Origin of the sequence: Klebsiella sp. RHBSTW-00484 (genome assembly GCF_013705725.1) — a bacterium.
Classification (GTDB): Bacteria; Pseudomonadota; Gammaproteobacteria; order Enterobacterales; family Enterobacteriaceae; genus Klebsiella.
Window position 1 is genome coordinate 1,887,195 of record NZ_CP055481.1, and the last position, 115,343, is coordinate 2,002,537.

General features: G+C 54.1%; 106 protein-coding genes and 1 pseudogene (1 of these 107 only partly in view). 73 read left to right on the forward strand and 34 right to left on the reverse strand.

The genetic code is table 11. The features are described from left to right. Positions 1 to 57 precede the first annotated feature (57 nt). From HV213_RS09095 to HV213_RS09105, 3 genes are all read left to right on the forward strand, one after another. Positions 58 to 591, forward strand: a complete 534-nt coding sequence (locus HV213_RS09095; protein WP_181485444.1) for a GTP-binding protein — start codon at positions 58 to 60, stop codon at positions 589 to 591. Positions 592 to 636: 45 nt separating this feature from the next. Further along, on the forward strand, positions 637 to 996 hold the full coding sequence (locus HV213_RS09100; RefSeq protein WP_181485445.1) for a hypothetical protein: 360 nt from the start codon (positions 637 to 639) through the stop codon (positions 994 to 996). A 217-nt stretch (positions 997 to 1,213) separates the two neighbouring features. Then, positions 1,214 to 3,640, forward strand: a complete 2,427-nt coding sequence (locus tag HV213_RS09105; RefSeq protein ID WP_181485446.1) for a sulfatase-like hydrolase/transferase — start codon at positions 1,214 to 1,216, stop codon at positions 3,638 to 3,640. Between the two features lie 44 nt (positions 3,641 to 3,684). Here the strand turns inward: HV213_RS09105 and mnmC are convergent, their stop codons facing one another. Further along, positions 3,685 to 5,679 carry a bifunctional tRNA (5-methylaminomethyl-2-thiouridine)(34)-methyltransferase MnmC2/FAD-dependent 5-carboxymethylaminomethyl-2-thiouridine(34) oxidoreductase MnmC1 gene (gene mnmC / locus HV213_RS09110; protein WP_181485447.1) on the reverse strand — a complete coding sequence of 665 codons (1,995 nt, stop codon included), beginning with the start codon at positions 5,677 to 5,679 and terminating at the stop codon, positions 3,685 to 3,687. A 158-nt stretch (positions 5,680 to 5,837) separates the two neighbouring features. On the opposite strand from mnmC, the gene fabB reads away from it, so the two are divergent. Further along, positions 5,838 to 7,058 (forward strand): beta-ketoacyl-ACP synthase I, encoded by a 1,221-nt coding sequence (gene fabB / locus HV213_RS09115; protein ID WP_181485448.1) that lies wholly within the window; start codon positions 5,838 to 5,840, stop codon positions 7,056 to 7,058. A 207-nt stretch (positions 7,059 to 7,265) separates the two neighbouring features. Continuing rightward, a complete protein-coding gene (locus HV213_RS09120; protein ID WP_181485449.1) occupies positions 7,266 to 8,441 on the forward strand; it encodes an MFS transporter in 1,176 nt (391 codons plus the stop codon). Positions 8,442 to 8,487: 46 nt separating this feature from the next. Here the strand turns inward: HV213_RS09120 and flk are convergent, their stop codons facing one another. Next, the gene (gene flk / locus HV213_RS09125; RefSeq protein ID WP_181485450.1) at positions 8,488 to 9,447 is read right to left on the reverse strand and encodes a flagella biosynthesis regulator Flk; all 960 of its coding nucleotides are present in this window, start codon (positions 9,445 to 9,447) and stop codon (positions 8,488 to 8,490) included. A 99-nt stretch (positions 9,448 to 9,546) separates the two neighbouring features. On the opposite strand from flk, the gene pdxB reads away from it, so the two are divergent. From pdxB to purF, 9 genes are all read left to right on the forward strand, one after another. Then, positions 9,547 to 10,683 (forward strand): 4-phosphoerythronate dehydrogenase PdxB, encoded by a 1,137-nt coding sequence (gene pdxB / locus HV213_RS09130; protein WP_181485451.1) that lies wholly within the window; start codon positions 9,547 to 9,549, stop codon positions 10,681 to 10,683. 62 nt (positions 10,684 to 10,745) lie between these two features. Then, positions 10,746 to 11,759 (forward strand): aspartate-semialdehyde dehydrogenase, encoded by a 1,014-nt coding sequence (locus tag HV213_RS09135; protein ID WP_181485452.1) that lies wholly within the window; start codon positions 10,746 to 10,748, stop codon positions 11,757 to 11,759. Further along, positions 11,759 to 12,571 carry a tRNA pseudouridine(38-40) synthase TruA gene (truA, locus tag HV213_RS09140; protein ID WP_110272245.1) on the forward strand — a complete coding sequence of 271 codons (813 nt, stop codon included), beginning with the start codon at positions 11,759 to 11,761 and terminating at the stop codon, positions 12,569 to 12,571. Before HV213_RS09135 ends, truA begins: the two co-directional genes overlap by 1 nt. Positions 12,572 to 12,598: 27 nt before the next feature. Continuing rightward, a complete protein-coding gene (locus tag HV213_RS09145; protein WP_110272246.1) occupies positions 12,599 to 13,258 on the forward strand; it encodes a DedA family protein in 660 nt (219 codons plus the stop codon). A gap of 194 nt (positions 13,259 to 13,452) precedes the next feature. Further along, the gene (gene accD, locus HV213_RS09150; RefSeq protein WP_110272247.1) at positions 13,453 to 14,367 is read left to right on the forward strand and encodes an acetyl-CoA carboxylase, carboxyltransferase subunit beta; all 915 of its coding nucleotides are present in this window, start codon (positions 13,453 to 13,455) and stop codon (positions 14,365 to 14,367) included. 72 nt (positions 14,368 to 14,439) lie between these two features. Beyond that, complete coding sequence (gene folC / locus HV213_RS09155) at positions 14,440 to 15,708, forward strand: bifunctional tetrahydrofolate synthase/dihydrofolate synthase (RefSeq protein WP_181485453.1); 1,269 nt, start codon at positions 14,440 to 14,442, stop codon at positions 15,706 to 15,708. Then, positions 15,698 to 16,390, forward strand: coding sequence for a cell division protein DedD (dedD, locus tag HV213_RS09160; protein WP_110272249.1), 693 nt, complete (start codon positions 15,698 to 15,700; stop codon positions 16,388 to 16,390). Before folC ends, dedD begins: the two co-directional genes overlap by 11 nt. Positions 16,391 to 16,600: 210 nt before the next feature. Beyond that, a complete protein-coding gene (gene cvpA, locus HV213_RS09165) occupies positions 16,601 to 17,089 on the forward strand; it encodes a colicin V production protein (protein WP_110272250.1) in 489 nt (162 codons plus the stop codon). 33 nt (positions 17,090 to 17,122) lie between these two features. After that, a complete protein-coding gene (purF, locus tag HV213_RS09170) occupies positions 17,123 to 18,640 on the forward strand; it encodes an amidophosphoribosyltransferase (RefSeq protein ID WP_110272251.1) in 1,518 nt (505 codons plus the stop codon). 50 nt (positions 18,641 to 18,690) lie between these two features. Here purF and HV213_RS09175 read toward each other — a convergent pair whose 3' ends face one another. Both HV213_RS09175 and HV213_RS09180 read right to left on the reverse strand, forming a co-directional pair. Next, entirely contained in the window at positions 18,691 to 20,658 is a 1,968-nt protein-coding gene (locus tag HV213_RS09175) for a glycoside hydrolase family 127 protein (RefSeq protein WP_181485454.1), read from the reverse strand. 7 nt (positions 20,659 to 20,665) lie between these two features. Then, the gene (locus tag HV213_RS09180; RefSeq protein ID WP_181485455.1) at positions 20,666 to 22,069 is read right to left on the reverse strand and encodes an MFS transporter; all 1,404 of its coding nucleotides are present in this window, start codon (positions 22,067 to 22,069) and stop codon (positions 20,666 to 20,668) included. A gap of 754 nt (positions 22,070 to 22,823) precedes the next feature. Here HV213_RS09180 and HV213_RS09185 point away from each other — a divergent pair. Further along, the gene (locus tag HV213_RS09185; RefSeq protein ID WP_181485456.1) at positions 22,824 to 23,819 is read left to right on the forward strand and encodes a LacI family DNA-binding transcriptional regulator; all 996 of its coding nucleotides are present in this window, start codon (positions 22,824 to 22,826) and stop codon (positions 23,817 to 23,819) included. 41 nt (positions 23,820 to 23,860) lie between these two features. Beyond that, a complete protein-coding gene (locus HV213_RS09190) occupies positions 23,861 to 24,430 on the forward strand; it encodes a UbiX family flavin prenyltransferase (protein ID WP_181485457.1) in 570 nt (189 codons plus the stop codon). A gap of 112 nt (positions 24,431 to 24,542) precedes the next feature. Here the strand turns inward: HV213_RS09190 and HV213_RS33230 are convergent. Next, positions 24,543 to 24,635 (reverse strand): annotated as a pseudogene (locus tag HV213_RS33230) (hypothetical protein). Positions 24,636 to 24,734: 99 nt separating this feature from the next. Between HV213_RS33230 and argT the strand changes: the two are divergent. The 5 genes from argT (at position 24,735) to hisP (ending at position 28,805) form a co-directional block, all read left to right on the forward strand. Continuing rightward, positions 24,735 to 25,517 carry a lysine/arginine/ornithine ABC transporter substrate-binding protein ArgT gene (argT, locus tag HV213_RS09195; protein ID WP_110272253.1) on the forward strand — a complete coding sequence of 261 codons (783 nt, stop codon included), beginning with the start codon at positions 24,735 to 24,737 and terminating at the stop codon, positions 25,515 to 25,517. A 258-nt stretch (positions 25,518 to 25,775) separates the two neighbouring features. Continuing rightward, on the forward strand, positions 25,776 to 26,558 hold the full coding sequence (gene hisJ / locus HV213_RS09200; protein WP_181485458.1) for a histidine ABC transporter substrate-binding protein HisJ: 783 nt from the start codon (positions 25,776 to 25,778) through the stop codon (positions 26,556 to 26,558). A gap of 66 nt (positions 26,559 to 26,624) precedes the next feature. Further along, positions 26,625 to 27,311, forward strand: coding sequence for a histidine ABC transporter permease HisQ (locus tag HV213_RS09205; RefSeq protein ID WP_181485459.1), 687 nt, complete (start codon positions 26,625 to 26,627; stop codon positions 27,309 to 27,311). Further along, entirely contained in the window at positions 27,308 to 28,024 is a 717-nt protein-coding gene (hisM, locus tag HV213_RS09210; protein ID WP_112212967.1) for a histidine ABC transporter permease HisM, read from the forward strand. The genes HV213_RS09205 and hisM overlap by 4 nt, the downstream gene beginning before the upstream one ends. 7 nt (positions 28,025 to 28,031) lie before the next feature. Then, complete coding sequence (gene hisP, locus HV213_RS09215) at positions 28,032 to 28,805, forward strand: histidine ABC transporter ATP-binding protein HisP (protein WP_004852881.1); 774 nt, start codon at positions 28,032 to 28,034, stop codon at positions 28,803 to 28,805. A 41-nt stretch (positions 28,806 to 28,846) separates the two neighbouring features. On the opposite strand, the gene HV213_RS09220 is transcribed toward hisP, so the two are convergent. The 6 genes from HV213_RS09220 to yfcG all read right to left on the reverse strand — a co-directional run bounded on the left by HV213_RS09220 (position 28,847) and on the right by yfcG (position 32,423). Beyond that, a complete protein-coding gene (locus tag HV213_RS09220; RefSeq protein ID WP_181486370.1) occupies positions 28,847 to 29,344 on the reverse strand; it encodes a GNAT family N-acetyltransferase in 498 nt (165 codons plus the stop codon). Between the two features lie 68 nt (positions 29,345 to 29,412). Next, positions 29,413 to 29,979 (reverse strand): DNA-binding protein, encoded by a 567-nt coding sequence (locus tag HV213_RS09225; protein WP_181485460.1) that lies wholly within the window; start codon positions 29,977 to 29,979, stop codon positions 29,413 to 29,415. Between the two features lie 3 nt (positions 29,980 to 29,982). Next, a complete protein-coding gene (locus HV213_RS33555) occupies positions 29,983 to 30,237 on the reverse strand; it encodes a hypothetical protein (protein ID WP_181485461.1) in 255 nt (84 codons plus the stop codon). A gap of 215 nt (positions 30,238 to 30,452) precedes the next feature. Beyond that, positions 30,453 to 31,346 (reverse strand): TIGR01777 family oxidoreductase, encoded by an 894-nt coding sequence (locus HV213_RS09235; protein ID WP_181485462.1) that lies wholly within the window; start codon positions 31,344 to 31,346, stop codon positions 30,453 to 30,455. A 19-nt stretch (positions 31,347 to 31,365) separates the two neighbouring features. Next, a complete protein-coding gene (folX, locus tag HV213_RS09240) occupies positions 31,366 to 31,728 on the reverse strand; it encodes a dihydroneopterin triphosphate 2'-epimerase (RefSeq protein ID WP_181485463.1) in 363 nt (120 codons plus the stop codon). A 65-nt stretch (positions 31,729 to 31,793) separates the two neighbouring features. Beyond that, positions 31,794 to 32,423, reverse strand: coding sequence for a GSH-dependent disulfide bond oxidoreductase (yfcG, locus tag HV213_RS09245; RefSeq protein WP_181485464.1), 630 nt, complete (start codon positions 32,421 to 32,423; stop codon positions 31,794 to 31,796). Between the two features lie 163 nt (positions 32,424 to 32,586). Between yfcG and yfcF the strand changes: the two genes are divergently transcribed. From yfcF to yfcD, 3 genes are read left to right on the forward strand one after another with little or no spacing between them, the layout of a single operon-like run. Next, entirely contained in the window at positions 32,587 to 33,231 is a 645-nt protein-coding gene (yfcF, locus tag HV213_RS09250; protein WP_181485465.1) for a glutathione transferase, read from the forward strand. Between the two features lie 57 nt (positions 33,232 to 33,288). Next, positions 33,289 to 33,840 carry a phosphodiesterase gene (gene yfcE / locus HV213_RS09255; RefSeq protein ID WP_181485466.1) on the forward strand — a complete coding sequence of 184 codons (552 nt, stop codon included), beginning with the start codon at positions 33,289 to 33,291 and terminating at the stop codon, positions 33,838 to 33,840. 58 nt (positions 33,841 to 33,898) lie between these two features. Continuing rightward, a complete protein-coding gene (gene yfcD / locus HV213_RS09260) occupies positions 33,899 to 34,453 on the forward strand; it encodes an NUDIX hydrolase YfcD (protein ID WP_110272263.1) in 555 nt (184 codons plus the stop codon). A 4-nt stretch (positions 34,454 to 34,457) separates the two neighbouring features. Here yfcD and HV213_RS09265 read toward each other — a convergent pair whose 3' ends face one another. Further along, positions 34,458 to 35,477, reverse strand: coding sequence for a LacI family DNA-binding transcriptional regulator (locus tag HV213_RS09265; RefSeq protein ID WP_181485467.1), 1,020 nt, complete (start codon positions 35,475 to 35,477; stop codon positions 34,458 to 34,460). Between the two features lie 235 nt (positions 35,478 to 35,712). Between HV213_RS09265 and HV213_RS09270 the strand changes: the two genes are divergently transcribed. From HV213_RS09270 to HV213_RS09290, 5 genes are all read left to right on the forward strand, one after another. Continuing rightward, complete coding sequence (locus HV213_RS09270; RefSeq protein ID WP_181485468.1) at positions 35,713 to 36,156, forward strand: PTS sugar transporter subunit IIA; 444 nt, start codon at positions 35,713 to 35,715, stop codon at positions 36,154 to 36,156. A 79-nt stretch (positions 36,157 to 36,235) separates the two neighbouring features. Beyond that, the gene (locus HV213_RS09275; RefSeq protein ID WP_041146575.1) at positions 36,236 to 36,508 is read left to right on the forward strand and encodes a PTS sugar transporter subunit IIB; all 273 of its coding nucleotides are present in this window, start codon (positions 36,236 to 36,238) and stop codon (positions 36,506 to 36,508) included. Between the two features lie 20 nt (positions 36,509 to 36,528). After that, positions 36,529 to 37,920 carry a PTS ascorbate transporter subunit IIC gene (locus HV213_RS09280; protein WP_181485469.1) on the forward strand — a complete coding sequence of 464 codons (1,392 nt, stop codon included), beginning with the start codon at positions 36,529 to 36,531 and terminating at the stop codon, positions 37,918 to 37,920. Beyond that, positions 37,917 to 38,747 carry a transketolase gene (locus HV213_RS09285; RefSeq protein WP_181485470.1) on the forward strand — a complete coding sequence of 277 codons (831 nt, stop codon included), beginning with the start codon at positions 37,917 to 37,919 and terminating at the stop codon, positions 38,745 to 38,747. The genes HV213_RS09280 and HV213_RS09285 overlap by 4 nt, the downstream gene beginning before the upstream one ends. Continuing rightward, positions 38,740 to 39,693 carry a transketolase family protein gene (locus tag HV213_RS09290; RefSeq protein ID WP_181485471.1) on the forward strand — a complete coding sequence of 318 codons (954 nt, stop codon included), beginning with the start codon at positions 38,740 to 38,742 and terminating at the stop codon, positions 39,691 to 39,693. Before HV213_RS09285 ends, HV213_RS09290 begins: the two co-directional genes overlap by 8 nt. A 46-nt stretch (positions 39,694 to 39,739) precedes the next feature. On the opposite strand, the gene pta is transcribed toward HV213_RS09290, so the two are convergent. Beyond that, positions 39,740 to 41,884 carry a phosphate acetyltransferase gene (pta, locus tag HV213_RS09295; protein ID WP_181485472.1) on the reverse strand — a complete coding sequence of 715 codons (2,145 nt, stop codon included), beginning with the start codon at positions 41,882 to 41,884 and terminating at the stop codon, positions 39,740 to 39,742. A 76-nt stretch (positions 41,885 to 41,960) separates the two neighbouring features. After that, positions 41,961 to 43,163: an acetate kinase gene (gene ackA, locus HV213_RS09300; RefSeq protein ID WP_110272271.1), complete on the reverse strand. Its 1,203-nt coding sequence runs from the start codon at positions 43,161 to 43,163 to the stop codon at positions 41,961 to 41,963. A 335-nt stretch (positions 43,164 to 43,498) separates the two neighbouring features. On the opposite strand from ackA, the gene yfbV reads away from it, so the two are divergent. The 4 genes from yfbV to HV213_RS09320 all read left to right on the forward strand — a co-directional run bounded on the left by yfbV (position 43,499) and on the right by HV213_RS09320 (position 47,115). Further along, entirely contained in the window at positions 43,499 to 43,954 is a 456-nt protein-coding gene (yfbV, locus tag HV213_RS09305) for a terminus macrodomain insulation protein YfbV (RefSeq protein ID WP_181485473.1), read from the forward strand. Between the two features lie 86 nt (positions 43,955 to 44,040). Next, the gene (locus HV213_RS09310) at positions 44,041 to 44,535 is read left to right on the forward strand and encodes a YfbU family protein (RefSeq protein ID WP_181485474.1); all 495 of its coding nucleotides are present in this window, start codon (positions 44,041 to 44,043) and stop codon (positions 44,533 to 44,535) included. 11 nt (positions 44,536 to 44,546) lie between these two features. Beyond that, positions 44,547 to 45,206 carry a sugar phosphatase gene (locus HV213_RS09315; protein ID WP_181485475.1) on the forward strand — a complete coding sequence of 220 codons (660 nt, stop codon included), beginning with the start codon at positions 44,547 to 44,549 and terminating at the stop codon, positions 45,204 to 45,206. Between the two features lie 76 nt (positions 45,207 to 45,282). After that, the gene (locus HV213_RS09320; RefSeq protein ID WP_181485476.1) at positions 45,283 to 47,115 is read left to right on the forward strand and encodes an SLC13 family permease; all 1,833 of its coding nucleotides are present in this window, start codon (positions 45,283 to 45,285) and stop codon (positions 47,113 to 47,115) included. A gap of 53 nt (positions 47,116 to 47,168) precedes the next feature. Here HV213_RS09320 and yfbR read toward each other — a convergent pair whose 3' ends face one another. After that, positions 47,169 to 47,768, reverse strand: coding sequence for a 5'-deoxynucleotidase (gene yfbR / locus HV213_RS09325; protein ID WP_181485477.1), 600 nt, complete (start codon positions 47,766 to 47,768; stop codon positions 47,169 to 47,171). Positions 47,769 to 47,855: 87 nt separating this feature from the next. After that, positions 47,856 to 49,073: an alanine transaminase AlaA gene (alaA, locus tag HV213_RS09330; RefSeq protein ID WP_110272277.1), complete on the reverse strand. Its 1,218-nt coding sequence runs from the start codon at positions 49,071 to 49,073 to the stop codon at positions 47,856 to 47,858. An 882-nt stretch (positions 49,074 to 49,955) separates the two neighbouring features. Between alaA and HV213_RS09335 the strand changes: the two genes are divergently transcribed. The 21 genes from HV213_RS09335 (at position 49,956) to HV213_RS09435 (ending at position 73,716) form a co-directional block, all read left to right on the forward strand. Next, complete coding sequence (locus tag HV213_RS09335) at positions 49,956 to 50,882, forward strand: LysR family transcriptional regulator (RefSeq protein WP_181485478.1); 927 nt, start codon at positions 49,956 to 49,958, stop codon at positions 50,880 to 50,882. Between the two features lie 652 nt (positions 50,883 to 51,534). Then, a complete protein-coding gene (nuoA, locus tag HV213_RS09340; RefSeq protein ID WP_004123140.1) occupies positions 51,535 to 51,981 on the forward strand; it encodes an NADH-quinone oxidoreductase subunit NuoA in 447 nt (148 codons plus the stop codon). A gap of 15 nt (positions 51,982 to 51,996) precedes the next feature. Continuing rightward, complete coding sequence (gene nuoB, locus HV213_RS09345) at positions 51,997 to 52,671, forward strand: NADH-quinone oxidoreductase subunit NuoB (protein ID WP_002913178.1); 675 nt, start codon at positions 51,997 to 51,999, stop codon at positions 52,669 to 52,671. Between the two features lie 88 nt (positions 52,672 to 52,759). Beyond that, on the forward strand, positions 52,760 to 54,568 hold the full coding sequence (gene nuoC / locus HV213_RS09350) for an NADH-quinone oxidoreductase subunit C/D (RefSeq protein WP_112212988.1): 1,809 nt from the start codon (positions 52,760 to 52,762) through the stop codon (positions 54,566 to 54,568). Positions 54,569 to 54,570: 2 nt separating this feature from the next. Then, entirely contained in the window at positions 54,571 to 55,071 is a 501-nt protein-coding gene (gene nuoE, locus HV213_RS09355) for an NADH-quinone oxidoreductase subunit NuoE (protein WP_004104075.1), read from the forward strand. Continuing rightward, a complete protein-coding gene (gene nuoF, locus HV213_RS09360; protein ID WP_112212989.1) occupies positions 55,068 to 56,405 on the forward strand; it encodes an NADH-quinone oxidoreductase subunit NuoF in 1,338 nt (445 codons plus the stop codon). Before nuoE ends, nuoF begins: the two co-directional genes overlap by 4 nt. A gap of 32 nt (positions 56,406 to 56,437) precedes the next feature. Next, positions 56,438 to 59,164 carry an NADH-quinone oxidoreductase subunit NuoG gene (nuoG, locus tag HV213_RS09365; protein ID WP_181485479.1) on the forward strand — a complete coding sequence of 909 codons (2,727 nt, stop codon included), beginning with the start codon at positions 56,438 to 56,440 and terminating at the stop codon, positions 59,162 to 59,164. Then, positions 59,161 to 60,138 carry an NADH-quinone oxidoreductase subunit NuoH gene (gene nuoH / locus HV213_RS09370; protein ID WP_110272281.1) on the forward strand — a complete coding sequence of 326 codons (978 nt, stop codon included), beginning with the start codon at positions 59,161 to 59,163 and terminating at the stop codon, positions 60,136 to 60,138. The genes nuoG and nuoH overlap by 4 nt, the downstream gene beginning before the upstream one ends. Before the next feature lie 13 nt (positions 60,139 to 60,151). Further along, the gene (gene nuoI / locus HV213_RS09375; RefSeq protein ID WP_015365590.1) at positions 60,152 to 60,694 is read left to right on the forward strand and encodes an NADH-quinone oxidoreductase subunit NuoI; all 543 of its coding nucleotides are present in this window, start codon (positions 60,152 to 60,154) and stop codon (positions 60,692 to 60,694) included. Between the two features lie 10 nt (positions 60,695 to 60,704). Next, positions 60,705 to 61,259 (forward strand): NADH-quinone oxidoreductase subunit J, encoded by a 555-nt coding sequence (nuoJ, locus tag HV213_RS09380; protein ID WP_181485480.1) that lies wholly within the window; start codon positions 60,705 to 60,707, stop codon positions 61,257 to 61,259. Continuing rightward, complete coding sequence (nuoK, locus tag HV213_RS09385) at positions 61,256 to 61,558, forward strand: NADH-quinone oxidoreductase subunit NuoK (protein ID WP_110272284.1); 303 nt, start codon at positions 61,256 to 61,258, stop codon at positions 61,556 to 61,558. Before nuoJ ends, nuoK begins: the two co-directional genes overlap by 4 nt. After that, positions 61,555 to 63,396 (forward strand): NADH-quinone oxidoreductase subunit L, encoded by a 1,842-nt coding sequence (gene nuoL / locus HV213_RS09390; protein ID WP_181485481.1) that lies wholly within the window; start codon positions 61,555 to 61,557, stop codon positions 63,394 to 63,396. The genes nuoK and nuoL overlap by 4 nt, the downstream gene beginning before the upstream one ends. Before the next feature lie 168 nt (positions 63,397 to 63,564). After that, positions 63,565 to 65,094, forward strand: a complete 1,530-nt coding sequence (gene nuoM / locus HV213_RS09395; protein ID WP_181485482.1) for an NADH-quinone oxidoreductase subunit M — start codon at positions 63,565 to 63,567, stop codon at positions 65,092 to 65,094. Positions 65,095 to 65,100: 6 nt separating this feature from the next. Continuing rightward, positions 65,101 to 66,558 carry an NADH-quinone oxidoreductase subunit NuoN gene (gene nuoN / locus HV213_RS09400; protein ID WP_112212994.1) on the forward strand — a complete coding sequence of 486 codons (1,458 nt, stop codon included), beginning with the start codon at positions 65,101 to 65,103 and terminating at the stop codon, positions 66,556 to 66,558. 198 nt (positions 66,559 to 66,756) lie between these two features. Continuing rightward, positions 66,757 to 67,308 (forward strand): tyrosine-type DNA invertase, encoded by a 552-nt coding sequence (locus HV213_RS09405; protein WP_181485483.1) that lies wholly within the window; start codon positions 66,757 to 66,759, stop codon positions 67,306 to 67,308. Between the two features lie 434 nt (positions 67,309 to 67,742). Next, positions 67,743 to 68,270 carry a fimbrial protein gene (locus HV213_RS09410; protein ID WP_181485484.1) on the forward strand — a complete coding sequence of 176 codons (528 nt, stop codon included), beginning with the start codon at positions 67,743 to 67,745 and terminating at the stop codon, positions 68,268 to 68,270. Positions 68,271 to 68,332: 62 nt separating this feature from the next. Continuing rightward, positions 68,333 to 68,995: a fimbrial biogenesis chaperone gene (locus HV213_RS09415; RefSeq protein WP_181485485.1), complete on the forward strand. Its 663-nt coding sequence runs from the start codon at positions 68,333 to 68,335 to the stop codon at positions 68,993 to 68,995. A 30-nt stretch (positions 68,996 to 69,025) separates the two neighbouring features. Beyond that, a complete protein-coding gene (locus tag HV213_RS09420; protein ID WP_181485486.1) occupies positions 69,026 to 71,575 on the forward strand; it encodes a fimbria/pilus outer membrane usher protein in 2,550 nt (849 codons plus the stop codon). A gap of 19 nt (positions 71,576 to 71,594) precedes the next feature. Beyond that, positions 71,595 to 72,629: a fimbrial protein gene (locus tag HV213_RS09425; RefSeq protein WP_181485487.1), complete on the forward strand. Its 1,035-nt coding sequence runs from the start codon at positions 71,595 to 71,597 to the stop codon at positions 72,627 to 72,629. Positions 72,630 to 72,641: 12 nt separating this feature from the next. Further along, the gene (locus HV213_RS09430; protein WP_181485488.1) at positions 72,642 to 73,151 is read left to right on the forward strand and encodes a fimbrial protein; all 510 of its coding nucleotides are present in this window, start codon (positions 72,642 to 72,644) and stop codon (positions 73,149 to 73,151) included. Positions 73,152 to 73,185: 34 nt separating this feature from the next. Then, entirely contained in the window at positions 73,186 to 73,716 is a 531-nt protein-coding gene (locus HV213_RS09435; protein WP_181485489.1) for a tyrosine-type recombinase/integrase, read from the forward strand. 49 nt (positions 73,717 to 73,765) lie between these two features. Here HV213_RS09435 and rnz read toward each other — a convergent pair whose 3' ends face one another. Next, positions 73,766 to 74,686 carry a ribonuclease Z gene (gene rnz / locus HV213_RS09440; protein WP_181485490.1) on the reverse strand — a complete coding sequence of 307 codons (921 nt, stop codon included), beginning with the start codon at positions 74,684 to 74,686 and terminating at the stop codon, positions 73,766 to 73,768. Positions 74,687 to 74,870: 184 nt separating this feature from the next. Between rnz and HV213_RS09445 the strand changes: the two genes are divergently transcribed. The 7 genes from HV213_RS09445 to menE all read left to right on the forward strand — a co-directional run bounded on the left by HV213_RS09445 (position 74,871) and on the right by menE (position 82,432). Further along, positions 74,871 to 75,332: a GNAT family N-acetyltransferase gene (locus HV213_RS09445; RefSeq protein WP_181485491.1), complete on the forward strand. Its 462-nt coding sequence runs from the start codon at positions 74,871 to 74,873 to the stop codon at positions 75,330 to 75,332. A gap of 100 nt (positions 75,333 to 75,432) precedes the next feature. Continuing rightward, the gene (gene menF, locus HV213_RS09450; protein WP_228288599.1) at positions 75,433 to 76,728 is read left to right on the forward strand and encodes an isochorismate synthase MenF; all 1,296 of its coding nucleotides are present in this window, start codon (positions 75,433 to 75,435) and stop codon (positions 76,726 to 76,728) included. A gap of 77 nt (positions 76,729 to 76,805) precedes the next feature. After that, on the forward strand, positions 76,806 to 78,476 hold the full coding sequence (gene menD / locus HV213_RS09455; protein ID WP_181485492.1) for a 2-succinyl-5-enolpyruvyl-6-hydroxy-3-cyclohexene-1-carboxylic-acid synthase: 1,671 nt from the start codon (positions 76,806 to 76,808) through the stop codon (positions 78,474 to 78,476). Next, positions 78,473 to 79,231 carry a 2-succinyl-6-hydroxy-2,4-cyclohexadiene-1-carboxylate synthase gene (gene menH / locus HV213_RS09460; RefSeq protein ID WP_181485493.1) on the forward strand — a complete coding sequence of 253 codons (759 nt, stop codon included), beginning with the start codon at positions 78,473 to 78,475 and terminating at the stop codon, positions 79,229 to 79,231. Before menD ends, menH begins: the two co-directional genes overlap by 4 nt. A 14-nt stretch (positions 79,232 to 79,245) precedes the next feature. Continuing rightward, positions 79,246 to 80,103: a 1,4-dihydroxy-2-naphthoyl-CoA synthase gene (gene menB / locus HV213_RS09465; protein WP_181485494.1), complete on the forward strand. Its 858-nt coding sequence runs from the start codon at positions 79,246 to 79,248 to the stop codon at positions 80,101 to 80,103. Continuing rightward, on the forward strand, positions 80,103 to 81,068 hold the full coding sequence (gene menC, locus HV213_RS09470) for an o-succinylbenzoate synthase (protein WP_181485495.1): 966 nt from the start codon (positions 80,103 to 80,105) through the stop codon (positions 81,066 to 81,068). The genes menB and menC overlap by 1 nt, the downstream gene beginning before the upstream one ends. After that, complete coding sequence (menE, locus tag HV213_RS09475) at positions 81,065 to 82,432, forward strand: o-succinylbenzoate--CoA ligase (RefSeq protein ID WP_181485496.1); 1,368 nt, start codon at positions 81,065 to 81,067, stop codon at positions 82,430 to 82,432. The genes menC and menE overlap by 4 nt, the downstream gene beginning before the upstream one ends. A gap of 1 nt (position 82,433) precedes the next feature. On the opposite strand, the gene HV213_RS09480 is transcribed toward menE, so the two are convergent. Beyond that, positions 82,434 to 83,057, reverse strand: a complete 624-nt coding sequence (locus HV213_RS09480; protein ID WP_181485497.1) for a DUF2238 domain-containing protein — start codon at positions 83,055 to 83,057, stop codon at positions 82,434 to 82,436. 198 nt (positions 83,058 to 83,255) lie between these two features. Here HV213_RS09480 and HV213_RS09485 point away from each other — a divergent pair, with 198 nt between their 5' ends. After that, positions 83,256 to 84,050, forward strand: coding sequence for a T6SS immunity protein Tli3 family protein (locus HV213_RS09485; protein ID WP_181485498.1), 795 nt, complete (start codon positions 83,256 to 83,258; stop codon positions 84,048 to 84,050). A 264-nt stretch (positions 84,051 to 84,314) separates the two neighbouring features. On the opposite strand, the gene HV213_RS09490 is transcribed toward HV213_RS09485, so the two are convergent. Genes HV213_RS09490 through HV213_RS09500 form a run of 3 tightly spaced genes read right to left on the reverse strand, consistent with a single transcriptional unit; the run spans position 84,315 to position 87,274 of the window. After that, entirely contained in the window at positions 84,315 to 85,835 is a 1,521-nt protein-coding gene (locus tag HV213_RS09490; protein WP_181485499.1) for a tripartite tricarboxylate transporter permease, read from the reverse strand. A gap of 11 nt (positions 85,836 to 85,846) precedes the next feature. Further along, a complete protein-coding gene (locus tag HV213_RS09495; RefSeq protein ID WP_181485500.1) occupies positions 85,847 to 86,278 on the reverse strand; it encodes a tripartite tricarboxylate transporter TctB family protein in 432 nt (143 codons plus the stop codon). A gap of 15 nt (positions 86,279 to 86,293) precedes the next feature. Further along, positions 86,294 to 87,274: a Bug family tripartite tricarboxylate transporter substrate binding protein gene (locus tag HV213_RS09500; protein WP_181485501.1), complete on the reverse strand. Its 981-nt coding sequence runs from the start codon at positions 87,272 to 87,274 to the stop codon at positions 86,294 to 86,296. 135 nt (positions 87,275 to 87,409) lie between these two features. Here HV213_RS09500 and tctD point away from each other — a divergent pair, with 135 nt between their 5' ends. Both tctD and HV213_RS09510 read left to right on the forward strand, forming a co-directional pair. After that, positions 87,410 to 88,084: a transcriptional regulator TctD gene (gene tctD / locus HV213_RS09505; RefSeq protein ID WP_181485502.1), complete on the forward strand. Its 675-nt coding sequence runs from the start codon at positions 87,410 to 87,412 to the stop codon at positions 88,082 to 88,084. Then, entirely contained in the window at positions 88,071 to 89,486 is a 1,416-nt protein-coding gene (locus tag HV213_RS09510) for a sensor histidine kinase (protein ID WP_181485503.1), read from the forward strand. Before tctD ends, HV213_RS09510 begins: the two co-directional genes overlap by 14 nt. Here HV213_RS09510 and nudI read toward each other — a convergent pair. After that, the gene (nudI, locus tag HV213_RS09515; protein WP_181485504.1) at positions 89,478 to 89,903 is read right to left on the reverse strand and encodes a nucleoside triphosphatase NudI; all 426 of its coding nucleotides are present in this window, start codon (positions 89,901 to 89,903) and stop codon (positions 89,478 to 89,480) included. The genes HV213_RS09510 and nudI overlap by 9 nt on opposite strands. A gap of 137 nt (positions 89,904 to 90,040) precedes the next feature. On the opposite strand from nudI, the gene HV213_RS09520 reads away from it, so the two are divergent. Beyond that, positions 90,041 to 91,021: an Rpn family recombination-promoting nuclease/putative transposase gene (locus HV213_RS09520; protein ID WP_181485505.1), complete on the forward strand. Its 981-nt coding sequence runs from the start codon at positions 90,041 to 90,043 to the stop codon at positions 91,019 to 91,021. Between the two features lie 48 nt (positions 91,022 to 91,069). Here HV213_RS09520 and HV213_RS09525 read toward each other — a convergent pair whose 3' ends face one another. Continuing rightward, on the reverse strand, positions 91,070 to 92,518 hold the full coding sequence (locus HV213_RS09525; protein WP_181485506.1) for a catalase: 1,449 nt from the start codon (positions 92,516 to 92,518) through the stop codon (positions 91,070 to 91,072). A gap of 271 nt (positions 92,519 to 92,789) precedes the next feature. Between HV213_RS09525 and HV213_RS09530 the strand changes: the two genes are divergently transcribed. The 6 genes from HV213_RS09530 to yfaU all read left to right on the forward strand — a co-directional run bounded on the left by HV213_RS09530 (position 92,790) and on the right by yfaU (position 98,991). Continuing rightward, positions 92,790 to 93,332, forward strand: a complete 543-nt coding sequence (locus HV213_RS09530; protein WP_181485507.1) for a YfaZ family outer membrane protein — start codon at positions 92,790 to 92,792, stop codon at positions 93,330 to 93,332. Positions 93,333 to 93,428: 96 nt separating this feature from the next. Next, positions 93,429 to 94,625: a nicotinamide mononucleotide deamidase-related protein YfaY gene (locus HV213_RS09535; protein ID WP_181485508.1), complete on the forward strand. Its 1,197-nt coding sequence runs from the start codon at positions 93,429 to 93,431 to the stop codon at positions 94,623 to 94,625. Positions 94,626 to 94,829: 204 nt separating this feature from the next. Next, on the forward strand, positions 94,830 to 95,612 hold the full coding sequence (locus HV213_RS09540) for an IclR family transcriptional regulator (protein ID WP_110272313.1): 783 nt from the start codon (positions 94,830 to 94,832) through the stop codon (positions 95,610 to 95,612). Between the two features lie 13 nt (positions 95,613 to 95,625). Beyond that, the gene (gene rhmD, locus HV213_RS09545; protein ID WP_181485509.1) at positions 95,626 to 96,831 is read left to right on the forward strand and encodes an L-rhamnonate dehydratase; all 1,206 of its coding nucleotides are present in this window, start codon (positions 95,626 to 95,628) and stop codon (positions 96,829 to 96,831) included. A gap of 52 nt (positions 96,832 to 96,883) precedes the next feature. Then, positions 96,884 to 98,173 (forward strand): MFS transporter, encoded by a 1,290-nt coding sequence (locus tag HV213_RS09550; protein ID WP_181485510.1) that lies wholly within the window; start codon positions 96,884 to 96,886, stop codon positions 98,171 to 98,173. A 14-nt stretch (positions 98,174 to 98,187) separates the two neighbouring features. Beyond that, positions 98,188 to 98,991 (forward strand): 2-keto-3-deoxy-L-rhamnonate aldolase, encoded by an 804-nt coding sequence (yfaU, locus tag HV213_RS09555; protein ID WP_181485511.1) that lies wholly within the window; start codon positions 98,188 to 98,190, stop codon positions 98,989 to 98,991. A 23-nt stretch (positions 98,992 to 99,014) separates the two neighbouring features. Here yfaU and glpC read toward each other — a convergent pair whose 3' ends face one another. The 7 genes from glpC to HV213_RS09590 all read right to left on the reverse strand — a co-directional run bounded on the left by glpC (position 99,015) and on the right by HV213_RS09590 (position 108,295). Beyond that, on the reverse strand, positions 99,015 to 100,193 hold the full coding sequence (gene glpC / locus HV213_RS09560) for an anaerobic glycerol-3-phosphate dehydrogenase subunit GlpC (protein ID WP_181485512.1): 1,179 nt from the start codon (positions 100,191 to 100,193) through the stop codon (positions 99,015 to 99,017). Next, positions 100,190 to 101,449: a glycerol-3-phosphate dehydrogenase subunit GlpB gene (gene glpB, locus HV213_RS09565; protein ID WP_181485513.1), complete on the reverse strand. Its 1,260-nt coding sequence runs from the start codon at positions 101,447 to 101,449 to the stop codon at positions 100,190 to 100,192. The genes glpC and glpB overlap by 4 nt, the downstream gene beginning before the upstream one ends. After that, the gene (gene glpA, locus HV213_RS09570; protein WP_181485514.1) at positions 101,439 to 103,061 is read right to left on the reverse strand and encodes an anaerobic glycerol-3-phosphate dehydrogenase subunit A; all 1,623 of its coding nucleotides are present in this window, start codon (positions 103,059 to 103,061) and stop codon (positions 101,439 to 101,441) included. Before glpA ends, glpB begins: the two co-directional genes overlap by 11 nt. Positions 103,062 to 103,191: 130 nt before the next feature. After that, a complete protein-coding gene (locus tag HV213_RS09575) occupies positions 103,192 to 104,121 on the reverse strand; it encodes a LysR family transcriptional regulator (protein ID WP_181485515.1) in 930 nt (309 codons plus the stop codon). Positions 104,122 to 104,166: 45 nt separating this feature from the next. Beyond that, complete coding sequence (locus HV213_RS09580; protein ID WP_197975064.1) at positions 104,167 to 105,699, reverse strand: GMC family oxidoreductase; 1,533 nt, start codon at positions 105,697 to 105,699, stop codon at positions 104,167 to 104,169. A 9-nt stretch (positions 105,700 to 105,708) separates the two neighbouring features. After that, complete coding sequence (locus HV213_RS09585) at positions 105,709 to 107,286, reverse strand: GMC family oxidoreductase (protein ID WP_181485517.1); 1,578 nt, start codon at positions 107,284 to 107,286, stop codon at positions 105,709 to 105,711. 130 nt (positions 107,287 to 107,416) lie between these two features. After that, entirely contained in the window at positions 107,417 to 108,295 is an 879-nt protein-coding gene (locus HV213_RS09590) for a LysR family transcriptional regulator (protein WP_181485518.1), read from the reverse strand. 184 nt (positions 108,296 to 108,479) lie between these two features. Here HV213_RS09590 and HV213_RS09595 point away from each other — a divergent pair, with 184 nt between their 5' ends. Continuing rightward, positions 108,480 to 109,670: an MFS transporter gene (locus HV213_RS09595; protein ID WP_181485519.1), complete on the forward strand. Its 1,191-nt coding sequence runs from the start codon at positions 108,480 to 108,482 to the stop codon at positions 109,668 to 109,670. Between the two features lie 150 nt (positions 109,671 to 109,820). Here the strand turns inward: HV213_RS09595 and yfaE are convergent, their stop codons facing one another. The 4 genes from yfaE to ubiG form a co-directional block, all read right to left on the reverse strand. Beyond that, the gene (yfaE, locus tag HV213_RS09600; protein WP_110272320.1) at positions 109,821 to 110,075 is read right to left on the reverse strand and encodes a class I ribonucleotide reductase maintenance protein YfaE; all 255 of its coding nucleotides are present in this window, start codon (positions 110,073 to 110,075) and stop codon (positions 109,821 to 109,823) included. Continuing rightward, the gene (gene nrdB, locus HV213_RS09605; protein WP_110272321.1) at positions 110,075 to 111,205 is read right to left on the reverse strand and encodes a class Ia ribonucleoside-diphosphate reductase subunit beta; all 1,131 of its coding nucleotides are present in this window, start codon (positions 111,203 to 111,205) and stop codon (positions 110,075 to 110,077) included. The genes yfaE and nrdB overlap by 1 nt, the downstream gene beginning before the upstream one ends. Before the next feature lie 101 nt (positions 111,206 to 111,306). Next, positions 111,307 to 113,592 (reverse strand): class 1a ribonucleoside-diphosphate reductase subunit alpha, encoded by a 2,286-nt coding sequence (nrdA, locus tag HV213_RS09610; RefSeq protein ID WP_181485520.1) that lies wholly within the window; start codon positions 113,590 to 113,592, stop codon positions 111,307 to 111,309. Between the two features lie 344 nt (positions 113,593 to 113,936). Further along, positions 113,937 to 114,665, reverse strand: a complete 729-nt coding sequence (ubiG, locus tag HV213_RS09615) for a bifunctional 2-polyprenyl-6-hydroxyphenol methylase/3-demethylubiquinol 3-O-methyltransferase UbiG (protein WP_181485521.1) — start codon at positions 114,663 to 114,665, stop codon at positions 113,937 to 113,939. A gap of 271 nt (positions 114,666 to 114,936) precedes the next feature. Between ubiG and gyrA the strand changes: the two genes are divergently transcribed. Further along, positions 114,937 to 115,343 carry the beginning of a DNA topoisomerase (ATP-hydrolyzing) subunit A gene (gene gyrA / locus HV213_RS09620; protein ID WP_181485522.1) on the forward strand. Its footprint extends 2,233 nt past the window's final position, so only the first 407 of its 2,640 coding nucleotides appear in the window; the start codon lies at positions 114,937 to 114,939; its stop codon lies off the right edge, out of view.

Consider the following 115,343-nt stretch of genomic DNA (forward strand, 5'->3'; position numbering starts at 1 on the left):
TAGTGATTGCCATGGCAGATGATGCTTATCGACATTTAGAGTCGGGTCTTATTATCTATGGATGATTTTAAAGTTCTTCTTGTTGGCCCCACAGGGGCTGGTAAAACTACTGCGATCAGTACGGTGAGCGATATTTCTGTTATAAGTACGGAAGTGACGCGATCCTCGCTGGATACAGAATCATTGAATAGTCAATTAATACCAAAAAGCACCGTTACAGTGGGCATCGATTATGGCGAATTGAGTCTTAATAATTCAATGCGAATAAGGCTTTATGGTGTTCCTGGACAGGTTCGCTTTGAATCTTTATGGGGGTTAATTCATGAAGGTTCTGTTGGTACCGTAATTCTATTTGATATATCGAGCAATGATTATAGTGAAGAGTTTGTTTTCTTTGTGAACAGATTTCATAAAACTCTACTCACTGAACGATGTATCATTGGAATAAGTAAGTACAGTGAAATATATTCTTCCAGAGTGACTGAGCTTCTGGAGCTCCTGAATCATTCGGGGGTTAATGTTCCGGTTTTTTCCGTGGATGTAAGGAATAAGGAAGACGTACTGAAGTTACTTTTTATGTTAATTGAGTAATTTTTTTTAGTACTTATTGTTGAACTTAATATTAAAGGAATTATCATGAGTAATATTGATGAGTCTCTAGCTTCATTGATGGGTGTTTCTGGTGCAATCGTAGCTTCTATCGTTGACTCTAACAGCGGTATGATGCTCGGCCAGGATGGCGCAGGTATTGACCTTGAGCTTGCTTCTGCGGGGAATACAGAAGTAGTTCGCGCCAAACTGAGAACCATGGAAACTCTCAAATTAAATGATAAAATCGAGGATATGTTAATCACGTTAGGCAAGCAATATCATATTATTTGCCCAATTGATAAAAATCCTGGCTTGTTTATCTATTTTGTACTTGATAAAGCAAAAGCAAATCTTGCATTAGCTCGCCATCATGTCAAAGAAGTAGAACATCAGTTGGTTGTGTAAATTTTTTTAGGTCTCTATTATCTGGTTTGTTATAATTTTTGAAGTATTGCCTCTTATTTGAACTCTTTTTTGATAGCACTCTTCGGAGTGCTTTTTTTTTAGTATCGATATCAGTGTATATAGATATTTTTTATCCTAAATACATGGTATTTTTTTTGTGAATAATTTAATTGATTTTTCATGGCAATTATAAATCGTATACAATGGAATTGCACTCATGCTTATTAATAATAATTTAATGTCTTTTGTTGCGATGGTGTTATATATTTCATCGTATTATTTTTTCTTTAAAATACCCAGGAGGAATATATATGATAACATGATTGCAGTTGCTGCTATTATTTTAACAATAGCCTTTAGTCTGCTTACAGGATGTTATCTGGTAGCGAATTGGTTTACAGGGATTGGTTTTGATGATTCTTTTTTCTATCATCTCCGTTTTGGTGTGGAAGGTGCTGGTATCAGTGAGTATAAAAATCTGATATTAATTTTTTCAATTATTCAGTGTATTTTTCTGGCTGTTATCATATTTTTTATCAGAGCATCGCGTAAAATTGATAGTAATAAATGTAACATCAAAAATGTTTTTCTTGGTTTTGTTATATCATTGACTGCTTATTTTTGTAATCCTGCATCATTAAATTTATTATCATATTTTTATTCCTCTCAGGGAGTTAACGACTTTTCCTCTTATTTTATTCAACCAAATGTGTATGACGACGTGATAGATAAGAAAAATATTCTTTATTTTTATCTGGAGGGTCTGGAGGGAACTTATATGGAGGAAACATTGTTCCCAGGCTTACTCCCTGAACTGCAAAAAATAAAAAAAGAGAGTGTTGCTTACACAAATATAGGACAAACAATCGGAGCCAGTTGGACAATTGCTGGAATGGTTTCTAGTCAATGTGGTTTACCATTATTATCTATTTTTACTAATAATGATTTTCATATGAAAAATTTTATGCCTAATGCGATTTGCCTTGGCGATATTCTAAAGTCAAAGGGCTATCACCTGGAATTTATGGGGGCAGCTGATACGAATTTTGCTGGTGAGAGACTTTTTTACCGGAACCACGGTTTTGTCAATGTTGCTGGTAAGGTGGAATTGTTGAGAGAGGGGGGGGATGAGAAGTATACAAATAGTTGGGGGCTATTTGACGATACCTTTTACTCTCTTTTAGATAAACATGTTGCTGGTTTAAACAGGAAAAATAAGCCTTGGGGGCTTTTTTCAAGTAATATTGGCACGCACCAACCTGACGGACATGTATCGCGTAGTTGCGAACACATAAAATATGGTGATGGAAAGCATAAGTTGCTAAATGCTATTCATTGTACCGATTATTTAGTTGGTAAACTTTATGCTAAGTTAAAAAGTGATGGTGTTCTTGAAAATACACTTGTAGTGTTTGCATCTGATCATCTTGCACCCCCTTCAGTTAATTTAACTGATACTCTTGAAAAAAAAGACCGCCATAATTTATTTATGCTCACTGGCGCAGGTATCAGAGCAGGGGAAAATGAACGCGTTGGCACAACATTAGATATAGCACCGACTGTATTGAGTTTTCTTGGCTATGGTTCTCAGCCCTTTGGATTGGGACGTAATTTAAATGGCGAACTGACAACATTAAAGGAAGCTTTTACCCTTAGTGAATATTTAAACCAAAAACTACTTTCCTGGCGCACTGTAATTGATATGGCTTTTTGGGGGTATCCACGGTTAACTGGACGGGTATCTATTGACCCTTTAACTCAAGATTTAAAAATAGGAGATAAAGTATTAAAGTATCCCTCTCTGATACGCTATACTCCGCAAGGCGTTATTCAAGAGGTATTCTACGGCAGCGATTCTATGTCTGGCGATAATCGCTTTCTTTTGGCATATTATCTTGTTAATACGCTAAGTAATAGCGAGCTTTTTTTATGGGTGGATCGCTGTCAGCAACTCTCGACTTTACATCCTGAGTTTTCTCGAAATGCTAATGAGTACTGTTTTTTCAACGGCTCGCTTGCATCTGAAACATCTATAACTGGCGTGATTGCACAGTCTGACGCAACATTTAACGTTTTGAGTGCTACTCCCCACGGGACATCAATTTCACGAGCCAATAGCTTGCGTCAAAAGCTTCGAGATGCCAATTTGGTCGATTGGGAACGATTTTCTTTGAAACTTCCTAAACTGTCTAAATTCCCATTCCTGGGTATGCAGTCGACAGGAGCTAGTGCGTTAGTCAAACATTCAAAAGTTGCAGAAATCGAAATGGAAGAGTCTGGGCTTTTTCTGACGCGTCTAAGCTATTGGTTTGACGAGAAGTTTGGAATTAAATATCGTGTTGATGTTATTGCTAAATTGGATGTTTGTGATAAATCTAAAGGACCTGTCGATATCTCAGTATTGCTAAAAAACAAGCAGTTGGATCCGACACTGACACCTATTTTTTATGCCATAGTTGGGAATGTTGATGAAAGCTGCCGAAACGGATTTTCTAATCTTCCGGTTAATGTAGCGCTTACGGGTCTTGATAAGGCATCGATTGGTGCCCCTTTCATCGCTTTACTAAATGAGCGGTATGAAGTTTTGTATCAGAAGTTTGCCACTCCTGACAAAACCATTGCGCTGGGTGTTATGCTCAACTAATAGCAATCTGTACCGGGTCGGCTCTGACCCGGTTTAACTATAAATTAGTGGCTTGTAACGACCCTGCCTTTTAATAGCTTTCTTACCCACAAACGATTCGGATTCAGCGCTGCCAGAGTTTCTCTGTCCATCGGTAACGGCTCGTTGCTCATTTGCGCCGCCAGAATTTCGGCCATCAGCGGAGCGGAGCATAATCCGCGCGAACCGAGCGCGCCAAGCAAATACAGATTGCGATAAATTGGGGCTTCTATGGCCCGTTCCTGGCGTTCGGCCAGCGAGGCGTATTCGCTTAATGTGCGATTATAGTCGGGCACATTGCCTGCCATCGGCAAATGATCGCGTGTTGCACAGCGCACGCCGCTGCGCGCTTTATTGGCGCTGACATCCACCTCCTGCACCCACTTAATCTGCGGCAAGCAGTCAATCAGGCGTTGGCGATTTTGCTGCTGATCTGCAGCGCTAAACGCGGTATCCGTTTGCCCACGATGATAGCTGGCACCAATGCAGTGCTGTTGATTGTTTGGGTTTTGCGGGGTCAAATAACCGTCATAACACAGGACCTGGCGTAGCTGTGATAGTCCTGGCGTGGTGGGAATATGGCTGACCTGACCAGCAACTGGATACATAGGAAGGTGTGTGGTCTGACTGAAGTCAGTTACCTGATAACCATTAGCCAGTACCGCGACCTCATGGTACTGCCACTGATTTAATTGCCAGCCGTCATTATCAGCGCTGATAGTCTCAACAGGATAATCGTAGTGAACATGTAACCCGCGAGTAGACGCTAGGGCGAACAGTTCGGCAGTTAGCTGCTGTGGACAGAGCCAGCCGCCGGCAGGGTAGGTTATTCCCCCGCAGTCGGTGTCGACACCGCAGGTTTGTGCAACGGTTTGGGCGTTAACGGCAACGGCGATTTCCGGCGGCAGATTGAGTTCAAGCATCTGGGCGATTTTCTGCGCGCTTTTTTCATTCCAGGCTAGCTGCGTAACGCCGCACCAATCGTGGTCAAACTGCACTGGAAGAGTGTCGTAGAGGCGACGTGCAAAGGTAAATGCCGCCGGGAAAAATCGGGCGAGGGCCGGATCATGTTGACTCAATAGAGGGTAAAGAGCCCCCTGACGATTGCCGGATGCGCCTTCTGCGGGGGCGCTGTCGGCGCAATATAACGTCACCTGCCAGCCACGACGCAGCAGCGCCAGAGAGAGCAGGGCGCTGGCGATGCCGCCGCCGATAATCGCCACATCGCGCTGCTCCGTTCCGCTACGGGCAAACCACGGAGTGCGCGAGGCGAAGTCGAGCGTTTGCTTCATTTCGCCGACAAGCATTTCGCGTTTGCGACCAAAACCTTTGCGTTTCTGCATGCTGAAACCAGCTTCTTGCAGCCCGCGACGAACAAAACCGGCTGAGGTGAAGGTAGCCAGAGTTCCGCCGGGTCTTGCCAGTCGGGCCATCGCTGAAAAGAGTTCCGGCGTCCACATATCCGGGTTTTTTGCAGGCGCAAAGCCATCGAGAAACCAGGCATCCACCTGTTGATTAAGCGAATCATCAAGCTCGTTAGTGAGTTCATTGATATCGCCAAACCACAAATCCAGCGTTACACGTCCGTCATCCAGTAGCAGACGATGGCAGCCCGCTAACGGTTGCGGCCACTGAGCCTGTAGCTGTTCAGCCCATGGCGTAAGCTCCGGCCAGTGCTGGTGCGCCAGAGAAAGATCGTCGGCCTTCAGCGGAAATTTTTCGAAACTGATGAAATGTAATCTTTGCAGGGTAGCTTCTGGATTATCGCGGTGAAAAACGTCAAACGCCTGCCATAGCGTGAGAAAGTTTAGCCCGGTGCCGAACCCACTTTCAGCAACGATAAATAATGGGCGCGGATGAATGGGGAAACGTTCGTTAAGCTGGTTACCGCCGAGGAAAACGTAGCGAGTCTCTTCCAGGCCATTATCATTGGAAAAGTAGACATCGTCGAAATCTCGGGAAACAGGTGTACCCTCAGCATTGAATTCCAGGTTGGCGGGTTGTATGGCGTTTTGTTTCACGTAAGTTACTCGAATCACAAGGCGTAGAACGATCTTAACGATGTGTGCCTGAGGGCGCAAATTTATACACAATTTGGCTGATCGGACTTGTTCGGCGTACAAGTGTACGCTATTGTGCGACTCGAAACTTAAAATAGTGCGACTTACAGAGGTATTGAATGAAACGTGCAGTGATTACTGGCTTGGGCATCGTTTCCAGCATCGGTAACAACCAGCAGGAAGTCCTGGCATCTCTGCGTGAAGGACGTTCAGGGATCACTTTCTCTCAGGAGCTGAAGGATTCCGGTATGCGTAGCCACGTTTGGGGCAACGTAAAACTGGATACTACTGGGCTCATTGACCGTAAAGTAGTGCGCTTTATGAGCGACGCATCAATCTATGCTTATCTGTCTATGGAGCAGGCGGTTGCCGACGCAGGTCTGGCACCAGAAGCTTACCAGAGCAACCCGCGCGTTGGCCTGATTGCAGGTTCCGGCGGCGGCTCCCCGAAATTCCAGGTCTTTGGTGCAGACGCCATGCGCAGCCCGCGCGGTCTGAAAGCCGTAGGCCCATATGTAGTGACTAAAGCGATGGCTTCCGGCGTTTCCGCTTGCCTCGCAACTCCGTTCAAAATTCACGGTGTGAACTACTCCATCAGTTCCGCTTGCGCCACTTCTGCGCACTGTATCGGTAATGCTGTTGAACAAATTCAGTTGGGCAAACAGGATATCGTTTTTGCTGGCGGCGGCGAAGAGCTGTGCTGGGAAATGGCCTGTGAGTTCGACGCGATGGGCGCGCTGTCCACCAAATACAACGAAACGCCTGACCTGGCTTCCCGTACCTATGATGCCAACCGCGATGGTTTTGTTATTGCAGGCGGCGGCGGTATGGTTGTGGTTGAAGAGCTGGAACACGCTCTGGCACGCGGTGCGCACATCTATGCGGAAATCGTCGGCTATGGTGCAACGTCCGATGGCGCTGACATGGTAGCTCCGTCTGGCGAAGGTGCGGTGCGCTGCATGCAGATGGCGATGCACGGCGTTGATACCCCGATCGACTACCTGAACTCGCACGGTACTTCCACGCCAGTTGGCGATGTGAAAGAATTAGGTGCGATTCGTGAAGTGTTTGGCGACAACAGCCCGGCAATCTCGGCGACCAAAGCGATGACTGGCCACTCTCTGGGCGCGGCTGGCGTGCAGGAAGCTATCTACTCTCTGCTGATGCTGGAGCACGGTTTTATCGCGCCAAGCATCAACATTGACGAGTTAGACGAGCAGGCGGCGGGTCTGAACATCGTGACTAAACCGACTGAGCAAGCGCTGACCACGGTTATGTCCAACAGCTTCGGCTTTGGCGGGACTAACGCCACGCTGGTGATGCGCAAATACAGCGCATAACGTGCGAGCTTTGAAAAGGGGAGCCTGACGGCTCCCCTTTTTGTATTCTTGACAGGGCCCGGCGTGAGCAGGCACACTGCGGGCGAAAACATTATTCTCCCCAATAATGCGTAAGCGTATAACGTCATCCAACGCGCCTTAACCCTGATAATCAGGTGGAGAGGGCGTGGTTATCACCTCGCCTTACTCTGCGAACTGGAGTAAAGCATGTCCGCAGTGACTGAAACAAAAAACACCTCTTCAGCGAATGGATCGCTGTTTCGGATTACTTTCGCCGTTTTTCTTACCTACATGACCGTGGGTCTGCCGCTGCCAGTGATCCCGCTGTTCGTTCATCAGGAACTGGGTTTTGGTAACACCATGGTTGGCGTCGCCGTTGGTATCCAGTTCCTTGCTACCGTGCTAACACGCGGCTATGCCGGTCGCCTGGCGGATCAGTATGGTGCAAAGCGCTCTGTACTTCAGGGCATGCTGGCCTGCGCGCTGGCAGGCGGTGCCTGGCTATGCGCTGCGCTGCTGCCGGTATCCGTTATGGCGAAGTTTGGCCTGCTGGTACTTGGGCGTTTGATCCTCGGCTTTGGTGAAAGCCAACTGCTTACCGGTAATCTGAGCTGGGGGATGGGGCTGGTTGGCCCTGCACGTTCAGGAAAAGTGATGTCATGGAACGGCATGGCGATATACGGCTCGCTGGCGGCCGGGGCTCCGCTGGGGCTGCTGATCTACAGTCATTATGGCGTAGCGGTGCTGGCCTGCGTCACCATGGCGCTGCCGTTAGTCGCCTGGGCAATTAATGGCACGGTACGTAAAATACCTGCTCACGGCGGTGAGCGCCCGTCGCTATGGAGCGTTGTAGGGATGATCTGGCGCCCCGGTATCGGCCTTGGATTACAGGGCGTCGGCTTCGCGGTGATTGGCACGTTCGTCTCCTTGTATTTCGCCAGCCACGGCTGGGCAATGGCTGGTTTTACGCTGACCGCATTCGGCGGCGCTTTCGTATTGATGCGTATTTTGTTCGGCTGGATGCCGGATCGTTTTGGCGGCGTGAAGGTCGCTATTGTCTCGCTATTGATTGAGGCAATAGGCCTGGCTCTGCTTTGGCAGGCGCCAAATGCCTGGGTAGCCCTGGCGGGAGCGGCGCTGACTGGCTGCGGCTGTTCGCTTATATTCCCGGCCCTGGGTGTGGAGGTGGTGAAACGCGTACCGCCGCAGGTGAGAGGAACGGCGCTGGGCGGCTATGCTGCATTTCAGGATATCTCTTACGGCGTCACTGGCCCGCTTACTGGACTATTGGCAACGTCTCTGGGCTACTCTTCTGTTTTCCTCGCCGCAGCGATATGCGCAGTGCTGGGGATTGTGGTCACTCTGATTTCATTGCGTAAATAGATTCATGCTTCGGCCCTCGGTGTGCGAGGGTCGATTCTGTTCTTTCCTAAATCATCAACCACAGCAAGCCAAACACCACGATTAACGTCAGCGTGATGACCCACGGTTTTTTGCACGCTAGCCTGAGTGAAGAGGGGGGAGCCTGAACCGGCGGGATGACTAGCGTCTCCTGGGCTCTGGCGACCCGCAGTACAAAAATTTTATTGAGCAGCGTTAGCAACTGCGCAGCGCTCAGAGGCGTTTGCGCATTCGCATGCCAGTTGGTTTGCGCAAAACTGATCACTCTCTGCCACTCCTGAGCCTCAAGCGGTTGTTTCAGCGCAGCTTTTAGCGATGTGAGCGTCGGTGCTGCCTGCGAGCTAAGCGTTTGCCGCGCATGGAGCCAATATGAGAGCGGGGTAAAGTGGGTGGCCGGGATCAGTTCACCGGTTTTCACGCCGCTAAGTTCCAGCATGGATTGCCAGATAAGCTTGCTGGATTCGCCGGTGGCAGCGGCAAGTTTTGTCACCTGTTGATTCAGCGTATTGTGCTCTGCTGGCAGCAGTGGACGCCGCGTTGGCGGACGCTGCAGTGGCTGAGGGATCGACAACTGACCGCTTTGCAGTAATTGCAGGACATTTTCCAACTGCGGGAGGGTCAATGCATGCAGTGCCGTCTGTCCATCATGCTGGCGGATGTAATCGCTGACCGCCTGGCGATTATTTCCCTGATTCAAAAGCTCGGTTAACTGCGCCAGAATTTGCCGACGGTGATGATTTTGTTGTGCGAGGATTAAGCGCTCACTCAGGCTGTGCTCGGCGGCCTCAAAATGGCTCGCCAGCAGCGGCGCGTCGTTTTTCAGGCTCAGATCGTGTTTGACGCAGGCCCACACCTCGGCATTCTGCTGCGATGTTAACGCCACCAGACGCGTAATCAGCCGCTCAAGTACGGTACGCTGCTGCGTGGTAAGCGGAGGTTCGCCTGTCCCCGGAGGGCGATCGGACATACCTGAAACGGGTTGTGTCATGACTAATCCTTCTACATAAGGCCGGGGGATGATGTTCCTGGCGGCGAGATTATGGCACACTTCCCCGGTTTACTCTCGCTCTCAGACAGGTACTGAATCGTGAAAATCCTCGTTGATGAAAATATGCCCTATGCGCGTGAGCTTTTTAGTCGCCTGGGGGAAGTGAAGGCCGTTGCTGGTCGTCCTGTTCCAACTGAAGCGCTGAATGACGCCGATGCGCTGATGGTTCGCTCGGTCACCAAAGTTAACGAAACGCTGCTCTCCGGCAAGACTATCAAATTTGTCGGCACCGCGACTGCGGGTACCGATCATGTCGATCAGGCGTGGCTCCAGCAGGCGGGGATTGGTTTTTCCGCAGCACCAGGCTGCAATGCCATCGCGGTAGTAGAATATGTGTTTTCGGCGCTGTTAATGCTGGCTGAACGTGATGGTTTTGCGCTGACCGATCGCACGGTTGGGATCGTGGGGGTAGGCAACGTCGGCGGGCGTCTGCAAAAACGCCTTGAGGCGCTGGGGATCAAAACCCTGCTCTGCGATCCTCCGCGCGCCGATCGCGGTGATGAAGGCGATTTCCGCACTCTTGATGAACTGGTGCAGGAAGCTGATGTTCTGACTTTCCATACGCCGCTCTATAAAGAAGGGCCGTATAAAACGCTGCACCTGGCGGATGAGACGATGATTAGCCGCCTTAAGCCGGGGGCGATTTTAATTAACGCCTGCCGTGGGCCGGTGGTTGATAACGCCGCGCTGCTCAGGCGTTTGCAGGACAATCAGGCACTAAGCGTGGTGCTTGATGTCTGGGAGCCTGAGCCCGATCTCAATACCGAATTGCTTAAGTGGGTTGATATTGGCACCGCGCATATTGCGGGCTATACCCTTGAAGGCAAAGCGCGCGGTACGACGCAGGTTTTTGAGGCTTACAGCGCGTTTATCGGTCATCCGCAGCAGGTGGCTCTGGACACTTTGTTGCCCGCGCCTGAGTTTGGTCGCATCACTTTGCATGGGCCGCTCGATCAGGCAACGCTAAAACGACTGGCGCATTTGGTGTATGATGTGCGCCGCGATGATGCGCCGCTGCGAAAAGTCGCCGGGGTTGCTGGCGAGTTCGACAAGCTGCGCAAAAACTATCAGGAACGCCGTGAATGGTCTTCGTTGTATGTTCAGTGCAGCGACGAACCGGCGGCGACGCTGTTGCGTCAGTTAGGCTTTAATGCCATGCATCATCCCATCCGTTAATATCTTCTTAATGCTCCTGCTGGATAATCCGGCAGGGCCGCTTTTTTCTGGAGTACACCACCATGTCTGAAGGCTGGAATATTGCCGTACTGGGCGCAACGGGCGCCGTAGGCGAAGCCCTGTTCGAAACCCTTGCCGATCGTCAGTTCCCGGTGGGGGATATTTATGCGCTGGCGCGTAATGAAAGCGCCGGTGAGCATCTGCGTTTTTCGGGTAAGTCGGTTATCGTTCAGGATGCTGCTGAATTCGACTGGACTCAGGCCCAACTGGCCTTTTTTGCCGCCGGTGCAGAAGCGAGCGCCGCGTATATCGAAGACGCCACTAACGCGGGTTGTCTGGTGATTGATTTAAGTGGTCTGTTTGCGCTTGAACCGGACGTGCCGCTGGTGGTGCCGGATGTGAACCCGTTCGTGCTGACGGATTACCGTAATCGCAACGTTATTGCGGTACCGAATAGCCTGACCAGCCAGCTGCTTGCAGCGTTAAAACCGCTGATCGATCAGGGTGGCCTGTCGCGTATTAGCGTGACCAATCTGCTGTCTGCTTCCGCTCACGGTAAAAAAGCGGTCGATGCGCTGGCGGGACAGAGCGCTAAATTGCTTAACGGCATTCCGGTTGATGAGGACGATTTCTTTGGCCGCCAGCTGGCGTTCAACATGCTGCCGCTATTGCCCGATCGTGAAGGTAGCGTGCGCGAAGAGCGTCGTATCGTCGATGAAGTCCGCAAGATTTTGCAAGATGACGGCCTGATGATCTCCGCAAGCGTGGTGCAGTCCCCGGTATTCTACGGTCATGCGCAAATGGTCGGCTTTGAAGCGCAGCGCCCGCTGTCGGCGGAAGAAGCGCGTGATGCCTTTGCCCGTGGTGAAGATATTGAGCTGTCCGAAGAGGGAGAGTTCCCAACTCAGGTCGGAGATGCCTCCGGCACCGCGCGCCTTTCCATCGGCTGCGTGCATAATGATTATGGTATGCCGGAGCAGGTGCAGTTCTGGTCAGTGGCCGATAATGTCCGTTTTGGCGGCGCGCTGATGGCGGTGAAAATCGCTGAGAAACTGGTCCAGGAGTATTTGTACTAATGTCTGAGATGGAGCAGCCGCCGGTCTATAGAATTGCGCTGGGCATTGAGTATGACGGTAGCAAATACTACGGTTGGCAGCGGCAGAATGAAGTTCGCAGCGTGCAGGAAAAACTGGAAAAGGCGCTTTCGCAGGTTGCTAATGAACCGGTGAGCGTCTTATGTGCTGGTCGTACCGATGCCGGAGTTCATGGTACCGGTCAGGTGGTGCATTTTGAAACCCGTGCGTTGCGTAAAGATGTGGCATGGACGCTGGGCGTAAATGCGAATTTACCTGGCGATATAGCAGTACGTTGGGTGAAGCAAGTTCCACCGGACTTTCATGCCCGGTTCAGCGCCACGGCGCGCCGCTATCGCTACGTCATCTATAATCATCGCCTGCGACCGGCGGTATTAGGTCGCGGCGTGACTCACTATTACCATCCCCTGGATGCTGAGCGGATGCAGCGCGCGGCCCAGTGTCTGCTGGGGGAAAATGATTTCACCTCGTTTCGTGCGGTACAGTGCCAGTCGCGCACCCCGTGGCGTAACGTGATGCATATTAACGTCACCCGTTATGGTGCATATGTGGTGGTGGATATCAAAGCGAATGCCTTTGTACATCATATGGTAAGGAATATTGTAGGCAGTCTGATGGAAGTAGGTGCCGGTAACCAGCCAGAGAGCTGGATTGCAGAACTTCTGGCGGCAAAAGACAGGACTCTGGCCGCCGCAACGGCAAAAGCGGAAGGATTGTATCTGGTGTCGGTGGATTATCCGGCCCGTTACGACCTGCCGGTAATGCCGATGGGCCCGCTGTTTCTGGCGGACTAACCTGGTTATTAAGGGCTAACGCAAATTATGGATCTGATTCGTTTTTTAATTGATTTTATTTTACACATTGATGTGCACCTGGCTGAGCTGGTCGCGCAATACGGCATCTGGGTATACGCGATTCTGTTTTTGATTTTGTTCTGTGAAACCGGTCTGGTTGTCACGCCGTTCCTGCCAGGTGACTCTCTGCTGTTTGTTGCGGGTGCTTTGTCGGCGCTGCCGACTAACGATCTCAATGTGCACTTGATGGTGGCGCTGATGGTGGTTGCCGCGATTATCGGCGATGCGCTGAACTACACCATCGGGCGGCTGTTTGGTGAAAAGTTATTCAGTAATCCCAATTCAAAAATTTTCCGCCGCAGCTACCTGGATAAAACCCATGGCTTCTACGCTCGCCACGGCGGCAAGACCATAATCCTTGCGCGTTTTGTCCCGATCGTCAGAACCTTTGCGCCGTTTGTGGCGGGAATGGGACATATGTCCTATCGTCATTTTGCGATGTATAACGTGGTTGGCGCGCTGCTGTGGGTACTGCTGTTCACCTACGCGGGTTATCTGTTTGGCGATTTGCCGATCGTGCAGGAAAATCTTAAGCTGCTGATCGTGGCGATTATCGTGCTTTCCGTGCTGCCTGGGGTGATTGAAATCATTCGTCACAAGCGTGCTGCGGCGAAACAGGCGAAATAACGTTGCGGTTATCTTCGGGCGGTATGCCGCCGTCCGAAGAGTGAAGTGTGAGCGGTTCGACCACTTTTTTATCCCATGTTACGGGATGTTATGATTTAATGTGCAACATTCATGGTCTGTAAGGGGCAAAAATGGCATTATGCGCCCCTTGCGACAAAACTGGCATCGACCAGGTTCAGGTAGAAAGGTTATCAATGAGCTGGATTGAACGAATTAAAAGCAATATAACCCCCACCCGTAAGGCGAGTATTCCTGAAGGTGTATGGACCAAGTGCGACAGCTGCGGGCAGGTGCTGTACCGCGCAGAGCTGGAGCGCAACCTGGAGGTTTGCCCTAAGTGCGATCACCACATGCGTATGTCGGCGCGTAACCGCCTGCATAGCCTGCTGGACGAAGGTTCCCTCGTGGAGCTGGGAAGCGAGCTCGAGCCAAAAGATGTGCTGAAGTTCCGCGATTCGAAAAAGTATAAAGACCGTCTGGCATCAGCCCAGAAAGAGACTGGCGAAAAAGACGCGCTGGTGGTCATGAAAGGCACCCTGCATGAAATGCCGGTTGTTGCCGCAGCTTTCGAATTCTCCTTTATGGGCGGTTCAATGGGCTCTGTCGTCGGCGCGCGCTTTGTCCGTGCGGTTGAACAGGCACTGGAAGATAACTGCCCGCTGATTTGTTTCTCCGCATCCGGCGGCGCGCGTATGCAAGAAGCGCTGATGTCGCTGATGCAGATGGCGAAAACCTCCGCTGCGCTGGCGAAAATGCAGGAGCGCGGCTTGCCGTATATCTCCGTGCTGACCGACCCAACCATGGGCGGCGTCTCGGCGAGCTTTGCTATGTTGGGCGATTTAAACATCGCTGAGCCAAAAGCGTTGATCGGTTTTGCCGGTCCCCGCGTTATTGAACAGACCGTTCGTGAGAAGCTGCCGCCGGGATTCCAGCGCAGTGAGTTCCTGATTGAAAAAGGGGCGATCGATATGATCGTACGCCGCCCGGAAATGCGTCTGAAGCTGGCCAGTATTCTGGCGAAGCTAATGAACCTTCCGGCGCCAAATCCGGAACCCGTTCACGAAGGCGAGGTGGTGCCACCGGAGCCGGATCAGGAACCAGAGGCCTGATAATACAGAGGGCAGGCCTGACGGTGCTGCCCTTTTTTATACGCGTAGTTATCTTAACTCTTGCCGGACATCATGGAAAAACAACCTATTCCTCAGGCCGCGTCGCCCCTGGCTACGTGGCTTTCTTATCTGGAACATCTGCACAGCAAAACAATCGACCTGGGACTGGCGCGCGTCAGCGAGGTGGCTGCGCGGATGGCGGTATTAAAACCTGCGCCGTTTGTGTTCACGGTGGCGGGAACCAACGGCAAAGGAACGACCTGCCGTACCCTGGAATCGGTACTGATGGCGGCGGGCTTCAAAGTGGGTGTTTATAGTTCGCCGCATCTGGTGCGCTATACCGAGCGGGTGCGCGTGCAGGGCGAAGAGCTGTCGGAGCTCGCCCATACGACCTCGTTTGCTGAAATCGAAGCGGCGCGCGGCGAGATTTCTCTGAGTTATTTTGAATTCGGTACGCTTTCCGCGCTGTGGCTGTTTCAGCAGGCGCAACTGGATGTCGTTATTCTTGAAGTGGGCCTCGGCGGTCGCCTGGATGCAACCAATATTGTTGATGCCGACGTGGCGGTGGTCACCAGTATTGCGCTTGACCATACGGACTGGCTGGGACCGGATCGCGAAAGCATCGGCCGCGAGAAGGCCGGTATTTTTCGCGGTGGCAAACCGGCTATCGTCGGCGAACCCGATATGCCACAGACCATAGCCGAAGTTGCGAGCGAAAAGGGCGCGCAACTCCTGCGCCGCGACGTTGACTGGGGCTATGGGGCCGGTGAGCAGAGCTGGTCTTTCAGTGATGAAAACGGCGCACTCACCGACCTGCCGCTGCCACAGGTACCCATGCCGAATGCCGCAACTGCTCTCGCTGCCCTGCGTGCCAGCAAGCTCAAGGTTGACGAGCAGGCGATTCGCGACGGTATTCAAAAGGCGATACTGCCGGGGCGTTTTCAGATAATTAGCGACACCCCGCGAGTCATCCTTGATGTTGCTCATAATCCGCATGCGGCGGCGTATCTCGCCGGGCGTCTCAAAACCTTACCGAAAACGGGGCGCGTGCTGGCGGTTATTGGTATGCTGCATGATAAGGACATCGCCGGTACGCTGGAAAACCTGAAGGCGGAAGTTGACGATTGGTACTGTGCGCCGCTGGAAGGGCCGCGCGGCGCGACGGCAGAGCAACTGCTGGAACATTTACGCGCAGGCAAAGTCTATACCAGCGTTGCGCAGGCCTGGTACGCTGCGATGGCAGATGCCAGACCACAGGATACGGTGCTGGTGTGTGGTTCATTCCACACGGTGGCGCATGTAATGGAAGAGATAGACGCGGGGAGAATCGGTGGCGAGTAAGTTTCAGAACCGTTTAGTCGGGACGATCGTACTGGTGGCTCTGGGGGTTATTATCCTGCCAGGGCTGCTTGATGGTCAGAAAAAACATTATCAGGATGAGTTTGCCGCAATCCCACTGGTACCAAAACCAGGCGATCGCGATGAGCCAGATATGCTACCAGCAGCGACTCAGACGCTGCCTTCGCAGCCTCCGGAAGGGGCCGCCGAAGAGGTGAGAGCTGGGGATGCCGCGGCACCGTCGCTCGATCCTTCGCGGATCCCGGTGAACAATAACAGTTTTGATGTGGTGCAGGAGCCGGTTGTCGCGCCAAAACCACAGCCGCAGCCTAAACCTCAACCGAAGCCGGTGGAGAAGCCGCAACCTCAGCCACCGCAGCAGGTCGCGGTGCAGACACCTGCGCCGAAACCGCAACAGCAGGCTGAAATTCCGGCCCCGACCGGGAAAGCCTATGTTGTGCAGTTAGGCGCGCTGAAGAACGCCGATAAGGTCAACGAGATCGTCGGTAAGCTGCGCGCCGCTGGCTTCAAAGTTTATACGTCGCCTTCGACGCCGGTGCAGGGTAAAATCACCCGTATTCTGGTCGGCCCGGATGCTTCGAAAGATAAGCTGAAGGGGCAACTTGGCGAGCTGAACAAGCTGTCCGGACTTAGCGGTGTAGTCATGGGCTTTAGCCCGAACTAACCCTCTCTTTTTTAATAAAGAAAGGTAGGGCCAGAGCACGGAAACCCCTGTCTGACGCGCCCTGAAGAGGCGAAAGGCAGTATGGCGTTGAATGTTTTTTCAGCGCCATTTTTATTTCTGTAGGGCACGGAAATCCCTACGCAAACGTTTTCTTTTTCTGTTAGAATGCGCCCCGAACCGGACGACAGGGCGTAAAATCGTGGGACGTATATGGTCTGGATTGATTACGCCATAATTGCGGTGATTGGTTTTTCCTCTTTGGTCAGCCTGATCCGCGGCTTTGTTCGTGAAGCTTTATCGCTGGTAACCTGGGGATGCGCTTTCTTTGTTGCCAGTCATTACTACACTTACCTGGCTGTCTGGTTCACGGGCTTTGAAGACGAACTGGTCCGAAATGGGATTGCTATCGCGATACTGTTTATCGCGACGCTTATCGTCGGCGCTATCGTTAACTTTGTGATAGGTCAGCTGGTGGAGAAAACCGGCCTGTCGGGTACCGACAGGGTGTTGGGGATCTGTTTTGGCGCCCTGCGCGGTGTGCTAATCGTCTCTGCGATTCTGTTTTTTCTCGATAGTTTTACCAGTATGGCGAAAAGCGACGACTGGCAAAAGTCTGAGCTTATCCCACAGTTCAGTTTCGTTATCAGATGGTTCTTTGACTATCTGCAGAGCTCGTCAAGTTTCTTGCCCAAAGCATAAGCGTTGGGATGTAGCTTAACGAGGAAAAGACGTATGTGCGGTATTGTCGGTATCGCCGGTGTTATGCCGGTAAACCAGTCGATTTATGACGCGTTAACGGTGCTTCAGCATCGTGGCCAGGATGCCGCAGGCATCATCACCATCGATGCGAACAACTGTTTCCGTTTGCGTAAAGCGAACGGGCTGGTGAGCGATGTGTTTGAAGCTCGCCATATGCAGCGTATGCAAGGCAATATGGGGATCGGTCACGTTCGTTACCCGACGGCTGGCAGCTCCAGCGCCTCCGAGGCTCAGCCTTTCTACGTCAACTCTCCATATGGCATTACGTTGGCGCACAACGGCAATCTGACTAACGCTCACGAGCTACGTCAAAAGCTGTTTGAAGAAAAACGCCGCCACATCAACACCACCTCCGACTCCGAAATCCTGCTCAACATTTTTGCCAGCGAGCTGGATAATTTCCGCCATTATCCGCTGGAAGCAGATAACGTTTTTGCGGCGATTGCCGCCACTAACCGCCAGATTCGCGGCGCTTACGCCTGCGTGGCGATGATTATCGGCCACGGTATGGTCGCCTTCCGCGACCCGAACGGCATCCGTCCGCTGGTGCTGGGTAAGCGTGATATCGGCGATGGCCGCACTGAATATATGGTGGCCTCGGAAAGCGTTGCTCTGGATACTCTGGGCTTTGAGTTCTTACGTGACGTTGCACCTGGCGAAGCGGTGTATATCACCGAAAAAGGCCAGTTGTTCACTCGCCAGTGCGCTGAGAACCCGGTCAGCAATCCGTGCCTGTTCGAATACGTTTACTTCGCGCGTCCGGATTCATTCATCGACAAAATTTCCGTCTACAGCGCCCGTGTGAATATGGGGACTAAGCTGGGGGCGAAAATTGCCCGCGAGTGGGAAGATCTTGATATTGATGTAGTGATTCCGATTCCGGAAACCTCCTGCGATATCGCGCTGGAAATTGCCCGTATCCTCGACAAGCCGTATCGCCAGGGCTTTGTGAAAAACCGCTATGTTGGTCGCACCTTTATCATGCCGGGCCAGCAGCTGCGTCGTAAGTCCGTGCGTCGTAAACTCAACGCCAACCGCGCAGAGTTCCGCGATAAGAACGTGCTGCTGGTCGACGACTCCATCGTTCGTGGCACTACTTCGGAACAGATTATCGAGATGGCGCGCGAAGCCGGGGCGAAGAAAGTGTATCTGGCGTCAGCGGCGCCGGAAATTCGCTTCCCGAACGTGTATGGCATTGATATGCCAACCGCGACTGAGCTGATTGCTCACGGGCGTGAAGTTGACGAGATTCGTCAGATCATCGGTGCAGACGGTTTGATTTTCCAGGATCTGGACGATCTGATTGACGCAGTCCGTGCGGAGAACCCGGATATTCAGCAGTTCGAATGCTCGGTTTTCAACGGTATCTACGTTACCAAAGACGTCGATCAGCAGTATCTGGATTATCTCGATTCCCTGCGTAACGACGATGCGAAAGCGGTTCAGCTGCAAAACGAAGTGGAAAATTTAGAGATGCATAACGAAGGGTAATCTCTTCGCCTGGAAAAGCCCGCGATCGTGAGATCGCGGGCTTTTTGTTTTTAAGCCTCGTCGACCCAAATCCGCATTTCGCCTTCGCCACGGTTGGCCCAGCTAAACCACGGAATAAACGTCAAAGTTTGCTTTTCAACGTTCGCCTGTGGGCTGTCGAAGCTGTACAGCGGTGTGTCCTCTGACGCTGTCTGCATGCGCAAACCCTCCGCCGTAATCAACACTTTTCCTTTCAAAACGCCAGTTCCTGCCATCTCATGAAACTGACTGCCGCGCGGGAGCGAGAGATTATGCAGCTCTGTGCCGTTATCCGCCTCTTCCAGACAATACACCAGCGGCCCGCGTTGAATCGCCACTCTGCCCGCGTTATGGCGCACCAGCGGATTTGCATAGACGCGACGGATAGTCATCGGCAGATGCAGGGTAATGACGTCGCCCTGTTGCCACTGGCGAGTGATATGCAGATAGCCTTTGAGCCGTTCTCCTTGCGCGGTTTCGCCATTGACCAGTACCTGCGGGGCTTCACACCACTCCGGCAGGCGCAGCGCCAGAGTGTGGGCGACGGGCTGTGAATGGGTGAAGGTGATGTTGACCTCTTCATCCCACGGATAGTTACCGCTGATTTTTAGCGCCAGCGGCCGACCGTTAATGGTGAATTGTGCTTCGTTTCCGGCATAGAAATTGATAAACAGCGCATCCTGGCGCGGCGTGAAAAGATAGTGACCAATAGCCACCAGCGTGCGTGCGATGTTCGGCGGGCAGCAGGCGCAACCGAACCAGCGTTGGCGAACTGGCTTAATATGGTCGTATATATGGTTATGCGGGATGCTCTTCGGATGCGTTTCCAGCGGGTTAACGTAAAAGAAGTGCTTACCGTCCAGCGACATTCCGCCGAGTACTGTGTTGTAGAAAGCGCGCTCCATGACATCGGCGTAATGCGCATCGCCTTCCATTTCCAGCATCCGGCGGGCGAACATCATCAGACCGATAGAGGCGCAGCTTTCGCCGTAAGCGGTATCGTTAGGCAGATCGTAGTCGCTGGTAAAGGCTTCGCCGATTCCCTGCGAGCCGATGCCACCGGTAATATACATCCGCCGCTGGACCGTATTGTTCCAGATTCGCAGACAGGTCTGGCGTTTCTCTTCGTCATTTGTCATACGGGCGATATGCGCCAGGCCGGTCATCAGATAGACGGAACGGACTGCGTGGCCGACCGCTTCGCTCTGTTCGGAAAGCGGTTTGTGTGCATGAGTGTACGTTTTGTCTTTTATCATCCCCGGCCAGGCGTCGCCCCAGCCGATCCAGTGCCGGGTGCCGCCGCGTTTTTCAAACTCAATGTCGTAATAGTAAGGCTGCTTACCGCGTTCTTCGACGAAGTAACAGGCCAGCGCCTGATACCGGGGTTCCCGGGTGACTTCGTAAAGGCGCATCAGCGCCAGCTCGATTTCCGGGTGTCCGGGATAGCCGTGCAGTTGGCCTTCGTTGGGACCGAATACTTCATTGATATGGTCGGCGAAACGACAGGAGATTTCCAGGAGACGGCGCTTCCCCGTAGCATTGTAAAAAGCGACAGCCGCTTCAAACAGGTGTCCCGCACAGTAAAGTTCGTGGCATTCCGCGAGGTTAGTCCAGCGCTGCCCCGGTTCTTTAACGGTGTACCAGGTATTCAGATAGCCGTCTGCACACTGGGCTTTCGCCAGAAGCTCGATCACTTCATCAGCGGTTTGTTCAAGGGTTGCGTCAGGCTTCTGGCTCAATGACCAGGCGACAGCTTCCAGCCATTTGGTGACATCGCTATCCTGAAAAACCATACCGTAAAACTGACCATCCTCTAATCCTGCGGCGATGCGGTAGTTGGCCAACGCGTGGCTTGGTTCTGCATCGGGAATGTTGTCATTGAGCGCTTCCCACTGATAAGGAATGACGACATCGCGAATCAGACGCTGGTACTCCCCCAGGAAAGGGTCGGTAACGGTAATTCGGTTCAGGTCGGCTTCAATTACATCGGACTGCTTCATGTTTACCTCAGGAAATTTGGGAATGTCTTTGGTGAAGATCGGTGGAAATGCGGTTCATCATTGGGCCGTTCAGACGACACTTAAGCAGGCATAAGGCCAGCACCAGATGGAAGATTGCCGGTACAACGCTTTGCAGCAGGGTGATGCCCTGAATAGAAGCGGCGGTCTGGTTTTCCAGTCCCGGCTGGTAGGCCACCATAATCAGCAGAATGCTGATTATTCCGCCGGATGAGGCCCATGAGAGTTTGATAAAAAAGAGGTTGAAGGCGAAGTTCATCCCTGAAGAGCGCACGCCATTTTTCCATTCGCCGTAATCATCGGCAAACGCCATGATCGAGAAGTGCAGCGGCAGGGTGAAGCCCAGAACCACGCTATTCAGCGCAATACAGCCCAGCCACAGCATACGGTATTGTGGCCCGGTTGGCAGGAACCACATTGTGATGCCGAAGACCACCAACGCCAGGTTGGTGTAATAGTACAAACGCACCATATCGAAACGGCGAGAGAGGGGATTCACAATCATCGCGCCCGCAATTCCGGAGACGGTCAGGACGCCGAAAAACAGGGACATAAACCCGGCGCTGCCCTGCAGGACGTAAGAGATGAAGTACATATAGCCGCCGCCGCGGATACACAAGATATTCACCAGCAGGAACGACATCACCAGCATAATCAGTAGTTGATCGTTTTTACGCAGCCCGGCGAGGTGCTGGCGGATCGTAAACTGGCCGACCAGCGACAGCGGGACGCGTTCTTTGACCCAGAAAAAACACAGTAAAAACATCACCGCGCCAACTGTACACAGCACGGTCACGCCATACTGGTAGCCTTTAGCCAGATTACCCTGGCCGAAGAATTCAACCATCCACGGCAGTCCGACAGAGACCAGGAAGCCGGCGATACCGCTTAAGACAAAGCGCCATGACTGGCAGGACATCACCTGATCGTGACGGTTGGTGACGGCGTTAATCAGCGCGCAGTAAGGGACATTGTTGGCGGTGTAGCCAATGGAGAGCAGGAAGTAGGTACCGAAGGCCCAGGCGATTTTCATGTTCGGGCTCATGTCCGGCACGGTAAATGTCAGGATCCCGATAACCGCGAGCGGAACGGCAGTCCACAGTTGCCATGGACGAAAGCGTCCCCAGCGGCTGCGGGTCCTGTCAGCGATCACCCCCATTATTGGGTCGGAAATCGCATCGAAAATTCTCAGGGAGAAAAACATCGCACCGACGATGGCGGGACTCAGGCCAAACACATCGGTGTAGAAAAAAAGCAGAAAGCCGCTGATCAAATCCGAGATGCAGTGTCCACCAGCATCTCCCAGACCATAGCCTATTTTTTCGCGGGTTGAGAGCGTTTCTCCCGCATCAACTATCTGCACATCGGTATCCAGATTATCGGCAGTAGCCATAACCAATCCTTATTTGCCTTAGCAATGGTGATGATTCAACAAGTTATTACGACGTATCTCTGGTTATTTTTAGTAAATGTAAAACGATGGCGAGCATAGATCTGAACATGGTTATGCGTACATTCCTGACGTTTTGTCTTGTGATTGCGATCTTTATTTTTACTAGAAATAAATTTTTAATGTTGATCTTTATCACATTTTAAAGAGTGCAAAGTATGTGGTTTGTCTGTGAGACATCCTGAAATGATGCCGCCCGGTAAGAAGGTTCAACCTTATTTTTAGCGCTGAGATACGCATAATCAGGCAGAGCGATTTCAGCCTGATGACTTGTGAGGTGGGATGACAAACCTGAGTTTTTGTTTAGTAAAAATAAAAATATTCAGATTGTTAATCGTCATCCGCTGCGTGATATCCTTAGCGGCATGCTTCATACATTCGCCCGATGAGATACAAGGGCGTTGATGGTGATGGCAAAGTACGTACACGACGAGGCTGAACTGGAGAGCAGGCGCTATACCCGTCATACTTCAAGTTGCATGTGCATTGGCTTTACTCGGCCTTTGGCCTCGCCCCTTCGGGGGCAGCGCAAGCGCTGTTCAAACTGGCTACGCCAGTTTGTCCTCGCTCACCCCAGTCACTTACTTCAGTAAGTTCCCGGGGATTCACTGCGTCGCCGCCTTCCTGCAACTCGAATTATTTAGGGTATAAAAGGACAATCAGCATAAATCCCGCATGACAGGTGAAAACGAACGGAATGGCAAAGAAAACCAGAATTAAAGATATTGCGACCGCCTGCGGCGTGTCTATTGCCGCGGTGTCCAGGGCGTTGAAGGGGCAACCGGGGCTCAGTGAAGAGACGCGTCAGCGGATTTTGTCGATAGCGGAAGCAGAAGGTTATGATTTTAGCCGCTTGCGCAGCGGGCGTATCAAGCGCCTGCTTTTTCTGCTGCACCGGGAACACAATATCGCCAGCGCGCTGCCGTTCTATTCGACCGTGATGCTCGGCGTCGCTGATGCCTGTCGAGAAAACGAAATTGCCATGAGCTTCCAGCCCATTGGCCCTGGAGACTCGGTAAGCGAGCTGATTAATCTGCACCAGCCTGATGCACTGATTTGTGCGGGTTATCTGGAAGCTGAGGTGTTAGCTGAACTGCGTAAAACCGCGTTACCCGTTGCCCTTGTGGATCTGTGGGCGGCAGATTTTCCTTGCGTGAATCCGGATAACTATCATGGTGGTTTTGTCGCCACCCGCCACCTGCTTGAGCAGGGAAGAAAACGTATTGCTTTTCTTGGTCATTCGCAGCGCCATTACAGTATTCGCCAGCGTGTTGAAGGCTATCAGCAAGCGCTGTTTGACGCCGGAATTTCGCTGCCTGCTGATTATAAGGTCGAGGTACCGCCGGTTAAGGAGATTGAGCAGGCGCTGGTGGAGGGGATGGAGAGCCTGCTGGCGTTGCCGCAGCCGCCAGATGCTATCTTTGCTTATAACGATATGGCGGCGCTGGTGGCCATGCGGGTCTGCGCACGTAAGGGGATTAAGGTACCGGAAGAGGTGGCAATTGTCGGTTTTGACGATATCGACGCCGCGGCCTGGGCATATCCGCCATTAACCACGGTAGCCATTGATAAGCGCGAGCTTGGGCGCGATGCGTTCCGTCTTTTGCTGAGCGATGAAGGTGAGAGAAACCTGTTGTTGCCGGTGCGGCTGGTGGTTCGCGAAAGTTCGTTGCGGTTGCGTCCGGAGCTATAATCCGGCAAAGTCTGCGCCATTCAGCGGAAGGGGCAAATATCGTGAAACGACTGATTATTGGTATTTCTGGCGCCAGTGGCGCAATTTACGGCGTGCGGCTGCTCCAGATTTTACGTGATGTTCCCGATGTAGAAACGCACCTGATTTTGAGTCAGGCCGCGCGCCAGACCCTGGCGCTGGAGACGGACTTCTCTTTGCGCGAGGTGCAGGCGTTAGCTGACGTGGTTCACGATGCCCGTGATATCGCCGCCAGCATCTCTTCCGGCTCTTTTAAAACCGCCGGGATGGTGATTCTGCCGTGCTCAATGAAAACCCTTTCCGGCATTGTTCATAGCTATACCGATGGTCTGTTGACCAGAGCCGCGGACGTGGCGCTCAAAGAGCGGCGCCCTCTGGTGCTGTGCGTGCGGGAAACGCCGTTCCACTTGGGCCATCTGCGTTTGCTGGTGCAGGCGGCGGAAATGGGCGCGGTGATTATGCCGCCGGTGCCGGCGTTCTATCATCGTCCGCAAACCCTCGATGATGTGATTAACCAGACGGTCAATCGCGTTATCGATCAGTTCGATATCTCTCTTCCTGAAGACCTCTTTACCCGCTGGCAGGGCGCGTAGGGCGCACTAACATAGTGCGCTTTATTCACAATTGCGCTCCTGCAGTGCAATTTTGTCGCCTCGATCAAATCCTCAACATTTAATTTGTTTTTTTGCGCTCCGGCACTGCGGTTTATCCGTTATTGCTGGTATCTTCGCTTTTAAGACAATCCTGCAACTTTTATTTAACAAATTTAACGCCATTTCCAGCACGCACTGAGAAAATGGCATAAAACGTGCACTATAAAACGAGCAAGAGTTGTTGGCAGTACCAATAACAAGACAACGCATCGCATAACAACATCACGACACTTAAGGGTAACCTATGAAGAAGACGGTCCTGGCTCTCTCTTTAATGATGGGAATTTGCAGCGCTTCCAGCGCATTCGCCGCGCTGCCGCAAAGTATTCGTATTGGCACTGATGCCACCTACGCGCCTTTCTCATCGAAGGATGCGAAAGGGGATTTCGTCGGCTTTGACATCGATTTGGGCAATGAGCTTTGTTCACGTATCAACGTGAAATGTACCTGGGTAGGCAGCGATTTCGACGCTCTGATCCCTTCGCTGAAGGCGAAGAAGATCGACGCAATTATCTCTTCTTTGTCGATTACCGAAAAGCGTCAGCAGGAGATAGCCTTCTCTGACAAGCTCTACGCGGCGGATTCCCGTTTGATCGCCGCTAAGGGGTCACCGATTCAACCAACGCTGGAATCTCTCAAAGGCAAGCATGTCGGCGTATTACAGGGCTCCACTCAGGAAGGCTACGGTAATGAGCGCTGGCGCAGCCATGGCGTAGATGTTGTTGCTTATCAGAACCAGGATTTGATTTACTCCGACCTCGCAGCAGGCCGTCTGGACGCCGCATTACAGGATGAAGTGGCCGCCAGCGAAGGCTTCCTCAAACAACCTGCTGGTAAAGATTTTGCTTTTGCTGGCCCTTCCGTTAAAGACAAAAAATTCTTTGGTGATGGTACCGGTATCGGCCTGCGTAAGGACGATAGCGAGCTGAAAGCCGCTTTTGATAAAGCGCTGGCTGAAGTTCGTAAAGATGGCACCTACGATAAGATGGCGAAAAAATACTTCGATTTTAACGTGTACGGCGACTAATACGCCCGCTGGCCCGGAATCCCGGGCCACTCGTATCTATTGCTGCCCATTATTGGTGCAATCACGCTTTTAGTGGATCAATCTGGTGCAATAAAGGACTCGCTTTGCGATAGAAAGTGCATAGTTAAGCGTTTCTGATGCGAAAAAATTTGCTTTCCGGCGCAGAATGTTTTGCCTTACCGGGGCGAATAATGGCACGATAACTGCCGTAAGTATTTCTAATAAACCCGTTAGAATGACAGTCTGTTGAGGATAGTTATGAAAAAACTGGCGTTGTCTCTTTCCTTAGCGCTGGCCCTTTCCAGCGTTTCCACGGCGTTCGCAGCAATTCCGCAAAAAGTCCGTATCGGTACCGACCCTACTTATGCCCCGTTTGAATCGAAGAATGCACAGGGTGAATTGATTGGTTTTGATATCGATCTGGCAAAAGAGCTGTGTAAGCGCATCAATACGCAATGTACCTTCATTGAGAACCCGTTGGACGCGCTGATCCCATCTTTAAAAGCGAAGAAGATTGATGCCATTATGTCCTCGCTTTCGATCACCGAAAAACGTCAGCAGGAAATCGCTTTCACCGACAAACTCTATGCTGCCGATTCTCGCCTGGTGGTGAAAAAAGGTAGCGATGTTACGCCTGACCTCGCGAAGCTGAAAGGCAAACGCGTCGGTGTTCTGCAAGGAACTACGCAAGAAACCTACGGCAATGAACACTGGGCGCCGAAAGGAATTGAAATTGTCTCCTATCAGGGCCAGGACAATATCTATTCTGACCTGACTGCTGGACGTATTGATGCCGCGTTCCAGGATGAAGTTGCCGCTAGCGAAGGTTTCCTCAAACAGCCTATTGGCAAAGATTATCAGTTTGGCGGTCCGTCGATTAAAGACGAGAAGCTGTTTGGCGTCGGCACCGGTATGGGGCTGCGTAAAGATGATAACGAACTGCGTGAAGCGCTGAATAAAGCCTTTGCCGAGATGCGCAAAGACGGCACCTACGACAAGCTGGCGAAGAAATATTTTGATTTTAACGTGTACGGCGATTAACCATTTCGCGTACCCCATCGCGCGTAATTTGGCGCGCGATGGTTGATGACAGACAGGGCAGACAGCATGCTGTACGGGTTTTCACAGGTTATTTTTCAGGGCGCGCTGGTCACCCTCGAGCTGGCATTAAGCTCCGTTGTTCTGGCGGTGCTTATCGGTCTGGTCGGAGCCGGAGCCAAGCTTTCCAGCAATCGTCCGCTGGCGCTGATTTTTGAAGGCTATACCACTTTAATCCGCGGTGTGCCCGATCTGGTGCTTATGCTGCTGATTTTCTATGGACTGCAGATAGCGCTCAATAGCGTGACCGATGCACTCGGTCTGGCGCAGTTTGATATCGACCCAATGGTGGCGGGGATTATCACGCTGGGCTTTATCTATGGTGCCTATTTCACCGAAACTTTTCGCGGCGCTTTTCTGGCCGTACCGAAAGGGCATATCGAAGCGGCCACCGCTTTCGGATTCAGCGGCGGGCAGACTTTTCGCCGGATCCTGTTCCCGGCGATGATGCGCTATGCGCTGCCAGGAATAGGCAACAACTGGCAGGTGATACTCAAAGCGACAGCACTGGTCTCGCTACTGGGGTTGGAGGATGTGGTCAAGGCAACCCAGTTGGCAGGCAAAAGCACCTGGGAACCCTTTTACTTTGCCATCGTCTGCGGCCTGATTTATCTCGTATTTACAACGGTTTCCAATGGTGTGCTGCTGATGCTCGAACGCCGTTATTCTGTAGGCGTGAAGAGGGCTGACCTGTGATTGAAATTATTCAGGAGTACTGGAAATCCCTGCTGTGGACTGACGGCTACCGCTTTACCGGGGTGGCGATTACGCTCTGGTTGCTGATTTCGTCAGTGGTGATGGGTGGCATTCTGGCGGTTTTCCTCGCCATTGGTCGCGTCTCAAGCAATAAATATATTCAGTTCCCCATCTGGCTGTTTACCTACATTTTTCGCGGTACGCCGCTGTACGTCCAACTGCTGGTGTTCTATTCCGGGATGTATACGCTGGAAGTTGTCAAAGGTACCGAACTGCTAAACGCCTTCTTCCGTAGCGGCCTGAACTGTACGGTGCTGGCGCTGACGCTGAATACTTGCGCCTATACCACGGAGATTTTCGCCGGAGCGATTCGTTCGGTTCCTGCCGGGGAGATTGAAGCGGCGCGAGCGTACGGTTTTTCATCGGTCAAAATGTATCGCTGCATTATTTTGCCTTCCGCGCTGCGTATTGCTCTGCCTGCTTACAGCAACGAAGTGATTTTGATGTTGCACTCCACCGCGCTGGCTTTTACCGCGACGGTGCCGGACCTGCTGAAAATCGCCCGTGATATTAACTCGGCGACCTACCAGCCGTTTACTGCTTTTGGCATTGCCGCAGTACTGTATCTCATTATCTCGTATGTGCTGATTAGCTTGTTCCGCAGGGCGGAAAAGCGCTGGCTGCAGCATATCAAACCTTCTTCAACGCACTGAGAACGCCATGTCCGACAATAAATTAAACGTTATCGATCTCCATAAACGTTACGGCGAACACGAGGTGCTGAAAGGCGTCTCGCTGCGGGCGAAAGCCGGAGACGTTATCAGCATCATCGGTTCATCAGGTTCCGGCAAAAGTACCTTTTTGCGCTGCATTAACTTCCTTGAAAAGCCCAGTGAAGGCACGATTGTTGTTAACGGGCAGAATATTGGCTTGGTTCGTGATAAAGACGGCCAGCTCAAGGTCTCTGATAAAAACCAACTCCGCCTGTTGCGTACTCGCCTGACCATGGTGTTTCAGCACTTCAACCTGTGGAGCCATATGACGGTACTGGAAAACGTCATGGAAGCGCCGATTCAGGTTCTGGGGCTGAGCAAACAGGAAGCGCGCGATCGGGCAGTGAAATACCTGGCGAAAGTGGGTATTGATGAGCGCCAGCAGATTAAATACCCGGTCCACCTATCCGGTGGTCAGCAGCAGCGTGTATCCATCGCCCGCGCGTTGGCAATGGAGCCTGATGTGTTGCTATTTGATGAACCAACGTCGGCGCTTGACCCGGAGCTGGTGGGCGAAGTGCTGCGTATCATGCAGCAACTGGCGGAAGAGGGTAAAACCATGGTTGTGGTGACGCATGAGATGGGCTTTGCCCGCCATGTTTCCTCGCACGTGATCTTCCTCCATCAGGGTAAAATTGAAGAAGAAGGGCACCCTGACGAAGTCTTCGGTAATCCGAAAAGCCAGCGCCTGCAGCAGTTCCTGAAAGGTTCCTTGAAGTAGTTTTTCGTTTTGTTCCGGCGGGATATTTTCCGCCGGGATGACTAACGCTCCAGCCGATATATCCAGTCATCGTAATCCACTCCGTTCAGGTGGTAGACTTTTTCGAGAACCTGAATGCGGATAAACCCCTGATTTTCCAGCAGGCGGGAAGACCCCGCGTTAGTGCCCAACACCCACGCATTAATCGCCTGAACGCCGAGCTGGTTAAACCCGTAATCGCAAATGGCTTGTAGCGCTTCGCGGGCGTACCCCTTTCCCTGCGCTTCGGGGAGGAGGGCATAACCCACGTCTGCTTCATGCGGATTTTTACTGCTGATACGCAGGCCGATATCACCCATCGCCGTGCCGCTGGCATCGCGCAGCACGAAGACGCCAGTATCTGCGCAGCGAGCCTCAAACAGCGTACGTAGCGCCGGTTCTTCAAGGATCTCACCCATAAAACGCATCACTTCCGGATCTTGCCGCAGACGCAGAAAAAAAGGCCAGTCGGATGAGTTAAATGGAGAAAGAAGTAAGCGCGGAGTGGTGAGCGTTATCATAAAACAGGCCATAGCGGTGGAGAGTCTGTTCACCTTAACACCACAACGAACTGAATTATATGACGGTGTTATCCGATGTTTAACGAATCAACCCGGTGTTTTTCAAGCCCTTGAAGGTAGTGAAGGACGGTTTCGCTCTCCCGCGTAGCTCGCAATTGGAGTGCCAGATTCAGGTTATCCAGAACCTCAGCGTGGGCAACCAGCGGCGAGTCTTCGGGGATTCTGTTTTCCGTTACCAGCCAACCAACAATGGTTTTCCAGCGCCACAAAGGGGAATTGCCCTTAACGCGCTGCACCGGACCAGGAAACTGACCTGAACCTCTCGCGCCATCTTTCAGCAGGGCGATTGCCTGTCGTGTCAGGCCGGTGAGTTCGGCAATATCGCTTAAACCTACCAGGGCGGAATCAACGGATTCAACCCGGGCGTTGAGGGAGGGCGCGGATTCGATATCTGCAATGGCTGACAGGATAGCCTGTTCAAGAGAGTCGCTTTCGCGATCGAAATCCAGATAGACTGCGGTACCGTAAAAGCAGACCAGGGCATCAGCGCAGCCCGCCGCATGCAGCGAATCTTCCAGACCCACGGTATGCACGGTAACGCCAGAAAGCGTGAGGGTAAAATTATACAGCGCCATAATTTAGTCCTTCTTGTGGTTAATCTGAGCCGATAAAGGCACCTGACAGCGGTCGACCATTCTAATAATCTGCCGGGCGTGGTTAATGGGGACTGCAGGCGTTGACCAGATACTCATCATATGTTCCCGATGCCGGGCCGTCCCGCACATTAGCCTTCCAAAACAGTGGGCGCTTTTACCGCCAGCGATAAAAACCCAACCCCTTGTGAGCGCATAGTCAATGGCTGCTCTGATATGTTTATCCGGATGTTCCTTCATCACTATGTCCTGGTTATTTTGAATATGATGTTGACGGATGTCAACGTGTAATGATGCAAAATTGCACACCAGGGGGTTATGACAGAGTGGAAAGATAATCACTGGAAGCAGATTCACAATTAAGAGGGGACTTAGTGGGTGGGTTTTGATTGTTGCGAGGCGGGTTCCATGGCAGGGAGACCGGCAGGATCTCCCAGCGGCAAAATAGCCCTGAACTATCCCAGTACGTCGGCCAGAGCTTCTTCCAGGTCATACCAACGAAAACCAAATCCGGCGGCTTCCAGGCGCTTCGGCAGCGCTCGCTGGCCGCCGAGTACCAGCACCGATGATTCGCCCATCAGCAGGCGAATAGCCGCCGCCGGAACGCGGAAAATCGCCGGGCGATTCAACGCATGACCCAGCGCGTGAGAAAACTGTTCGTTGCGCACCGGGTAAGGGGAAACCATATTAAACGGGCCGCGCAGGTCGTTATCCAGCAGCCACAGAATACCGTTAACCATATCGTCGATATGGATCCATGCCAGGTACTGTCTACCGCTGCCGATAGGGCCGCCGAGGCCGAGCTTAAAGGCAGGCGTCATTTTGGCCAGAATACCGCCTCGTGGTGCCAGCACCACGCCGGTGCGCAGCAGGCAGACGCGGGTATGTTCGCTTTGCGCCTCGCAAGCGATCTGCTCCCAGCGGGCGCAAAGTTTGTGGGTGAATTCGTTATGCGGCGGCTCTTCTTCGGTGACGACGACTTCGCCAAGGTCACCGTAGTAACCGGCTGCGGAACCGCTAATCAGCGCTGACGGTGGAGCGTCGCTGGCGTTGATCAGTGTGACCAGCTTTTGGGTGATATCCCAACGGCTGTGGCAGAGGCGCTGTTTCTGCTCTGCCGTCCAGCGTTTATCGGCGATGGGTTCGCCGGCCAGATTAATCACGGCATCAAAGCCGTTAAGGTTTGTCTGACCCTCGAAATCGCGCCACAGGGTGACGCGAGAATCGAGTCGGGATTTGGCCTTTTCCGGGCTGCGTGTTGAAACCGTTACGCTATGCCCAAGCTCCAGCAGCCGGGGTATCAGATGTCGGCCAATCAGACCGGTGCCACCAGTAAGCAGAATCTTCATACAGCCCCCTTATCTGCGTTTACCGCCGCCAGCTCATGGTCATGGATACCGAATCGGCGTAGCGCAGCGCATGCAGTTTATCGATCTCTACTTCAGCATATGTGACCCAGTGATGTTCGCGTGCGATGTCGAGCACATCCTGAGTTAATTTTTCCAGCAGAGAGAAACGGTTATTTTCGATATGGCTAATGATGCGCTTGGTGATAGTGCGGTAGTTCAGCGCATCGTTAATATCTTCACTGTTACGTGATTGATCCGCCGGGTAGTGTATAGCGACGTTAACCACCACATCCTGGCGGTTGGCGATCTCTTCCTCTTTAATACCAATAAAAGTACGCAGGCGCAGGTTCTTAATTCGAATAATGGCGTCTGGTTGAGACATTGCAGGTTTCCTCCGTATAGTAATTTCCGCAATCATACATCAAAGCATCCCGGGCGAGCAGGGGGTTAATTCGCTTGTATTTTTCGTAATGCCTCAACGGTGGCAGGGCGCTGGTGAATACGCTCAAACCAGTTACATACCGCGGGGAAATTGACAAGATCCACGCGCTGACGCTGATGGGCATTAACCCATGGCCAGCAGGCGATGTCGGCGATGCTGTAGTGGTTTCCACCCAGCCAGGGACTCTGCTCAAGACGTCGGTTCAATACACCATACAGACGTTGCGTTTCTACCTGATAGCGCTCAATAGCGTAGGGAACAGCCTGCGGGGCAAAATGGTTAAAATGATGATTTTGCCCGAGCATCGGGCCTAAACCGCCGACCTGCCAGAACAGCCACTGTAGCGTAACGTGGCGTTCGCGCAGTTCCCCACTAAGCAATTTGCCTGTTTTTTCCGCCAGATAAAGCAGGATCTCGCCGGATTCAAACAGGCTCAACGGCGAGCCGCCGTCAACAGGAGCGTGGTCGACGATCGCCGGGATCTTGTTATTCGGGGAGATGGCGAGAAATTGTGGATGAAACTGTTCACCTTTGCCAATATCGACCCGCATCATGCGCCAGGCCAGCCCTGCTTCTTCGAGGAAGATTGTAATTTTGTGGCCATTGGGGGTGGGTGCATAGTAAAGATCGATCATGAAGTCTCCCGCCGTCACAGGTCGCACACTTTTTTCGAGTATAGGTGAACTGACGCGATTCGGTATAAGTATGCAAAATCCTCATGGCGGCGCTCAGTGACATCCCTTGAAAGACAAGATATGTTGGCTTATCGCCCCCATTACATTAGCCATTGAGGATGCCATGAGCCAGCCTGCTATTACCCTGTGGTCCGATTCTGATTTTTTCTCGCCGTATGTGATGTCCGTGTATGTTGCCCTGCAGGAAAAGAGCCTGCCTTTTACCCTTAAAACCGTCAATCTCGACAGCGGCGAGCATCTGCAAAGCAACTGGAAAGGCTATTCTGCTACCCGCCGCGTGCCGCTTCTGGAGGTCGATGATTTCTCCCTGAGCGAATCTTCGGCGATTACCGAATATCTGGACGAACGCTTTGCGCCGCCGGAGTGGGAACGTCTCTATCCCCATGATCTGCAAAAGCGCGCGCGGGCGCGTCAGTTGCAGGCCTGGCTGCGCAGCGATTTGATGCCGATTCGCGAAGAGCGTTCGACGATCGTAGTGTTTGCCGGAGCAAAGAAACCGGCGCTCAGCGAAGCCGGGCAGCAAAGCGCCGCGAAACTGTTTGAAACCGCCGGGGCGCTACTGGCGCAGGGCGGCCAGAATCTGTTTGGCGAGTGGTCCATTGCCGATACCGATCTCGCGTTGATGCTCAATCGACTGGTACTCAATGGCGATGAGGTACCAGTGGCGCTGGTGGAGTACGCCACCTTCCAGTGGCAGCGGGCGTCGGTTCAGCGCTACGTCGCACTGTCGGCTAAACGCGCGGGCTGATAAGCCTCAGCGGTTCCGTTATCATAGGCGCATCGTAATGCGTGGAGATGGAATAGTATGAAGCTGATGTTTGCATCGGATATCCACGGCTCTCTGCCCGCAACTGATCGCGTACTTGAACTGTTCGCGCAAAGTGGGGCACAGTGGCTGGTGATCCTTGGTGATGTGCTCAATCACGGGCCGCGTAACGCGCTACCCGAAGGTTATGCCCCTGCTCAGGTTGCGGATAAGCTGAATAGCGTGGCGGAGCGGGTGATTGCCGTGCGTGGCAATTGCGACAGCGAAGTTGACCAGATGCTGCTTCATTTCCCCATTACCGCTCCCTGGCAGCAGGTTTTAAGCGATCGCTTGCGCCTGTTTCTGACCCACGGACATCTGTATAGCCCCGATAATTTACCTCCGCTCGCCGCTGGCGATGTGCTGGCTTATGGTCATACTCATATTCCGGTTGCTGAGAAACGCGGTGAGATTTTTCTCTTCAACCCCGGCTCGGTCAGCATTCCCAAAGGGGGATTTTCCCCCAGCTACGGCCTTCTGGATGAGGGGCGATTGCAGGTTTTAGCACTCGATGATCATCAGGTTATTGCAGAGGTCGCAATTTACCCGTAATTTACCCCACAACCGTATAGACGCGCCGCGAGAGCGCTTTAAAAAGTAAGGTTTCCTGATGGCGGAACAGAACGATTTGGCAAGCACAGAATGGGTCGATATTGTTAATGAAAACAATGAGGTGATAGCACAATCCAGCCGCGAACAAATGCGTGCGGAGTGTCTGCGTCATCGGGCGACCTACATTGTTGTTCATGATGGGATGGGCAAAATCCTCGTGCAGCGCCGTACCGAAACCAAGGATTTCCATCCGGGAATGCTGGATGCCACCGCTGGTGGCGTGGTGCAGGCGGATGAGCAAATGTTGGAGTCCGCGCGCCGCGAAGCGGAAGAAGAGCTCGGCATCGCCGGTGTCCCCTTTGCCGATCACGGACAGTTCTACTACGAAGATAAACACTGCCGCGTCTGGGGTGGCCTGTTTAGCTGCGTATCGCACGGACCTTTCGCCCTGCAAGAAGAGGAAGTGAGTGAAGTGTGCTGGCTGACGCCAGTGGAGATCACTGCACGCTGCGACGAGTTCACGCCGGATTCATTGAAAGCGCTGGCTCTATGGATGACCCGTAATGCTAATAATGAGTCATCGAAAGCTGAAAAACAGGAAGAGGCGGAGTAGCCGCCTAACAGCTATCCCGCAGGCATAAGCTGGAGGTGATGGGCTTTCTGTCGCTCCAGCTCCCCTCATTCAGGCGCTCCAGCAGCGCACGTCCGGCCTCAATGCCAATCTTGTGGTGCGGCACCGCCATCGTGGTTAACGGCGGTTGGCAAACCCGACTGACATCGCTATCTCCAAAGCCAACGACGGCTAAATCGTCAGGAACTTTAATACGCCGACGCTGGCATTCATACAGTGCGCCGCATGCCAGTTCATCGGAAACGCAAACCAGCGCATCCAGTTCCGGCCAGGCCAGTAAAAACTCAGGCAGTTGTGAAGCGCCGGTGGAAAAATTGGGTGGCAGTGCGGCGTTAATCACCCGATTGGGGGACATATGGTGGCGCAGCATCGCTTTATACCAGCCTTGCAAATGCTGCTGAAAAATCCACTGCTCCTGGTTGGCGCACAGTAGACCAATATTCTGGTAGCCGCGGTGGATGAGCATCTCCGTGAGTTCGAACATCGCTGCGACGTTATCAATACCGATATTCATGTCGAGGGGGTCGGCGCGCATCGCACCCATTTCCATCACCGGAATTGAGGCGTTCTTCAGCCAATGGCGTACAGTATCGCTATGCTCAACGCTAAGCAGGATGGCGGCGGCGATATTGGAAGCCAACAGGGTTTCCAGCAGTTTCTCTTCCTGCTCCAACCGGTGCAGTGACTCCGCCAGCATGATTTGATAGCCCGCAGGCTGTAAGACTTGCTGAAGTCCGGCGAACATTGCTGAACATCCCGACTCAGCAAGATTTGGCACCACCATCGCTATTGTTCTTGAAGAGGCTGAAGCCAGCGCGCTGGCGGCAAGGTTGGGCATATATCCCAGTTCCTGCACTGCCGCTTCAATTTTTTCACGCAGTTTATCGGAAACCTGCTCCGGCGTGCGCAGAGCACGGGAAACGGTCATCGTGCCCACACCAGCAAGCTGAGCAACATCGGCGATCGTCACTTTGCCGGTACTACGCCGTTTTCGGGTTAGAGACATACACATTCCTGTTGAACAGACGCTTTTTATCATCATCCATCACTTCACGTGTTTGGCAGTATACGCCTTAAATGCCTACTTTTTTTGCGTTTTCACATGATGATGATGAATTGATAGCGCTATCACAAATCTGAATGTTATCTGTTGGTAGCGCTATCTTTGTGATCGTTCTCGCAGTTAACTATTGGTAGCTTGAATAAAGTTTGCTCATCTTTTGCTGATAACGAGGGACAAGATGCTTAAAACATGGATCTCTGATGCAACCATTACGCTCCAGCAGGAAGTAGAAACCTGGCCGCAGGCGCTGGATATCTGCGCCAGGCCGTTGCTTGAATTCGGCGTCATCGCGCCTGAGTATGTGATGGAGATCGCTGAGCAACACCATAAACTGGGGCCGTATTATGTGCTGGCTCCGGGGTTGGCAATGCCGCATGCGCGGCCGGAAGATGGGGCGAAGGGCTTAGGTTTATCGCTACTGAAGCTGGAACAGGGCGTGTCATTTGGTTCTGAAGAGTTCGACCCGGTTGATATTATTATTATGCTTGCGGCACCGGATAAGCACAGCCACATCGAAATGATCTCCGCGCTGGCGGAATTATTTTCCAGTGATGAAGATATGGAAAAATTACATCAGGCGAAAACCCTGGAGGAGATAAAAACAATAATTGCACGATTCTGAGTTAATTCGATAATCCGATTTATAACCCATTACGCGCTAGCGTGATGCAGACGAACTCTACCCAAAAAAGGTGATAATAATGAAAATCATGGCAATTTGTGGTTCAGGCCTGGGCAGTAGTTTTATGGTTGAGATGAATATTAAAAAAGTGCTTAAAAAACTTGAAATAGAAGCTGAAGTGGAGCACTCCGATCTCTCATCGGCAACGCCGGGCGCGGCAGATTTATTTGTGATGGCAAAAGATATTGCCGCCAGCGCCAGCGTGCCGGAAAGCCAGCTGGTGGTGATCACCAACATCATCGACATTAATGAACTCGAAGCGCAACTGCGCGCGTGGTTCGCCAAACAATAACTCTTTATAGCGAGGCGGATATGTTTATCCTTGAAACGCTGAATTTTGTTGTTGATATTCTCAAGGTACCCTCAGTTCTGGTCGGGTTAATTGCGCTAATTGGTCTGGTAGCGCAAAAAAAATCTTTTTCCGATGTCGTGAAAGGAACGATAAAAACTATTCTGGGATTTATCGTTCTGGGTGGTGGTGCGACGGTATTAGTTGGCTCGCTTAATCCGCTAGGGGGAATGTTTGAGCATGCCTTTAATATTCAGGGGATTATTCCTAATAACGAGGCGATTGTTTCTATTGCTCTGGAAAAATATGGTGCTTCAACCGCGCTGATTATGGCATTTGGGATGGTGGCAAATATTCTGGTCGCGCGCTTTACGCGTCTGAAATACATCTTCCTGACCGGGCATCACACCTTCTATATGGCCTGTATGATCGGCGTGATCCTCACCGTGGCGGGCTTCGAAGGCGTCGGACTCGTGTTTACCGGCTCGCTGATTCTCGGACTGGTGATGGCGTTCTTCCCGGCGCTGGCGCAGCGCTATATGAAGCGGATTACCGGTACCGATGATATCGCTTTCGGCCACTTCGGCACGCTGGGCTATGTGCTCTCAGGCTGGATTGGCAGCGTCTGCGGCAAAGGCTCTCGCTCGACCGAAGAGATGAATCTGCCGAAGAACCTGAGCTTCCTGCGCGACAGCTCCATCTCCATTTCGCTGACCATGATGATTATCTATTTGATCATGGCGGTGAGTGCGGGGCGTGAGTATGTTGAAAGCACCTACAGCGGCGGCCAGAACTATCTGGTGTACGCCATCATTATGGCGATTACCTTCGCCGCCGGGGTGTTCATCATCCTGCAAGGGGTTCGTCTGATTCTGGCGGAAATTGTACCGGCTTTTACCGGCTTCTCGGAAAAGCTGGTGCCAAATGCGCGCCCTGCGCTGGACTGTCCGGTTGTTTACCCCTACGCGCCCAATGCCGTGCTGATTGGTTTCCTGTTTAGCTTCCTCGGTGGTCTGGTCGGGTTATTCCTCTGCGGGCAGTTTAAGTGGGTACTGATTTTGCCGGGCGTGGTGCCGCACTTCTTTACCGGTGCGACTGCCGGGGTGTTCGGCAATGCTACCGGTGGTCGTCGTGGAGCAATGATCGGTGCTTTTGCCAACGGTCTGCTGATCACCTTCCTGCCAGTGCTGCTGCTTCCGGTGCTGGGGGCGATTGGTTTTGCCAACACGACTTTCTCTGATGCGGACTTTGGCGCGGTAGGGATTGTGCTCGGTAACCTGGCGCGCTACCTGTCACCGATGGCAATTACGGGTCTTGTCGTGGCGTTGTTCGCACTGCTGGTGGCCTACAACATTTTTGCGAAAAAGAAATCTGCGGGCGGTAGCGCGCAGGAGAACAGCGGAGCCAAATCATGAATGTGAAAGAAGTGACCCAACTGGCGCGAGACATTCGCGTCGCCACCTTAAAATCGCTGACGAATCTGGGTTTTGGTCACTATGGCGGCAGTATGTCGGTGGTGGAAACGCTGGCGGTGTTATATGGCGCGGTAATGAAAATCGACCCCGCCGATCCGGACTGGCCGGAGCGCGATTACTTTGTACTGTCGAAAGGTCATGCGGGCCCGGCGTTATACAGCACGTTAGCCATCAAGGGCTATTTCCCATTGGAAGAGCTAAGCACGCTCAACCATAACGGTACGCGACTGCCCAGCCACCCGGACAGGCTGAAAACGCGCGGCGTCGATGCCACGACCGGATCGCTGGGGCAGGGGATTTCTATCGCTGGCGGCATGGCGTTGTCGCATAAGCTGGCGGGGCGCGCGAATCGCGTGTTCTGCATCGTCGGCGACGGCGAGCTGAATGAAGGCCAGTGCTGGGAAGCGTTCCAGTTTATCGCCCACCATCGGCTGAATAATCTGACGGTGTTTGTTGACTGGAACAAGTTACAGCTGGACGGCACGCTGGACGAAATTATCTGCGCTTTCAATCTGGAAGATAAATTCCGCGCCTTTGGTTTTGATGTCGTCACGGTGAAAGGTGATGACATTTCCGGACTGCTGGCGGCGGTTCAGCCGCACCCACCTGCGGATGCACGTCCGCGAGTGGTGATCCTCGACAGCATTAAAGGGCAGGGCGTGCCGTACCTCGAGCAGCTCAGTAATAACCACCACCTGCGTCTGACGGATGAGATGAAAGAGGCGCTGAACGAGACGATTCGCCAACTGGAGGCCGCACATGATTAAGGTTGCACCCGCAGGACAAAAAGATAGTGTGGAGATGCGCAAGGTCTACGCCAGATTCATCACACAAGAGATTGAAGCGGGCAGCCCGATTATTGCCCTGGAAGCTGACTTGATGAGCTCAATGGCGATGGACGGTGTGGCGCGGGAGTATCCGCAGCATGTGATCAACTGCGGCATTATGGAAGCTAACGTGATTGGCACCGCTGCCGGGCTGGCGTTGACCGGACGCAAGCCATTTGTTCATACCTTTACCGCCTTCGCCAGCCGTCGCTGCTTTGACCAACTGTTTATGTCGCTGGATTATCAGCGCAATAACGTCAAAGTGATCGCCTCGGATGCCGGTATTACCGCCTGCCATAATGGCGGAACCCACATGTCGTTTGAGGATATGGGCATTGTGCGTGGCCTGGCGCACTCGGTGGTGCTGGAGGTGACCGATGCAGTAATGTTCGACGATATCCTGCGCCAGCTTATCGATCTCGACGGTTTCTACTGGGTGCGCACGATCCGTAAACAGGCGCCAAGCGTGTATGCGGCGGGCTCAACATTTACCATCGGCAAGGGTAACGTGCTGCGCGAAGGTGAGGATATCACACTGATCGCCAACGGCATTATGGTTGCAGAAGCGCTGGAGGCGGCGCGCCAGCTCGAACAGGAAGGGGTCAGCGCGGCAGTGATTGATATGTTTACCTTGAAGCCTATCGATCGCATGCTGGTGAAAAACTATGCTGAAAAAACTGGGCGTATCGTCACCTGTGAAAACCACAGTATTCATAATGGCCTGGGATCGGCGGTGGCGGAGGTATTGGTGGAAACCTGTCCGGTACCGATGCGTCGCGTGGGAGTGAAAGAACGCTATGGTCAGGTGGGAACGCAGGACTTTTTGCAGAAGGAGTATGGCCTGACGGCGCATGATATTGTCTCGGCGGCGCGAGAGCTGCTGTAAATAAAAAGGCGACCAAACGGTCGCCTTTTTTCATGCCGGTGACAGATTATGCTTGCTGCTGAGACGACTGAATCGCGGTCAGAGCGATGGTGTAGACGATATCGTCTACCAGCGCGCCACGGGACAGGTCGTTCACTGGCTTACGCATACCCTGCAGCATTGGTCCGATGGAGATCAGGTCGGCAGAACGCTGTACGGCTTTATAAGTGGTGTTACCGGTGTTCAGGTCCGGGAAGATGAACACGGTAGCGCGACCGGCAACCGGAGAGTTCGGCGCTTTGGATTTCGCAACGTCAGCCATTACCGCGGCGTCGTACTGCAGCGGGCCGTCGATCATCAGGTCAGGACGTTTTTCCTGCGCCAGACGAGTCGCTTCGCGTACTTTCTCTACATCGCTGCCTGCGCCAGAGGTGCCGGTGGAGTAGGAGAGCATCGCAACGCGCGGTTCGATACCGAAAGCAGTTGCAGAGTCTGCAGACTGAATGGCGATTTCAGCCAACTGTTCAGCCGTCGGATCCGGGTTGATCGCGCAGTCGCCGTAAACGTAAACCTGTTCTGGCAGCAGCATGAAGAACACGGAAGAAACCAGCGAGCTGCCTGGTGCAGTTTTGATCAGCTGCAGCGGCGGACGGATGGTGTTCGCAGTGGTATGAACCGCACCGGAAACCAGACCGTCAACATCGTCTTGTTCCAGCATCAGGGTGCCGAGAACCACGTTGTCTTCCAGCTGTTCGCGGGCGACGGTTTCGGTCATCCCTTTGCTTTTACGCAGTTCGACCAGACGAGCAACGTAGCTTTCGCGAACCACTTCTGGATCAACGATTTCAACACCCGTGCCCAGCTCAACGCCCTGCGATGCCGCAACGCGGATGATCTCATCCGGGTTACCCAGCAGCACGCAGGTGGCGATACCGCGTTCAGCACAGATAGCGGCAGCTTTAACGGTACGCGGTTCGTCACCTTCCGGCAGAACAACGCGTTTGCCGGCTTTACGCGCCAGCTCGGTGAGCTGATAGCGGAAGGCAGGCGGAGAGAGGCGACGGCTGCGCTCGGAAGTGGCGGTCAGGGATTCAATCCAGTCAGCGTTGATGTAGTTAGCAACGTATTCCTGAACTTTCTCGATGCGCGCGTGATCGTCAGCCGGGACTTCGAGGTTAAAGCTCTGCAGGCTGAGAGAGGTCTGCCAGGTGTTGGTGTTAACCATGAATACCGGCAGGCCGGTCGCAAATGCACGTTCGCACAGCTTGCTTACACGAGGGTCCATTTCATAGGCCCCGGTCAGCAGGATAGCGCCGATTTCTACGCCGTTCATCGCTGCCAGACAGGCTGCAACCAGCACGTCAGGGCGGTCTGCGGAGGTGACCAGCAGAGAACCGGCACGGAAGTGTTCCAGCATATGCGGGATGCTACGTGCGCAGAAGGTCACAGACTTCACGCGGCGAGTATTGATGTCGCCTTCGTTGATGATGGTGGCGTTCAGGTGATGCGCCATATCAATCGCACGAGTGGCAATCAGATCGAAGCTCCACGGCACTGCGCCAAGAACCGGTAGCGGGCTACCGTTTTGCAGCAGAACCGGGTCAATTTTCACGACTTTCGCTTTGGAAGAGTCATCGAAAATTTCGGACAGGTCCGGGCGGGTGCGACCCTGCTCATCAACCGGAGCGTTCAGCTTGTTGACGATAACGCCGGTAATGCTGGTGTTTTTCGCGCCGCCGAAGCTGCTGCGAGTCAGTTCCATGCGTTCTTTCAGCTGTTCCGGAGTATCGGTGCCCTGAGACATCACGAAGACGATTTCCGCGTTCAGCGTTTTAGCAATTTCGTAGTTCAGCGACTGGGCAAACTGATGTTTGCGGGTCGGCACCAGGCCTTCAACCAGCACGACTTCAGCATCCTGAGCATTAGCATGGTAGTTGGCGATGATCTCTTCCATCAGCACGTCTTTCTGGTTGCTGGAAAGCAGCGACTCAACGTGGCTCATTTTTAACGGTTCTGCGGCCGGAAGGTCGGAGTTCGCGCGAATGATGGTAGTGGTCTGGTCTGGTGCATCGCCACCAGCACGCGGCTGGGCGATAGGTTTAAAGACGCTCAGACGAACGCCTTTACGTTCCATAGCACGGATAACGCCGAGGCTGACGCTGGTCAGGCCTACGCTGGTTCCGGTAGGGATCAACATGATTGTACGGGACACGATATATCCTCTTTCGTTACCGCCAGTATCGGGCGGGATACAAAACAGCACCGCCAGCTAGGCTGGCGGTGTGGAATCAAGCGGTCAGACGGTTGGCGTCTTGCGCGATGACCAGCTCTTCGTTGGTCGGAATGACGACAGCCGGGCGGGTGCCTTCTTTGTTGATGAAGCCAGACTTGCCGAAACGGGCAGCCAGGTTGCGTTCGTGATCAACTTCGAAGCCCAGAACGCCCAGTTTGCCCAGGGATAGCTCGCGAACCATAGCCGCGTTCTCACCGATACCACCGGTGAACACAACTGCGTCCAGACGACCGTCCATCAGCGCGGTATAGGAACCGATGTATTTTGCCAGGCGATGGCAGTAAACGTCCATTGCACGTTTAGCATCTGCTTTTTCTTTGTAGTTGTCTTCAACATAGCGGCAGTCGCTGGTCACTTCGGTCAGACCGAGCAGACCGGACTCTTTGGTCAGCATTTTGTTGATAGCGTCTACGCTCATGCCAAGGGCATCGTGCAGATGGAAAATGATTGCTGGATCGATGTCACCAGAACGGGTGCCCATGACCAGACCTTCCAGCGGGGTCAGCCCCATAGAAGTATCAACGCATTTACCGTTGCGGATAGCAGAAACGGAACCACCATTGCCCAGGTGGCAGGTGATGATGTTCAGTTCTTCAACCGGTTTGTTCAGAACCTTAGCGGCTTCCTGAGTCACATAGAAGTGGCTGGTGCCGTGCGCGCCGTAGCGACGTACGCCGTGCTCTTTGTACAGGCTGTACGGCAGGGCATAAAGGTAAGATTCTTCCGGCATGGTCTGATGGAACGCGGTGTCAAACACGGCAACGTTCTTGTCTTTCAGATGCGGGAAGGATTTCAGTGCTTCTGCGATACCGATCAGGTGCGCCGGGTTGTGCAGCGGAGCGAAAGATGCGGAATCTTTGATACCCTGGATGACGGAGTCATCAATCACTACGGAGCTGGTGTATTTCTCGCCGCCGTGAACGATACGATGGCCAATAGAGGTTATCTGAGCGGACAGTTCTGGTTTTTGTGCCAGAATAGTGTTAACGATAAAGTTAAGTGCTTCACTGTGAGCAGCGCCCGCGCCTAATTCGGCTTCTTGCTTGCTGCCGTCCATTTTCCATTTGATACGGGCTTCCGGAAGATGGAAACATTCAGCTAAACCGGACAGGTATTCGTCACCGTTTAGGGCATCAAGGATAGCGAATTTCAGAGAGGAGCTACCGCAGTTCAGAACCAGTACTAACTTACTCGACATGGAAGTACCTTTTATGATACGTGGCTAAAAAAACGTCAGTGTGTCACAAAGCGTAGCGCAGGATGACATCGACATTTATGATTAACATCATGCCTTGAACGTTTTTGGGCATGATGGGAGAAGTACATTTGATTTTATGCCATTTTGCCTAATTTTCAGCTAATGGCAGAATATGCGATAATTTGACTAATCTGGTAAAAGGGTCTAACTGCCCTTCAGGTCGGCACAGAATACCTGATTGCGTAACCATTGCCAAAATCTTTTGAACGTTGTCATGCACAGTTGGTGTTTTGCACGAATTTTTTAAGTTTTATATGTAAAGTTGAGGTAAAGCCATGTCCAGTCCCGAGAATCGCCCCGTTAGCTTTTTTGGCTTGTTTCGCCATGGGCAGCACTACGCAAAGACCTGGCCTCTGGATAAACGTCTCGCTCCGGTATTTATCGAAAACCGCATTATTCGCGCCACCCACTATGCGATTCGCATTATGCCGCCAGTCGCTATCTTCACACTGTGCTGGCAAATCGCCCTTGGCGGGCAATTAGGTCCAGCTGTCGCCACGGCGCTGTTTGCGCTGAGCCTGCCGATGCAAGGTTTATGGTGGCTGGGGAAACGTTCAGTTACGCCGCTGCCGCCATCGGTGCTGAATTGGTTTTATGAAGTTCGCGGTAAACTGCAGGAGGCGGGGCAGGCGCTGGCACCGGTTGACGGCAAGCCCGATTACCAGGCTTTAGCTGACACGCTTAAGCGCGCCTTCAAACAACTGGATAAAACTTTCCTGGATGATTTGTAATTGCATCAGGAAAACGCATATAAAAGAAGGCGCATGATTCATGCGCCTTCTTTTTTCACGCCAAAAAGTGCTACAGGAGTCAAAAAATGGAAATGACCAATGCGCAGCGTCTGATTTTATCTAATCAGTACAAGATGATGACGATGCTCGACCCGGACAACGCTGAACGTTACCGTCGTCTACAGACCATCATTGAGCGTGGATATGGGTTGCAGATGCGCGAGCTGGACCGCGAATTTGGCCAGCTGACAGAGGAAACCTGCCGTACCGTCATTGATATCATGGAGATGTATCACGCATTGCATGTCTCCTGGACTAACCTCAAGGATTCCAGCGAAATCGACGAGCGTCGGGTGACTTTCCTTGGTTTTGACGTGGCGACCGAAGCCCGTTACCTCGGATATGTTCGCTTTATCGTTAACATTGAAGGGCGTTACAGCCATTTTGACGCCGGGACTCACGGCTTCAATTCGCAAACCCCAATGTGGGAAAAATACCAGCGTATGCTTAACGCCTGGCACTCTTGCCCGCGTCAGTATCATTTAAGCAGCAACGAAATTAATCAAATTATCAATGCCTGATGGAGGTTCCCGTGCAGTGTAAAGGTTTCCTGTTTGATCTTGACGGGACATTGGTCGATTCGTTACCAGTAGTGGAACGTTCGTGGTGCAAATGGGCGGATCGGTTCGGTATCCCGCACGATGAAGTATTGAACTTCATTCATGGCAAGCAGGCGATAACCTCGTTGCGTCATTTTCTACCCGGCCGCAGCGAAGAAGAGATTCAGGCCGAGTTCACCCGGCTGGAAACGGTAGAGGCGACGGATACGGATGGCATAACGGCGCTGCCTGGGGCGGTTGCGTTACTCAATACTCTCGACCAGGCCGGTATTCCCTGGGCGATCGTGACGTCGGGTTCGATACCTGTCGCCCATGCACGTCACCGTGCGGCGGGGTTGCCTGACACCAATGTTTTCGTCACCGCCGAGCGTGTGAAACACGGAAAGCCCGCTCCGGACGCTTATCTGTTGGGGGCTGAACTGTTGGGTCTGGAGCCGAAAGATTGCGCTGTCGTGGAGGATGCCCCTGCCGGGCTGCTCTCCGGGCTGACTGCTGGCTGCCGGACTATCGCAGTAAATGTGCCTGCGGATGCGCCGCGGCTTGATGAAGCAGATTTTGTGTTAACGACGCTTGAGAACCTGAAGGTTGAGCGTCTGGTCGACGGCAATGTGAATGTTAGCCTTAAAGACTAATCTCATGATTTAGCCCCGCACTGGCGGGGCTTTTTTATGCCAAACTTCCAACTCCATCTTCTGACAAGGATAAGTTGTGAACGGTGAATTGATTTGGGTGTTATCTCTTCTTGCCGTAGCCGTAGTGCTCTTTGCCACCGGAAAAGTGCGCATGGACGCTATCGCACTGTTAGTCATTGTTGCTTTTGTCCTTAGCGATACGCTGACCCTCAGCGAAGCTTTCTCAGGTTTTAGCGATCCCAACGTCATTCTTATCGCCGCGCTATTTATTATTGGCGATGGTCTGGTGCGTACCGGGGTCGCTACCAAAATGGGGTCCTGGCTGGTGAAGGTTGCCGGTAACAGCGAAACCAAAATGCTGGTGTTTCTCATGCTTACCGTTGCCGGATTGGGCGCTTTTATGAGCTCAACGGGCGTGGTGGCTATTTTTATTCCTGTGGTGCTTAGCGTTTCAATGCGCATGAATACGTCGCCCTCGCGCCTGATGATGCCGCTCAGTTTTGCCGGACTGATCAGTGGGATGATGACCCTGGTCGCCACGCCTCCCAACCTGGTGGTCAACAGCGAGCTTTTACGTGAAGGGTTACAGGGATTTGGCTTTTTTAGCGTCACGCCAATAGGCCTGGTGGTACTGGTACTGGGTGTTTTCTATATGCTGGTGATGCGCTTCATGCTCAGAGGGGAAGAGAGCGAGCAAGCGCGTGATGGCCGTAAAAGAAGCACTTTCCGCGATTTAATCAAAGATTACCATCTGACGGGGAGAGCGCGCCGTCTGGCAATTCGTCCCGGATCGCCAATGATTGGCCAGCGCCTGGATGATCTGAAACTGCGCGAACGCTACGGTGCGAACGTTATCGGGGTTGAGCGCTGGAGACGTTTTCGGCGAGTTATCGTTAACGTAAATGGAGTATCGGAATTTCGCGCTCGTGATGTATTGCTGATCGATATGTCCGCCTCGGATGTGGATTTACGCCAGTTCTGCGGCGAGCAAATGCTCGAACCTATGATCCTGCGCGGCGAGTATTTTTCCGACCAGGCTCTGGACGTAGGGATGGCGGAGGTCTCGCTGATCCCCGATTCCGAGCTGATAGGCAAAACGGTGCGCGAAATCGCTTTTCGTACTCGTTTCGATCTAAACATCGTGGGGCTAAAGCGTGATGGTAAAGCCCTTGATGGCGCGGTGACCGATGAGTCTTTGCAACTTGGCGATATCATGCTGGTGGTCGGTAACTGGCGGCAAATTGCCCTGTTGGCTAAGCGGGGCCGCGACTTTGTGGTGCTGAATATGCCAATTGAAGTCAATGACGCCTCACCTGCGCACAGTCAGGCTCCGCACGCCATTTTCTGCCTGGTGCTGATGGTAGCGCTGATGCTGACTGACGAAATTCCCAACCCGATAGCAGCCATTATCGCCTGTTTGCTGATGGGTAAATTCCGTTGTATTAACGCCGAGAGCGCATACAAAGCGATTCACTGGCCGAGTATTATTTTGATTGTCGGGATGATGCCTTTTGCCCTGGCGTTGCAAAAAACCGGCGGTGTGGATCTGGTGGTTAAAGGCTTGATGGACGTAGCGGGCAGTAGAGGGCCATATCTGATGCTTGGCTGCCTGTTCGTGATGTGTGCAGCGATTGGCTTGTTTATCTCAAACACCGCCACCGCGGTGCTGATGGCGCCCATTGCGCTGGCGGCGGCGAAGTCGATGGGGGTATCGCCTTATCCCTTCGCGATGGTGGTGGCAATGGCGGCTTCAGCGGCGTTTATGACGCCTGTATCGTCGCCGGTGAATACGCTGGTGCTTGGGCCGGGTAAGTATTCATTCAGCGATTTCGTAAAGATTGGCGTACCGTTTACCGTGATGGTCATGGTGGTGTGCGTACTGCTGATCCCGGTGCTGTTTCCGTTCTGATTCCGCAGATAAATCGCCCCGGTCATGCATCTGCTGACCGGGGATAAGCCTGTTTATAAAGGTGAGTCCTGGCTAATTTCATCCAGTGAAAGATGGAAGCTTGGCACAAATACCTGCATAAAATAGTCCATCTCCTCGCTGCGGCGTGATTCCAGCGTTTTCTCAAGACGACCTTTGGCCAGCAGAAACTCATTGTTGCCCGCCGACAGTTCTTCCAGGCACTTAAGATAGGCGCATAGCGCATCAGCCTGTTTAACGAGGGATTTCTCCTCATCGCTATAGTGATGCTCGTCAATCAGCGGCTCAAAAATATCGCGTAATTCATCAGGAACCATCTCGATCAGCTTCTGCTGAGCGATTTTCTCGATGGCTTTGTATTCTTGCGCAATCTGCGAGTTGAAATACTTCACTGGAGTAGGGAGATCGCCGGTCAGGACTTCCGAAGCATCGTGGTACATCGCTAACAATGCAATCCGTTCGGCATTAACCTGGCCGCCAAATTTACGATTTTTAATGGCTGCCAGCGCATGGGCAACCATCGCCACCTGCAAACTGTGTTCGGAGACGTTTTCGGTGCGCACATTGCGCATCAGCGGCCAGCGGCCGATCAGTTTCAGGCGGGAGAGGTGGGCAAAGAAATGACTCTGACTCATAGGAACCCTTAATCAGTAACAACGTCGGGGGTCATTGTGCGCAGGGATTGCCGCCGGATGCAAATTCCGGCGGCGGGTCTGACAAAATCAGAGCTGATGGTAACCGGAAAGGAAACGACCGAAGCGGGTGATTGCCAGTTCCAGATCGTCTTCACGTGGGAGGGTGACAATACGCACGTGATCCGGCCACGGCCAGTTGAATGCTGTACCCTGAACCAATAGCACTTTTTCCTGCAGCAGGAAATCCAGCACCATCTTCTGGTCATCGTGGATATTGAAGCGTTTGGCGTCGATTTTCGGGAACATATACAGCGCGCCTTTCGGCTTGGTGCAGGATACGCCAGGAATTTCGTTAATGAGCTCCCACGCGCGATTACGCTGTTCGTATAAACGCCCACCGGGAACGATAAATTCGCTGATGCTCTGATATCCGCCAAGCGCCGTTTGAATCGCGTGCTGAGCCGGGACGTTGGCGCACAGGCGCATAGAGGCCAGCATTTCCAGGCCTTCAATATAGCCCTTCGCGTGCTTCTTCGGCCCGTTAAGCACCATCCAGCCCTGACGGAAGCCTGCAACGCGGTATGTTTTTGACAGGCCGTTAAAGGTGATGGTGAGCAGGTCCGGCGCCAGCGGCGCGATAGAGTGGTGCTGTGCGTGATCGTAGAGGATCTTGTCGTAGATCTCATCGGCGAAAATAATCAGATTATGCTGACGGGCGATCTCGACGATCTCCATCAGCAGCTCTTTTGAATACACCGCACCCGTTGGGTTATTCGGGTTGATAATCACAATGCCGCGAGTACGCGGAGTGATTTTAGCGCGGATATCATCGAGGTCCGGGAACCAGTCGGAAGACTCATCACAAAGGTAGTGCACCGCTTTTCCGCTGGAAAGAGACACTGCGGCGGTCCATAAAGGATAATCGGGCGCGGGTACCAGCATCTCATCGCCGCTATTAAGCAGCGCCTGCATGGCCTGCACGATAAGCTCAGAAACCCCGTTACCGATATAGATATCTTCGACCGTGACATCGCGCATGCCGCGGGCCTGGTAGTGCTGCATAATGGCTTTGCGGGCGGAATAGAGGCCCTTAGAGTCGCAGTAGCCCTGGGCTGTCGGGAGATTTCGGATGACGTCGACGAGAATTTCATCAGGTGCGTCAAAGCCAAACGGCGCCGGGTTGCCGATGTTCAGCTTCAGGACTTTATTGCCTTCTTCTTCAAGGCGTTTAGCCTCTTTCAGAACCGGGCCGCGGATATCGTAACAGACGTTATCTAACTTGCTGGATTTTTCGATGGGGGACATGAACCTTTGACCTTTTAGCTGTTATCGCCACTCCCTGCCGTGGAAGTCAGCACGGAATAATGTACTCCGCATCCCCGCTGTTTTGAAGGGTTAACAGGAGAAGATTTTGCCATAAATGTTTTTTTAGTGTAATCAATTTGCCTGTGGAATGGTCGGTTAGTTTATACAATATACCTAATATGCTTAATGTCGTGGTTTTATGTTGTGCATGCGTGATTTTTTATGAAAGTTTATCTGGTTTGTACTTAAGGAAGGCGACGGGCGCTGGTTTTTTGCGCATAAAACACGTTATCCATTTTTGACAACTTTAACTCACAATACACTGAAGTTTGTAACAAACGTGGCAGTCATTTTTTAATGGAAAACATTTAATAAATTAATGAATCTTATTTTTTGAAAGGAATATTCTTAGATTTGTTAATTTAATTAAGGTGCTGAAAAATGTTTAAAATCACCTGAGATAATACTGAATAACACTTATAAATATTGCGGTTTTCGGTTAGAATATCGCCGTTAATAGTGATATGCCGCTATGTCAGGCAGCGTTTTCTATTAATACATTGTTATTGCAGGTTTTTTTGTTTGTCTTTCCTGAGGCTACAACAAGATTTACTTGCTTGTAGATAGCAGATAATGGTCGTTGATGGCATATTTTATGCGTTACATCACATAAAGCGGGAATACCGTAATTAAAAGCGCTTAGGTCTACGAACAAAATATTACTCAAAAATTCCGCACATTTGCTGCGGACGAGTGTTTTCAAATGCAATAACGTTCTTCCAGTTGTTCATCCATTGCGGATAACACGAGGCTTAAGGAATAGCCGGAAGCTGGACACAGCATCAACAAGGCAAGAATCAGTCGCCTGTAAGTGAAGCAAATATGATAAATGAAAATCGCCCGATACTAAATTTAGACCTCGATTTACTGAGAACCTTTGTTGCCGTCGCCGATCTCAATACGTTTGCCGCTGCCGCCGTGGCGGTGTGTCGTACACAGTCAGCGGTAAGCCAGCAGATGCAACGACTGGAGCAACTGGTTGGAAAAGAACTCTTTGCTCGCCACGGGCGCAATAAATTACTCACGGAACAGGGTATTCAGCTACTGGGGTATGCGCGGAAAATTCTGCGCTTCAATGATGAAGCCTGCATGTCGTTAATGTTCGGCAGCCTACAGGGAACGCTAACCATCGGCGCATCCGATGAGACGGCGGATACAATTCTGCCGTTCTTATTGAATCGAATCGGAAGTTTTTATCCCAAATTGACGCTGGAAATCAAAGTTCTTAGCCATGTTGATGTAGTAGAGATGCTAAAGAATGGGGTGATTGATCTCGCGCTGACAACCCGTCAAACGGACAACTTAGAGACGTTGACGTTACGTCGCTCGCCGACGCTGTGGTACTGCGCAGCAGATTATGACCTTCCACAAGGCGAATCTATACCGCTTATCTTACTGGATGCGCCGGGTCCGTTCCGGGAGGATATCATTTCGGTACTCAATACGGCCCAGTTGCCCTGGCATCTGGCCCATGCGGCATCCTCACTGGCGGGCGTTAATGCCGCGGTGAAGGCTGGGCTTGGCGTGACCGCGCAACCCGTTGAAATGATGAACCCGGCGCTCCGGGTGCCGGGCAGGAGCGATGGCTTACCTGTTTTGCCGGATACACACTATGTGTTGCTCTGCGATCCACAGAAGGCCAGTGAGTTATCTCGCACCATTTTCCAGTCTCTAAGTGCGGATCGCGAACTGTTGTCAACAGAGCATGTTTATACCCCTGAAGGGGGAGATAATTCCCTGGTTTCCTGAAGGGCAAAAAGCTAACAAACATCACAAAAACTGGTAACAAAATGTAAGTGTAAAAAAGAACCACAGAAAGCTGAAATGGGCACTGTGGTTCTTTTTTTTCAAATTTTATTGAAGAATTGAATATATTATTGATTTGTTTTTATTAAAATCAGTGAGTTAGTTTTGCGCTTCATCCCACTTCTGTACTTTTCTCGGCACTTTCAATACTTCCTGCTAATGTTAAAAAACCGGATGGTTTGTTGCTGTTTTTGGGGTTCAATTAACAAAAGCGTGTCACAGATCAAGAAAATACCCCTCCTTAGGGGGAGGAATCGTGGCTAAATCCTGTCAAAATAGCCGGGTAATTTTGATTTACGATTGAAACGGACACGATTCAACAGCATTAAATCCGAATGGTATGCAAGGTTATTCCGCATCAAAGGGCATTTAATGTTAATGAAAAAAATCAAATGTAAATTAATGTTGTTAAAACTTTTGTTGAAGTTGACAAAAGGTTAATGAAAGGAGTAAAAAGCCACCGCAACTGGCCTTCCGCATCAACCAGGGACGCTTTTTTGCACGGCTATTTTTTTATTCCTCCCCGTGAAACGCTGTGGCGTTCATCTGCCAGTAAGAGCAGAGGGTTTTAGCGCTACACTTTTTTGGTAAAGCTTTGCGTATGTCAACATCCACTGAAGTCATCGCTCATCATTGGGCATTCGCTATATTTCTCATCATCGCTATCGGTCTGTGCTGCCTGATGCTTGTCGGCGGCTGGTACCTCGGCGGACGCGCACGCGCGCGTAGCAAGAACACGCCATTTGAATCCGGGATCGACTCCGTTGGTTCAGCTCGCTTACGCCTTTCTGCGAAGTTTTATCTGGTTGCCATGTTCTTCGTTATCTTCGACGTGGAAGCCCTGTATCTCTACGCATGGTCGACTTCTATCCGTGAAAGCGGTTGGGTCGGCTTTGTGGAAGCCGCAATTTTCATTTTAGTGTTACTGGCTGGTCTGGTTTACCTCGTTCGTATCGGCGCACTGGACTGGACGCCTGCGCGCTCCCGTCGCACGCTGGTTAACCCGGAAACAGACAGTCCCACTAACCGTCATACGCAGTAAAAGCGAGGCAATAAGATGGATTATACGCTCACCCGCATCGATCCTAACGGTGAGAACGACCGTTACCCCCTGCAAAAACAGGAGATCGTAACTGACCCCCTTGAGCAAGAAGTCAACAAAAGCGTGTATATGGGGAAACTCGAACACGCGTTGCATGACATGGTGAACTGGGGCCGTAAGAACTCAATCTGGCCTTATAACTTTGGCCTTTCTTGCTGCTATGTGGAAATGGTGACGTCCTTTACCGCGGTGCACGATGTTGCGCGTTTTGGCGCTGAAGTGCTGCGTGCTTCCCCGCGTCAGGCGGACCTGATGGTAGTGGCGGGCACCTGCTTCACCAAAATGGCCCCGGTTATTCAGCGTCTTTATGATCAGATGCTGGAGCCAAAGTGGGTTATCTCCATGGGTGCATGCGCTAACTCCGGCGGTATGTACGATATTTACTCTGTCGTACAGGGGGTGGATAAGTTCATTCCGGTTGATGTTTACATCCCGGGCTGCCCGCCGCGTCCGGAAGCTTATATGCAGGCGCTGATGCTGCTGCAGGAATCCATTGGTAAAGAGCGCCGTCCTCTCTCGTGGGTGGTTGGCGATCAGGGCGTGTATCGCGCCAACATGCAGTCGGAACGCGAGCGTAAACGCGGCGAACGTATTGCAGTGACCAATCTGCGGACTCCGGACGAGATTTAACTTGCGCCTGCGGGCGGGAAAAAGACTTCGCAAATCAATCTACTAAAGCAGCGAAGCCTCGCCCGGCAGTCACCACGGACCTTTTGCAATGGTGAACAATATGACCGATTTAACTGCGCATGATGCCGCACCAGCCTGGCAAACCCGCGATCACCTTGATGACCCGGTGATCGGCGAACTGCGCAACCGTTTTGGGCCGGATGCCTTTACCGTTCAGCCAACCCGCACCGGCGTTCCGGTGGTTTGGGTGAAGCGTGAACAGCTGCTTGAGGTGGGTGATTTCCTGAAGAGATTACCAAAGCCTTACGTAATGCTGTTTGACCTACACGGCATGGACGAACGTCTGCGCACGCACCGCGACGGTTTACCCGCAGCGGATTTTTCCGTTTTCTATCACCTGATTTCAGTCGATCGCAATCGCGACATCATGCTCAAGGTTGCGCTGTCGGAAAACGATCTGCACCTGCCGACCTTTACCAAACTGTATCCCAATGCCAACTGGTATGAGCGTGAAACCTGGGAGATGTTTGGCGTCACCTTCGATGGTCACCCGAATTTGCGTCGCATCATGATGCCGTCAACCTGGGAAGGCCATCCGCTGCGTAAAGACTATCCGGCCCGCGCCACCGAATTCGATCCGTTTGAGCTGACCAAAGCTAAGCAGGATCTGGAAATGGAAGCGTTGACCTTCAAACCGGAAGAGTGGGGCATGAAGCGCGGCACCGAAAACGAGGACTTCATGTTCCTCAACCTCGGCCCGAACCACCCGTCTGCCCACGGTGCATTCCGTATTATTCTGCAGCTGGATGGCGAAGAGATTGTCGACTGCGTGCCGGATATCGGTTACCACCATCGTGGTGCTGAGAAAATGGGCGAACGCCAGTCCTGGCACAGCTACATCCCGTACACCGACCGTATCGAATACCTCGGCGGCTGCGTCAACGAGATGCCGTACGTGCTGGCGGTAGAGAAACTGGCGGGGATAACCGTGCCGGATCGCGTCAACGTGATTCGCGTGATGCTCTCCGAGCTGTTCCGCATTAACAGCCACCTGCTCTATATCTCAACCTTTATTCAGGACGTCGGCGCGATGACGCCGGTGTTCTTCGCCTTTACCGACCGCCAGAAAATCTACGATCTGGTGGAAGCGATTACCGGCTTCCGTATGCACCCGGCCTGGTTCCGCATCGGCGGCGTCGCCCACGACCTGCCGCGCGGTTGGGATCGTCTGCTGCGTGAATTCCTTGAGTGGATGCCAAAGCGTCTGGACTCCTACGAGAAAGCCGCGCTGCGTAACACCATCCTGATTGGCCGTTCAAAAGGGGTGGCTGCTTATGGCGCGAAAGAGGCGCTGGAGTGGGGCACCACAGGGGCTGGCCTGCGTGCCACCGGTATTGGTTTCGACGTTCGTAAATGGCGTCCCTATTCTGGTTATGAAAACTTCGACTTTGAAATCCCGACCGGCGGCGGCGTGTCCGACTGCTACACCCGCGTGATGCTAAAAGTGGAAGAGCTGCGCCAGAGCCTGCGCATTCTTCAGCAGTGCCTCGATAACATGCCGGAAGGCCCGTTCAAAGCGGATCACCCGCTGACCACGCCGCCGCCGAAAGAGCGCACGCTGCAGCATATCGAAACCCTGATTACGCACTTCCTGCAGGTTTCCTGGGGCCCGGTCATGCCAGCCAATGAATCCTTCCAGATGGTTGAAGCGACGAAGGGTATTAACAGTTACTACCTGACCAGCGACGGCAGCACCATGAGCTACCGCACCCGCATCCGTACGCCGAGCTATGCGCACCTGCAGCAGATCCCGGCGGCGATTCGCGGCAGCCTGGTATCAGACCTGATCGTCTATCTGGGTAGTATCGATTTTGTTATGTCAGACGTGGACCGCTAATTATGCACGAGAATCAACAACCACAAACCGAGGCTTTTGAGCTGAGTGCGGCAGAGCGTGAGGCGATTGAGCACGAAAAGCACCACTACGAAGACCCGCGTGCGGCGTCCATTGAAGCGCTGAAGATCGTTCAGAAGCAGCGCGGCTGGGTGCCGGACGGCGCAATCTACGCTATCGCCGATGTGCTGGGGATCCCGGCCAGCGACGTAGAAGGCGTGGCAACGTTCTACAGTCAGATTTTCCGCCAGCCAGTAGGCCGTCACGTGATTCGCTACTGCGACAGCGTGGTGTGCCATATCACTGGTTTCCAGGGCATTCAGTCGGCTATCGAGAAGAAACTGGACATCAAACCGGGTCAAACCACTTTTGATGGCCGTTTCACTCTGCTGCCGACCTGTTGCCTGGGCAACTGCGACAAGGGGCCGACGATGATGATTGATGAGGACACTCACAGTTATCTGACGCCGGAAGCGATTCCTGACCTCCTGGAGCGGTATAAATGAAAACCATTATTCGTACTGCCGAAACCCATCCGTTAACCTGGCGTCTGCGTGACGACAAACAGCCGGTCTGGCTGGATGAATACCAGAGTAAAAACGGTTATGCCGGGGCGCGTAAAGCGCTCTGTGGGATGGCACCGGACGAAATCGTTAATCAGGTAAAAGACGCTGGCCTGAAAGGGCGCGGCGGTGCAGGCTTTTCCACGGGGCTGAAGTGGAGCCTGATGCCGAAAGACGAATCCATGAACATCCGTTACCTGCTGTGTAATGCCGATGAAATGGAGCCGGGCACCTATAAAGACCGCCTGTTGATGGAACAACTGCCGCACTTGTTGGTGGAAGGCATGCTGATCTCCGCGTTTGCGCTGAAAGCGTATCGCGGCTACATCTTCCTGCGCGGCGAATATATTGAAGCTGCTCAGCATCTGCGCCGGGCGATTGCCGAAGCGAACGAAGCGGGTCTGCTGGGAAAAAACATTCTTGGTAGCGGTTTTGACTTCGAACTGATTGTTCACACCGGGGCAGGGCGTTACATCTGCGGCGAAGAAACCGCGTTGATTAACTCTCTCGAAGGCCGCCGCGCGAACCCGCGCTCCAAGCCGCCGTTCCCGGCGAGCTCCGGCGTGTGGGGTAAACCGACCTGCGTTAACAATGTCGAAACCCTGTGCAACGTCCCGGCGATTCTGGCCAACGGCGTCGAGTGGTATCAGAACATCTCCACCAGTAAAGATGCGGGAACCAAGCTGATGGGCTTCTCCGGTCGGGTGAAAAATCCGGGCGTCTGGGAGCTGCCGTTCGGCACCACTGCGCGCGAGATCCTTGAAGATTACGCGGGAGGTATGCGCGATGGCCTGAAGTTCAAAGCCTGGCAGCCGGGCGGCGCGGGAACTGATTTCCTGACAGAAGCGCATCTTGACCTGCCGATGGAGTTTGAAAGCATTGGTAAAGCGGGGAGTCGTCTCGGCACTTCGCTGGCGATGGCCGTTGACCACGAAATCAACATGGTATCGCTGGTGCGCAACCTGGAAGAGTTTTTCGCCCGTGAGTCTTGCGGCTGGTGTACACCTTGCCGCGACGGCCTGCCGTGGAGTGTGAAAATTCTGCGCGCCCTTGAGCGCGGCGAAGGCCAGCCGGGGGATATCGAGACACTTGAGCAACTGTGTCGATTCCTCGGGCCGGGTAAAACCTTCTGCGCCCATGCGCCAGGTGCGGTTGAACCGCTGCAGAGCGCGATTAAATATTTCCGCGAAGAATTCGAAGCTGGCATTAAGCAGCAGTTCAGCAATACCCATGCAATCAATGGGATTCAGCCGAACCTGCTTAAAACGCGCTGGTAATCTAAAGAATTATTTATTTTGGAAGCACGCTAATGGCTACGATTCATGTAGACGGCAAAGAATACGAGGTCGATGGAGCGGACAACCTGCTAGAGGCTTGTCTCTCTCTGGGTCTTGATATTCCCTATTTTTGCTGGCATCCGGCGCTGGGAAGCGTTGGTGCTTGCCGCCAGTGTGCGGTGAAGCAATATCAAAACGCGGAAGACACGCGTGGCCGCCTGGTGATGTCCTGTATGACACCGGCATCCGACGGCACTTTTATTTCTATCGACGACGCAGAAGCGAAGCAGTTCCGCGAGAGCGTAGTTGAGTGGCTGATGACCAACCACCCGCACGACTGTCCGGTCTGCGAAGAGGGCGGTAACTGTCACTTACAGGATATGACCGTAATGACCGGTCATAGCTTCCGTCGCTATCGTTTCACCAAGCGTACCCACCGTAATCAGGATCTGGGGCCGTTCATCTCGCATGAAATGAACCGCTGCATCGCCTGCTACCGCTGCGTTCGCTACTACAAAGATTATGCTGACGGCACCGATCTGGGCGTTTATGGCGCTCACGACAACGTCTACTTCGGTCGTCCGGAAGATGGCGTGCTCGAGAGCGAATTCTCCGGCAACCTGGTGGAAGTCTGCCCGACCGGCGTGTTTACCGATAAAACGCACTCCGAGCGCTATAACCGTAAATGGGACATGCAGTTTGCGCCAAGCATCTGCCAGCAGTGTTCCATTGGCTGCAATATCAGCCCCGGTGAGCGCTACGGTGAACTGCGCCGTATCGAAAACCGTTACAACGGTACCGTTAACCGTTACTTCCTCTGCGACCGCGGTCGTTTCGGCTATGGCTATGTGAACCTGAAAGACCGTCCGCGTCAGCCGGTTCAGCGCCGTGGCGACGACTTCATCACCCTCAACGCCGAACAGGCTATGCAGGGCGCGGCGGATATTCTGCGCCAGTCGAAGAAAGTCATTGGTATCGGCTCCCCGCGCGCCAGCATCGAAAGCAACTTCGCGCTGCGCGATTTGGTCGGCGCCGATAACTTCTATACCGGCATTGCTAAAGGTGAACAAGAACGCCTGCAGATGATGCTGAAAGTGCTGCGCGATGGCGGTATTCATACCCCGGCGCTGCGCGAAATTGAATCTTACGATGCGGTGCTGATCCTCGGTGAGGACATCACCCAGACCGGCGCACGTATTGCGCTGGCTGTGCGTCAGGCGGTGAAAGGCAAAGCACGTGAAATGGCGGCGGCGCAGAAAGTCGCCGACTGGCAGATCGCCGCGATCCTTAACATTGGCCAGCGCGCGAAGCATCCGCTGTTCGTCACTAATATTGATGACACTCGTCTTGATGATATCGCCGCCTGGACCTACCGCGCACCGGTAGAGGATCAAGCGCGCCTCGGCTTTGCTATTGCCCATGCGCTGGATGACAGCGCCCCGGTGGTGGAAGGGCTGAGCAGCGATCTGAAAGGTAAAGTTGATGTGATCGTTCAGGCATTGGCCGGAGCGAAAAAACCGTTGATTGTCTCCGGAACCAACGCCGGGAGCATTGAGGTTATTCAGGCGGCGGCAAACGTCGCGAAAGCCTTGAAAGGACGCGGTGCTGACGTCGGCGTGACCATGGTTGCGCGCGCGGTGAACAGCGTTGGCCTCGGTATGATCGGCGGCGGCTCGCTTGAAGAGGCGCTGAGCGAACTGGAAACCGGTGCTGCCGACGCGGTTATTGTGCTGGAAAACGACCTGCATCGTCATGCTTCTGCCGCCCGCGTTGATGCAGCGCTGGCGAAAGCGCCGCTGGTAATGGTGGTTGACCATCAGCGTACGGCGATTATGGATAAAGCGCATCTGGTGCTCTCCGCGGCAAGTTTTGCGGAAAGCGATGGCACGGTGGTGAATAACGAAGGTCGCGCCCAGCGCTTCTTCCAGGTTTACGATCCGGCCTACTACGATGCGAAAACCGTGATGCTGGAAAGCTGGCGTTGGCTGCACTCGTTGCACAGCACCGTCAACAACCGTCAGGTCGACTGGACGCAGCTGGATCACGTTATTGACGCTGCGATTGCCGCACTGCCGCAGTTAGCCGGTATCAAAGACGCCGCGCCGGATGCGACCTTCCGTATTCGCGGCCAGAAGCTGGCCCGTGAACCGCATCGCTACAGCGGCCGTACGGCGATGCGCGCTAACATTAGCGTGCATGAACCGCGTCAGCCGCAGGATAAGGACACCATGTTCGCCTTCTCCATGGAAGGGAACAACCAGCCATCCGCTCCGCGTTCGCAGATTCCGTTCGCCTGGGCGCCGGGCTGGAACTCCCCGCAGGCGTGGAACAAGTTCCAGGATGAAGTGGGCGGGAAACTGCGCCATGGCGATCCGGGCGTGCGTCTGATTGAAGCCTCCGCCAGCGGTCTGGAGTACTTTACCATGGTACCGGCAAGCTTCGAAGCTGAAGAAGGGAAATGGCGTATCGCGCCTTACTACCATCTGTTCGGCAGCGACGAAATGTCTCAGCGTTCTCCGGTGTTCCAGAGCCGTATGCCGCAGCCGTACGTTAAGCTTAACCCGGTAGATGCCGCGAAGCTGGGCGTAAATAACGGCGCGATGGTCTCCTTCAGCGTTGAAGGTCAGACCCTTAGTCTGCCGCTGGTGATTTCGGCGGGGCTGACGGCAGGGCAGGTTGGCTTACCGATGGGCATGCCGGGCATCGCACCGGTACTGACCGGTGCGCGTATTGATACTTTGCAGGAGGCGAAAGCATGAGTTGGTTAACTCCCGATCTCATCGACATTCTGTTAGGCATCCTCAAGGCGGTGGTGATTCTGCTGGTGGTGGTGACCTGCGGTGCGTTCATGAGCTTTGGCGAACGCCGTCTGCTCGGCCTGTTCCAGAACCGCTATGGACCTAACCGCGTGGGCTGGGGCGGCTCGCTACAGCTCGTTGCCGACATGATCAAAATGTTCTTTAAAGAGGACTGGGTACCGAAATTCTCGGACCGCATGATCTTTACCCTGGCACCGGTTATCGCCTTCACCTCGCTGCTGCTGGCCTTCGCCATTGTGCCGGTCAGCCCAAGCTGGGTGGTTGCCGATCTTAACATCGGGATCCTGTTCTTCCTGATGATGGCAGGCCTCGCGGTGTACGCGGTGCTGTTCGCCGGTTGGTCGAGCAACAACAAATACTCGCTGCTGGGTGCGATGCGTGCTTCTGCGCAAACCCTGAGCTACGAAGTGTTCCTCGGGCTTTCCCTGATGGGCGTGGTGGCGCAGGCCGGTTCATTCAATATGACCGACATCGTCAATAACCAGGAACATCTGTGGAACGTCATTCCGCAGTTCTTTGGCTTCGTGACCTTTGCGATTGCGGGCGTGGCGGTGTGTCACCGTCACCCGTTTGACCAACCGGAAGCGGAACAGGAACTGGCAGATGGTTACCACATTGAATATTCCGGCATGAAGTTCGGTCTGTTCTTCGTCGGCGAATATATCGGGATTGTTACCGTATCAGCGCTGATCGTGACGCTGTTCTTCGGTGGCTGGCAAGGTCCGTTCTTACCACCATTCATCTGGTTTGCGCTGAAAACCGCGTTCTTCATGATGATGTTCATTTTGATTCGTGCGTCCTTACCGCGTCCGCGTTATGACCAGGTAATGTCCTTCGGCTGGAAAGTGTGCCTGCCGCTGACGCTCGTCAACTTGTTGGTAACGGCAGCTGTCATTCTCTGGCAGCAGCCATAAGGGGCTTTAGACCATGACCTTAAAAGAATTATTGGTAGGGTTTGGCACCCAGGTCCGCAGTATCTGCATGATCGGGATGCACGCCTTTGCCAAACGTGAAACTCAGATGTACCCGGAAGAGCCGGTATATCTGCCACCGCGCTACCGTGGTCGTATCGTGCTAACCCGCGATCCGGACGGCGAGGAGCGCTGCGTTGCCTGTAACCTGTGTGCGGTAGCGTGTCCAGTGGGCTGTATCTCTCTGCAAAAAGCGGAGACCAAAGACGGTCGCTGGTACCCGGAGTTTTTCCGCATCAACTTCTCACGCTGCATTTTCTGCGGCCTGTGCGAAGAAGCGTGCCCGACCACGGCGATTCAGTTGACCCCGGACTTTGAGCTGGGCGAATACAAGCGTCAGGACCTGGTGTACGAAAAAGAGGATCTGCTGATTTCCGGTCCGGGCAAATACCCGGAATATAACTTCTACCGGATGGCGGGTATGGCAATCGACGGCAAAGATAAGGGCGAAGCAGAGAACGAAGCCAAGCCTATCGACGTCAAGAGCCTGTTACCGTAAGGAGAGGGCAATGGAATTCGCTTTTTATATCTGTGGCCTGATAGCCATCCTCGCCACCCTGCGGGTGATCACTCACACCAATCCGGTGCATGCGCTGCTGTACCTGATTATTTCGCTGTTGGCGATTGCCGGGGTGTTCTTCTCGCTGGGCGCTTACTTCGCCGGTGCGCTGGAAATTATCGTTTACGCCGGGGCCATTATGGTGCTGTTCGTCTTCGTGGTGATGATGCTCAACCTGGGCGGCAGCGAAATCGAGCAGGAACGTCAATGGCTGAAACCGGGGATCTGGATTGGCCCGGCCATCCTCTCCGCGGTGCTGCTGGTGGTTATCGTTTACGCCATGCTTGGTCTTAACGACCAGGGGATCGACGGTACGGCGATTAACGCCAAAGAAGTGGGTATTGCGCTGTTTGGTCCGTACGTACTGGCGGTGGAACTGGCTTCCATGCTGCTGCTGGCGGGCCTGGTTGTCGCCTTCCATATTGGCCGCGAAGAGCGCGTTGGTGAAGTGCTGAGCAACCGTCAGAACGACAGCGACAAGAGAAAAACGGAGGAACACGCATGATCCCCTTAACACATGGACTGATCCTCGCCGCCGTCCTGTTTGTCCTTGGCCTGACGGGGCTGATTATCCGTCGCAATCTGCTGTTTATGTTGATTAGCCTGGAGATCATGATCAACGCCTCCGCGCTGGCTTTCGTAGTTGCCGGGAGCTATTGGGGCCAGGCTGATGGCCAGATAATGTATATCCTCGCCATTACCCTCGCCGCTGCAGAAGCGAGTATCGGCCTGGCGCTGCTGCTGCAGCTCCATCGTCGTCGCCAGAACCTGAACATCGATTCAGTAAGTGAGTTGCGCGGATGAACATGCTTGCCTTAACCATTCTTTTGCCATTGATTGGCTTTGTTCTGCTGGCCTTCTCTCGCGGGCGCTGGTCGGAGAATCTGTCCGCCACCATCGGGATGGGCTCGGTTGGCCTGGCGGCGCTGGTGACGGCGTTTGTTGGCGTCGACTTCTTTGCTAACGGCAGGCAGGCGGTCAGCGTCCCGCTGTGGACCTGGATGTCGGTGGGCGACTTCAATATCGGTTTCAACCTGGTACTGGACGGCCTGTCGCTGACCATGCTTTCGGTGGTTACCGGCGTTGGCTTCCTGATCCACATGTTCGCCTCCTGGTATATGCGCGGAGAAGAGGGCTACTCCCGTTTCTTCGCCTATACCAACCTGTTTATCGCCAGCATGGTGGTTCTGGTTCTTGCTGATAACCTGCTGCTGATGTACCTCGGCTGGGAAGGCGTGGGCCTGTGCTCCTATCTGCTGATCGGTTTCTACTATACCGATCCGAAGAACGGCGCTGCGGCGATGAAAGCGTTTGTGGTGACCCGTGTTGGCGATGTGTTCCTCGCGTTCGCGCTGTTCATTCTCTACAACGAACTGGGTACCCTGAACTTCCGCGAAATGGTCGAACTGGCGCCTGCGCATTTTGAAGCCGGCAACAATATGCTGATGTGGGCTACCCTGATGCTGCTGGGCGGCGCGGTGGGTAAATCCGCGCAGCTGCCGTTGCAGACCTGGCTTGCTGACGCGATGGCAGGCCCAACGCCTGTTTCTGCATTGATCCACGCAGCAACAATGGTGACTGCTGGTGTCTACCTGATTGCCCGTACCCATGGCCTGTTCCTGATGACCCCGGAAGTGCTGCATCTGGTGGGGATCGTTGGGGCGGTGACGCTGGTGCTGGCGGGTTTCGCCGCGCTGGTGCAGACCGACATCAAACGCGTACTCGCTTATTCCACCATGAGCCAGATTGGCTACATGTTCCTCGCGCTCGGCGTGCAGGCGTGGGATGCGGCGATTTTCCATCTGATGACCCACGCGTTCTTTAAAGCGCTGCTGTTCCTGGCGTCCGGCTCGGTGATTCTGGCCTGTCATCATGAACAGAACATCTTCAAGATGGGCGGTCTGCGTAAGTCAATTCCGCTGGTATATGCAAGCTTCCTGATTGGCGGTGCAGCACTGTCCGCACTGCCGCTGATTACCGCAGGCTTCTTCAGTAAGGACGAGATTCTGGCGGGCGCGATGGCTAACGGTCATCTCAATCTGATGGTTGCCGGTCTGGTCGGAGCGTTTATGACCTCGCTGTATACCTTCCGCATGATTTTCATCGTGTTCCACGGCAAAGAGCAAATTCACGCACACGCAGGGAAGGGGATTACCCATCATCTGCCGCTGATTGTGCTGATGGTGCTGTCCACCTTCGTTGGCGCGCTGATTGTGCCACCGCTGCATGGCGTACTGCCGTCAACCACTGAGCTTGAGCATGGTCGCGTAATGACCCTGGAGATTACCTCTGGCGTTGTGGCGATAGCGGGCATCCTGATTGCCGCATGGCTGTGGCTGGGTAAACGCAGCCTGGTGACGTCGATTGCCAACAGCGCGCCGGGCCGTCTGCTCGGGACATGGTGGTATAACGCCTGGGGCTTTGACTGGCTATACGACAAAGTGTTCGTGAAACCGTTCCTCGGCGTGGCGTGGCTGCTGAAAAGCGATCCGCTAAACGCGTTGATGAACATCCCGGCGATCCTTTCCCGCTTAGCAGGCAAAGGCCTGGTGGTGAGCGAGAACGGCTATCTGCGCTGGTATGTGGCTTCGATGGGCATTGGTGCTGTCGTGGTGCTGGCGCTGCTGATGGTGTTGCGTTGATTTGAGCGCGCGGTTTTGCCCGGTGGCGCTTTGCTTACCGGGCCTACGAGACCGTAGGTCGGGTAAGCAAAGCGCCACCCGACACAACAAACCGCACTCAAACGTGAATGTAGTCGAATTCGTTGAAAATCGGTCCTGAACGGACTTTAACAAGGAATAAAAATCGCCATGTTATTACCCTGGCTAATATTAATTCCCTTCATCGGCGGCTTCCTGTGCTGGCAGACTGAACGCTTTGGCGTGAAGATGCCGCGCTGGATCGCGCTGATCACCATGGGATTGACGTTTCTGCTTGGCCTGCAGTTGTGGATGCAGGGCGGCTATTCTCTCACGCAATCTACCGGTATTCCGCAGTGGCAGTCAGAATTCGTGATGCCGTGGATCCCGCGCTTCGGCATTAGCATTCATCTGGCGATCGACGGTTTGTCGTTGCTGATGGTGGTGCTGACCGGGCTGCTCGGGGTGCTAGCGGTGCTCTGTTCATGGCGCGAAATCGAGAAGTATCAGGGCTTTTTCCATCTTAACCTGATGTGGATCCTGGGCGGCGTTATCGGCGTGTTCCTCGCCATCGACCTGTTCCTGTTCTTCTTCTTCTGGGAAATGATGCTGGTGCCGATGTATTTCCTGATAGCACTCTGGGGCCATAAGGCTTCCGACGGGAAAACGCGTATCACGGCGGCAACCAAGTTCTTCATTTATACCCAGGCGAGCGGGCTGGTGATGCTGATTGCCATTCTGGCGCTGGCGTTTGTTCACTTCAACGCCACCGGCGTATGGACCTTCAATTACGAAGAGCTGCTGAAGACACCGATGTCGCACGGTGTGGAATACCTGCTGATGCTGGGCTTCTTTATCGCTTTTGCGGTGAAAATGCCGGTGGTTCCGCTGCACGGTTGGTTACCGGACGCGCACTCTCAGGCACCGACCGCCGGTTCCGTTGACCTCGCCGGGATCTTGTTGAAAACCGCGGCCTACGGTCTGCTGCGTTTTGCGCTGCCGCTGTTCCCGAACGCTTCCGCTGAATTTGCACCTATTGCCATGTGGCTGGGCGTTATCGGCATTTTCTACGGCGCGTGGATGGCTTTCAGCCAGTACGACATCAAACGTCTGATTGCCTACACATCCGTTTCCCATATGGGCTTTGTACTGATTGCTATCTACACCGGCAGCCAGTTGGCTTATCAGGGCGCGGTGATTCAGATGATTGCGCACGGTCTGTCCGCAGCCGGTCTGTTTATCCTTTGCGGCCAGCTGTACGAACGTCTGCATACCCGTGATATGCGTCAGATGGGGGGGCTGTGGAGCAAAATTAAGTGGCTGCCGGCGCTGTCGATGTTCTTTGCCGTAGCAACGCTCGGTATGCCGGGCACCGGTAACTTTGTTGGCGAATTTATGATTCTGTTCGGCAGCTACCATACCGTGCCGGTGATTACGATTATCTCCACTTTCGGTCTGGTGTTCGCTTCCGTTTATTCGCTGTCGATGCTGCATCGCGCGTACTTTGGTAAAGCAAAAAGCGAAATTGCCGCAAAAGAATTGCCGGGAATGTCCCTGCGTGAATTGTCTATCGTTCTGCTGTTGGTTGTTCTGCTGGTGCTGCTGGGTTTCTTCCCGCAGCCGATTCTGGACACCTCGCACTCTGCGATGAGTAACATTCAGCAGTGGTTTGTTAATTCTGTTTCTACTACAAGGCCGTAATTCGCCATGACAATAACTCCACAACAACTGATCGCACTGCTACCGCTGCTGATCGTCGGCTTGACGGTGGTGGTTGTGATGCTCTCCATTGCGTGGCGACGCAATCATTTCCTCAATGCCACGCTATCGGTTCTCGGCCTCAACGTCGCGCTAGTCTCACTTTGGTTCGTGGGGCAGAACGGGGCGATGGACGTGACGCCGCTGATTCGTGTTGACGGCTACTCCATGCTCTATACCGGGCTGGTGCTGCTGGCGAGTCTGGCGACCTGTACCTTTGCTTATCCGTGGCTTGAGGGTTACAAGGACAATAAAGAAGAGTTCTACCTGCTGGTGCTGATCGCCGCGTTGGGCGGTATTCTGCTGGCGGGCGCTAACCATCTGGCGGCGTTGTTCCTCGGTATTGAGCTTATCTCTCTGCCGCTGTTCGGTCTGGTTGGCTACGCCTTCCGTCAGAAACGCTCGCTGGAAGCCAGTATCAAATACACCATTCTGTCTGCCGTCGCCTCTTCTTTCCTGCTGTTCGGTATCGCGCTGGTGTACGCGAACTCCGGTAACCTGTCCTTCCTCGCCCTTGGTAAGAACCTGGCTGACAGCACGCTGCATGAACCGTTGCTGCTGGCGGGTGTGGGCTTGATGATTGTGGGTCTGGGCTTCAAGCTGTCGCTGGTGCCGTTTCACCTGTGGACGCCGGACGTCTACCAGGGCGCGCCTGCGCCGGTATCAACCTTCCTGGCGACCGCCAGCAAGATTGCTATCTTTGGCGTGGTGATGCGTCTGTTCCTGTATGTGCCAGTCGGCAACAGCGAGGCGGTACGCGTGGTGCTGGGCCTTATCGCCTTCGCGTCGATTATCTTCGGTAACCTGATGGCGCTGAGCCAGACCAATATCAAGCGTCTGCTCGGCTACTCTTCTATCTCCCATCTTGGCTATTTGCTGGTGGCGCTGATTGCCCTGCAGAGCGGCGAGATGTCGATGGAAGCGGTGGGCGTCTATCTGGCTGGTTACCTGTTCAGCAGCCTCGGCGCGTTCGGTGTAGTGAGCCTGATGTCCAGTCCGTATCGCGGGCCGGATGCGGATTCGCTCTATTCATATCGCGGCCTGTTCTGGCATCGCCCGATTCTGTCGGCGGTGATGACGGTGATGATGCTGTCTCTCGCCGGTATTCCGATGACGCTGGGCTTTATCGGTAAGTTCTACGTGCTGGCGGTCGGTGTGCATGCGCACCTGTGGTGGCTGGTAGGGGCGGTGGTTGTCGGTTCGGCAATTGGTCTCTACTACTATCTGCGCGTGGCGGTGAGCCTGTATTTGAGCGCACCGGAGAAACTCAATCGCGATGCGCCGTCTAACTGGCAGTATAGCGCCGGGGGCATCGTAGTGCTGATTTCCGCGCTGCTGGTGCTGGTGCTTGGCGTATGGCCGCAGCCGCTGATTAGCATCGTGCAGCTGGCGATGCCGCTGATGTAACCTGACGACTAACTGAGAAAAAGGATCGCTTCGGCGGTCCTTTTTTTATCGGTGAAAAATGTATGGGTATTTTCTTTAATATTCGTATTTGTCATGCGGTTTGTCATATTAATCTCACTTTACGTTTCCCCTCACGCTCTTATTTTCCGTACTATTATTACTACGCACACTATTGTGTTTTTTTGATGGAGAAAGTGAATGAAAACAAGGCGTAAGCATTTAACCATCGGGGAAGTTGAGCGTCTGGTTGATGCGGCAAGGCGAGGGGCGAACCCGCAGCGCGATGTCTGTTTATTGTGGATGTGTTTTAACCATGGCTGTCGGGTGAGCGAAATTCGTCACTGGAAGCTATCTGATATCGATATTCAAAGCGGGGTTATTTATATTCGGCGGCTTAAAAATGGCTTTTCAACAACCCATCCTATTTATAAGCGGGAGGAGACGGTTCTCCGTGAATGGTTAAATGTGCGTAAGGATTATCCAGGTAATAACTCAGGTTGGCTTTTTTTATCTCGCAATGGCCAGCCTCTATCGCGGCAGAGAATATATCAGATGATGAAGAACCTTAGCCTGGATACGCAGCTGGAAATCAACGCCCATCCGCATATGCTGCGCCATGCATGCGGTTTTGCTCTGGCGAATAATGGGGTGGATACACGCTTAATCCAGGATTTTCTCGGCCATCGGAATATTCAGCACACGGTTATTTATACGGCAAGTAATGATGCGAGGTTTAGGGAGGTTTGGTAAATGAAATAGTCATTTTGTATCAAACTGACTCCTATGCTATCCATGGGCAGTAACAATGTCAATTTTCAATTAACATTTTTTTTCCTTATGTTTTTCATGTGCTTATATTAAGTATATCTAAATTATATTTTTTATGTTTTTTAATTGGTTTTGTGTATGTGTTTTTTGAAAAACTCAGTTTGCGATTTTTTAGTTTTTTATCGTGTTTATTAGGGTTTCCCCTGGCGAATATGAATTTAAATATGCCTTCCCTGGCAATTTCTCTTTCTGTTAATTGAAGTGGTCAAATTGATACAAAATGACCACTTCAAAATATTATATCCATTTCATGGGTCAATGTTTTGTCGCGTTATTAATATCAAGCGTAAATAAAAGGATGCGCACGGTATTGCGCTTTTAAGTTAATGCATTGACTGCATTGAAAAGGATTAATCATGAAAAAAACATTACTTGTTGCTGTTGTTGCTGCTTGCGCGACGTTCTCTGGTGCTGCGCTGGCAGATGACGGTCAGGTGAAGTTTCTTGGCAGCATCATTGACGCTGGCTGCGACGTGGTCAACGACCTTTCTAACCCACTGGAAGTCCAGATGGGACAGATCGCTAAAACGGCGTTTACCGGTACTGGTTCTACTGCGGCTGAGCAAGGTTTCGATATTAAACTGGAAAACTGCCCGACTACTGTTACCAAAGCATCGGTACTGTTCTCCGGTACTAACGTTGACGGTGACAATGAAAAGCTGAAGTTGACCACCGAGACTGATGTTGCTACAGGCGTAGCTCTGCAGCTGGTTGATGGTAGCACTAACAGTACTCTGCCGCTGTTCACCCGTTCTACCAGCCTGACCATCCCATCAACTGGCAATATCGATCTGCCGTTCCGCGTGCGTTATATCCAGACCGACGCGACTGTTGTTGCTGGTAAAGCTAACGGTAGCGCCAACTTCACTATCAGCTACAACTGATTCTCCGTCTATTAGACCGTGCTAGCGAGCCGAAATCGGCTCGCTTTTCCAGGGAGCTGGAGATGAAACGATACCTGAAAGTGCTGATGGCTGGATGGCTGTTGGTGGGCGCTGCGGCACATGCGGGCGTCGTCACCGGCGGTACTCGCTTGGTTTATCCGGGCGGCAAAAAAGAGTCTTCCCTTAGCGTAACTAATAATGATGCAACGCCATACCTTATTCAAAGCTGGATAGAAGCGGATAACGGCACCGCCCCCTTCCTGTTGACACCGCCTTTGTTTCGCCTGGAAGGCGAGCAGCAAACCCGACTGCGGGTGATCTATAGCGGTGGATTGCCGGAAAACAAAGAAAGTATGTTCTGGATGAATATCAAAGCGATTCCATCCTCACAGGCTAAAGCTGGCACCAACACATTACAGATCGCCATTAAAACCCGTATCAAATTAATTTATCGGCCGAAATCCGTTACGGGAACGCCGGAAACAGTGACGGAGCAGCTTCGCTGGACGCGCAGCGGCAATACGCTACAGGTCACTAATCCCACCGCGTTTTATATGAATTTCGCCGAGGTGAAAATCGGTGGTGCAGAAGTCAAAGAAGCCAACTGGGTAGCGCCTGGCGCGACGGCGCGTTTTGATTTGCCGCGCGGCAACACAGGCTCTTTGCAGTGGAAACTGATTAATGATTACGGCGGTATTGGCGCGCAGCATAGCGTTAATTTGTAAAGGCTATCAGGCCAGGGAGTTCCAGAGAGAATGAAAAATAATCATAACAAATGGTGGCTTAACCGGATAGCCGGAGCTCTGGCCGTTGCCTTGATACCGTGGTGTGATGATGCGCTGGCGCGGGATGTGTTTAACCCGGCATTATTGGAAATGGATGGCCCGCAGACGGGCGTCAGGGATTTATCGGCTTACGAACACGCTGGAGGGCAGCAGCCGGGGACCTATCGGGTCGATGTTTACCTCAACAATATTTTTATGGAGACCCGGGATGTCGCTTTTCAACAAAGCCGGATCCAGGGGGAAACTTCACTGCAGCCCTGCCTGAAAGTTGAAGAACTCGCTGAATGGGGCGTGCGCGTTAAGCAATTCCCTGAATTAGGCCGTAAATCGGCGGACTGCGCGGATCTGGAAGTTATACCCCAGGCAAAGGCAGACTTTCGCTTTAGTCAGCAGCGTTTGTTATTGAGTTTTCCTCAGGCGGCGGTTTCCAGCGCGGCGCGGGGCTGGGTTGACCCGAAGCAGTGGGATGACGGTATTAGCGCACTTCTGCTGAACTACTCATTCAGCGGGGCAAACAACTGGTCGCGCAAGAACGACATGCCGGACAGCGATAATCAATACGTTAACCTGCGTCCCGGTATCAACATCGGACCGTGGCGTTTGCGCAACTACACGACCTGGAATCGCAGCAGCAGCGGCGGGGAATCCAATAACAGCTGGGACACGGTTTATACCTATGCGCAGCGCAATATCAATGCCCTGCAAGGGGTGATGACGCTGGGCGACAGCAGCACCGACGCCGACGTTTTTGAAGGCATTCCCTTCCGCGGGGCGATGCTGGCTTCCGATGACGATATGTTGCCGGAAAGCCTGCGCGGCTATGCGCCGGTAGTGCGCGGGATTGCGCGTACCAATGCGCAGGTCATTATTCGTCAGAACGGCTATGAGATTTACCAGACCTACGTCTCCCCCGGCGCGTTCGAAATCACCGATATGTATCCGACCGGCGGCTCGGGCGATTTATCGGTCACCATTAAAGAATCCGATGGCAGCGAGCAAAATCTGATTGTTCCTTATGCTTCACTGCCTGTCCTGCAGCGCGAAGGCCGCCTCAAATATAGTGTGACTTCCGGCGTATACCGGGCCTACGACAATAGTATTGATGAAACGCCGCTCACTCAGGCGACGGCTATTTACGGCCTGTCGTCGGGGGTAACCCTTTACGGCGGCGGCCAATTTAGCAGCAAATATCAGTCGCTGGCGCTGGGGGTGGGGAAAAACCTCGGCGAGCTTGGCGCCGTATCGACCGACGTCACCCAGGCCTGGTCGAACCGCCAGGATCAAGACAAAGAGAGCGGTCAGTCGGTACGTATCCGTTACAGCAAAGATCTCCCGGGCTTAGGCACCAACGTCTCCCTGGCAGGATATCGCTATGCGACCAGCGGTTACTGGGATATGCAGGAGGTGCTGGATACCTATCGGGACGATAATTATACCCCTTCAATCGAACGGCGGCGCAACCGGGGAGAAGTCACGCTCAGCCAGAGCCTTGGTGACGAAATGGGCTCGATGTCGCTGAGCTATATCCGCGAAGACTACTGGAACACCGGGCGTACCATGGAGTCGGTGGGCGTGGGATACAACAATAGCTGGCACGGTGTCAGCTATAGCATTAACTACAGTTACAACCGTAATACCACCGATCAGGATACCGGAAAACGCAACGATGAAGACCACCTGTTCGCGCTGAGCATCAGCGTGCCTCTGGGGGAATGGCTACCGAAACCGGTTTATGCCAACTACTCCCTGAACAGCAGCAAAAATGGTTCAACCAGCAATAATCTGGGCCTTTCCGGTACTCTTCTGGAGCGAAATAACCTGAGCTGGAGCGTACAGGAAGGATACACCAGCCAGGGAAGAGGAGAGAGCGGCAGCGTTAATGCGGACTGGCGCGCGACCTATGGTGAGCTTACCGGCGGCTACAGCCATGATAAATACAGCCATCGTCTGAACTACGCCCTGCGTGGCGGAGTCCTGGCGCATGAAAATGGCCTGACGCTGGGGCAGCCTTTTGGTGAAACCCTCGCTTTAGTCAAAGCGCCAGGCGCCTCGGGCGTTGGCGTGAATAACCAGACCGGCGTCAGGACCGACTGGCGGGGCTATGCCGTGGTGCCTTATACCTCGCCGTATCGTAAGAATATATTGACCCTTGATACCAGCACCATGCCGGACGATGTCGATCTTGAGCTAACCACTCAGACGGTGGTGCCAACCCGTGGGGCGGTGGTTCGCGCAAGTTATGACACCAGCGTAGGTAGCCGGGTGCTGATGACGGTGCGTTGGGCTAATGGTCAGCCGGTACCTTTCGGTGCCATGGTCAGCGTACCTGGAGCCGCGACGTCAGAGTCGGCATTTATCGTTGGCGAAGGCGGACAGGTCTACCTGAGCGGGCTGGAGTCTAACGGGGCACTTAATGTGAAATGGGGAGCGGGTGCACAAGAACGCTGTCGGATTCAGTATGCGCTGCCGTCAGGTAAAACCCTCACCGGCATTATTGTAGCCCAGGGGCTATGCCGTTAATCGAAAGGATGCAGAGACAATGAAACGATTTTCATGGGGAATATTAGCGGGCTTGACGGCGCTGGCGATATCGCCGCAGGCGATGGCGGCTACCGGGTGGTGCCAGAATAATAGTGGCGCTCCTTTTCAGGACAGCTTTTCTTTTGTTCAAACGTTTACTAATCCTTCGCAAAACCAGACTGGGATGGAGTTCAACCGACTTTATAATTGGAGCACAGGCGGAACCTACCAGGCAAAATGTGATTGCGATACCACTAGCGGTACCGTGCTGTATAAAACGACGATTCCAGGGTTGGTGGCGACGCAGACCCGCAGTGGACTCAATTTCTATCGGCTTAATCAATATCTGGAAATTGCCAGCGAGTTATATATTGCGGGAAATTTGAATCAATACGTCCCAACACCCGTGCAGGATAAAAGTAATTTATATGATAATCCAACGGCTTGTAATTCCGGGGGCGGCCCCTTTGATACGGGCTCTCGAGGATATATATCACTCTATTTTACCCGCCCCTTTGTTGGCCAGGTGACGATTCCACCAACGATTATCCTGAATGTTTATGGGACAAGGAAAGCGGGTAGTTATAGCTCTATTCCAATGACGCAGATCTCAATGAGCGGTTCCGTTACGGTACCGCAATCCTGCGAGATTAATACCGGTCAACCGATTAACGTCGATTTTGGCGATATTGCTGCCAACAACTTTAAAACGGTGAACCAGATGCCGACGGGCTTTACCCCGCATACAGTAAATATGACGATAGCCTGTACCAATATTTCTGCTGGGGTAAAAGTCTCGCTCTCATTCCAGGGTTCGGCAGATAGCCATGACAACAGCGCATTGGCGACGACCAATAGCGATATTGCGGTACGGATTGAAAATATTACCGGTGTCAAAATCCCTATGATTTCGGGTTTACTGCCGGTCAATATGAATTATACGAATCAGACCGGCGATACGACCATGAAAATTTATCCAATTAATACTACCGGTAATTTACCTGCGGGGGGCGGATTTACTGCAACTGCAACCATTCAGGCTGAAATTGAATAACAGGAGCGAATAATGAACAAGGCACTATGGCTGGCATTATTGCTGCCCGTTTTTTCCTCCTGGGGAGGAATACCTCTGAATGTTACAGGTAATATTTATTTTCTTCCCTGTGACGTAAGCGCCGATACGAAAAATCAGGAGGTGAATTTTGGTACGCTCCTGAATATTGACTTTCAAACAGCAGGTGATGCTTCAGCATGGAAAACCTTTAACCTGAACGTGGAAAATTGCCCGGCGGGTACCACCAAAGCGACGGTGAAATTCGATGGCGTAACGGACGGCGATGATGCCACGCATTTCGCCAATATGGCGGCCAGCGATGCGGCGCAGAATATTGCGCTACAGATAACGAATACCGACCATTCCAGGACCTATAAAAATCAAGACAAGATGACCATTACTATTAACAGTAGTACCGGGAAGGGAGAGTTTCCTTTGGCTGCTCGCTTATATTCAACCCAGGGTGGAGCAACGGTCGGGACATTCGAGTCGGTGGTGCAGTTGACATTTACCTATCAGTAATTTTATGAGTTAAATGGATGAAAAGGAATGACGTATGCAGGAAGAAATAGAATATCTGAGCGTAAAAGATGTTGAGCGTCTGACTCTTGCAGCACAATATTGTGCTCATCCGGAAAGAAATAGCTGTATGATTCAGATGTGTTTTTTGCATGGTTTTAGAATTAATGAAATTACGGCATTAACATTGAGTGATGTCGACTTTCCCGGGAAGCGAATCTATATTCATCGGGCTCGTCACGGTGTTTCAGGTTATCATCCTTTGCAGCCGAAAGAGGTTATTTCTTTGCAGCGTTGGCTGCTGGCTCGGGAATGTTACCCGGCCCATAGCGATCTTCTTTTTCTCTCCTCAAGGGGAAATAAGATGACCCGACAGCGTTTCTATCAAATTATTCGTGAATGCTGTGAACTAGCGAGGCTAAAGCAGAATGTTCACCCACGAATGCTGCGTCATGCCTGTGGCTATGAACTGGGTAAGAAAGGCATTGATGACGATTCTATTCAGGATTACCTTGGCTATCGGAATTTAAAATCTATCCTGCGTTATAACGGTTATGTTGAAGAGTAATTTAGGGGCGTAAACGCGGCGGCCGTTATTCACCGCGCTACGCCCGCTTTTAGTCCACGGTATAGGCCAGAAAATCTTCCGCTAACACAGTTGACGGAAAAACCTCCTGACATTCCGCAAGAAGGCGCTGACAGCCCTCAACATCATAGCGTGAGCTAAAATGAGTGGCGATAAGCGTACCGACGCCCGCATCGCGCGCCAACGCGGCCGTCTGTTGACTGACTGAATGCCCGCGGCTGTTGGCTTTTTCCGCCATTGCCTGCTCCAGAGTGACCTCATGGACCATGACATCCACGCCGCGTGCCAGTTCCAGCGCCTCCGGGCAGGGTGCAGTGTCGCCGAAAATCGCCAGCGTTTTTCCCGGTGTCGCCGGACCAAGATAGCGGCTACCGTCAATTATCCGCCCATCTTCCAGCTCAACCGTTAATCCTTGCTTTAAACGGTGGAACAACGGACCGGAGGGGACGCCGTCAGCGATAAGCCGGGCGGCATCAAGAGCGCCTGGTTTATCGTGCTGCTCAATTCGATAGCCATAACACTCGACCGGATGATTTAACGGATATGCACTAACCCGATAGCCCTGTTCATCAAACACCAAACCAGGCCCGACCTCGACGATGGTTAGCGGATAATCGGTCCAGGAACCGCTAAGGCGCAGCGCGGTTTCTACGAACTCCTTAAGCCCTTTTGGCCCATACAGAGTCAGCGGCAGCGAATTGCCCTGCATCGAACGGCTGCACAGCAGGCCGGGAAGGCCGAACAGATGGTCGCCATGGAGATGAGTGATGAAAATTTTATTCAGTTTGCCAGGATGATAAGGGGTATATAGAAACTGATGCTGTGTTCCCTCCCCGCAGTCGAACAGCCACATCTCAGCCATTGTTGGCTGTTGCAAATTCAGCACTATCGACGTCATATTACGCGTACGGGTGGGCACGCCAGCGGATGTCCCCAAAAAGAGTAATTCCATCGTCCTGTGTCCTTAGGGCGTGAGTCAAAAAACAGAGTATACCCGTCATACTTCAAGTTGCATGTGTGTTGGCTGCACTCGTTCACCCCAGTCACTTACTCATGTAAGCTCCTGGGGATTCGCTCGCTGGCCGCCTTCATGCCACTTGAATTATTTAGGGTTAAAATTTATTAAGGAACCGCAGATGATGACATGGCAGGATCTTCACCACGCCGAACTGACCGTCCCACAGCTTTATGCCCTGCTGAAATTACGCTGTGCGGTGTTCGTTGTCGAACAAACCTGCGCCTATCTGGACGTCGATGGCGACGACCTGGTCGGAGAGAATCGCCATATTCTAGGCTGGCGCGGTGAGGAGCTGGTGGCCTACGCGCGCATCCTTAAGAGTGAAGATGAGTTTGAGCCGGTAGTGATTGGTCGGGTGATTGTCAGCCCGACGGTGCGTGGCGAAAAGCTAGGCTATCAGCTGATGGAGCAGGCGCTGGCCAGCTGTCGCCAGAACTGGCCGCAAAAGGCCATTTATCTCGGGGCCCAGGCGCACCTGCAAAAATTCTACGAGAGCTTCGGTTTTGTACCGGTTACCGAGGTTTACGATGAGGACGGTATCGACCACATCGGCATGGCGCGCGAAATTGCCACCCACTAACGTCGGACACGCGGACTAAAAGCCGCTCCCTCATCGGGGGTACTGCTATTTCAGCGTGGTACCCCGTATAATATGGGGTTTTTACTCCGTGGAGGTTTGCGTGCTGTCTGTTTCCACCGCGCTGGAAAGCCTGTTCGGCTGCCTGGCTGAAGATTTCCCGCCATCGCCCGGCACGCGAATTTTCGATATCCCCTTTGCGCTGAATGACGCTTTTGACCCATTGTTGTGGTGCAGTCATCAGCCGGTGTGGCCGCAATTCTACTGGCAGCAGCGTAACGGTGATGAAGAACTCGCCGCGCTGGGAGCGGTAAAAACCTTTCCTTCTTTAGTTCAGGCGAATGCTTTTTTACAGCAACAGGGGCGCGACGATCTGCGGATTTGCGGCCTTAACGCGTTTGACCCGCAGCGGGGAATGTTGATACTGCCGAGGCTGGAGTGGCGTCGCCTGGGCGGTAAAGCCACCCTGCGGCTGACGCTGTGCAGCGACACTTCGCTTAATGACGATGCCCATGCGGCGCGTGAATTCCTCCATTTTTTAATAGCAGAACAATCGCTCCCCGCGGCGATGCCCTCCCTGTTAAGTGAACAGCACTTTCCAGCCTGGCCGAAGTGGCGGGCGCTGGTTGAACAAGCAACACAGACTATAGCTGGCGGGAAAATGGACAAAGTGGTACTGGCCCGCGCCACCGATTTACATTTTTCTGCCCCGTTAAATGCGGGCGCGATCGTCGCCGCCAGCCGCCGCAGTAATCTCAACTGCTATCACTTTCTGATGGCTTTTAATTCACAGCAAGCCTTTTTCGGCGCGACGCCGGAGCGGCTGTGGCGTCGGCGCGGCGCGCTGTTGCGCACCGAGGCGCTGGCGGGGACCGCTGCCAGCCATGAGAACGATCGTCAGGCACAAAAGCTGGCAGACTGGCTGATGAATGATGATAAAAACCAGCGCGAAAATATGCTGGTGGTGGAAGATATCTGTCAGCGTATGCAGGGGGAGACTCGCGTGCTGGACGTGCTGCCGCCGCAGGTCGTGCGTCTGCGTAAAGTGCAGCATCTGCGGCGCTGTATTTGGGCCGAGCTGGATAGACCTGATGACGCCCGCTGCCTGCACCGGCTCCAGCCCACGGCGGCGGTTGCCGGCTTACCACGACAGACGGCGCTGGATTTTATCACCCGCCACGAACCTTTTACCCGCGACTGGTATGCCGGTTCCGCTGGCTATCTGTCGCTGGCGCAAAGTGAATTTTGCGTCTCCCTACGCTCGGCGCAAGTAGATCAAGACAAGCTCAGATTGTACGCCGGGGCAGGAATCGTCAGCGGTTCGGACCCTGAACAAGAGTGGCTGGAAATTGACAATAAAGCGGCGGGATTGCGCTCGTTACTGCTTGCAGAAACCTAGATAAAACGATGCATATCAAAGCTCGATCACTTTGTATTATCTATACTTAGCCTCAATATTTGATACCGGACAAATTCATGTCAGTAAGCGCATTTAACCGACGCTGGGCGGCGGTGATCCTTGAAGCTTTAACGCGCCACGGCGTGCAGCATATCTGCATTGCGCCCGGCTCGCGCTCAACGCCCTTAACCCTGGCGGCGGCGGAAAACCGCGCTTTTATTCATCACACTCATTTTGACGAACGCGGCCTCGGCCATCTGGCATTGGGCCTGGCGAAAGCCAGCGGCCAGCCGGTGGCGGTAATTGTTACGTCCGGTACCGCCACGGCCAACCTCTATCCAGCGCTGATAGAGGCCGGATTGACTGGCGAGAAACTCATTTTGCTTACCGCTGACCGGCCACCGGAGCTGATCGACTGCGGTGCCAATCAGGCCATTCGCCAGCCGGGGATGTTTGCCTCGCATCCATCGCAGACGATATCGCTGCCGCGACCGTCGCAGGATATTCCGGCCCGCTGGCTGGTCTCTACCCTCGATCAGGCGCTTGGCGCGCTGCATTCCGGCGGCGTGCATATCAACTGCCCGTTTGCCGAACCGCTGTACGGCGATATGGACGATACCGGCGTCGAGTGGCAGCAGCAGCTAGGTGACTGGTGGCAGAGCGACAAACCGTGGCTGCGCCAGTCCCTGCATCTTTCAAGTGATAAGCAGCGCGACTGGTTTTTCTGGCGACAAAAACGCGGCGTGATCGTTGCCGGGCGCATGAGCGCCGAAGAAGGCAAGAAAGTGGCCGAATGGGCGAAAACGCTCGGCTGGCCGCTGATTGGCGACGTGCTCTCGCAAACCGGACAGCCGCTACCGTGCGCTGACCTGTGGCTCGGAAACGCAAAGGCGGTCAGCGAACTTGCGCAGGCGCAAATCATTGTCCAGTTGGGCAGCAGCCTGACCGGCAAACGCGTTTTGCAGTGGCAGGCGACCTGTGAGCCAGAAGAGTACTGGCTGGTGGATAACCTGCCGGGGCGGCTTGACCCGGCGCAGCATCGCGGTCGTCGTCTCGTCTGTTCCATCGATCGTTGGCTGGATCTACACCCGGCGGAAAAACGCCAGCCGTGGGCCTCCGCCATCCCTGAACTGGCGCGCCAGGCATGGCAGGCGGCGGTCGACAACAGCGAGTCCTTCGGCGAGGCCCAGCTGGCGCAAAGAATCCGTCGCTATCTGCCGGATCAGGGCCAGCTGTTTGTCGGCAACAGCCTGGTAGTACGCTTAATTGATGCGCTATCGCAGCTCCCGGCGGGCTACCCGGTTTATAGCAATCGTGGGGCCAGCGGAATTGATGGCCTGCTGGCGACGGCGGCTGGCGTGCAGCGTGCCAGCGCGCGTCCGACGCTGGTTATCGTCGGTGACCTGTCGGCGCTCTACGATCTTAACTCGCTGGCGCTGCTGCGTCAGGCATCTGCGCCGCTGGTGCTGATTGTCGTCAACAACAACGGTGGGCAAATTTTTTCTCTGCTGCCAACGCCGCAGGACCAGCGAAGCCAGTTCTATCTGATGCCGCAAAACGTCAATTTTGACCATGCGGCGGCGATGTTCAACTTACCTTATCATCGCCCCACGGGGTGGAGTGAACTCGAAAGTGCGCTGGATGGCGCCTGGCGTACTCCCGGCGCCACTCTGATTGAACTGGTGGTGAATGAAACCGACGGTGCGCAAACCTTACAACACCTGCTGGCGCAGGTGAGCCAGCTATGACGCTGCACGCGGTGGCTGAACAGGGCCTGCCGGGCTATCCGTGGCTGGTTTTTTTGCACGGATTTTCCGGCGATAGCCACGAGTGGCGCACCGTGGGCCAGGCGTTTAGCGCGTATCCGCGTTTGTATCTTGACCTTCCGGGCCACGGAGGTTCGGCGAATATCGAAGTGAGCGACTTTGCCGATGTCTGCCAGCTCCTTAAGAATACGCTGAATAGTTACAACATACTAAAGTACTGGCTGGTGGGGTACTCCCTTGGCGGACGGGTGGCGATGGCCTATGCCAGCCAGCCGCGTAAAGGTCTCTGCGGGCTGGTCGTCGAAGGCGGGCATCCGGGTTTACAGGATGACAACCAGCGTCTGCTGCGCCTGTGTAGCGATGCAGCATGGGCTGAACGTTTTCGCTGTGAGCCATTGGCGCAGGTTTTCTCCGACTGGTATCAGCAGCCGGTCTTTGCCTCCCTTGATGAGCCCCAGCGCGCGGCGCTGGTTGCACTGCGCAGCCGTAACAACGGGACGACTTTAGCGGCGATGCTGCTGGCGACCTCACTTGGTCAACAGCCCGATCTCCGTGGGGCATTACGCACTCGTGATTTCCCATTTCATTACCTTTGCGGCGAACGCGATGACAAGTTTCGCGCCATCGCGGATGAGCTATCCGCAACCACACACGTAATTAATCATGCCGGACACAACGCGCATCGGGAAAACCCTGCCGCAGTAGTTGCTTGTCTGGCGCAGTTTTTAGCGAGTTAACTGAAGGACACTCTATGATCTCTCTTGATGAAGCAATGCTTTACGCCCCGGTTGAATGGCAGGACTGTTCCGAAGGCTACACTGACATTCGTTATCAAAAGTCGGCGGATGGGATTGCTAAAATCACCATTAACCGCCCACAGGTCCGCAACGCCTTTCGCCCGCTGACCGTCAAAGAGATGATTCAGGCGCTGGCGGATGCCCGCTATGACGACAATATCGGCGTTATCGTCCTGACCGGCGAAGGCGACAAGGCGTTCTGTGCCGGTGGCGATCAGAAAGTTCGCGGCGACTACGGCGGATATCAGGATGACTCCGGTGTTCATCACCTCAACGTGCTCGATTTCCAGCGTCAAATTCGCACCTGCCCGAAACCCGTTGTGGCAATGGTCGCGGGTTACTCCATCGGCGGGGGGCACGTACTGCATATGATGTGCGACCTGACCATCGCTGCGGAAAACGCCATCTTCGGCCAGACCGGCCCGAAAGTCGGTTCCTTCGACGGCGGCTGGGGCGCGGCCTATATGGCACGTATTGTTGGGCAGAAAAAAGCTCGCGAAATCTGGTTCCTGTGCCGTCAATACGACGCGAAAGCCGCGCTGGATATGGGCCTGGTCAACACCGTGGTTCCGCTGGCGGACCTGGAAAAAGAGACCGTGCGCTGGTGTCGTGAAATGCTGCAAAACAGCCCGATGGCGCTGCGCTGCCTGAAGGCGGCGCTTAACGCTGATTGCGACGGTCAGGCGGGGCTGCAGGAGCTGGCGGGCAATGCCACTATGCTGTTCTATATGACCGAAGAGGGTCAGGAAGGGCGCAACGCGTTCAACCAGAAGCGTCAGCCGGACTTCAGCAAATTTAAACGGAATCCATAATGCGACAGGCGCAAGTTTACCGCTGGCAGCTACCGATGGACGCGGGGGTGGTGCTGCGTGAACGGCGGTTAAAAACCCGCGATGGCTTGCTCCTGCGCTTGCGTGACGGCGAGCGCGAAGGCTGGGGGGAGATTTCTCCCCTGCCGGGATTCAGCCTTGAAACGCTGGACGAAGCGCAGGCGGCGCTGCTTACCTGGGCGCAAGCCTGGCGTGATGGCGAAGACGCTGCGCTGCCAGTGCCGCCTTCAGCGGCTTTCGGCGTGAGCTGCGCGCTGGCGGAACTGTGCGGTGAGCTGCCGCAGGCGGCGGATTATCGCGCCGCGCCGCTGTGTTCCGGCGACCCGGACGAGCTGTTTGCGAAGCTTTCGCTGATGCCTGGCGAGAAGGTGGCGAAGGTCAAAGTTGGCCTGTATGAGGCGGTGCGCGACGGCATGGTAGTGAACCTGCTGCTGGAAGCGATCCCTGATTTGACGTTGCGTCTTGATGCCAACCGTGCCTGGACGCCGCTGAAAGCCCAGCAGTTCGCCAAATACGTCGATCCGCAATATCGTGAGCGTATCGCCTTCCTTGAAGAACCCTGCAAAACTCGCGACGACTCGCGTGCTTTTGCACAGGAAACGGGTATCGCAATTGCCTGGGATGAGAGCCTGCGCGAGGCGGATTTTGAGTTTGCCGCCGAGCCGGGTTTGCGGGCCGTGGTGATTAAACCGACGTTGACCGGCAGCCTGCAAAAAGTGCAGCAGCAGGTGGCAACCGCTCATGCTCTGGGGCTGACGGCGGTTATCAGCTCATCCATTGAGTCGAGCCTGGGCCTGACGCAGTTGGCGCGGATTGCCGCCTGGCTGACGCCGCACACCATTCCCGGTCTGGATACTCTGAGCCTGATGCGTGGCCAACTGATTCGTCGCTGGCCGGAAAGCGACCTGCCGCGCCTGACCGTTGATGAGCTGGAGCCGTTGCTGTGACATTTAGCGACTGGCCCTGGCGTCACTGGCGTCAGCTGCGGGGAGAGGCGCAGGCGCTGCGTCTGAACGAGCAGCGCCTGAGTTGGCGAGAACTGTGCGCGCAAATTGATGCGCTGGCGGCGGGATTTCACGCCCAGGGCGTCAGCGAAGGCGATGGCGTGCTGCTTCGCGCTTACAATCAGCCGGAGGCCTTACTGGCGTGGCTGGCACTATTGCAGTGCGGCGCGCGCGTCCTGCCGCTGAATCCGCAATTGCCATCCGCTTTGTTAGCGGAACTGCTACCGTCGCTAAGCCTGCGTCATGCGCTGGCGCTAAACGGCGACGCTCTTGCGCTGATGTACAACCCACTGGCCCTGCAATTTGCGTCAGGCGAACACGCCGTTATCTGGCGCGAAGATCGCCTGGCCTCAATGACGCTAACTTCGGGGTCGACGGGTTTACCGAAAGTGGCGGTACATACTTTTCGCGCCCATCTCGCCAGCGCCGAAGGCGTGCTGGCGATGATCCCGCTTGCGCCGGAAGATGACTGGCTGCTGTCGCTGCCGCTGTTTCACGTTTCCGGTCAGGGCATTCTCTGGCGCTGGCTGCATGCGGGCGCTGTCCTGACGGCGCGTGACAAACAGCCGCTGGAGCAGGCATTGCAGGGCTGTACTCATGCCTCGCTGGTGCCGACTCAGCTCTGGCGTCTGCTCAACGATGATGGCGAAATTTCGTTAAAAGCGGTGTTGCTGGGCGGCGCGGCGATCCCGGTGGCGCTGACCGAGCAGGCGAAGGCGCGCGGTATCCGCTGCTGGTGCGGCTACGGACTGACTGAGTTTGCTTCCACGGTGTGCGCCAAAGAGGCCGATGGCCTGGCGGATGTCGGGCAGCCGCTGCCGGGACGCGAACTGCGGATTGTCGACGGTGAAGTCTGGCTGCGGGCCGACAGCATGGCTGAAGGCTACTGGCGCGATGAGCAAATAGTTCCACTGGTTAATGAACACGGCTGGTTTGCTACCCGCGATCGCGGCAGGCTTGATAACGGCAATCTGACCATTCTCGGAAGAATGGATAATCTCTTTTTCAGCGGCGGGGAGGGCATTCAACCGGAAGAGATGGAGCGGGTCATTGGCGCTCATCCGCAGATTCAGCAGGTCTTTATTGTACCGCTGGATGATGCCGAATTTGGACAGCGGCCGGTGGCGGTGGTGGAGTGCAGCGAACATTGCGACCCGGCAACCTTAGCAAGCTGGTGCGCTGATAAGCTGGCGCGTTTCCAGCAGCCGGTACGCTGGTTGCCACTGCCCGAAACGCTAAAAACCGGCGGCATTAAAATTTCCCGCCGGGCGCTACGTGAGTGGGTTAACCAGCAGGTAATACCGTAGTTCAGGACTGCTGAATGCTCAGTAGCTGCTTCGTGTGCCAGCGGCCCAGAACGAAAACGGTGGTCAGCGCGCCGAGTAGGGCGCAGAACATATCCGATTGGGTATCCCAGGGATCGCCCTGGGTGCCAAGAAACTCATCCGCGCCTTGCCCCAGTGCTAGCGCAGCCCACCATTCAATCAGCTCATAGACTGCGCTGATCGCCAGTGCAATACAGCAGACCACGAACGCGAGCATTTTGCGCCCGTGAACGTAGCCGCCGCGCAGCAAAATTTCCCTCGCCGCCAGCGCCGGGACCAGTCCCTGGAAAAAGTGTCCCAGCTTGTCGTAGGGATTGCGGCTCAAATCAAGCCAGGCCTGAACATCAAAGCCGATGGGCACTTTGGCGTAGGTGTACATCCCGCCAACCATTAAAATAATGGCGTGAAAGAAGATCAGTATGTAGAGCAGCGGCGTTAGCGGATAGCGTGAGTGCGTCGCCAGCAGCAAAGGAACGAGGATGATGACTGGCGTAACTTCCATTAGCCAGGTGAGCTTATCTCCCGCGCTGATGCCGGTATAAACAAGGATAAGTAGAAGCGCCAGGGCCGCGAATTTGATTAACGAGCCGGAAACCGTGGTGGTCATAATATATCGCCAGAAGTTTAAAGATGTTACTATCAGATGGATACCGGGAAAATACAATATTGAACGTTAGCGGCACGGTTCTCCTGAGTTGTCTTCCGGGAAAGGACGCCACTTTTAGCTCTGAACAAGGAGCATGGTTAAAGCCAGAACCGGCGCTGCATAAAGAGAGCTTTGACTAACCGACAGGGATGCACGGTAATGAAAAACAGGTTCCGTATTCTCGCCTTTTTCTGCGTTTTGTTGGCTCCGCCTTTCAACGCCTGGAGCGTTGACGACCCTTTCTCCAGCCATATTCGCGAGGACGATCGTCACTGGCGCGGGCAGGAAATTTGGCCGCAGGTGATTTACCGTTTTGACGCCTGGCGTTATATCGTGCTCGACAGAGGTAAGCTGGGGCGACACGGGCGGGCGCCGCGCTATTGTTCGGGGGTGATGTGGTATCTGGATACGCAACGGGATATTGTTTCGCGGATTGGCGATCTAACGCCAAACGAATGGACGACCCCAGAGACGGAGCGTTCAGGCAGCGTGCCTTATGGGCAGGCCGCACCGACGTCGTTTCGCTATGTCCACACGGCGCAGCAGTATGTCGTGGTGCCCAGAACCGGCTTGCCGCAAAAAATGGCCGACGGGCAGTTCCATTATCGCCTGTATGGTTTCAACGTTTCAGCCGACCACGGTAAAACCTGGATGTTTACCCCTATTCGCCTGCCGCGATTAGCGGATGAACGTCCGCAGGAGGAGATGGCGATGACGGTGGTCAATAACCAGATCTATCTGCAGCTACAAGAGGGGTACCTTGTCAGTTCAGACCTGTCTCGCGACAGCAGCTGGTCTTTTTATGATAATCAGCGCCAGAATAACCCGCCGCAGATCGATGAGTATCCCGGATGGAATGCGATGCGCTGTAGCGCGACCGCCCAGCTCAGCGGGCAGGAACGGCGCGAGTGGGACGATGCGCGCGCCAGAGTGCTGACCGCGGTGAACCCGTAACCCCGGTCAGCAGTGCGGTCGGGGGAGAACGGCGGAAGCCGCAATGCACGCTGTTTCCCGGAGGCGATGCTGCGCATCTGTCCGGGCTACCAGACCACAGACGACGGTGAACCTGTAGCCCGGCTAAGCGTAGCGCGAGCCGGGAAGCAGCCGCGCCTTGTCCGGGCTACCAGGCCGCAGACGGCACGGACCTGTAGCCCGGTCAGCGCAGCGCCACCGGGAAGATAGCGGATGCTGCAATGGCGTACCTGGAGGCGGATTCTGTCAGCTTCCCGGGAGATCTCCTTTCGTCATCAACTGGCGCTTGCGCCAGTACTTCACCAGCGGCGGAACCACGATAACCAGTACCGCCAGCAGCAGCAGGGTTTTCGTCACACCGCTTTGCCACAGAATCGCCATGTTGCCGTTGCTAATCGACAGCGCGCGGCGCAGATTCTGCTCCAGCATCTCGCCCAGCACGAAGCCTAAGATCAGCGGCGACATCGGGAAGTGCATTTTGCGCAGGATGTAGCCCAGCACGCCCAGCCCAACCATCAACAGCAGGTCGAAAGTGGTGCTGTGTACTGCGTAAACGCCAACCGCAGATACGGCGGCAATCGCCGGAACCAGAAACCACAGTGGAATGGTGAGCATGCGGGTAAAGAGGCCGATTAGCGGAATGTTCATAATCAGCAGCATTACGTTAGCGATCAACAGCGCGGCGATCAGGCCCCAAACAATGTCCGGTTGCTCGGTAAACATCGCCGGTCCTGGGGTGATGTTATATAAGGTCAGCGCGCCCATCATCACCGCAGTGGTCCCGGAACCAGGGACGCCGAGAGTGAGCATCGGAATAAACGACCCGCAGGCGGAGGCATTATTTGCCGCTTCCGGCGCCGCCACTCCGCGAATATCGCCTTTACCAAAGGAGTCGCTATTACCACTGAACTTTTTCTCAGTCATATAGGTGATGGCGCTGGCAATGGTTGCCCCCGCGCCCGGCAGGATACCAACAAAGAAGCCGACTACCGATGAGCGCAGCGTCGCGCCCACGCACTGGCCCGCTTCTTTGGCGTTAAACAGCATGCGCCCGGTTTTCCGTACCAGTTTCTGCCCGCCGCTGGTGCTTTCCAGCATCAGCAAAATTTCCGAGACCGAAAAGAGGCCAATCACTACCACGATAAACTGCACGCCATCGGAAAGATGAACGCTATCGAAGGTGAAGCGATAGACGCCAGTGTTGGCATCAACGCCCACCGTCGCCAACCCCAAACCGATTAACGCGGCGAGGAACGACTTCAGCGGATTCTGCGCCATCATGCTGCCAAGGCAGGCGATGGCGAAAATCATCAGCGCGAAATATTCCGCCGGGCCGAACGCCAGCGACCACTGGGCCAGCAGCGGGGCAAATAAAATCATCCCGATAATCGCGATAAGCGAACCGACAAACGAGCTCACCGCCGAGATGGACAACGCCACGCCGCCGCGCCCCTGCTGCGCCATAGGGTAGCCATCGATGGCGGTCATAATGGCGGCGGCATCGCCGGGCACATTGAGCAGAATCGACGAAATGCGCCCACCATATTCACAGCCAATATAGACCGTCGCCAGCAGAATAAGCGCCGACTCCGCAGGTAGATGCAGGGCAAAAGCCAGCGGCAGTAAAATCGCCACGCCGTTTATCGGACCCAGCCCCGGCAATAGCCCGACGATGGTGCCCACAAAGCAACCGATCAGCGCAATCATCAGGTTGCCCGGCGTCATGGCGACGGCGAAGCCTTGCGACAGATAAATCCAGATATCCATAAACTCCTCCGTTAAATTAGCCAGATGCCGAGCGGCAGGGTGACATCAAGCAGAGCGTCAAAGACGTACCACAGCGCGATGCCCATGATGATGCCAGCAACGCCAGCCGCAGGTAGGGTCGCGCCAAACAGCAGGCCGAAAACGGCGGTCAGCAGCGCGGTTGACAAGGGAAAACCCAGCCACTCAAACCCCCACGCATAGACCACCAGTGCCACCACCATCGTCAATAGACGTTGTAAAACCAGACGCCCCGGCCACGCCACGGCATCGGGCCGACGCAGGAGCATCAGCACAGAGCACAGCAGCATCAGGCCGATAATGCCCACCGGGAAAGGGCGGGGGCCGACGGGTTCATAGGCGTACTCGCTGTGGATTTGCCAGGCGATAAACATTCCACCCACGCAGAGCAGCAGCCATACTCCGGCAAAAATACGATCGCTCATCGCAACCTCCATTGATTATTTGGCGAGGCCAAAGGCTTTCGCCTGCTGGCGATAGTCTTCCACCTGTTTTTTGACGTAAACGTCAAGCTCCTTGCCGTTCATGTTGAATTCAAACAGGCCCCGGAGTTCACGCTGCTTTTTAAACGCATCGGTCTGCTGCAATTTACTGAACTCGTCCACCCACCACTGATAGTCGGCATCGCTGACTTTTGGGCCAACGAAGAAGCCGCGAATAATCGGCCAGACCAGATCGTAACCTTGCTCTTTGGCGGTGGGTACGTTGGCGAGAGCACCTGGCAATCTTTCGCTGGAGAAGACCGCCAGCACGCGAATTTTATTGCCCTGGAGATAAGGCACCATTTCGCTCAGATCGCCGGAGACCGCCTGCACATGATTGCCGAGCAGAGCGGTTACCGGCTCGCCGCCGCCTTCAAACGCCACGTAGCGCATGTTGTGCGGGTCGACGTTGGCTTTCTGCGCCAGCAGCGCCGCTTTCATCCAGTCCTGGCTGCCGATGGACGCGCCAGCACCGATGACAATGCTGGCGGGATTTTTTTCCATCGCCGCCATAAACGATGCCAGGTCTTTCCACGGGGAGTCAGTGCGCACGGCGATCATGCCGTAATCAGTGCCGACGCTGGCCAGCCAGCGGACATCATCGACGCCATAGCGGCCAAACTTTCCCTGCGACAGGTTGAGCAGCGAGCCGCCGGAGAAGGCGACCACGGTGCCGGGTTCTCCGGGGCGCTGGGCAACAATGGCGTTGTAGGCCACCGCGCCTACGCCACCGGGCATGTAGGTGACGCGCATAGGTTTTTTGATGGCGCCGGCCTCCATCAGGCTGACCTGAAGCAGCTTGCAGGTCAGATCGAAGCCGCCGCCGGGTTTGGCGGGCGCGATACATTCGGTGCGGGATGGGGCCTCGGTGGCGTAAGCCGAGGCGGTACACAGGCATAAAGCGATGGCACTAAGATGGCGAAGGAATGAAATGTTCATAGGCTTCCTCGGTAGGGTACAGGGAACGTTTTTTCTGATTATGTGAACCGATATGTAGTAGTTCAGTTGCGTGATTGTTAAAACAGTTACCTTTCATTTCCCTTTCAATGCAGCAGCAACTTTACAGGATGTGATATGCGTCTCTTATTGGCTGAAGATAATCGTGAGCTGGCTCACTGGCTGGAGAAAGCGCTGGTGCAGAGCGGGTTTGCCGTAGACTGCGTACTTGACGGACGGGCGGCTGACCATCTGCTGCAAAGCGAAAAATATGCGCTGGCAGTGTTGGATATCGGTATGCCGGGGTTCGATGGGCTGGAAGTGGTGCAGCGTCTGCGAAAACGTGGACAGACGCTTCCCGTGTTGCTGCTGACCGCCCGCAGTGCGGTGGCGGATCGGGTGAAAGGGCTGAACGTGGGGGCCGATGACTATTTGCCGAAACCTTTTGAGCTTGAAGAACTGGATGCCAGGCTGCGGGCGCTGCTGCGGCGTAGTGAAGGTCAAGTGCACGAGATCCAGCAGATCGGCGAACTGGAATATCGTGATGAAGGCTATTTTTTGCTGCGTGGGCAGATGTTGTCGCTGACTCCACGCGAGCAGGCGCTGCTGACGGTGTTGATGTTTCGCCGCACGCGCCCGGTGTCTCGTCAGCAGCTTTTCGAGCAGGTTTTCAGCCTGAGCGATGACGTTAGCCCGGAAAGCATCGAGTTGTATATTCATCGTTTACGGAAAAAGCTTCAGGAGAGCAACGTGCGGATCGTTACCTTGCGCGGATTGGGCTACGTGCTGGAATTGGCCCATGAGGTGGGCTAAACCGCAGTCGCTATTCGCTCAACTGCTGTTGTTTCTCGGGCTGCCGCTGGTTTTACTGTGGGGGCTGTCGGCCTTCAATAGCTACGTCAGTGCGCTACAGGCGGCGACGCAGGCGTACGATCGTACGCTGCTCTCATCCGCCCGAACCGTAGCCGAACGCCTGGTGGTGCGCCACGGTAAGCTTGAGGTGAATGTGCCTTGGGTGGTGCTGGATAGCTTTGAACTGAATATGAACGATCGCCTGTACTATAAAGTTCTCGACCCCGAGGGGCAGGTGATTTCCGGTTATGACGACCTTCCGGCGATGCCGCCATCGACTTCTCGTACTCAACTCTATCCGGCGCTGGCGTGGTTCTATCATACCGAATATCGCGGTCAGGCCATCCGCGTGGCGCGCCTGCTGCAGCCAGTGAATGAAGGCGGTATTGCCGGAATGGCGGAAATCTACATCGCCGAAACGCTGGAGTCGCGGCGATGGTTGGCTGGACAGTTACTGTTCTCGTCGTGGATATCGCAAGGGCTGTTGGTGTTGTTAACCCTGGTGCTCACCGGCTGGCTGCTGCGCCGCGTGCTGCGACCGATGCGCCAGCTTTCGGCGCTGATGGTGCGCCGTGAACCCGGTCTGCTGACGCCGCTACCGGAGCTGCTGCCGTGGTCGGAAACCCGTCTGTTAATCGTTGCTTTTAACCGCTATATCGATCGGCTGCGGGTGATGATTTCACGCCAGGAACGTTTTAGCGCCGACGCTTCTCATCAACTTAAAACCCCGCTGGCGGTGTTGAAAACTCAGGCCTCGGTGGCGCTGGCCAGTGATGATCCCAAACTTTGGCGAGAGAGCCTGGCGGCGATGAGCAGCACCCTGGACGGCACGATTCTATTAACTGAGCGCCTGCTGCAACTGGCGACTATCAAACGTAAAGAGCAGGGGGAGCATGCCTTTTCGCCGGTTGATCTCCATGAGATTGTTCAGAACAGCTGTTTTTCCCGGCTTGTGCAGGCGCGGAGCAAAGCTATCGATCTTGGTTATGAGGGCGAGCCATCGGCGGTGATGATAGCCGGAGATTGCGTGCTGTTGAGCGAGTTGTGTGCGAATCTGCTGGATAACGCAATTCGCTATACGCCGCAGGGCGGTATCGTGACGTTAAGCCTGCATCGAGATGGGAACGCTGTGCTGCTGGACGTCGAGGATAGCGGCCCGGGGATCGATGATACGCAGATTTTACTGGCGTTAATGCCTTTTCATCGCCTGGAAAACGTCGGTGATAATCCCGGCGCGGGGCTCGGGCTGGCGCTGGTTAGCGATATTGCGCGCCTGCACCGCAGCCATCCGCAACTGCTGCGCAGCGAAACGTTGGGCGGGCTGAAGGTCAGGCTGCGTTTTTTGATTGCTCGTTCAGAGTAAGCCTTTCAGACTCAGCGTTTTACGGGTCGCTACGTTCAAATCATAATGGGGAAGATCTTCCGGTTTCACCCACGCGTAATCCTGAAACTCTTCGTTGATCGTCACTTCGCGATTGGCGCTAACGCAATCGAAAATCAGGTAGATCATATAAATTTCTTCCTGGCGGCCATCAGCATAGGTTTTAACCCGGATATCGTCGCTAAAGGTCCATGGCGTAATCTGGGTTAGCTGTAGTTTTTCGCCCAGCTCTTCGCGAACCTCTCGTCGCAGCGCCTCTTCGATACGTTCGCCAGGCTCCACGCCGCCGCCGGATAGCGCCCACTGGCCGGGAAACACGCCGCGATCGTCGGCCATTTTGCACAGCAGGTAGTGGCCTTCATGTTGAATGAGCGGGCAAACGATAGTCCTTTGACGCATGGTTTTTCCTTAATGATGACGTGGGTAAACATTGAGATAGCCCAGTTTGCGAGTCGACTCGGTAAACAGCAAGCGAAAACGCGCGGCGGAAGCGAGAGGTGATAGGGTGGCCGCAAGTTTATTGATCAGAGGCCATCATGGAACCGATAGCAAGCCACTCACCGCATGATGCGGTTTTTAAACATATTTTGTCCCATCGGGCAACGGCGCGCGATTTTTTACTTATTCATTTGCCGGAGCATCTGCGGGTGCTATGCGATCTGCGAACGCTGCAACTGGAATCCGGTAGCTTTATCGAAGAAGATTTGCGTGCCAGCCATTCGGATATTCTCTATTCGCTCAAAACGCAGACCGGTGAGGGGTATATTTATGTGCTGATTGAGCATCAAAGCTCACCCGACCGGCATATGGCGTTTCGCCTGATGCGCTATGCCATTGCCGCGATGCAGCGTCATCTGGATAAAGGGCATCACCAGTTACCATTGGTCATTCCCCTGCTTTTTTATCACGGCAAGACCAGCCCCTGTCCGCACTCAATGCGTTGGCTGGACGGTTTTTCGCAGCCAGAGGTGGCTGAGAGGCTATATAGCCAGAATTTTCAACTGGTGGATATTACGACGATCCCGGATGAGCAGCTCATACAGCACCGACGAGTCGCCATGCTGGAGCTGCTACAAAAACATATCCGGCAGCGAGATATGATGGAAATTTCAGAGCAACTGGTCAGCATATTGTCGTTGGGATACACTAACCGTCGGCAGTTTAAAACGTTGCTGAATTATATGCTTCAGGTGGGTAACGCCGCCGATCCCGTGGCCTTTTTACGCAAATTAGCGCAAAAGGTACCGCTTAAGCCGCATAAGGAGACGCTAATGAATATTGCTCAGTTTCTGGAAGAGCGTGGCCGCAAACAGGGAGTCCTTCAGGGAATGAAGGCGGGAATAGAAAAAGGTCGTCGTAAGGGCTGGCAGGAAGGTCGACAAGAAGGCCGGGGTGAAGGGCAGCAGGAGGCGGCTGAACGTATTGCCCGGGCGATGCTGGAGGATGGACAGGAGCCGTCTCAGGTTGCAAAGCTGACAGGTTTGTCACTGCAGCAGCTTGATAAACTCCAGCACTAAATTCTTCTTTGCAGCGAAAACGGCAGCCATATTGGCTGCCGTAAGCGTTTATTTGGCGTGTTGCAAAGCTTTCAGTGCCGCGGCAACGCCTGCGCCGTAGTCGGGATGGACTTCGCTGAATAGCCCAATCTGCCGCTGCTGAATAAACTCCGGGATATCCCGCATATCACCCGCTATCCGCTGGAACATGCGCTGATGCTCATCTTCGCTTAATAGCTCAAACAGCTTGCGCGGCTGGCTAAAGTAGTCGCCATCTTCCCGATGATCCCAGTGAGCTGCCGCGCCTTCAAGGCTTAACGGTGGCTCGCTAAAGTCCGGCTGCTCCTGAAAGACGCCAAAGCTATTTGGCTCGTAGGTCGCACCGTTGCCGCTATTGCCGTCAACGCGCATTGCACCGTCGCGGTGATAGTTATGGAACGGGCAGCGCGGTGCATTCACCGGGATCTGATGATGGTTTACGCCCAGGCGATAGCGTTGGGTGTCGCCGTAGGAGAACAGTCGCCCCTGTAGCATACGATCCGGAGAGAAGCTTACACCGGGCACCACGTTTGCCGGGTTCATGGCTACCTGCTCAACTTCTGCGAAGTAGTTGTCCGGGTTGCGGTTTAGCTCCAGCACCCCAACTTCAATTAGCGGATAATCGCTATGCGGCCAGATTTTGGTCAGGTCAAATGGGTTATAAGGGACCTGACTGGCCTCCGCTTCCGGCATTATCTGCACGTAGAAGGTCCAGCGCGGAAAATCGCCTTTTTCAATTGACTCATAGAGATCGCGCTGCGAGCTTTCGCGATCTTCAGCCACCAGGCGTTTGGCCTCATCATCCATCAGGTTGGCGATCCCCTGCTGGGATTTGAAGTGGAACTTCACCCAAAAACGCTCGTTGTCGGCATTGATAAAGCTGAACGCGTGGCTGCCAAAACCGTGCATATGACGATAAGAACGCGGGATGCCGCGGTCGCTGAAATCAATCGTTAACTGATGCAGCGTTTCCGGTAGCAGGGAGAAAAAGTCCCATTTCCAGGTTGGGTTACGCAGATTAGTGCGCGGATCGCGCTTCACGACGTGATTGAGGTCCGGGAATTTCAGCGGGTCGCGAAGATAGAAAATCGGCGTGTTGTTGCCCACCAGATCCCAGTTACCCTCTTCGGTATAGAACTTGATGGAAAAGCCGCGAATATCGCGCTCGGCGTCAGCGGCGCCACGCTCTCCGGCGACGGTCGAGAAGCGCAGAAACAGGTCGGTGGTTTTGCCGATTTCAGAGAAGAGTTTTGCGCGCGTATAGCGGGTGATATCGTGGGTGACGGTCAGTTTGCCGTAAGCGCCGGAACCTTTTGCGTGCATACGGCGTTCCGGGATAACTTCCCGGTCAAAGTGGGCCAGTTTTTCAAGAAACCAGACATCCTGCAGCAGCATGGGGCCGCGTGGGCCTGCGGTGGCGACATTATTATTATCGACAACCGGCGCGCCGGATCCGGTGGTTAATCCTTTCTTGCTCATCTTTATCTCCTGACAAAGTTTTATGTAACTTATTCATTTCCCTGAAGGGGCGAAATAAGCTGAGCGTTATTTGTAGAATAAATAGTCAGTGCGGGCAATCTGGCTCTGGCTATCGATTTGATATCCGCGACCGTTGGCAAATATTCGGTAGCAACTGGTTACAATCACAATGGTAAAGGTCGCTTTAGCACATTGATTCCTTAGCATTCAGCAGTACAATTTCGCGGTTTTTCGGGACTTTTAAATTCTTGTTTTCTGGATAGAGTAAAAAATGAAAAAAAGCATATTTTTGGCCCTCGCTGGCATGATGTTCGTCTCTACGGCGGCAAATGCGATCAGCGTCAGCGGGCAGGCCGGTGAGCACTACACCAATCTTGGGGTTGGTTTTGGTACCGAATCCACCGGGCTGGCGATATCCGGTAACTGGCTGCACAACGATGATGACGGCGACGCGGCGGGATTAGGCCTGGGTCTGAACCTGCCATTAGGCCCGTTTTTGGCGACCGTTGGCGGTAAAGGCGTTTACACCAATCCAAAAGCCGGTGATGAAGGTTATGCGGCGGCGGTAGGCGGCGGCCTGCAGTGGAAAATCGGCGACCGTTTCCGCCTGTTCGGCGAATATTATTACTCCCCGGATTCACTCTCCAGCGGTATCGACAGCTATCAGGAAGCCAATGCTGGCGCGCGCTTTACCATTATGCGTCCTCTGAGCATTGAAGCCGGTTATCGCTACCTCAACCTGGCAGGTAAAGAAGGCAACCGCGATAACACCGTTGCGGACGGCCCGTACGTCGGCGTCAACGCCAGCTTCTGATTCTCCCAGGCGCGGTATTCTGTCGCGCCTGATTTTCAGTCATTCTCTCAGCCGCTTTGCGCTATAGTATTCCGACTTATCAGGCTGGAGTTCACAATGCTAAATGTGGAAATGCTGTCCACCGGCGACGAAGTGCTGCATGGGCAAATCGTCGATACTAATGCCGCGTGGCTGGCGGATTTCTTTTTTAATCAAGGATTACCCTTAAAGCGTCGCAATACCGTGGGCGACGATCTTGACGCTCTGGTGGCGATTTTACGCGAACGTAGCGAGCACGCCGACGTGCTGATCGTTAACGGCGGCCTGGGGCCAACCAGCGACGATCTCAGCGCGCTGGCTGCGGCAACGGCCAAAGGCGAAGGGTTGATTTTGCACGAAGAGTGGCTGGATGTGATGACGCGCTTTTTTGCCGAGCGCGGAAGGCCAATGGCCACCAGCAACCGTAAACAGGCGGAAATTCCGCAAAGCGCCGAGATGATCAACAACCCGGTCGGGACCGCTTGCGGTTTCGCCGTGCAGCTCAATCGCTGCCTGATGTTTTTCACCCCAGGCGTGCCTTCGGAATTCAAAGTGATGGTTGAGCAGGAAATCTTACCGCGCTTGCGCGAACGTTTCCCGCTGCCGGCTCCGCCGCTGTGTCTGCGTTTGACCACCTTTGGTCGCTCGGAGAGCGAGCTGGCGCAGAGCCTTGACCACCTTCAGCTGCCGCCGGGCGTGGTGATGGGCTATCGCTCCTCAATGCCGATTATTGAACTCAAGCTGACCGGACCTTCTGAGCAGCGCGAAGCGATGCTGGCGCTGTGGCCGGAAGTGCAGAAAGTGGCCGGTGAAAGCATGATCTTCGAAGGCACTGAAGGCCTGCCTGCGCAGATTGCCCGTCGCCTGCAAGAGCGCCAACTGAGCTTGACGCTAAGCGAGCAGTTTACCGGCGGCCTGCTGGCGCTACAGCTTTCACGCGTTAACGCGCCGCTGCTGGCGAGCGAAGTGATTCCGGCACAGGAAGAGACGTTAGCGCAGGCGGCGCGCTGGGCGGCGGAGCGGCGGGTGAAACACTTTGCCGGTCTGGCGCTGGCGGTCAGCGGTCAGGAGAGCGATCACCTGAACTTTGCGCTCTCAACGCCGGAAGGCACTCACGCGCTGCGGGTGAAATTTAGTACCAATCGTCACAGCGTGCAGGTGCGTCAGGAAGTCTGCGCGATGATGGCCCTGAATATGCTGCGCCGTTGGCTGAATGGTGAGCCGATAGCCGGTGAACATGGCTGGATTAACGTCGTCGAATCTCTCACGGTTTAAGAAAGCCACAGCGCCGGGAGCCCTTCCCGGCGCTGTATTCGTCCAACCTGCTGTACTTCGTTTTAAATATTCTGTGCGCCATCTCCCATTTTTATACCTCTGAATGTCCACCCTTCTGGAATCGCCCCGTCATTTGAAGTTGCTCACAATTTACTTCCCCGACAACCGCAACACTGATTCCAGTATTCAGGATTGGAGTCCAGCATGTTGGAATCAAGCAAAGTCCCGGCGCTGACCCGCGCCATTGATATTCTCAATTTGATCGCTCGCATTGGCCCCTGTAGCGCGGCGACCATTATTGACGAACTGGGTATTCCGAAAAGCACCGCCTATCTGCTGTTAGGTGAACTGAGAAAACAGCGCTTTCTTAGCATGGATAATCAGGACAATTACTGCCTGTGGACCAAGCTGGTTGAGCTGGCAGGACATGCGCTGAGCAAAATGGACCTGCGCGAACTGGCGCGTTCGCGCCTGACGCAACTGATGGATCAGTGCGGTCTGCTCTGTCACCTGGGCATCATCGATAACGGTAACGCCTACTACATTCTGAAGGTCGAATCCCCGGCCACCATCAGCGTACGTTCGCACGAAGGTAAGAGCCTGTCGCTTTATCGTTCCGGTATTGGTAAATGCCTGCTGGCCTGGCAGCCCGAACGAGTTCAGGAGTCAATTATCAGCGAACTGCGCTGGGAGCGAGCCACGCCAACCACTATCACTGATGCTCAGCAGCTTCGCGATGAACTGGGGCGTATTCGCGCTCGGGGCTGGAGCTTTGATAACGGCGAAGACTATCCCGACGTGCGCTGCGTGGCCGCGCCGGTGTTTAACGCCAATAACGAACTGACCGCCGCTATCTCGGTGGTCGGCACGCGCCTGCAAATCAATGAAGACAATCGTGATTACCTCGCCGGTAAGGCGATTGCCTGCGCCAAAGATATTTCCCGTCTGTTGGGGTGGAAGAGCCCCTTCGAACAACAAGCTTCATAAAAAGGAGAACATCATGACCTTACCGAAAATTAAACACGTCCGCGCCTGGTTCATCGGCGGTGCTACCGCAGAGAAAGGCGCTGGCGGCGGCGATTATCACGACCAGGGAGCGAACCACTGGATTGATGACCACATCGCGACCCCGATGAGCAAATACAAACAGTATGAGCAGTCCCGCCAGTCTTTTGGCATCAACGTGTTGGGTACGCTGATTGTCGAGGTCGAAGCGGAGAATGGGCAGACCGGGTTTGCGGTGTCAACGGCGGGCGAAATGGGCTGCTTTATCGTTGAAAAGCACCTGAACCGCTTTATCGAAGGCAAGTGCGTCAGCGATATCAAACTGATCCACGATCAGATGCTCAACGCAACCATGTACTACTCCGGCTCCGGCGGCCTGGTGATGAACACCATCTCCTGTATCGATCTGGCGCTGTGGGATCTGTTCGGTAAAGTGGTTGGCCTGCCGGTGTATAAACTGCTGGGTGGCGCGGTGCGCGATGAAATTCAGTTCTATGCGACCGGCGCGCGTCCGGACCTGGCGAAAGAGATGGGCTTTATCGGCGGCAAAATGCCAACTCACTGGGGTCCGCACGATGGCGATGCGGGGATCCGCAAAGATGCCGCGATGGTCGCTGACATGCGCGAAAAATGCGGTCCGGATTTCTGGCTGATGCTGGATTGCTGGATGAGCCAGGACGTTAACTACGCCACTAAGCTGGCTCACGCCTGCGCGCCTCACAACCTTAAGTGGATTGAAGAGTGTCTGCCGCCGCAGCAGTACGAAGGTTATCGCGAACTTAAACGCAATGCGCCAGCCGGGATGATGGTCACCAGCGGCGAGCACCACGGTACGCTGCAATCATTCCGCACGCTGTCGGAAACCGGCATCGATATTATGCAGCCTGATGTGGGCTGGTGCGGCGGCCTGACTACGCTGGTGGAGATTGCCGCCATTGCCAAAGCGCGCGGTCAACTGGTGGTCCCGCACGGGTCATCGGTCTATTCGCACCATGCGGTCATCACCTTCACCAACACGCCGTTCAGCGAATTCCTGATGACCAGCCCGGATTGCTCAACGATGCGCCCGCAGTTTGACCCGATTCTGCTGGGTGAACCGGTACCGGAAAATGGACGCATTCATAAATTCGTGCTGGATAAACCGGGTTTTGGCGTTGAACTGAACCGCGACTGCAATCTGCAACGTCCTTATAGCCACTGATCCCGCCGTGCCGCACAGCGCTGATGTGCGGCCCATTTTTGAGGATATTACGATGAGCAACACCTTGCTTGATAGCGTGGTGAAGAAAAGCCGCGCCCGTTTGATTCCCTTTATGCTGGCGCTTTACGTGCTCGCATTTCTTGACCGTTCGAATATTGGCTTTGCCAAAGAGACCTACCAGTTGGATACCGGGCTAAGCAACGAAGCCTATGCGCTGGGTGCGGGGATTTTCTTTGTGGTGTACGCCTTTCTGGGGGTACCCGCTAACCTGTTGATGCGTAAATTCGGCGCGAAAAAGTGGATCGGCTGCACCACGCTGCTATGGGGCGTTCTGTCTGCGGCGATGGCGTGGGCGGATACGGAAGCGAAATTTCTTCTGGTGCGCACTTTGCTGGGTGCCGCCGAGGCGGGCTTCTTCCCCGGCATGATCTATCTGACTTCGCAGTGGTTCCCTCAGCAAAACCGCGCCAGCATTATGGGGCTGTTTTATATGGGCGCACCGTTGGCGTTAACGCTGGGCTCACCGCTCTCCGGCGCGCTGTTGGAAATGCACGGTTTTATGGGGCACCCCGGCTGGTTCTGGATGTTTGTTATCGAAGGGCTGCTGGCGGTTGGCGCCGGGTTCTTTACCTTCTTTTGGCTTGATGATACGCCGCAAAGCGCACGTTTTCTGACTGCCGCTGAAAAGCAGGCGTTGATTAGCCAACTTGCCAGCGAAGAGGAGAAAAAGGTCACGTCGCGGCTGTCCGATGCGCTGCGCAATGGACGCGTCTGGCAGCTCGCCATTATCTACCTGACGATTCAGGTGGCGGTGTATGGTCTGATTTTCTTTCTGCCGACTCAGGTTGCCGCTCTGCTGGGCACCAAAGTGGGATTCTTTGCCTCGGTGGTGACGGCGATTCCGTGGGTTGCGGCATTGTTTGGCACCTGGTTTATCCCGCGTTACTCCGACCGCACCGGAGAGCGCCGTAACATCGCGGCATTCACCCTGTTGGCGGCGGCGATCGGTATTGCGGTCTCCGGGCTGGTGTCACCGGTACTGGCGATTATCGCGCTGTGCGTGGCGGCGGTCGGCGTGATTGCCGTGCAGCCGGTTTTCTGGACCATGCCGACGCAGTTGTTGTCCGGCACCGCGTTGGCTGCAGGCATCGGCTTCGTGAACCTGTTCGGTGCGATTGGCGGTTTCCTGGCCCCAATTATTCGCGTCCAGGCTGAAACCATTTTCGCCAGCGATTCCGCCGGATTATTGACGCTCGCCTGCGTGGCGATTGTTGGGGTTGTTATTATCTTTTCACTGAGCGTCAATCGCACGGTGCCGCAGGCTGGCAGCGTACAGCATTAATTTAAGGGAGAACTATGAACGCAATTTTATCGAACCCATTTAAAGCGGGATTATTGAAGGGAGAAGCGCAAATTGGCCTGTGGCTGAGCTCGACCTCTTCCTATATGGCAGAGATCGCCGCCACCTCGGGTTACGACTGGCTGCTGATTGATGGTGAACATGCGCCAAATACCATTCAGGATCTTTACCACCAGCTACAGGCGATCGCCCCATACGCCAGCCAGCCGGTGATTCGCCCCGTAGAGGGCAATCGTAGCCTGATTAAACAAGTGCTGGATATTGGTGCCAGAACGCTATTGATCCCGATGGTCGATACCGCCGAACAGGCGCGAGAGATTGTTTCGGCAACTCGCTATCCGCCGGTGGGTACGCGCGGAGTCGGGGCCGGAGTCGCTCGGGCAGCGCGCTGGGGGCGGGTCGAAAACTATATGGCTCAGGCTAACGATGAGCTGTGCCTGCTGATTCAGGTGGAGAGCAAAACGGCGCTTGATAACCTGGATGCGATCCTCGAAGTGGAAGGCATTGACGGCGTATTTATCGGCCCGGCGGATTTATCGGCCTCGCTGGGGTATCCGGATAACGCCGGTCACCCGGAGGTGCAGCGGATCATTGAGCAGAGCATCCGGCGTATTCGCGAGGCGGGAAAAGCTGCTGGATTCCTGGCCGTCGACCCGGAGATGGCGCACAAAGCGCTGGCCTGGGGGGCAAATTTTGTTGCCGTGGGCGTCGATACCAACCTTTATACCAGTGCACTGGATAAGCGCCTGGCGATGTTCAAACCGGTAGCCGAACAGGCGGAGGGAAAGGGGAGCTACTAGTCTTCCCACCGCAGGTGCTGGCCTCAGGCCAGCGCCTGCGCCAGTAGGGTGATGGGATGTTCGCAGCGTTTGCTGGTGGACATCTCAATTTGCCACTTGCAGGTTTCGCAATCGGTCACCACCAGGTCAGCGCCGCTCTCTTCAATTTGCCGGAACAGCGGTGCACCAATCGCCTGCGATGAGTCGTAGTTCTCCGACTTAAACCCGTAGGTTCCGGCGATCCCGCAGCACTGGGAGTCGAGCACTTCAAGCTGCAATCCGGGGATTAGCCGCAGCAGCTCAAGGGTATACAGCGACCAGCCCATTTTCTCCATATGGCAAGGCGTGTGATAAACCACCTTCAGCGGCAGCGGTTTTAACTTCAGAGGCCGACCCGCATCCAGTTGACGCCAAATCCAGCGGGTTGCCAGCTCGATCCGGTCGCGAATGTCGTGGTTGTCGATATCAAGCACGTGCGGATATTCATCGCGCAGGGTAAAGGTGCAGGTCGATGACGTGGCGACAATCGGCAGGCTATTTTCCCGCATCGCGGTGACGTTGCTCAGCGCTTGTTTACGCGCTTTAGCAAAAAAACCGTTGGCAATCAGCGGCACCCCGCAGCACTTCTCTTTGCTGAGCAGTTGAACGCCGATGCCCATCGCATTCAGTACATGAACCAGATCTTTGCCGAGCTGAGGATGGTTGTAGTTCACATAGCAGCCGTGAAAGAACGCCACCTGCTCGCTGTACTGCGCCTGTTGGGCGGCCAGTTGACGAAAAGTGTGGCGGAAGGTGCCAAAGCCATATTTGGGCAGCGTGCGGCGATGGTCGATTTTGAGCGCCGCATCCAGAATCCGGCGTACCGGCATCAGCCCGGTGGCGGCGTTGACCAGTGGAGCAAACGGCGTGGAGAGTGTCCCCATGAGATCGGTATGACTGAGGATCGCATCGCGTAATGTCGGTTTTTGCTGGCTGTATTGGATGCGTGCCCGCTGGATAATATCGCCGATTTTGACATCTGAAGGGCAGGCCACCTCGCAGCGTTTGCAGTTGATGCAATATTTTAACGCTTCGTCGTAAAGCGCCCCGTCTTTCAGTCGCAGGCGTTCACCGTCCGGACCGGCCTGTTTTGGCCCCGGATAGCGCGGATTAACCCGACTGACCGGACAGGTCGTGGTGCAAACGGTGCATTTAATACAGTGTTCGAATCGGGTGTCGTTCATGATTCACCTCCGGCAAGCTCGCTGATTAGCTTCGCGGCGTGTAGCGCCGTCACCGCACAGACGCCGCCGCCGCATCCCAGCTCGATAGCATCAAAACCACCGAGCACAGAGCCAATGGCAAACAGGTTTTCCAGCGGCTGACCCTGAAGCTGTGGGCGCAGGGTGGCATCCGTTTTCAGGCCGAAGCGCTGCCACGGTTGCGAGGCAAAAAAGTCCCGTTGATACCAGCTTTCGCGCGGCAGCGTCTGCTGAAGGTCGAGGCCAAGAATCGGCTCCCGCACGGCGTTTCGTTCGGCGACCAGCCCATTGCTAAAAAAGCTGCCGCTGGCCAGCACCGTGAAGCGCGGGCGCAGTGGGATGTCACCGTGGTTGCGCGTCCAGACTGCGTTAACAAGGCCGTCCTGGTGGCTGATATTGACCGCTTCGTCGCCGGTAAGCCAGGTGCCGCCACTACGGATAAAATGACGCTGGAGCTGAGCGTGCAGACGCATGCCTGGCACCGACGGCGGCAGAGTGGGCAGCAGGCGAAGCGGGCAGGGCAGACGCTGTTGGAGCCAGCGATACAACCGGTCGTCGGCGAGGCCGAAGCAGGCGGGCATGATTAGCAGGTCGTGTTGTTGCGCCAGCGGACGAAGCGCCGTCAGCAGCGCGGACCAGTGGGTTTCATCATCCAGCAGGCGGGCAATATTGGCGGCGCGAAATTCGGACGGGTTATCGCGCAGGACGTCGAGCAGCGGTAAATCAATCTCTTGCGCAGTGGCGCTGATGCCGTTCTGATTCAGGGAGGAGGCGGCCAGATGCGGTTGAAAATCGGCAAAACCGCTGATGCCGACCAGGCCAACCCGACGGGCAAGCAGCGGCGCGGTGGCGATCTCCTGCGGTGAAAGCCAGGCCGCGCGTAGCGTGCCTAACGGTGTGACCCGCAGATGCGGCTGGCTGGCATCCCCCTGCATAGCGATATTGCAAGAAGCGAGCAGACTCTGGGTTTGCGCGGCGTACTCCATGACCTGTTCGACGCCAAGTCTGGCATAAGGGTGTTCGGGAAGCTGCTTTGTTAACTGGCCGATACCGTGAGCGACATCGGTGACGTTTTCGCCGTTCGGCAGCGCGGAGAGTAAATCCAGCGAGGCGGAAGAGAAGTGCAGGGCGCTCTGACCACGGCTGATAATCACGCTACGCAGGCCGCGTTGGTTTAGCGCCAGTCCGCACAGGAGTCCGGCGAGTCCACCACCGATAATCGCGCAATCAAACTTCATCCTGATGCTCCTTTTCTAAACCGCACAGGCCGAGATAGACCCAGCGGGTGAACTCGCTTTCGCGTAGCGCATCGCCCCAGGCGACGGGTTGTACGCCTTTCCAGCGTTCGTTGAGAAATTCGGACAGCTGCGTCAGCGAGCGGGCGGAGGTGGTGACGTTGAAACGCTGGAGCAGTCCGGCGGCGCGGCAGGCGCAAAGCTCGCCCTGGCAGGTCCCCATGCCAATCCGGGTACGACGGCGTAAATCGAGCAGGTTTTTTACCGCCAGATTTTCTACCGCGTACTGAACTTCTCCGGCGGTGACCGCCTCGCATTCGCAGATCAGGCTGCGGTGCTGACGGCTATCGCCAAGCCATGCCGGGGTGCGGTCGCCGTGGCGGTAAATAGCCGACCCACGTAGCGGCGCGGGTAAAGAGATAATTTTGCGCAGGGTGGTTTCCGTGGGTTCTTGCGAGCCCGGCAGCGGCGTGTCGGCGGTGGTGCAGGCGACGGCGTTACCGAGCTTACGGCATACGGCATCGGTGGCCCATTCCGCCATCAGGCGATAGGTCATCAGCTTGCCGCCGGTAATGGTAATAAAGCCGTTCAGACCGTCGCGCTCGGCGTGGTCGAGCAGGACGATGCCGCGGCTGACGCTGCGTCCGCTCGGGTCGTCATCGCTGGCGACCAGCGGGCGCACGCCGGAGTAGGCGCGCAGCACGCGGGTACGGCCCAGCACCGGGGCCAGCTTTTCGCCTTCACGCAGCAGAATATCAACTTCGGCGGCGGTGACCCGATTGTCATCAATCTCATCGTAAGCGATGTGCGTTGAGGTGGTACCAATCAGCGAGATGGTATCGCCGGGGACCAGGATATCGGCATCGGCAGGTTTACGGCAGCGGTTGATTACCTGCTGGTTAATGCGGTGGTCGAGGATGAGCAGCGAGCCCTTAGCCGGGAACATGGCGACGCGCAGGTCGGCATATTCGGCGATGCGCTGCCCCCAGATCCCGGCAGCGTTGACCACCACGCTGGCGCGTAGAGCCTGCGCCTGACGCTGTGAGTGGTTGTAGAGCTGTACGCCACCGACGGTATCGCCATTGCGCAGCAGACCCGTTACTTCGCAGCCGGTATAAATCACGGCGCCATGCTCGCGGGCATCCAGCATATTGGCGGCAGTGAGGCGGAACGGGTCAACGGTGCCGTCAGGAACCTGCACCGCGCCGAGCAGCGTCGGGTTGACCGCAGGCTCAATGCGCAGCGCCTCGGAAGATGTCAGAGGATTGGCATCGATACCCGCTTGTTGACAGGCAGTAATAAAGGTTTGCTGGTAGGCCAGGTCGTCTTCGGGGAGGGTGATAAACAATCCGCTGGTCGGTTCAATACAGTGGCGGGCGATGCGGCGTAAAATGCGGTTTTCGCTGATGCACTCCCGCGCTGATTCGCTATCGGTGACCGCATAGCGCGCGCCGCTATGCAGCAATCCATGGTTGCGGCCGGTTGCGCCGGTGGCGATATCATAACGCTCAACCAGCGCCACCTTCAGTCCGCGCAGCGCGCAGTCGCGCGCAATTCCGGCACCCGTTGCGCCGCCGCCAATGATAATGACGTCATACTCACGACAATCGGTCATCTCCCTGTCCTCTGTTTTCGTTTTACTCCATTTAGCCACGCTGAGATTTTTTTTGTTTGATTTTGCTCGCATTCGCGCATTTTTGTTGTATTTTTTGCTCGAAATGGAATGGGTGTTGTTTTTTAATCATTCAGATAGGCAGGTGTCCGGCTAACCGTAATCGCCTTTCCCACTCCGGTTCCGCTCCCAGTTTTTCTGCGACGGTATTGACCAGGGCGTGCAAAACCGGCGAGGCGCGGCGGGTTTGCCGATACAGCGCAACAATGTTGCCGCCGTCAGGCTGCCAGTCCGCTAAAATAATTTGTAGCTCGCCTTTGAGAATGGCATCAGCGCCTAAAAACATCGGCATCACCACGATCCCCATGCCCGCTTTGGCGGATTCAAGCAAACAGAAGGCGTTATCCGAACGCAGCCGATTCCTGACCCGCCACATCTGAACTTGCCCTTCGTAAAGCAGTTGCCAGCAACCGCCCGGCGCGCGATGGGTATAGAGCAGCCCGTCATGTTTTTCCAGCTCGGATGGATGCTGTGGCACTCCATGACGCGCCAGGTAGTCAGGGCTGGCGCATAGCCAGGTTAAATTACGCGCAAAGGTTCTGGCGATCAGCGTGGAGTCGGGAATCGGTCCCAGGCGGATGGCGACATCAAAGTCGGGCTGGTGCATGTTGACCTGCCTGTCCTCGGTGGAGACATCCAGTGACAGTCCCGGATTACCGGTGGCGAATTCAGCCAGAATCGTTGCCAGATGGGTGGTCATAAAGGTGTGGGAGGTGGCGATACGCAGTCCGCCGCGCAGTTCACTGCGCGCAGGCGCTACCGCCTCTTCCGCGAGGATGACGTCTTCCAGAATTCGCACGCACTCCTGATAAAACAGCAGGCCAGCTTCCGTCAGACTCAGGCGCTGACCGCGCTCAAGCAGGCTTGCGCCGAGCCGTAGTTCCAGCGTTTTGACGCGCTGGCTGACAACCGACTTTGTGGTGCCCAGCTTTGCCGCCGCGCCGACGAAGCTCAGTGCGTCAACCACGGCGACAAAGGTACTCATCTCCACGAATTTATTCATCTTTTGCTTCTGCAACGAACCTTCGCATCACTATGCGCTGCTTTTTTAACCATTAAAACGACTGACGATATATTCTGCCGCCATGATCACATCAGGGTTGGTCGCCTGTGATGGCACATCGGGAAAGATAGAGGCATCGGCGACAAATAGTCCGTTGATACCGAAAACTTTTCCGCGCTGATCCACCACAGCCATTGGGTCGTTTTCCACTCCCATGGGAGCCGTCGCGCTCAGGTGCAAATTGCTTTTCACGGTGGCGCGCTGTTCGGCGAGAATCTGCTGCTCCGTGAGCGCCAGCGTGCCGCCTTTGATACCCGGAACCTCAGCGGTAATGAGGTCTTTCAGCGGGGATTCCTTAGCCAGCGTTCGCGACAGTTTCACCGCTTCGACCATTCGCAGCAGATCGCGCTCGTCAGCTAATAAATTGAGATTGATATCAGGCTTGAGCAGCGGATTGCGGCTGCTTAGGGTTAAACTCCCGCGGGAGTGGGGACGCGCCACGGTGAAGAAGAGTTGAAAGCCGTTTCCCTCGGGGAACAGGCCTGGATCGACGAAATGGTTGTTGCTGATGTAGAGATCCAGTTCGTTGATTTCCGCCATCGATGATTGCGTCCATAACGTAGTGCCGATCGGCGGTTGAGCCGCCAGCCCCGGGCGGGTTGCCAACATGATACCGTTGACCGGTTGTTCCTGTAGATGACAACCGACCGGTAAATCCTGTTTCAGGCCGATATCCAGACGGCGCAGATCCTCAGCAGGGCCAATGCCGGAGCGCAGCAAGATAGCGGGTGTTCCCGCCGCGCCGGCGCAGACGAACACCGTGCCGGCCTGTAGCCGGGTGCCGTCCACCAGTTGTACGCCGTTAACCTGCGCGCTGTTGATGAGTAGTTTATCGACTACTGCCATTCCGAGAATATCCAGATTCGGTCGGGCGCGGACGCTATCGGTGAGATACACCATTCCCGTATTCTTCCGCACGCTGTTGACGACGTTTAGTGGGTAGATAGCAACGCCATTTTGATGCGGGCCGTTAATATCGTTGATGGCCTGATATCCCCGCGCACGGCAGGCGTGATAAAAAGCCTGGCTTGCCGGGCTTAACGTCTCCAGCGCGGGTTGGCGGACCGGCATCGGGCCGTAGCGACCATGCCATCTGTCGTCGCCGTAATCGGCATTTTCCAGTTGTTTAAACCACGGTAGAACCTTGTCGAACGACCAGTCCGTCAGGCCGCGCTTAACCCAGCGGTCAAAATCGAATTTAGGTGCGCGGACAAAAGCGCCGGCGTTAATCGCGGAGCCTCCGCCGAGAACCCTGGCGCGCAAGTGACCGGCGGTATGGTCGGTTCCGGTGGCGGCACTTTGTTCCCAGACGTAATCGCCGCCGCCGACCGAGTGGCTGAGGGCCAGCTCTGGCGGGTAGCCATTGGCAGGAAATACCGGCCCGCCTTCCAGCAGCAGCACCCGGTAGTTTGCGTTCTCGCTTAATCGAGCGGCCACTACCGCTCCGCCTGAGCCGCCGCCCACAACAATTGCATCGTAGGTTTTCTCCCGGATGTTCTCGATTGTCAGGTCTTTCATCATATCCCCTTACGCGTGTTTGCTGCGCAGCACATCTGCCAGCTTCTCAGCCATCATGATGACCGTCGGATTGAGGTTAATGAGCGGAATTTCCGGCAGAATTGAAGCGTCGATGACCCACAATCCGCCGAGACCGTAAACACGACCATTTTCATCCACTACGGCATACTTGTCATGCTCAAGGCCCATCGGCACCGTTGAACAGGGGTGTTGCAACGTGCTGACCCCTTGCGCCAGCGCCTGGCGGATGGATTCCTCGTCGTCACCGACCGATGGCCCGGGATAGAGCTCCTGTTCGATCAGATCGCACAGCGGCGGCGTGCGGGCGAGCCGACGCGCCAGGCGGAAACATTCGACCATACGACGCATGTCGTCCTCATCGGTGAGATGGTTGAATGCGATCTCCGGCGCTTCGTGAGGGTCACGGCTCTTCAGGCGTACATAGCCGACCGAAGAGCAGCGCATCAGCTCCAGCCCGAGGGAAAAGGCCACGCCCGTTGGGCTGGTGTCCGCAGGCAAGAGGTGAGAAGGCGAGATGCCAATGTCCATTTCTCGCGGCGATTCGGCGAAGCTGGAGTGGGTCCACAACTGGGCCGCGACCACTGGGTGCTGCTGATCCTTGAGCTCGGCTTTGCCTGCGAAATTCATCCAGTAAAATGCGTGATCGCGCAGACGTTCACCGACCGGCGCGTCTTTTATTACGCGGATTTCCATTTCTTTTAGATGATTACGTGGTCCCACGCCAGAACGGAGCAAAATCGCGGCTGAACCATAGGCACCAGCGCAAAGAATAATCTGCTGTCCGAATATGAACTCGCCGCTGGCCAGCTGTACCGCGCTGGCCTGCTGTTCGGCAAATTTGAGCTTGTTCACCAGCACGCCGTGGGCGATGGTGAGATTGGGCCGCTGGCGAACTTCCCACGTCAACCATGCCATCGCAGTATTCACCCGCACCCCGTTTATCACGTTCATGGGATTGGGGCCCGCGCCGTTGTTGGTCTCAGGGTGGTTAAAATCCTCTACCTTCGCGTAGCCCAGGTTCCAGGCCGCCTCTAGCGTTGCTCGCTGAACGGGGGTAATTTCTTCCATGGTCATCTGATGAATTGGCAATGGCCCGCTTCTGCCATGAAATTCATCTTCACCGTAGTGATAGGTTTCCATCTTTTTGTAGTACGGCAGAACATCCTCGTAGCGCCAGCCGATTATTCCTTTCTTTGTGATGCGCTCAAAATCCCAAGGCAGCGCCCGGGAGGCAACCGCAGCATTGATTGCTGAGCTTCCTCCGAGCACTTTGCCTCGTGGCGTATAAACAGGTTCCGACTGCTTGACGGGGTTGGCGTAGTAGCCCCATTCGTAACGAGGATCGCCATTGGCGGCGATAATATTGCTGTTGTAGAGCACTTCAGGGTAGCCGTGCGCATCAAACGCCGGGCCATTTTCCAGTAGCAGAACGCTGGTAGAGTCGTCTTCGCTCAGACGAGCCGCCAGCACGGCTCCTGCCGAGCCTGCGCCAATAATTATGTAGTCATACTGCGACTCGCTATTTTTATTTATCGCAATAAATTGCTTTGCAGTGAACACAGGCATAACAGGCAATCTCCGCATGTGGGTTTATTAGCAGAGTAGGTCGAGGATCATGCGGCGAACAGAGGCAAATTGACGAATCCGGGGTTCGTAAAATACGAACGCCCGGGCGCTTATCTGATGAGATGGCGCGTCAGATCTGGCCATCAGCCTGGAGCTTTTTGATACACCCCTGTAGTAAGAATAGAGGGCTGTCGTCGACGGGGGGAGCGTTGGCGATCAGGGAAATATGTCGATAGAACGCGGGTTCGAGAGGGACTGAACGCAGCGGATGCTCCAGTGCTTTGAGCGTCAGTTCGGGGAGCTGCGCGATGCCCAGTCCCTGGCGGATAAAACTGATGGCCGTTGCCGGATGGTTGAATTCATATTTAATCTCGGGCGTAATATTGTGCTCTTTAAATAACGCCATAATACTTAGCTCATAGCGGCCTGTACTGGTAATTAACGGCTCGCTGAAGAGATCTTCAAGCTTTACGGAGTCGCGCTGTGCAAACGGGTGGTTTTCCGGAACCACGACGGTGAATTTATCTTCGTAGACCGGGAGGGAATACATATTGGGTACCGGAGAGTGAACAAAACCAATATCAATTTTATCCTGGCGCAGGGATTCAATAATTTCCGTACTGTTGGCTTCGTGGGGAATAATTTTAATCTGCGGGTAGTATGTTTCAAAATAGCGCACTACCTGCGGTAAAATACAGGCGCAAATACTGGGGAAGCAGCCAATACGCAGTAATCGTAACGGCGACTGTTTTTCCTGTTCGGCGATTTCTTTCACCGCGTTGACCTCATGCGCCAGCCGTCGCAGATGGGAGACAATCCGTTCACCGACCGCCGTTAGCGCGATGGCCTTTCGCCGCTCGCGTACCACAATTACGACTCCCAGCTCCTCTTCCAGTGCATTAATCGCCTGACTGACGGCTGATTGAGTCATGTGCAGGCGTTTTCCCGCCTCGGTAAACCCGCCGCATTCAAGCACCATGAGTAGAGCGTTTATCTGTGTTATGGTCATTAGTGATTTCTAATCAAAGTCATTAATATGATTAATTTTACTAATGTAATGTATTTTCATATAATTTTTCAACAAGCTTAATCACAAAATCACGTACGCAATCATCTGTGTCGATAGTCTACTTATCCGTTAGATATCGATGATGAATGTGATGCTACGCGCCGTATAAATAGGGTGCTTATCGATGAAAGAGAAATTATGGACGAAAGATTTTTGGGCAATAACTATTATTAGTTTTATTATCTTCTTTGTTTTCTATGTGCAGCTAACGCTGCTTCCTATTTATATTGCCGACAATTTGCATGCCACCGCTGACAAAGCCGGACTGCTGGTAACCTGTTTTCTGATCGCGGCGATTATTATTCGCCCGTTTGCCGGGCAGTGGGTAGGGAAATATTCGAATAAAACGGTTCTGATGCTTTCTTCTCTGGCCTTTTTGGTAGTGACTGCGTTATATCCGCTTTGCCATTCTATCGAAGCATTGCTATTTATTCGCGCGCTTCATGGGATCACTTTTGGGGTGATAACAACGGTGAAGGGGACGATTTCTGCGCGGTTAATACCGGCCTCCCGACGTGGAGAGGGCATCAGTTTTTTCTCATTAGCGATGGGTCTGGCGATGGTGGTGGGACCGTGGATCGGTCTGAATATGGCGCGGCATAGCGCCTATATTGAAGCGTTCTGGTTGTGCACCGGCGTCTCGATTGTCAGCATCGTGTTGGCGCTGATTGTGGCCGTGCCGCCGGTGATTCGCCATGCCGATGGTTCAAAACCGAAGCTGGGTTTTGCTGCTATGTTCGATCGCGCAGCCATGCCGTTTGCCCTGGTCACCTTCTTTATGACCTTTGCCTACGCTGGCGTTTCTGCTTTCCTTGCCCTGTATGCCCGCGAATTAGATCTGATGGCCGCTGCGAGTAATTTTCTGCTGTGCTATGCCATATTTCTGATGATCTGCCGTGCCTTCACCGGTAACGTCTGTGATAAAAAGGGGCCGAAGTATGTGGTTTATCCCTGCCTGTTCGCATTCACTGTAGGCCTGGTGGTGCTGGGCTATACCCACGGCAGTATCACCATGGTTTTATCTGGTGCGCTGATTGGCATTGGCTACGGTTCCGTTACGCCAATATTCCAGACGCAGATCATCAGTTCGGTAGAGCCGCATAAAATCGGCGTGGCGAACTCACTGTTTTTTAATGCAATGGATGCGGGACTGGCGTTGGGCGCTTTCGTTATGGGCTTGATGGTGGAGGGCGCGGGCTATCGTTCAATTTATCTGATGGGGGCGGTACTGGTGGTGCTTGCCGGCGCGCTGTATATCCTGCAGATGAAAAAACGCGGCGACGTTGAGCTGGTCTCCGCGCACGAAGTACATTAAGAGCCTACCCACCAGAGCTATTTCACTTGCCATTTTGGACTCGGGCAGTGCTCGCAATCCTAACGTACTAAATGTACGCTCCGGTTTCTGCGCGCTGTCCGAGCCCAAACTGTCTGCGCCAATAACGCCTGTTCGGCCAGGCTCTAAGCATTACATCTCAATTTCAATATCCCCTTTTGCCCGGCAGCAGCAGGGCAAAATCTCTCCCGGCTGGATAAACGCCAGCGGCTCGGTTAGCCAGTCAACCTGACCGGCAACCAGCCGCGTGCGGCAGGAACCGCAGTAACCTTCGCGGCACTGATATTCCACGTCGATATTATGCGATTCCAGGGCTGCGAGCAGCGAAGGGTGCTCATCCTGACACTCAAGGCGAGTGTCAGAAATCTTCAAAAAAATGCGTTTCATCAGAGCTGGAAGTTACTCAGATCGTCAGCATCGACTTCTGCATCGATTTGTCCGACCAGATAAGAACTGACTTCTACTTCCTGCGGGGCAACCTGTACGTTATCGGACACCAGCCAGGTGTTGATCCACGGGATCGGGTTGGAGCGGGTCTGGAACGGCAGATCGAGACCGACCGCCTGCATGCGAATGTTGGTGATGTATTCGACGTACTGGCACAGAATATCTTTATTCAGGCCGATCATCGAACCGTCGCGGAACAGATAATCTGCCCACTCTTTCTCCTGCTGGGCCGCCAGGACAAACAGGTCATAGCACTCCTGCTTGCACTCTTCGGCGATTTCCGCCATTTCCGGGTCATCGACGCCAGAACGCAGCAGGTTCAGCATATGCTGGGTGCCGGTCAGGTGCAGCGCTTCGTCACGGGCAATCAGGCGGATAATCTTGGCATTCCCTTCCATCAGCTTGCGCTCGGCGAAGGCGAAGGAGCAGGCGAAGCTGACGTAGAAGCGGATGGCTTCCAGGGCGTTAACGCTCATCAGGCAGATATAGAGTTTCTTTTTCAGCTCGCGCAGGTTAACGGTGATGGTTTTACCGTTAACGCTGTGCGTACCTTCACCCAGCAGATGCCAGTAGCTGGTTAGCTCGATCAATTCATCGTAATAGCTGGAGATCCCTTCCGCGCGTTTCTGAATCTGCTCGTTGGTGACGATATCGTCAAACACCACCGCCGGATCGTTGACGATATTACGGATGATGTGGGTGTAGGAGCGCGAGTGGATCGTTTCCGAAAACGCCCAGGTTTCAACCCAGGTTTCCAGTTCCGGAATTGAAATCAGCGGCAGCAGAGCGACGTTCGGGCTGCGGCCCTGGATGGAGTCGAGCAGCGTCTGATACTTCAGGTTGCTGATGAAGATATGTTTTTCATGCTCCGGCAGCGCCTGGTAGTCGATACGGTCGCGGGAAACGTCAACTTCTTCCGGACGCCAGAAGAAGGAGAGCTGCTTTTCAATCAGCTTTTCGAAGATGTCATATTTTTGCTGATCGTAGCGGGCGACGTTCACCGGTTGACCAAAAAACATCGGCTCAAGCAGCTGATCGTTTTTAGTCTGTGAGAAAGTGGTATATGCCATTGAAGTGAGTCCTGTTGAGATTGTATTGCCCGGCGGCACTTCGTTTGCCGGGCCTACAAAACCGTAGGCCGGGTAAGCGTAGCGCCACCCGGCAAAATAACTTAGATCTTACATGCGCCGCTTTCGCAGCCATCGTCCTGAATGGACGGCGCCAGGTCATCCTGGGCATCTTCCGCGCCATCACGGGTGTTGTGATAGTACAGAGTTTTCACGCCGAATTTATAGGCATTGAGCAAGTCTTTCAGCAACTGCTGCATCGGCACTTTCCCGGATGGGAAACGCGTCGGGTCGTAGTTGGTGTTGGCAGAAATCGACTGGTCGATAAACTTCTGCATGATACCCACCAGCTGTAAATAACCATCGTTGCCCGGCATTTCCCACAGCAGCTCGTAGCCGTTCTGCAATTTTTCGTAGTCCGGCACTACCTGGCGCAAGATCCCGTCTTTCGACGCTTTGATGCTGACGTGGCCGCGCGGCGGTTCAATGCCGTTAGTGGCGTTGGAGATCTGCGAAGAGGTCTCGGACGGCATCAGTGCGGAGAGCGTGGAGTTACGCAGGCCGTGTGTTTTGATTGATTCGCGCAGGGCTTCCCAGTCGTAGTGCAGAGATTCGCTGACGATAGCATCGAGATCTTTTTTATAGGTATCGATCGGCAGAATGCCTTTCGCATAGGTGGTTTCGTTAAACCACGGACATGCGCCCTGCTCGATAGCCAGCTCGTTAGAAGCTTTCAGCAGGTAATACTGAATGGCTTCGAACGTTTTGTGCGTCAGGTTGTTGGCGCTGCCGTCGGAGTAGCGTTTGCCGTGCTTCGCCAGATAGTAGGCGAAGTTAATCACGCCAATGCCCAGCGTACGACGACCCATGGCGCCGCGTTTGGCTGCCGGGATCGGGTAGTCCTGGTAATCAAGCAGGGCATCCAGGGCGCGAACCGCCAGCACCGCCAGATCTTCCAGCTCATCGAGGCTATCAATTACGCCAAGGTTAAAAGCGGACAGGGTGCACAGCGCGATTTCGCCATTTTCGTCGTTAACGTCTTCCAGCGGCTTGGTCGGCAGAGCGATTTCCAGGCACAGGTTGGATTGACGCACCGGCGCGACAGTCGGGTCAAATGGGCTATGGGTGTTGCAGTGATCAACGTTCTGGATATAGATACGGCCAGTAGAAGCACGTTCCTGCATCATCAGTGAGAACAGTTCAACGGCTTTGATACGCTGTTTGCGGATGCTGGTGTCTTGCTCATATTGGGTGTACAGACGCTCGAACTCGTCCTGATCGGCGAAGAACGCGTCGTACAGACCCGGAACGTCGGATGGGCTGAACAGGGTGATATCTCCGCCTTTCAGCAAGCGGGTGTACATCAGCTTGTTGATCTGCACGCCGTAATCCATGTGACGAACGCGGTTAGCGTCGGTACCACGGTTATTTTTCAGTACCAGCAGGCTTTCGACTTCCAGATGCCACATCGGGTAGAAGAGGGTTGCCGCACCGCCGCGCACGCCGCCCTGAGAGCAGGATTTCACTGCAGTCTGGAAATGTTTATAGAATGGGATACAACCGGTGTGGAACGCTTCGCCGCCGCGGATCGGGCTGCCTAGCGCACGAATGCGGCCAGCGTTAATACCGATACCCGCACGCTGAGAAACGTATTTCACAATCGCGCTGGAGGTGGCATTGATGGAATCCAGGCTGTCACCGCACTCGATCAGAACGCAGGAGCTGAACTGGCGAGTTGGGGTGCGCACGCCGGACATAATCGGCGTAGGCAGCGAGATTTTAAAGGTCGACACCGCATCATAGAAACGCTTCACGTAGTCCAGACGGGTTGCGCGCGGATAGTTAGAAAACAGGCATGCGGCGACCAGAATGTACAGGAACTGCGCGCTTTCGTAGATCTCGCCGGTGACGCGGTTCTGTACCAGGTATTTCCCTTCCAGTTGCTTAACCGCAGCATAGGAGAAGGTCATATCACGATCGTGCTCGATGAACGAATCCATCTGCTTGAACTCTTCTTCCGTGTAGTCTTCCAGCAGATGAGTATCGTATTTGCCGTTTTTCACCATCTTCGACACATGATCGAACAGCGCTGGCGGCTCAAACTGGCCGTAGGCTTTTTTACGCAGATGGAAAATCGCCAGACGCGCGGCGAGATACTGGTAATCCGGTGCCTCGCGGGAGATAAGGTCCGCAGCGGCTTTAATAATAGTTTCGTGAATATCGGCGGTTTTGATGCCGTCATAGAACTGAATGTGTGAACGCAGTTCTACCTGAGAAATCGAAACGTTATTCAGTCCTTCTGCCGCCCAATCCAGCACGCGGTGGATTTTGTCGAGATTGATGCGCTCGGTGCTACCGTCACGCTTTGTCACCAGCAGACTCTGATTCATGTGGATTATACCTGTCCGTGAAAGAAAATATCCCCCACTTATCCACAGATAGCCGTTGTGACTAACTCTGTGGATAAATACTATATGTAGGGGGTGGTCGATAAAAGAAACGCTATATGGTGAGTATTCTAGTAAGGATTCTTTTGAGTACAAGAGTTGATTTTGAGGTTAAATTGAGGTTGCGGAAGCGTAATGATCGCCAAGTCCACGCCACATAAGGCCTGGAAGAGATGTCAATAAATCAGAAAAAAAAATGAAAATTTGATCGAGTGCTGATTTCTTCATCGCAAGAAAAAATCACGCGGCTTGATGCCGCGCAATCATCATAAGAAAAGCAGCTGACGTTATGCGCTTTTGGCTGTTGTATGCAACATATAGTTAACATCAACGCCGGGTGCCAGCTTGAAGGTGTTGGTCAGTGGATTGTAATGCAGGCCGGTAATATGCTGCTCTTTCAGAATAGTCTGATCAATCCAACCAATCAGCTCCGCAGGTTTAATGAATTTCTTCACGTCATGGGTTCCTTTTGGCACCATCTTCATAACGTACTCAGCACCCACCACCGCCATTAGCCACGCTTTACCGTTACGGTTAATCGTGGAGAAGAAGACCTGGCCGCCAGGTTTTACTAATCGCGCGCAGGCGTGAACTACGGATTGCGGATTAGGGACATGCTCCAGCATCTCCATACAGGTGACGACGTCATACTGCTGAGCGTGCTTCGCCGCGTGCTCTTCAACCGTTTCCTGGACATAGGTGACCTGAATTCCGCTCTCCAGCGCATGCAGTTTGGCGACCTGTAGCGGTTCAAAACCCATATCCAGGCCGGTCACCGTTGCGCCTTCGCGCGCCATGCTCTCCGCAAGGATGCCGCCGCCGCAGCCGACATCGAGCACTTTTTTGCCGAACAGGCCGCCGGAACGCTCTGCTATATAGCCTAGACGCAGGGGGTTGATGCGATGTAATGGCTTGAACTCGCCCTCTAAATCCCACCAGCGCGATGCGACAGCTTCAAATTTGGCGATTTCATTATGATCAACGTTGGGGGCCACCGACGGTTTTTCGGCATTCATGGGCGCTTTTACTCCTTTTCAGTTCAGACCCGCGAGTATATCAGCAGACCGCCGTGAATAAACCGTATATACCCGTCGCCTTTCGTACTACCTCTTCGTTGGCTTCACGCACTCACCCGAATCACTTACTGCAGTAAGTGATTCGGGACTCCTGCGTTTGCCGCCTTGATGCAGCGCGAAATTCATTGGGTATAGGTTTACCCGTATCACCGCGGCTGTGTTATAATTTGCGACCTTTGAATCCGGGATACAGTAGAGGGATAGCGGTTAGATGAGCGACCTTGCGAGAGAAATTACACCGGTCAACATTGAGGAAGAGCTGAAGAGCTCGTATCTGGATTATGCGATGTCGGTCATTGTTGGCCGCGCGCTTCCGGACGTCCGAGATGGCCTTAAGCCGGTACACCGTCGCGTACTATACGCCATGAACGTATTGGGCAATGACTGGAACAAAGCCTATAAAAAATCTGCCCGCGTCGTGGGTGACGTCATCGGTAAATACCACCCGCATGGTGATATCGCCGTTTATGACACCATTGTTCGTATGGCGCAGCCATTCTCCTTGCGTTACATGCTGGTAGATGGCCAGGGTAACTTTGGTTCTGTCGATGGGGACTCCGCCGCAGCGATGCGTTATACGGAAATCCGTATGTCGAAGATCGCCCACGAGCTGATGGC

Coding starts and splice junctions, on each gene's coding strand:
- yfaU (WP_181485511.1), top strand. CDS start 98,188: ATGAACGCAATTTTATCGAACCCATTTAAAGCGGGATTATTGAAGGGA.
- menC (WP_181485495.1), top strand. CDS start 80,103: ATGCGACAGGCGCAAGTTTACCGCTGGCAGCTACCGATGGACGCGGGG.
- nuoM (WP_181485482.1), top strand. CDS start 63,565: ATGTTATTACCCTGGCTAATATTAATTCCCTTCATCGGCGGCTTCCTG.
- nuoK (WP_110272284.1), top strand. CDS start 61,256: ATGATCCCCTTAACACATGGACTGATCCTCGCCGCCGTCCTGTTTGTC.
- HV213_RS09405 (WP_181485483.1), top strand. CDS start 66,757: ATGAAAACAAGGCGTAAGCATTTAACCATCGGGGAAGTTGAGCGTCTG.
- HV213_RS09410 (WP_181485484.1), top strand. CDS start 67,743: ATGAAAAAAACATTACTTGTTGCTGTTGTTGCTGCTTGCGCGACGTTC.
- HV213_RS09275 (WP_041146575.1), top strand. CDS start 36,236: ATGAAAATCATGGCAATTTGTGGTTCAGGCCTGGGCAGTAGTTTTATG.
- nuoH (WP_110272281.1), top strand. CDS start 59,161: ATGAGTTGGTTAACTCCCGATCTCATCGACATTCTGTTAGGCATCCTC.
- truA (WP_110272245.1), top strand. CDS start 11,759: ATGTCTGAGATGGAGCAGCCGCCGGTCTATAGAATTGCGCTGGGCATT.
- HV213_RS09550 (WP_181485510.1), top strand. CDS start 96,884: ATGAGCAACACCTTGCTTGATAGCGTGGTGAAGAAAAGCCGCGCCCGT.
- HV213_RS09185 (WP_181485456.1), top strand. CDS start 22,824: ATGGCAAAGAAAACCAGAATTAAAGATATTGCGACCGCCTGCGGCGTG.
- nuoB (WP_002913178.1), top strand. CDS start 51,997: ATGGATTATACGCTCACCCGCATCGATCCTAACGGTGAGAACGACCGT.
- HV213_RS09435 (WP_181485489.1), top strand. CDS start 73,186: ATGCAGGAAGAAATAGAATATCTGAGCGTAAAAGATGTTGAGCGTCTG.
- cvpA (WP_110272250.1), top strand. CDS start 16,601: ATGGTCTGGATTGATTACGCCATAATTGCGGTGATTGGTTTTTCCTCT.
- nudI (WP_181485504.1), bottom strand. CDS start 89,903: ATGCGTCAAAGGACTATCGTTTGCCCGCTCATTCAACATGAAGGCCAC.
- menB (WP_181485494.1), top strand. CDS start 79,246: ATGATCTCTCTTGATGAAGCAATGCTTTACGCCCCGGTTGAATGGCAG.
- folX (WP_181485463.1), bottom strand. CDS start 31,728: ATGTCTCAACCAGACGCCATTATTCGAATTAAGAACCTGCGCCTGCGT.
- nrdB (WP_110272321.1), bottom strand. CDS start 111,205: ATGGCATATACCACTTTCTCACAGACTAAAAACGATCAGCTGCTTGAG.
- nuoL (WP_181485481.1), top strand. CDS start 61,555: ATGAACATGCTTGCCTTAACCATTCTTTTGCCATTGATTGGCTTTGTT.
- HV213_RS09235 (WP_181485462.1), bottom strand. CDS start 31,346: ATGAAGATTCTGCTTACTGGTGGCACCGGTCTGATTGGCCGACATCTG.
- HV213_RS09510 (WP_181485503.1), top strand. CDS start 88,071: ATGAGGTGGGCTAAACCGCAGTCGCTATTCGCTCAACTGCTGTTGTTT.
- ackA (WP_110272271.1), bottom strand. CDS start 43,163: ATGTCGAGTAAGTTAGTACTGGTTCTGAACTGCGGTAGCTCCTCTCTG.
- HV213_RS09530 (WP_181485507.1), top strand. CDS start 92,790: ATGAAAAAAAGCATATTTTTGGCCCTCGCTGGCATGATGTTCGTCTCT.
- HV213_RS09310 (WP_181485474.1), top strand. CDS start 44,041: ATGGAAATGACCAATGCGCAGCGTCTGATTTTATCTAATCAGTACAAG.
- HV213_RS09290 (WP_181485471.1), top strand. CDS start 38,740: ATGATTAAGGTTGCACCCGCAGGACAAAAAGATAGTGTGGAGATGCGC.
- folC (WP_181485453.1), top strand. CDS start 14,440: ATGGAAAAACAACCTATTCCTCAGGCCGCGTCGCCCCTGGCTACGTGG.
- yfbV (WP_181485473.1), top strand. CDS start 43,499: ATGTCCAGTCCCGAGAATCGCCCCGTTAGCTTTTTTGGCTTGTTTCGC.
- HV213_RS09285 (WP_181485470.1), top strand. CDS start 37,917: ATGAATGTGAAAGAAGTGACCCAACTGGCGCGAGACATTCGCGTCGCC.
- yfcF (WP_181485465.1), top strand. CDS start 32,587: ATGAGCCAGCCTGCTATTACCCTGTGGTCCGATTCTGATTTTTTCTCG.
- nuoF (WP_112212989.1), top strand. CDS start 55,068: ATGAAAACCATTATTCGTACTGCCGAAACCCATCCGTTAACCTGGCGT.
- HV213_RS09500 (WP_181485501.1), bottom strand. CDS start 87,274: ATGAACATTTCATTCCTTCGCCATCTTAGTGCCATCGCTTTATGCCTG.
- HV213_RS09095 (WP_181485444.1), top strand. CDS start 58: ATGGATGATTTTAAAGTTCTTCTTGTTGGCCCCACAGGGGCTGGTAAA.
- HV213_RS09525 (WP_181485506.1), bottom strand. CDS start 92,518: ATGAGCAAGAAAGGATTAACCACCGGATCCGGCGCGCCGGTTGTCGAT.
- HV213_RS09445 (WP_181485491.1), top strand. CDS start 74,871: ATGATGACATGGCAGGATCTTCACCACGCCGAACTGACCGTCCCACAG.
- glpA (WP_181485514.1), bottom strand. CDS start 103,061: ATGACCGATTGTCGTGAGTATGACGTCATTATCATTGGCGGCGGCGCA.
- HV213_RS09205 (WP_181485459.1), top strand. CDS start 26,625: ATGCTGTACGGGTTTTCACAGGTTATTTTTCAGGGCGCGCTGGTCACC.
- HV213_RS09580 (WP_197975064.1), bottom strand. CDS start 105,699: ATGAAAGACCTGACAATCGAGAACATCCGGGAGAAAACCTACGATGCA.
- fabB (WP_181485448.1), top strand. CDS start 5,838: ATGAAACGTGCAGTGATTACTGGCTTGGGCATCGTTTCCAGCATCGGT.
- rhmD (WP_181485509.1), top strand. CDS start 95,626: ATGACCTTACCGAAAATTAAACACGTCCGCGCCTGGTTCATCGGCGGT.
- menH (WP_181485493.1), top strand. CDS start 78,473: ATGACGCTGCACGCGGTGGCTGAACAGGGCCTGCCGGGCTATCCGTGG.
- HV213_RS09270 (WP_181485468.1), top strand. CDS start 35,713: ATGCTTAAAACATGGATCTCTGATGCAACCATTACGCTCCAGCAGGAA.
- HV213_RS09520 (WP_181485505.1), top strand. CDS start 90,041: ATGGAACCGATAGCAAGCCACTCACCGCATGATGCGGTTTTTAAACAT.
- ubiG (WP_181485521.1), bottom strand. CDS start 114,665: ATGAATGCCGAAAAACCGTCGGTGGCCCCCAACGTTGATCATAATGAA.
- yfcD (WP_110272263.1), top strand. CDS start 33,899: ATGGCGGAACAGAACGATTTGGCAAGCACAGAATGGGTCGATATTGTT.
- menD (WP_181485492.1), top strand. CDS start 76,806: ATGTCAGTAAGCGCATTTAACCGACGCTGGGCGGCGGTGATCCTTGAA.
- hisP (WP_004852881.1), top strand. CDS start 28,032: ATGTCCGACAATAAATTAAACGTTATCGATCTCCATAAACGTTACGGC.
- HV213_RS09420 (WP_181485486.1), top strand. CDS start 69,026: ATGAAAAATAATCATAACAAATGGTGGCTTAACCGGATAGCCGGAGCT.
- HV213_RS09225 (WP_181485460.1), bottom strand. CDS start 29,979: ATGGCGCTGTATAATTTTACCCTCACGCTTTCTGGCGTTACCGTGCAT.
- HV213_RS09425 (WP_181485487.1), top strand. CDS start 71,595: ATGAAACGATTTTCATGGGGAATATTAGCGGGCTTGACGGCGCTGGCG.
- tctD (WP_181485502.1), top strand. CDS start 87,410: ATGCGTCTCTTATTGGCTGAAGATAATCGTGAGCTGGCTCACTGGCTG.
- HV213_RS09105 (WP_181485446.1), top strand. CDS start 1,214: ATGCTTATTAATAATAATTTAATGTCTTTTGTTGCGATGGTGTTATAT.
- HV213_RS09535 (WP_181485508.1), top strand. CDS start 93,429: ATGCTAAATGTGGAAATGCTGTCCACCGGCGACGAAGTGCTGCATGGG.
- HV213_RS09430 (WP_181485488.1), top strand. CDS start 72,642: ATGAACAAGGCACTATGGCTGGCATTATTGCTGCCCGTTTTTTCCTCC.
- glpB (WP_181485513.1), bottom strand. CDS start 101,449: ATGAAGTTTGATTGCGCGATTATCGGTGGTGGACTCGCCGGACTCCTG.
- HV213_RS09490 (WP_181485499.1), bottom strand. CDS start 85,835: ATGGATATCTGGATTTATCTGTCGCAAGGCTTCGCCGTCGCCATGACG.
- HV213_RS09575 (WP_181485515.1), bottom strand. CDS start 104,121: ATGAATAAATTCGTGGAGATGAGTACCTTTGTCGCCGTGGTTGACGCA.
- HV213_RS09135 (WP_181485452.1), top strand. CDS start 10,746: ATGTCTGAAGGCTGGAATATTGCCGTACTGGGCGCAACGGGCGCCGTA.
- yfcG (WP_181485464.1), bottom strand. CDS start 32,423: ATGATCGATCTTTACTATGCACCCACCCCCAATGGCCACAAAATTACA.
- nuoG (WP_181485479.1), top strand. CDS start 56,438: ATGGCTACGATTCATGTAGACGGCAAAGAATACGAGGTCGATGGAGCG.
- nuoC (WP_112212988.1), top strand. CDS start 52,760: ATGGTGAACAATATGACCGATTTAACTGCGCATGATGCCGCACCAGCC.
- HV213_RS09175 (WP_181485454.1), bottom strand. CDS start 20,658: ATGAAGCAGTCCGATGTAATTGAAGCCGACCTGAACCGAATTACCGTT.
- HV213_RS09120 (WP_181485449.1), top strand. CDS start 7,266: ATGTCCGCAGTGACTGAAACAAAAAACACCTCTTCAGCGAATGGATCG.
- purF (WP_110272251.1), top strand. CDS start 17,123: ATGTGCGGTATTGTCGGTATCGCCGGTGTTATGCCGGTAAACCAGTCG.
- nuoI (WP_015365590.1), top strand. CDS start 60,152: ATGACCTTAAAAGAATTATTGGTAGGGTTTGGCACCCAGGTCCGCAGT.
- HV213_RS09540 (WP_110272313.1), top strand. CDS start 94,830: ATGTTGGAATCAAGCAAAGTCCCGGCGCTGACCCGCGCCATTGATATT.
- HV213_RS09335 (WP_181485478.1), top strand. CDS start 49,956: ATGATAAATGAAAATCGCCCGATACTAAATTTAGACCTCGATTTACTG.
- HV213_RS09495 (WP_181485500.1), bottom strand. CDS start 86,278: ATGAGCGATCGTATTTTTGCCGGAGTATGGCTGCTGCTCTGCGTGGGT.
- glpC (WP_181485512.1), bottom strand. CDS start 100,193: ATGAACGACACCCGATTCGAACACTGTATTAAATGCACCGTTTGCACC.
- yfaE (WP_110272320.1), bottom strand. CDS start 110,075: ATGAAACGCATTTTTTTGAAGATTTCTGACACTCGCCTTGAGTGTCAG.
- HV213_RS09590 (WP_181485518.1), bottom strand. CDS start 108,295: ATGACCATAACACAGATAAACGCTCTACTCATGGTGCTTGAATGCGGC.
- rnz (WP_181485490.1), bottom strand. CDS start 74,686: ATGGAATTACTCTTTTTGGGGACATCCGCTGGCGTGCCCACCCGTACG.
- yfbR (WP_181485477.1), bottom strand. CDS start 47,768: ATGAGTCAGAGTCATTTCTTTGCCCACCTCTCCCGCCTGAAACTGATC.
- HV213_RS09220 (WP_181486370.1), bottom strand. CDS start 29,344: ATGATAACGCTCACCACTCCGCGCTTACTTCTTTCTCCATTTAACTCA.
- HV213_RS09100 (WP_181485445.1), top strand. CDS start 637: ATGAGTAATATTGATGAGTCTCTAGCTTCATTGATGGGTGTTTCTGGT.
- yfcE (WP_181485466.1), top strand. CDS start 33,289: ATGAAGCTGATGTTTGCATCGGATATCCACGGCTCTCTGCCCGCAACT.
- argT (WP_110272253.1), top strand. CDS start 24,735: ATGAAGAAGACGGTCCTGGCTCTCTCTTTAATGATGGGAATTTGCAGC.
- HV213_RS09280 (WP_181485469.1), top strand. CDS start 36,529: ATGTTTATCCTTGAAACGCTGAATTTTGTTGTTGATATTCTCAAGGTA.
- HV213_RS09595 (WP_181485519.1), top strand. CDS start 108,480: ATGAAAGAGAAATTATGGACGAAAGATTTTTGGGCAATAACTATTATT.
- nuoJ (WP_181485480.1), top strand. CDS start 60,705: ATGGAATTCGCTTTTTATATCTGTGGCCTGATAGCCATCCTCGCCACC.
- HV213_RS33555 (WP_181485461.1), bottom strand. CDS start 30,237: ATGAAGGAACATCCGGATAAACATATCAGAGCAGCCATTGACTATGCG.
- HV213_RS09485 (WP_181485498.1), top strand. CDS start 83,256: ATGAAAAACAGGTTCCGTATTCTCGCCTTTTTCTGCGTTTTGTTGGCT.
- nrdA (WP_181485520.1), bottom strand. CDS start 113,592: ATGAATCAGAGTCTGCTGGTGACAAAGCGTGACGGTAGCACCGAGCGC.
- HV213_RS09180 (WP_181485455.1), bottom strand. CDS start 22,069: ATGGCTACTGCCGATAATCTGGATACCGATGTGCAGATAGTTGATGCG.
- nuoN (WP_112212994.1), top strand. CDS start 65,101: ATGACAATAACTCCACAACAACTGATCGCACTGCTACCGCTGCTGATC.
- HV213_RS09480 (WP_181485497.1), bottom strand. CDS start 83,057: ATGACCACCACGGTTTCCGGCTCGTTAATCAAATTCGCGGCCCTGGCG.
- HV213_RS09415 (WP_181485485.1), top strand. CDS start 68,333: ATGAAACGATACCTGAAAGTGCTGATGGCTGGATGGCTGTTGGTGGGC.
- alaA (WP_110272277.1), bottom strand. CDS start 49,073: ATGTCCCCCATCGAAAAATCCAGCAAGTTAGATAACGTCTGTTACGAT.
- HV213_RS09585 (WP_181485517.1), bottom strand. CDS start 107,286: ATGCCTGTGTTCACTGCAAAGCAATTTATTGCGATAAATAAAAATAGC.
- HV213_RS09145 (WP_110272246.1), top strand. CDS start 12,599: ATGGATCTGATTCGTTTTTTAATTGATTTTATTTTACACATTGATGTG.
- flk (WP_181485450.1), bottom strand. CDS start 9,447: ATGACACAACCCGTTTCAGGTATGTCCGATCGCCCTCCGGGGACAGGC.
- hisJ (WP_181485458.1), top strand. CDS start 25,776: ATGAAAAAACTGGCGTTGTCTCTTTCCTTAGCGCTGGCCCTTTCCAGC.
- accD (WP_110272247.1), top strand. CDS start 13,453: ATGAGCTGGATTGAACGAATTAAAAGCAATATAACCCCCACCCGTAAG.
- nuoE (WP_004104075.1), top strand. CDS start 54,571: ATGCACGAGAATCAACAACCACAAACCGAGGCTTTTGAGCTGAGTGCG.
- HV213_RS09265 (WP_181485467.1), bottom strand. CDS start 35,477: ATGTCTCTAACCCGAAAACGGCGTAGTACCGGCAAAGTGACGATCGCC.